Annotated in this window: 85 protein-coding genes, 1 tRNA gene and 1 pseudogene (1 of these 87 running past the window's edge); 46 read left to right on the top strand and 41 right to left on the bottom strand. The window is 67.0% G+C overall.

Features of this window, described 5'->3' with window-relative positions:
• Window positions 1–522: hypothetical protein (locus ACTIFS_RS09850; protein WP_439573900.1), on the top strand; the 522-nt coding region annotated here is incomplete at its 5' end.
• A gap of 25 nt (window positions 523–547) precedes the next feature.
• On the opposite strand, the gene ACTIFS_RS09845 is transcribed toward ACTIFS_RS09850, so the two are convergent.
• From ACTIFS_RS09845 to ACTIFS_RS09830, 4 genes are all read right to left on the bottom strand, one after another.
• Complete coding sequence (locus ACTIFS_RS09845; RefSeq protein ID WP_439573899.1) at window positions 548–1282, bottom strand: SDR family NAD(P)-dependent oxidoreductase; 735 nt, start codon at window positions 1280–1282, stop codon at window positions 548–550.
• Window positions 1283–1829: 547 nt separating this feature from the next.
• Window positions 1830–3437, bottom strand: coding sequence for a carboxyl transferase domain-containing protein (locus tag ACTIFS_RS09840; protein ID WP_439573898.1), 1608 nt, complete (start codon window positions 3435–3437; stop codon window positions 1830–1832).
• 99 nt (window positions 3438–3536) lie between these two features.
• The gene (locus tag ACTIFS_RS09835; RefSeq protein WP_439573897.1) at window positions 3537–4187 is read right to left on the bottom strand and encodes a glutathione S-transferase family protein; all 651 of its coding nucleotides are present in this window, start codon (window positions 4185–4187) and stop codon (window positions 3537–3539) included.
• A gap of 97 nt (window positions 4188–4284) precedes the next feature.
• Complete coding sequence (locus tag ACTIFS_RS09830) at window positions 4285–4698, bottom strand: rhodanese-like domain-containing protein (protein WP_439573896.1); 414 nt, start codon at window positions 4696–4698, stop codon at window positions 4285–4287.
• Window positions 4699–4787: 89 nt separating this feature from the next.
• Between ACTIFS_RS09830 and ACTIFS_RS09825 the strand changes: the two genes are divergently transcribed.
• Together ACTIFS_RS09825 and ACTIFS_RS09820 are read left to right on the top strand one after the other, a co-directional pair.
• Window positions 4788–5486 carry a DUF599 domain-containing protein gene (locus ACTIFS_RS09825; RefSeq protein ID WP_439573895.1) on the top strand — a complete coding sequence of 233 codons (699 nt, stop codon included), beginning with the start codon at window positions 4788–4790 and terminating at the stop codon, window positions 5484–5486.
• Between the two features lie 44 nt (window positions 5487–5530).
• Window positions 5531–5794, top strand: a complete 264-nt coding sequence (locus ACTIFS_RS09820) for a DUF3253 domain-containing protein (protein ID WP_439573894.1) — start codon at window positions 5531–5533, stop codon at window positions 5792–5794.
• Window positions 5795–5797: 3 nt separating this feature from the next.
• Here the strand turns inward: ACTIFS_RS09820 and ACTIFS_RS09815 are convergent, their stop codons facing one another.
• Window positions 5798–6619: a YdcF family protein gene (locus ACTIFS_RS09815; RefSeq protein ID WP_439573893.1), complete on the bottom strand. Its 822-nt coding sequence runs from the start codon at window positions 6617–6619 to the stop codon at window positions 5798–5800.
• Window positions 6616–7788 (bottom strand): isovaleryl-CoA dehydrogenase, encoded by a 1173-nt coding sequence (locus tag ACTIFS_RS09810; RefSeq protein WP_439573892.1) that lies wholly within the window; start codon window positions 7786–7788, stop codon window positions 6616–6618. The genes ACTIFS_RS09815 and ACTIFS_RS09810 overlap by 4 nt, the downstream gene beginning before the upstream one ends.
• 96 nt (window positions 7789–7884) lie before the next feature.
• Between ACTIFS_RS09810 and ACTIFS_RS09805 the strand changes: the two genes are divergently transcribed.
• Window positions 7885–8358, top strand: coding sequence for a methyltransferase family protein (locus ACTIFS_RS09805; protein ID WP_439573891.1), 474 nt, complete (start codon window positions 7885–7887; stop codon window positions 8356–8358).
• A gap of 116 nt (window positions 8359–8474) precedes the next feature.
• Here the strand turns inward: ACTIFS_RS09805 and ACTIFS_RS09800 are convergent, their stop codons facing one another.
• The 3 genes from ACTIFS_RS09800 to mgtE form a co-directional block, all read right to left on the bottom strand.
• Window positions 8475–9467, bottom strand: coding sequence for a glycoside hydrolase family 25 protein (locus tag ACTIFS_RS09800; RefSeq protein WP_439573890.1), 993 nt, complete (start codon window positions 9465–9467; stop codon window positions 8475–8477).
• Between the two features lie 54 nt (window positions 9468–9521).
• On the bottom strand, window positions 9522–10241 hold the full coding sequence (locus tag ACTIFS_RS09795; protein ID WP_439573889.1) for a ribonuclease activity regulator RraA: 720 nt from the start codon (window positions 10239–10241) through the stop codon (window positions 9522–9524).
• A gap of 83 nt (window positions 10242–10324) precedes the next feature.
• Window positions 10325–11740, bottom strand: coding sequence for a magnesium transporter (gene mgtE / locus ACTIFS_RS09790; RefSeq protein WP_439573888.1), 1416 nt, complete (start codon window positions 11738–11740; stop codon window positions 10325–10327).
• A gap of 255 nt (window positions 11741–11995) precedes the next feature.
• Here mgtE and ACTIFS_RS09785 point away from each other — a divergent pair, with 255 nt between their 5' ends.
• Window positions 11996–12838 carry a DNA/RNA non-specific endonuclease gene (locus ACTIFS_RS09785; RefSeq protein WP_439573887.1) on the top strand — a complete coding sequence of 281 codons (843 nt, stop codon included), beginning with the start codon at window positions 11996–11998 and terminating at the stop codon, window positions 12836–12838.
• A 13-nt stretch (window positions 12839–12851) separates the two neighbouring features.
• On the opposite strand, the gene ACTIFS_RS09780 is transcribed toward ACTIFS_RS09785, so the two are convergent.
• The gene (locus ACTIFS_RS09780; RefSeq protein WP_439573886.1) at window positions 12852–13193 is read right to left on the bottom strand and encodes a hypothetical protein; all 342 of its coding nucleotides are present in this window, start codon (window positions 13191–13193) and stop codon (window positions 12852–12854) included.
• Between the two features lie 128 nt (window positions 13194–13321).
• On the opposite strand from ACTIFS_RS09780, the gene ACTIFS_RS09775 reads away from it, so the two are divergent.
• Window positions 13322–13918: an HD domain-containing protein gene (locus ACTIFS_RS09775; RefSeq protein ID WP_439573885.1), complete on the top strand. Its 597-nt coding sequence runs from the start codon at window positions 13322–13324 to the stop codon at window positions 13916–13918.
• A gap of 704 nt (window positions 13919–14622) precedes the next feature.
• Here the strand turns inward: ACTIFS_RS09775 and ACTIFS_RS09770 are convergent.
• From ACTIFS_RS09770 to ACTIFS_RS09755, 4 genes are all read right to left on the bottom strand, one after another.
• Window positions 14623–15450, bottom strand: coding sequence for a polysaccharide deacetylase family protein (locus ACTIFS_RS09770; RefSeq protein WP_439573884.1), 828 nt, complete (start codon window positions 15448–15450; stop codon window positions 14623–14625).
• A gap of 35 nt (window positions 15451–15485) precedes the next feature.
• A complete protein-coding gene (locus tag ACTIFS_RS09765) occupies window positions 15486–16241 on the bottom strand; it encodes an SDR family NAD(P)-dependent oxidoreductase (RefSeq protein ID WP_439573883.1) in 756 nt (251 codons plus the stop codon).
• Complete coding sequence (locus ACTIFS_RS09760) at window positions 16234–16998, bottom strand: SDR family NAD(P)-dependent oxidoreductase (RefSeq protein WP_439573882.1); 765 nt, start codon at window positions 16996–16998, stop codon at window positions 16234–16236. Before ACTIFS_RS09760 ends, ACTIFS_RS09765 begins: the two co-directional genes overlap by 8 nt.
• A 332-nt stretch (window positions 16999–17330) precedes the next feature.
• Entirely contained in the window at window positions 17331–18134 is an 804-nt protein-coding gene (locus tag ACTIFS_RS09755) for an IclR family transcriptional regulator (RefSeq protein ID WP_439573881.1), read from the bottom strand.
• Window positions 18135–18462: 328 nt separating this feature from the next.
• On the opposite strand from ACTIFS_RS09755, the gene ACTIFS_RS09750 reads away from it, so the two are divergent.
• Window positions 18463–20049, top strand: coding sequence for an ABC transporter substrate-binding protein (locus tag ACTIFS_RS09750; protein ID WP_439573880.1), 1587 nt, complete (start codon window positions 18463–18465; stop codon window positions 20047–20049).
• A 57-nt stretch (window positions 20050–20106) separates the two neighbouring features.
• On the opposite strand, the gene ACTIFS_RS09745 is transcribed toward ACTIFS_RS09750, so the two are convergent.
• Entirely contained in the window at window positions 20107–20883 is a 777-nt protein-coding gene (locus tag ACTIFS_RS09745) for an SDR family oxidoreductase (RefSeq protein ID WP_439573879.1), read from the bottom strand.
• Between the two features lie 226 nt (window positions 20884–21109).
• Between ACTIFS_RS09745 and ACTIFS_RS09740 the strand changes: the two genes are divergently transcribed.
• Both ACTIFS_RS09740 and ACTIFS_RS09735 read left to right on the top strand, forming a co-directional pair.
• The gene (locus ACTIFS_RS09740; protein WP_439573878.1) at window positions 21110–22048 is read left to right on the top strand and encodes a 3-hydroxyacyl-CoA dehydrogenase; all 939 of its coding nucleotides are present in this window, start codon (window positions 21110–21112) and stop codon (window positions 22046–22048) included.
• Between the two features lie 25 nt (window positions 22049–22073).
• Entirely contained in the window at window positions 22074–23006 is a 933-nt protein-coding gene (locus ACTIFS_RS09735) for a 3-keto-5-aminohexanoate cleavage protein (protein WP_439573916.1), read from the top strand.
• A 9-nt stretch (window positions 23007–23015) separates the two neighbouring features.
• Here ACTIFS_RS09735 and ACTIFS_RS09730 read toward each other — a convergent pair whose 3' ends face one another.
• Genes ACTIFS_RS09730 through ACTIFS_RS09705 form a run of 6 tightly spaced genes read right to left on the bottom strand, consistent with a single transcriptional unit; the run spans window position 23016 to window position 28738 of the window.
• Entirely contained in the window at window positions 23016–23873 is an 858-nt protein-coding gene (locus tag ACTIFS_RS09730) for a hypothetical protein (RefSeq protein ID WP_439573877.1), read from the bottom strand.
• 24 nt (window positions 23874–23897) lie between these two features.
• Window positions 23898–24809 carry a polysaccharide deacetylase family protein gene (locus tag ACTIFS_RS09725; RefSeq protein WP_439573876.1) on the bottom strand — a complete coding sequence of 304 codons (912 nt, stop codon included), beginning with the start codon at window positions 24807–24809 and terminating at the stop codon, window positions 23898–23900.
• Window positions 24810–24825: 16 nt separating this feature from the next.
• Window positions 24826–25644: an ABC transporter permease gene (locus tag ACTIFS_RS09720; RefSeq protein ID WP_439573875.1), complete on the bottom strand. Its 819-nt coding sequence runs from the start codon at window positions 25642–25644 to the stop codon at window positions 24826–24828.
• Between the two features lie 7 nt (window positions 25645–25651).
• Complete coding sequence (locus ACTIFS_RS09715) at window positions 25652–26524, bottom strand: ABC transporter permease (protein WP_439573874.1); 873 nt, start codon at window positions 26522–26524, stop codon at window positions 25652–25654.
• Window positions 26525–26534: 10 nt separating this feature from the next.
• Window positions 26535–27563, bottom strand: a complete 1029-nt coding sequence (locus tag ACTIFS_RS09710; protein ID WP_439573873.1) for an extracellular solute-binding protein — start codon at window positions 27561–27563, stop codon at window positions 26535–26537.
• 38 nt (window positions 27564–27601) lie between these two features.
• Window positions 27602–28738, bottom strand: coding sequence for an ABC transporter ATP-binding protein (locus tag ACTIFS_RS09705; RefSeq protein WP_439573872.1), 1137 nt, complete (start codon window positions 28736–28738; stop codon window positions 27602–27604).
• 121 nt (window positions 28739–28859) lie between these two features.
• On the opposite strand from ACTIFS_RS09705, the gene ACTIFS_RS09700 reads away from it, so the two are divergent.
• From ACTIFS_RS09700 to ACTIFS_RS09665, 8 genes are all read left to right on the top strand, one after another.
• Entirely contained in the window at window positions 28860–30266 is a 1407-nt protein-coding gene (locus ACTIFS_RS09700; protein WP_439573871.1) for an amidase, read from the top strand.
• Window positions 30267–30440: 174 nt separating this feature from the next.
• Window positions 30441–31496, top strand: a complete 1056-nt coding sequence (locus ACTIFS_RS09695) for an ABC transporter substrate-binding protein (RefSeq protein WP_439573870.1) — start codon at window positions 30441–30443, stop codon at window positions 31494–31496.
• Between the two features lie 53 nt (window positions 31497–31549).
• Window positions 31550–32629 (top strand): ABC transporter ATP-binding protein, encoded by a 1080-nt coding sequence (locus tag ACTIFS_RS09690; protein ID WP_439573869.1) that lies wholly within the window; start codon window positions 31550–31552, stop codon window positions 32627–32629.
• Window positions 32626–33462: an ABC transporter permease gene (locus tag ACTIFS_RS09685; protein WP_439573868.1), complete on the top strand. Its 837-nt coding sequence runs from the start codon at window positions 32626–32628 to the stop codon at window positions 33460–33462. Before ACTIFS_RS09690 ends, ACTIFS_RS09685 begins: the two co-directional genes overlap by 4 nt.
• Window positions 33459–34259, top strand: coding sequence for an ABC transporter permease (locus tag ACTIFS_RS09680; protein ID WP_439573867.1), 801 nt, complete (start codon window positions 33459–33461; stop codon window positions 34257–34259). The genes ACTIFS_RS09685 and ACTIFS_RS09680 overlap by 4 nt, the downstream gene beginning before the upstream one ends.
• Window position 34260: 1 nt before the next feature.
• A complete protein-coding gene (locus tag ACTIFS_RS09675; RefSeq protein WP_439573866.1) occupies window positions 34261–35217 on the top strand; it encodes a polysaccharide deacetylase family protein in 957 nt (318 codons plus the stop codon).
• Window positions 35218–35231: 14 nt separating this feature from the next.
• Window positions 35232–35981 (top strand): aspartate/glutamate racemase family protein, encoded by a 750-nt coding sequence (locus ACTIFS_RS09670; protein ID WP_439573865.1) that lies wholly within the window; start codon window positions 35232–35234, stop codon window positions 35979–35981.
• Entirely contained in the window at window positions 35974–36948 is a 975-nt protein-coding gene (locus tag ACTIFS_RS09665) for a polysaccharide deacetylase family protein (protein WP_439573864.1), read from the top strand. The genes ACTIFS_RS09670 and ACTIFS_RS09665 overlap by 8 nt, the downstream gene beginning before the upstream one ends.
• Here ACTIFS_RS09665 and ACTIFS_RS09660 read toward each other — a convergent pair.
• Complete coding sequence (locus ACTIFS_RS09660) at window positions 36912–38417, bottom strand: amidohydrolase family protein (protein ID WP_439573863.1); 1506 nt, start codon at window positions 38415–38417, stop codon at window positions 36912–36914. The genes ACTIFS_RS09665 and ACTIFS_RS09660 overlap by 37 nt on opposite strands.
• 255 nt (window positions 38418–38672) lie before the next feature.
• On the opposite strand from ACTIFS_RS09660, the gene ACTIFS_RS09655 reads away from it, so the two are divergent.
• The 7 genes from ACTIFS_RS09655 to ACTIFS_RS09625 all read left to right on the top strand — a co-directional run bounded on the left by ACTIFS_RS09655 (window position 38673) and on the right by ACTIFS_RS09625 (window position 47189).
• Window positions 38673–39641, top strand: a complete 969-nt coding sequence (locus ACTIFS_RS09655) for an NAD-dependent epimerase/dehydratase family protein (protein WP_439573862.1) — start codon at window positions 38673–38675, stop codon at window positions 39639–39641.
• A 47-nt stretch (window positions 39642–39688) separates the two neighbouring features.
• The gene (locus ACTIFS_RS09650; protein WP_439573861.1) at window positions 39689–41044 is read left to right on the top strand and encodes an aspartate aminotransferase family protein; all 1356 of its coding nucleotides are present in this window, start codon (window positions 39689–39691) and stop codon (window positions 41042–41044) included.
• On the top strand, window positions 41044–41805 hold the full coding sequence (locus ACTIFS_RS09645; RefSeq protein ID WP_439573915.1) for an SDR family oxidoreductase: 762 nt from the start codon (window positions 41044–41046) through the stop codon (window positions 41803–41805). Before ACTIFS_RS09650 ends, ACTIFS_RS09645 begins: the two co-directional genes overlap by 1 nt.
• Window positions 41806–42016: 211 nt before the next feature.
• Window positions 42017–43630 carry an ABC transporter substrate-binding protein gene (locus ACTIFS_RS09640; RefSeq protein WP_439573860.1) on the top strand — a complete coding sequence of 538 codons (1614 nt, stop codon included), beginning with the start codon at window positions 42017–42019 and terminating at the stop codon, window positions 43628–43630.
• Between the two features lie 12 nt (window positions 43631–43642).
• On the top strand, window positions 43643–44674 hold the full coding sequence (locus tag ACTIFS_RS09635) for an ABC transporter permease (protein WP_439573859.1): 1032 nt from the start codon (window positions 43643–43645) through the stop codon (window positions 44672–44674).
• The gene (locus tag ACTIFS_RS09630; protein ID WP_439573858.1) at window positions 44671–45516 is read left to right on the top strand and encodes an ABC transporter permease; all 846 of its coding nucleotides are present in this window, start codon (window positions 44671–44673) and stop codon (window positions 45514–45516) included. The genes ACTIFS_RS09635 and ACTIFS_RS09630 overlap by 4 nt, the downstream gene beginning before the upstream one ends.
• Window positions 45513–47189, top strand: a complete 1677-nt coding sequence (locus ACTIFS_RS09625) for a dipeptide ABC transporter ATP-binding protein (protein ID WP_439573857.1) — start codon at window positions 45513–45515, stop codon at window positions 47187–47189. Before ACTIFS_RS09630 ends, ACTIFS_RS09625 begins: the two co-directional genes overlap by 4 nt.
• A gap of 28 nt (window positions 47190–47217) precedes the next feature.
• Here the strand turns inward: ACTIFS_RS09625 and ACTIFS_RS09620 are convergent, their stop codons facing one another.
• The 5 genes from ACTIFS_RS09620 to ACTIFS_RS09600 form a co-directional block, all read right to left on the bottom strand.
• Window positions 47218–48657 carry an NAD(P)-binding domain-containing protein gene (locus ACTIFS_RS09620; RefSeq protein WP_439573856.1) on the bottom strand — a complete coding sequence of 480 codons (1440 nt, stop codon included), beginning with the start codon at window positions 48655–48657 and terminating at the stop codon, window positions 47218–47220.
• A 94-nt stretch (window positions 48658–48751) separates the two neighbouring features.
• On the bottom strand, window positions 48752–50401 hold the full coding sequence (locus ACTIFS_RS09615; protein ID WP_439573855.1) for a long-chain-fatty-acid--CoA ligase: 1650 nt from the start codon (window positions 50399–50401) through the stop codon (window positions 48752–48754).
• Complete coding sequence (locus ACTIFS_RS09610) at window positions 50398–51978, bottom strand: hydantoinase B/oxoprolinase family protein (RefSeq protein WP_439573854.1); 1581 nt, start codon at window positions 51976–51978, stop codon at window positions 50398–50400. Before ACTIFS_RS09610 ends, ACTIFS_RS09615 begins: the two co-directional genes overlap by 4 nt.
• Complete coding sequence (locus ACTIFS_RS09605) at window positions 51975–53978, bottom strand: hydantoinase/oxoprolinase family protein (RefSeq protein WP_439573853.1); 2004 nt, start codon at window positions 53976–53978, stop codon at window positions 51975–51977. Before ACTIFS_RS09605 ends, ACTIFS_RS09610 begins: the two co-directional genes overlap by 4 nt.
• Window positions 53979–54197: 219 nt before the next feature.
• Window positions 54198–54968, bottom strand: a complete 771-nt coding sequence (locus ACTIFS_RS09600; protein WP_439573852.1) for an IclR family transcriptional regulator — start codon at window positions 54966–54968, stop codon at window positions 54198–54200.
• Window positions 54969–55142: 174 nt separating this feature from the next.
• Here ACTIFS_RS09600 and ACTIFS_RS09595 point away from each other — a divergent pair, with 174 nt between their 5' ends.
• The 6 genes from ACTIFS_RS09595 to ACTIFS_RS09570 are packed head-to-tail and all read left to right on the top strand — an operon-like array spanning window position 55143 to window position 59766.
• Window positions 55143–55994, top strand: a complete 852-nt coding sequence (locus ACTIFS_RS09595) for a fumarylacetoacetate hydrolase family protein (protein WP_439573851.1) — start codon at window positions 55143–55145, stop codon at window positions 55992–55994.
• Between the two features lie 47 nt (window positions 55995–56041).
• A complete protein-coding gene (gene hpaH, locus ACTIFS_RS09590; RefSeq protein ID WP_439573850.1) occupies window positions 56042–56845 on the top strand; it encodes a 2-oxo-hept-4-ene-1,7-dioate hydratase in 804 nt (267 codons plus the stop codon).
• Between the two features lie 11 nt (window positions 56846–56856).
• Window positions 56857–57240 carry a RidA family protein gene (locus tag ACTIFS_RS09585; RefSeq protein WP_439573849.1) on the top strand — a complete coding sequence of 128 codons (384 nt, stop codon included), beginning with the start codon at window positions 56857–56859 and terminating at the stop codon, window positions 57238–57240.
• Window positions 57240–57872, top strand: a complete 633-nt coding sequence (locus tag ACTIFS_RS09580) for a flavin reductase family protein (RefSeq protein WP_439573848.1) — start codon at window positions 57240–57242, stop codon at window positions 57870–57872. Before ACTIFS_RS09585 ends, ACTIFS_RS09580 begins: the two co-directional genes overlap by 1 nt.
• 20 nt (window positions 57873–57892) lie before the next feature.
• Window positions 57893–58765: an amidohydrolase family protein gene (locus tag ACTIFS_RS09575; RefSeq protein WP_439573847.1), complete on the top strand. Its 873-nt coding sequence runs from the start codon at window positions 57893–57895 to the stop codon at window positions 58763–58765.
• Between the two features lie 26 nt (window positions 58766–58791).
• On the top strand, window positions 58792–59766 hold the full coding sequence (locus ACTIFS_RS09570) for a Bug family tripartite tricarboxylate transporter substrate binding protein (protein ID WP_439573846.1): 975 nt from the start codon (window positions 58792–58794) through the stop codon (window positions 59764–59766).
• A gap of 449 nt (window positions 59767–60215) precedes the next feature.
• Here the strand turns inward: ACTIFS_RS09570 and ACTIFS_RS09565 are convergent, their stop codons facing one another.
• A complete protein-coding gene (locus tag ACTIFS_RS09565; protein ID WP_439573845.1) occupies window positions 60216–60476 on the bottom strand; it encodes a hypothetical protein in 261 nt (86 codons plus the stop codon).
• A 223-nt stretch (window positions 60477–60699) separates the two neighbouring features.
• Between ACTIFS_RS09565 and ACTIFS_RS09560 the strand changes: the two genes are divergently transcribed.
• A complete protein-coding gene (locus ACTIFS_RS09560) occupies window positions 60700–61512 on the top strand; it encodes a hypothetical protein (RefSeq protein WP_439573844.1) in 813 nt (270 codons plus the stop codon).
• A gap of 18 nt (window positions 61513–61530) precedes the next feature.
• On the opposite strand, the gene ACTIFS_RS09555 is transcribed toward ACTIFS_RS09560, so the two are convergent.
• The 6 genes and pseudogenes from ACTIFS_RS09555 to ACTIFS_RS09530 form a co-directional block, all read right to left on the bottom strand.
• Window positions 61531–64602: an efflux RND transporter permease subunit gene (locus tag ACTIFS_RS09555; RefSeq protein WP_439573843.1), complete on the bottom strand. Its 3072-nt coding sequence runs from the start codon at window positions 64600–64602 to the stop codon at window positions 61531–61533.
• Window positions 64599–65792, bottom strand: coding sequence for an efflux RND transporter periplasmic adaptor subunit (locus ACTIFS_RS09550; protein WP_439573842.1), 1194 nt, complete (start codon window positions 65790–65792; stop codon window positions 64599–64601). The genes ACTIFS_RS09555 and ACTIFS_RS09550 overlap by 4 nt, the downstream gene beginning before the upstream one ends.
• Window positions 65793–66352: 560 nt before the next feature.
• On the bottom strand, window positions 66353–67060 hold the full coding sequence (locus tag ACTIFS_RS09545) for an IS6 family transposase (RefSeq protein ID WP_439573841.1): 708 nt from the start codon (window positions 67058–67060) through the stop codon (window positions 66353–66355).
• 156 nt (window positions 67061–67216) lie between these two features.
• The gene (locus ACTIFS_RS09540) at window positions 67217–70993 is read right to left on the bottom strand and encodes an AAA family ATPase (RefSeq protein WP_439573840.1); all 3777 of its coding nucleotides are present in this window, start codon (window positions 70991–70993) and stop codon (window positions 67217–67219) included.
• Between the two features lie 2 nt (window positions 70994–70995).
• Window positions 70996–72231 (bottom strand): exonuclease SbcCD subunit D, encoded by a 1236-nt coding sequence (locus ACTIFS_RS09535; protein ID WP_439573839.1) that lies wholly within the window; start codon window positions 72229–72231, stop codon window positions 70996–70998.
• A gap of 140 nt (window positions 72232–72371) precedes the next feature.
• Window positions 72372–73505, bottom strand: a pseudogene (locus tag ACTIFS_RS09530) (IS3 family transposase).
• Between the two features lie 231 nt (window positions 73506–73736).
• Here ACTIFS_RS09530 and ACTIFS_RS09525 point away from each other — a divergent pair.
• The 6 genes from ACTIFS_RS09525 to ACTIFS_RS09500 all read left to right on the top strand — a co-directional run bounded on the left by ACTIFS_RS09525 (window position 73737) and on the right by ACTIFS_RS09500 (window position 84178).
• Entirely contained in the window at window positions 73737–75311 is a 1575-nt protein-coding gene (locus tag ACTIFS_RS09525) for a hypothetical protein (protein WP_439573838.1), read from the top strand.
• Window positions 75308–77776 (top strand): hypothetical protein, encoded by a 2469-nt coding sequence (locus ACTIFS_RS09520; protein WP_439573837.1) that lies wholly within the window; start codon window positions 75308–75310, stop codon window positions 77774–77776. Before ACTIFS_RS09525 ends, ACTIFS_RS09520 begins: the two co-directional genes overlap by 4 nt.
• Before the next feature lie 357 nt (window positions 77777–78133).
• Window positions 78134–78580: a hypothetical protein gene (locus tag ACTIFS_RS09515; protein ID WP_439573836.1), complete on the top strand. Its 447-nt coding sequence runs from the start codon at window positions 78134–78136 to the stop codon at window positions 78578–78580.
• A gap of 702 nt (window positions 78581–79282) precedes the next feature.
• On the top strand, window positions 79283–82066 hold the full coding sequence (locus ACTIFS_RS09510; protein WP_439573835.1) for an AAA domain-containing protein: 2784 nt from the start codon (window positions 79283–79285) through the stop codon (window positions 82064–82066).
• Window positions 82029–83591, top strand: coding sequence for a hypothetical protein (locus ACTIFS_RS09505; RefSeq protein WP_439573834.1), 1563 nt, complete (start codon window positions 82029–82031; stop codon window positions 83589–83591). Before ACTIFS_RS09510 ends, ACTIFS_RS09505 begins: the two co-directional genes overlap by 38 nt.
• A gap of 14 nt (window positions 83592–83605) precedes the next feature.
• Window positions 83606–84178 carry a hypothetical protein gene (locus tag ACTIFS_RS09500; protein ID WP_439573833.1) on the top strand — a complete coding sequence of 191 codons (573 nt, stop codon included), beginning with the start codon at window positions 83606–83608 and terminating at the stop codon, window positions 84176–84178.
• Window positions 84179–84299: 121 nt separating this feature from the next.
• Here ACTIFS_RS09500 and ACTIFS_RS09495 read toward each other — a convergent pair whose 3' ends face one another.
• From ACTIFS_RS09495 to ACTIFS_RS09485, 3 genes are read right to left on the bottom strand one after another with little or no spacing between them, the layout of a single operon-like run.
• Window positions 84300–84875: a DUF5681 domain-containing protein gene (locus tag ACTIFS_RS09495; RefSeq protein WP_439573832.1), complete on the bottom strand. Its 576-nt coding sequence runs from the start codon at window positions 84873–84875 to the stop codon at window positions 84300–84302.
• The gene (locus ACTIFS_RS09490) at window positions 84872–85417 is read right to left on the bottom strand and encodes a DUF5681 domain-containing protein (RefSeq protein ID WP_439573831.1); all 546 of its coding nucleotides are present in this window, start codon (window positions 85415–85417) and stop codon (window positions 84872–84874) included. Before ACTIFS_RS09490 ends, ACTIFS_RS09495 begins: the two co-directional genes overlap by 4 nt.
• On the bottom strand, window positions 85414–86670 hold the full coding sequence (locus ACTIFS_RS09485) for a site-specific DNA-methyltransferase (RefSeq protein WP_439573830.1): 1257 nt from the start codon (window positions 86668–86670) through the stop codon (window positions 85414–85416). The genes ACTIFS_RS09490 and ACTIFS_RS09485 overlap by 4 nt, the downstream gene beginning before the upstream one ends.
• Window positions 86671–86864: 194 nt before the next feature.
• Here ACTIFS_RS09485 and ACTIFS_RS09480 point away from each other — a divergent pair, with 194 nt between their 5' ends.
• The 3 genes from ACTIFS_RS09480 to ACTIFS_RS09470 are packed head-to-tail and all read left to right on the top strand — an operon-like array spanning window position 86865 to window position 89211.
• Window positions 86865–87179, top strand: a complete 315-nt coding sequence (locus ACTIFS_RS09480; RefSeq protein WP_439573829.1) for a DUF3489 domain-containing protein — start codon at window positions 86865–86867, stop codon at window positions 87177–87179.
• A complete protein-coding gene (locus tag ACTIFS_RS09475) occupies window positions 87176–87592 on the top strand; it encodes a DUF2924 domain-containing protein (RefSeq protein WP_439573828.1) in 417 nt (138 codons plus the stop codon). Before ACTIFS_RS09480 ends, ACTIFS_RS09475 begins: the two co-directional genes overlap by 4 nt.
• A complete protein-coding gene (locus ACTIFS_RS09470; protein ID WP_439573827.1) occupies window positions 87589–89211 on the top strand; it encodes a recombinase family protein in 1623 nt (540 codons plus the stop codon). The genes ACTIFS_RS09475 and ACTIFS_RS09470 overlap by 4 nt, the downstream gene beginning before the upstream one ends.
• A gap of 421 nt (window positions 89212–89632) precedes the next feature.
• Here the strand turns inward: ACTIFS_RS09470 and ACTIFS_RS09465 are convergent.
• Window positions 89633–89706, bottom strand: a tRNA-Gln gene (locus ACTIFS_RS09465).
• Between the two features lie 255 nt (window positions 89707–89961).
• Between ACTIFS_RS09465 and ACTIFS_RS09460 the strand changes: the two genes are divergently transcribed.
• The 3 genes from ACTIFS_RS09460 (at window position 89962) to ACTIFS_RS09450 (ending at window position 93208) form a co-directional block, all read left to right on the top strand.
• Window positions 89962–91095, top strand: a complete 1134-nt coding sequence (locus ACTIFS_RS09460; RefSeq protein WP_439573826.1) for a Ppx/GppA phosphatase family protein — start codon at window positions 89962–89964, stop codon at window positions 91093–91095.
• Window positions 91092–91796 (top strand): RlmE family RNA methyltransferase, encoded by a 705-nt coding sequence (locus ACTIFS_RS09455; protein WP_439573825.1) that lies wholly within the window; start codon window positions 91092–91094, stop codon window positions 91794–91796. Before ACTIFS_RS09460 ends, ACTIFS_RS09455 begins: the two co-directional genes overlap by 4 nt.
• A gap of 155 nt (window positions 91797–91951) precedes the next feature.
• Complete coding sequence (locus ACTIFS_RS09450; RefSeq protein ID WP_439573824.1) at window positions 91952–93208, top strand: pilus assembly protein TadG-related protein; 1257 nt, start codon at window positions 91952–91954, stop codon at window positions 93206–93208.
• A 12-nt stretch (window positions 93209–93220) separates the two neighbouring features.
• On the opposite strand, the gene ACTIFS_RS09445 is transcribed toward ACTIFS_RS09450, so the two are convergent.
• Complete coding sequence (locus ACTIFS_RS09445) at window positions 93221–94246, bottom strand: histone deacetylase family protein (RefSeq protein WP_439573823.1); 1026 nt, start codon at window positions 94244–94246, stop codon at window positions 93221–93223.
• 191 nt (window positions 94247–94437) lie between these two features.
• On the opposite strand from ACTIFS_RS09445, the gene ACTIFS_RS09440 reads away from it, so the two are divergent.
• From ACTIFS_RS09440 to ACTIFS_RS09430, 3 genes are all read left to right on the top strand, one after another.
• Window positions 94438–95727: an ArgE/DapE family deacylase gene (locus ACTIFS_RS09440; protein WP_439573822.1), complete on the top strand. Its 1290-nt coding sequence runs from the start codon at window positions 94438–94440 to the stop codon at window positions 95725–95727.
• 41 nt (window positions 95728–95768) lie between these two features.
• Window positions 95769–97061 (top strand): ArgE/DapE family deacylase, encoded by a 1293-nt coding sequence (locus ACTIFS_RS09435; protein WP_439573821.1) that lies wholly within the window; start codon window positions 95769–95771, stop codon window positions 97059–97061.
• A 63-nt stretch (window positions 97062–97124) separates the two neighbouring features.
• Window positions 97125–98420: an amidase gene (locus tag ACTIFS_RS09430; protein WP_439573914.1), complete on the top strand. Its 1296-nt coding sequence runs from the start codon at window positions 97125–97127 to the stop codon at window positions 98418–98420.
• An 80-nt stretch (window positions 98421–98500) separates the two neighbouring features.
• On the opposite strand, the gene ACTIFS_RS09425 is transcribed toward ACTIFS_RS09430, so the two are convergent.
• Complete coding sequence (locus tag ACTIFS_RS09425; protein ID WP_439573820.1) at window positions 98501–100204, bottom strand: methyl-accepting chemotaxis protein; 1704 nt, start codon at window positions 100202–100204, stop codon at window positions 98501–98503.
• Between the two features lie 132 nt (window positions 100205–100336).
• Window positions 100337–100650: the final stretch of an aminopeptidase P family protein gene (locus ACTIFS_RS09420; RefSeq protein WP_439573819.1), read on the bottom strand. 1624 nt of this gene lie beyond the right edge of the window; only the last 314 of its 1938 coding nucleotides appear in the window; the start codon falls outside the window, past its right edge; it ends in the stop codon at window positions 100337–100339.

Raw genomic sequence — 100650 nt, 5'->3', positions numbered from 1 at the left:
ATGGCCCCGGTCGCTGCCGATGCCGGGCAGCCGGTTGAAATGCAGCGTCGCGGCGGCGGGTTCCGTGGCGGCGGGTTCCGTGGCGGCGGGTTCCGCGGCGGAATGGGCGGCGGCTTCCGCGGGGGCATGGGCGGCGGCGGGTTCCGCGGCGGCTTCCGCGGTGGCGGCATGCGCTTCGGTGGCGGACCGCGCTTCGGCGGGCCGCGCTTCGGTGGCGGACCGCGCTTTGGAGGCCCCCGTTTCGGAGGACCGCGTTTCGGCTTCGGCCCCCGGCCCGGCTGGGGCGGTCGCCCCGGCTGGGGCCGTCCCTTCCCCGGGCCTCGCTACCGGTACGGCTGGCGCCGGCCCTGGGTGGCGCCCTTCCTGATCGCACCGCCCGTGGCGGCCGGCGTCTGGGCCGGCGGCAATTGCCGGCGCGTGCTGCGGGTCAATCATTGGGGCGAGCGGTTCTGGGTGACCCGCTGCTGCCGCGTGGTCGTCGACTATGACGGGTTCCCGCGGCGCATCTGCCGCCGGGTATAGCGTCCGGCCTTGTGCGTCGCGCCGGTCAGATCGGCGCGACGCCAACGGTCATCCCGCCGCAGACATAGAGCACCTGGCCAGTGACGAAGCCCGCCCCCTCCGACAGGAAGAAGTCGACGGCATGGGCGATGTCCTCCGGCTGGCCGAGCCTCTGGACCGGCACGCCGCGGATGATCGCCTGGGTGCGCGGCGAATTGTGCGGGTTGGCGGACTTGAACAGATCGGTCTCGATCGGGCCGGGGCCGACCGCGTTCACGGTGATGCCGTGCGGGGCAAGCTCCAGCGCCCAGGTGCGGGTGAAGCCGATGACGCCGGCCTTCGTGGCCGCATAGGCGGTGCGCAGCTCCTTGCCGAGCGCCACGCGCGAGGAAATGGTGACGATCCGTCCCCTGCCCGCCTGTTTCATGCCCGGCACCACCGCCTGGGCCGCCAGCATGACTGCGCGCAGGTTGATCGCCACCACGCGCTCGAAATCCTCTAGCATCGTGTCCTCCAGCGAGGCAGGCGGAGAAATGCCGGCATTGTTGACCAGCCAGAGCACCGGCTGGGCCGAGACGATCTCGTGCAGCGCGTCGCGGGTGGCATCGACATCTGCAAGATCGACCTCGACATAGTCGGCGCCATTGTCGGTTTCCGGGGGCGCGCGGTCGATGTTGATGACCGGTATGCCGCGAGCGATCAGCCGGCCGACAATGGCCGCGCCGATGCCGCGGGAGCCGCCGGTGACGATGGCTGCGGGTTCGTTCATCGGTGTGGTCATGCGTTTCGTCCCTCGCTGCGGAGCGCTTGCCGGCCCCGTCCTTGGCCCTGTCGGTCCGGTCCAGACCAGACGGGTCAGACTAGACGGCTCGCATGGCATCCGGCGACAGGCTGGCTTGCATGACCCGACTGCGTCCTTCGAGGCTCGCTCGCTGCGCTCCCTCGCACCTCAGGATGAGGACGGGGGAGCTTGGCATCGGGTCCATGGTCGTGCCACCGCCCCCAGTGCGACCGCCATGCAATCCACCATCCCTCCTCATCCTGAGGTGCGAGGCCGAAGGGTGAGCCCCGAAGGACGCAATCCGGCCGCTGCAGGGGCCCGGTCGATCAGTTCAGGCGCCCAAATCGGCCCCACCCTCCCCCTCACCGCTTCGCGGAGAGGGGGGACTCTGGGGTTGTGCCAAGCAGCGTCCGTGGCGCCAGGCCCGGCGGCTGACAATCTGACGAGCGGCCGTGGTCTCCCTCTCCGCGCGCCAGCGCGGGGAGGGTCAGGGTGGGGCCACTCAGGAGCCGCGATGCGGCAAGATCCGCATCTACCAGACCGTTCCTCACATCCTGAACACGCCGAACTTCGTCGGCGGCACTGGCGCATTGAGGCAGGCGCTCAGCGCCAGTGCCAGCACGCGGCGGGTCTCGGAGGGCAGGATGATGCCGTCGTCCCAGAGCCGCGCCGTGGCGTAGTAGGGATGGCCCTCGGCCTCGTAATTCGCGCGGATCGGCGCCTTGAACGCCTCTTCCTCCTCCGCCGGCCAGTCCTTGCCATCGGCCTCGAAATTCTCGCGCTTAACGGTGGCGAGCACGCTGGAGGCCTGTTCGCCGCCCATCACCGAGATGCGGGAGTTCGGCCAGGTGAACAGGAAGCGGGGCGAATAGGCCCGCCCGCACATGCCGTAATTGCCGGCGCCGTAGGAGCCGCCGACCAGCAGCGTGATCTTCGGCACCTGGGCGCAGGCAACCGCCGTGACCAGCTTGGCGCCGTCCTTGGCGATGCCGCCGGCCTCGAACTGCCGGCCGACCATGAAGCCGGTGATGTTCTGGAGAAACAGCAGTGGAATGCGGCGCTGGCAGCACAGCTCGATGAAATGGGCGCCCTTCATGGCGCTTTCCGAGAACAGGATGCCGTTGTTGCCGATGATGCCGACGGGCATGCCGTGCAGGCGGGCGAAGCCGGTCACCAGCGTCGTGCCGTAAAGCGCCTTGAACTCGTCGAACTCGGACCCGTCGACCAGCCGCGCGATGATCTCGCGGATGTCGTACTGGGTCTTCAGGTTGGTCGGGACGAGGGCCTCCAGCTCGGCGGTATCGTGCTTCGGCTCGCGCGGCTCGGCGAGGGCGATATCGACGGTCTTCACCGAGTTGAGGTTGGAGACGATGCGCCGGGCGATCGCCAGCGCATGCGTGTCGTCCACGGCGTAGTGGTCGGCGACACCGGACTGGCGGGCATGGACATCGGCGCCGCCGAGATCCTCGGCCGTGACGATCTCGCCGGTTGCGGCGCGCACCAGCGGCGGGCCGCCGAGGAAGATGGTGCCCTGCCTGCGCACGATCACGGTTTCGTCCGACATGGCCGGCACATAGGCCCCGCCCGCCGTGCAGGAGCCCATGACCACGGCGATCTGGGGAATGCCGGCAGCCGACAGATTGGCCTGGTTGAAGAAGATGCGGCCGAAATGCTCGCGGTCGGGGAAGACCTCGGTCTGGTGCGGCAGGTTGGCGCCGCCGGAATCGACCAGATAGACGCAGGGCAAGCGGTTCTGCAGCGCGATCTCCTGCGCGCGCAGGTGCTTCTTCACGGTCATCGGATAGTAGGTGCCGCCCTTGATGGTGGAATCATTGGCGACGATCATCACCTCGCGGCCTTCCACCCGGCCGATGCCGGTGATGACCCCTGCCCCGTGGATCGGCTCGCCATACATGCCGTTGGCGGCAAGCTGCGACAGTTCGAGGAAGGGCGAGCCGGGATCGAGCAGGCCGGTGACGCGGTCGCGCGGCAGGAGCTTGCCGCGGCCGACATGGCGCTGGCGGGCGCGCTCGTTGCCGCCGAGGGCAGCCTCGGCGCGTTTGGCCTGGAGGTCGGCGACGAGTTCGCGCCAGGCCCCGGCATTGGCGCGGGCCTCGGGACTCGACGGATTGAAGGCGGATTTCAGGATGGCCAAGGCGTCAGGGCTCCGGCGAGGCTGGTCGGGCCTGTCTGGTTAGCGCGGGACGGAGAGCCTGTCATCCGGGCGATGGACCGAGGGAGCCGGCGCCGCCGGTCAGACCACGTCGTCGCTCTCGGCCAGATACCAGGGCTCGGCCCGCCCGGCCTCCACCCATTCCTGCCAGGCCGGCAGCGCCATGACCGCCTGCATGTAGGCGCGAGCCTCCGCCGGAACATCGACGGCATAGCTGTGGAAGCGCGAGACGACCGGGGCAAACATGGCATCGGCAGCGGAAAAGGCACCGTAAAGGAACGGTCCTTCCGCGCCAAAACGCCGGCACGCCTCGGTCCAGCCGGCGACGATGCGCACGACATTGGCCTCGACCTCGGCCCCCAGCACCACCGGTTTCGGCGCGCGGCGGACATTCATCGGGCAGCGCGCGCGAAGCGGCCCGAATCCGCCATGCATCTCGGTCGCAAGCGAACGCGCATGGACGCGCGCGGCCAGGTCCACCGGCCACACGCCGCGACCGGGAAACCGCTCGGCCAGATATTCGATGATCGCCAGGCTCTCCCAGACCAGGAGGTCGCCGTCGATCAGGACCGGGACCTTGCCGCCGGGGGATACGGCCCGGATGCGCTCGACCCAGTCATCCCTGTAAAGCGGGATGAGATCCTCCTCGAAGGGCAGGTCCAGCACCCGCATGAGGATCCATGGCCGGAGCGACCACGAGGAATAGGCCTTGTTGCCAATGACGAGCTTCATGACGATCCCCCGTGCTGGAGGCGTCACGATGCCGGTCTGCCGGGCGGCAGGCCAGCAAATTGGCTTGATCGGTCCATTCGCCGGCGTGATGGGTGGCTCAGGCCTTCGGCTTGGGCACCCAGTCCTCGACCGGGCCGCCGGTCTTCTTCCAGGCCCCGAACCCGCCTTCGACATGGGCGACCGGCTTCAGGCCCATGATGTGTGCCGTGTGCGCGGCGAGCGCCGAGCGCATGCCGCCGGCGCAGAAGAACACGAATTTCTTGTCCTCCTGGAAGACCGGCTTGGCATAGGGGCTTTCCGGATCGATCCAGAATTCCAGCATGCCGCGGGTGCAGTGAACGGCGCCGGGAACCTTGCCATCGCGCTCCAGTTCGCGCGGGTCGCGGATATCGACGAAGACCACGTCGTCGCGGCCATGCAGGGCCTTGGCCTGTTCGATGGTCAGCGTCTCGATGACGGAATTGGCCTCGTCGACGAGCGCCTTGTAGCCCGTGGTGATGGTCTGCGGCATGAAGTCCTCCAATCGCTGGCTGCCAGCCTAGCATTGCCGGAGACCGCGGCGACAGCCTGCGGGGCGCAAGGGACTCGACCCCGCCCCGCATGACTTGCTACGGCTTCATCATGTTCGGTCTCACCGCACTCGACGCCGCCGCCTTCGGCTATTTCGTGTTCTGCTGGGCCGCCTATGCCTGGATCGTCGAGATCTGGGGCGGGCGGCAGCGCGGGCTGACCGCCATCATCTCCGACTATCGCGGCCGCTGGATGGAGGAGATGCTGGTGCGTCCCAACCGCATCGTCGACACGCAGATCAACATGACGCTGCAGCAGGGCTCGTCGTTCTTCGCCTCCACCTCGCTGCTGGCGGTCGGTGCCTGCCTCGGCCTGATGAACGCCTCCGACCGGGCCGTGCAGGTGGTGCAGGCGCTGTCCTTCGGGCAGGCCGGCACGCGGGAGTTGTGGGAGTTCAAGCTCGCCGGGCTGATGGTGATCTTCGTCTATGCCTTCTTCAAATTCGGCTGGGCCTACCGGCTGTTCAACTATTGCGCCATCCTGATCGGCGCGACGCCGGAGGGCGAGCGGCGCACCTCCGATGCCGCAAAGGCGATGGCCGAGCGGGCGGCGCGGATGAACACCATCGCGGCCGCGCATTTCAACCGCGGCCAGCGGGCCTATTTTTTCGCGCTCGGCTATCTCGGCTGGTTCGCCGGCCCCATCGTGTTCGTCGTGGCGACCACGGCGGTCTTCGCCGTGCTCTATCGCCGGCAGTTCCACTCGGACAGCCGCAGCGCGGTGATGTGACGGCGGGCCTCGACCTTTCCGACCGGCTGGGGCATCAGCAGGCCATGACCGTCGAATCCGATCTCGAAGCCGCCATCCTCCAGCTTGCCCGTGCGCGCGGGCCGGACAAGTCCATCTGCCCCTCGGAGGCGGCCAAGGCGGTCGGCGCGGGGCGCGGCGTGGACTGGCACGCCCTGATGCAGCCGGCGCGGCGGGCCGCCGTGCGCCTGGCGCTGGAGGGTCGGGCCGTCATCCTGCGCAAGGGCAAGCCGGTGGACCCCGCCGATTTCAGGGGCGTCTACCGCATCACCGTGCCGCGCGAGGAGTAGGCCTCAGGGCGCGGGGAACAGGGCGTCGGTGCGCCCGCCGGCGCGGTAGGCGAGAAGGCCGAGCCATTCGCGCGTCATGCGGTCGACGAGGTCGAGCCCGCGGCCGGCCGGCAGGATCGGCTGCCACAGTTCGCGATCCGTGCCGCGCGTCTCGTAGTCGGTGGGGTAGGCCACCACGTCCCAGCCGGCCCGGCGGAAGATGCCGACCGAGCGCGGCATGTGCCAGGCCGAGGTGACGAGAAGCCAGCGCTTGCCCGGTTTCGGCTGGACGATCTGCTTGGTCAGCACGGCATTCTCGAAGGTGTTGCGGCTCTCGCGCTCCAGCGTGACGCGCTCCGGCGCGATGCCGAGATCGGCGAACAGGCGGCCCGCAGCCCCTGCCTCGTCGATCGCGTTGGAACGCAGCAGCGCGGCCGAGCCGCCGGTGAAGACGAGCCGCGCGCCGGGATAGCGGCGCGCCAGCGCCACGGCCTCCGTGATCCGGCCGGGCGCGCCCGACAGCGTCACCTGCCCGCCTCGCGCTTCGGTCGTGTGCGGATTGACCGAGCCGCCGAGCACGATGATTCCGGTGGGAGGCGCCATGGCCGGCGACATCAACGGAAAACGGTTCTCAAGCGGGCGGGCGAGCCAGGTGCCGAGCGGCGAGACGGCGCAGACCGCAAGGCCGAGGGCACCGGCGGCCACAAGCCGTCGCCCTCCCCGGCTCCAGCGGGTGAACAGGCCGAGCGCGCCGAGGACGATCACCGCCGCCAGCAGGTTGGACGGCGCGGCGAACCACCAGAGGATCTTGGAGAGGGTGAAGAACAGATCGTTCAGGAGGCTCACATCGTCTTCGCAAACAGTTCGCGCCCGATCAGCATGCGCCGGATCTCGCTGGTGCCGGCGCCGATCTCGTAGAGCTTGGCGTCGCGCAGCAGGCGGCCGGTCGGATAGTCGTTGATATAGCCGTTGCCGCCGAGAAGCTGGATGGCATCGAGCGCCATTTTCGTGGCGTTCTCGGCCGCATAGAGGATGGCGCCGGCCGCATCCTCGCGTGTCGTCTGGCCACGGTCGCAGGCCTTCGCCACCGCATAGACATAGGCGCGGGCGGCATTCATCGAGACATACATGTCGGCGAGCTTGCCCTGGACCAGCTGGAATTCGCCGATGGCCTGACCGAATTGCTTGCGCTCGTGGACATAGGGCATGACCACGTCCATGCAGGCCTGCATGATGCCGATGGGGCCGGCCGCGAGCACCGCGCGCTCGTAGTCGAGGCCGCTCATCAGCACGTTGACGCCGCGCCCGACCTGGCCGAGCACGTTCTCCTCCGGCACCTCGCAATCCTCGAAGACGAGTTCGCCGGTGTGCGAGCCGCGCATGCCGAGCTTGTCCAGCTTCTGCGCGCAGGAGAACCCCTTGAAGCCCTTTTCGATCAGGAAGGCGGTCATGCCGCGCGCGCCGGCGGCCGGATCGGTCTTGGCATAGACGACGAGCACATCGGCATCCGGGCCGTTGGTGATCCACATCTTGGTGCCATTGAGAATGTAGCGATCGCCCTGCTTCTCCGCCTTCAGCTTCATCGAGACGACGTCGGACCCGGCGCCCGGCTCGGACATGGCCAGCGCGCCGACATGCTGGCCGTTCATCAGCTTCGGCAGGTAGCGGCGCTTCTGTTCCTCCGAGCCGTTCTTGCGGATCTGGTTGACGCAGAGATTGGAATGGGCGCCGTAGGACAGGCCGACCGAGGCCGAGGCGCGCGAAATCTCCTCCATCGCCACGCAATGTTCGAGATAGCCGAGGCCGGTGCCGCCATAGTCCTCCTCGACGGTCATGCCGAGCAGGCCGAGGTCACCGAACTTCTGCCAGAGGTCCATCGGGAACTGGTCGGTGCGGTCGATCTCGGCCGCGCGGGGCGCGATCTCGGCCTGCGAGAAGTTGAACACGGTCTCGCGCAGCATGTCGGCGGTTTCGCCGAGGTCGAAGTCGAAGGGGCGCGGCGCGTTCCTCAGCATGGCATTCTCCCGCAGACTGGTGCTTGCCGCCGTTATAGAAGCGCGGCAAGGCCCTGTCATGATCGGCCATGCGGAAGGCTACGGAAGGAAGACGCCATGGCGGACGACAACCCCTATGCCGAGCGGCCGAACCGGCATCCCCTGCCGCCGCTCATCTTCTTCGGCTGCGTGGCGCTGGGCTACGGGCTGAGCCAGGTGCTGCCGCCCATGCCCGCCTCGCAGGTGCTGAAGGCGGCCGGCGCGCTGGCGCTCGGCGCCGGGCTGGCGCTGGTCATGTGGGCCTCGCTGACGCTCGCCCGCGCGCAGACCGCCGTCCTGCCGCACCATCCGGCGCGCCGGCTGGTGACGGGCGGGCCCTTCGCGCTGTCCCGCAACCCGATCTATCTCGGCGAGGTGCTGATCCTGTCCGGCCTCGCCGGCATCGAGGCCTCGGCCGGCTATGCCGCGGCGGCCGCGCTGCTGGTGGTGCTGGTGACACGGTTCGCCATTGTCCGCGAGGAGGCCCATCTCGCCGCCCGCTTCGGCAAGGCGTGGAAGGCCTATGCCGGACGGGTCCGGCGCTGGCTGTAGGGGCGGGTTGGCACCTGATGACCACCGGCGAGGGTGGGGCCATCAGAAAACGGTGACTCATGCGGGCCTGCTGCCCGACACCCGCTCGTCAATCGCAGAGCCGTCCGGCCGAGGCGTCAAAATCTGGGGCGAGAGAGCGGCAGCGGCGCCGTCGTCATCGCCGGGGTATCGGCCGGCGGAACGGCCGCGGGCGGCACCTGTGATCCGGCGGTCGGCACCTGCGCGGGCGGCGCATCGGCACCGGCAAAGGCCAGCGCGCGGGCAGGCTCGGCCGCAGCCGGCGCGGCCGGCGGGGTTGCCGCAGCGACCGCCGTCGCCCCGGCACCGTGGTGGTGGAACCGGTTCTGGGCCAGTTGCTGCCATTGCTGGCGCGTGCCGGCGAAGACATTGCGGTCGACATTGCCGGTGATGCCGGCGATCCGGCCCGTCGCGGTGATCTGCCAGAAGGCCCAGCGGCGGCCCGGATAGCGCTCGTGCGGCACGGCCGCCACCGAGCGGACCCAGAACGGGTACTGGGCGAACTCGCCGTTCGCCAGCACCTCGCGATGGAACTTGATGTCGGCATAGATGATCGGGCGCTTGCCGTAGTGGCGCTCGATGGCGTGCAGGAACTCGCGCATCTTGGCCTGGGCCTGGGCGACGGGAATGCGCCGCGGACAGGTGGGCGACTGGAAGTTCCATTCCACGTCGAGCACCGGCGGGAGCGCATCGGGATCGCGCGGCACGTTGCGGATGAACCAGGCGATCTGGTCGGCCATCGGCCGGCACCAGTAGGTGAAGTGATAGGCGCCGCGCGGAATGCCGGCCCGGCGCGCGCCCTCCCAGTTCTCGTGAAAGCGGGAGTCCAGCCGGTCGCCGCCCTCCGTCGCCTTGATGAAGGCGAAGGACACGCCGGCCTCGCGCACCTGCTGCCAGTCGATCTGGCCCTGGTACTTGGACACGTCGATGCCGTGGATCGGATGGGCGTGGTGCCCGACCGTCTGGGTCATCGTCGGGAAGGGGTGGCCGCCGCCGGTCGGGGCGGCAACCTCCGTCGGAACGGAGCCGCATCCGGCCAGCGTGAGGCCGGCCAGCACGAGAACGATCGGGGGAACGAGTGCGGACCGCATGGACAGCCCTTGGCGGCAAATCATGGCCGACGCAAGGCCGGCCGGACCCTGATCTTATGCTTTACGACCCGTTTCCTTTTCGTAACGGGCCTTGGTCTCGGCATTCGGCGGATAGAGGCCGGGCAGCGGCACGCCCTTCTCCACCTCGCCCATCAGCCAGGCTTCCAGATGCTCCTGCTCGACCGCCGCCTCGACGACCTGCTCGACGAGGTCCTGCGGGATCAGCACGGCGCCGTCACCATCGGCCACCACCACGTCGTTGGGGAACACCGCCACACCGCCGCAGCCGATCGGCTCCTGCCAGTTGATGAAGGTGAGCGCCGCCACGGAAGCCGGCGCCGCCGCTCCCGAGCACCAGACCGGCAGGCCGGTGCCGCGGACCCCGTCGGCATCGCGCACCACGCCGTCGGAGACGAGCGCCGCAACACCGCGCTTGGCCATGCGGGCACACAGGATGTCGCCAAAAATGCCGGCATCGCGGATGCCCATGGCATCGACCACGGCGATGACGCCCTCCGGCATGGCCTCGATGGCGCCGCGGGTGGAGATGGGCGAGGACCAGCTTGCCGGCGTCGCCAGATCCTCACGGGCCGGCACGAAGCGCAGCGTGAAGGCGCGCCCGACCTTGCGCTTGCCGGCATGGCTGAACGGCGCGGTGCCGGCCATCCAGACCTTGCGCAGCCCTTTCTTGAGCAGGACCGTGGTCAGCGTGGCGGTGGTGATGGTCTCGAGCTTCGCCCTGATGGCGGGGTCGAGCGGCAGGACGTCAGTCATGGCGGGCTTTCGCGTGGGGTGGAAAGTCGGCGGAACCTGCCCCAGCGGATCGCCAATGTCGAGCGCGCGGGGCGCGGACCCGGCTACAGCCGGAACCACCAGGTGGCAATGGTGAGGAAGACGAAGAAGCCGGTCACATCGGTCACCGTGGTGACGAAGGGACCTGAGGAGATCGCCGGATCGACCTTGAAGCGGTCGAGGGTGAGCGGGATCAGCACGCCGCCGAGCGAGCCGGCGACGAGGTTGCAGATCAGCGCCAGGCCGATGACCAGCCCGACGCCGGCATTGGTGAACCAGAAGCTGGCCACGGTGCCGGTGATCAGCGCGAACAGGCAGCCGTTGATCAGGCCGACCATCGCCTCGCGGCGGATCACGCGGCCGGCATTGTGATGGCCAAGGTCGCGGGTGGCGAGCGCGCGCACGGCGACGGTCATGGTCTGGGTCGCGCCACTGCCGCCCTGGCTCGCCACGATGGGGGCGAGAATGGCGAGCGCCACCATGGCCTCGAGCTGCATCTCGAAGGATTTCAGCACCGTGGTGGCGGCAAAGGCCGTCACCAGATTGATCAGCAGCCAGCGGAACCGGCCCCTGGCCGTCGTCCAGACGCTGTCGGACAGTTCCTCGTCGGCCTTGACGCCGCCGAGCGCCTTGATGTCCTCGTCCGCCTCCTCCTCGATCACGTCGACGATGTCATCGACGGTGAGCACGCCGACCAGACGCCCGGACTCGTCCAGCACAGGAGCCGACAGCAGGTTGTAGCGCTCGAACATCAGCGCCACGTCCTCCTGGTCCTCGGAGGCAAGGACCGTGCGGACATCCTCTTCCATAATCTCGGTGACGACCACCGGGCGCTTGGTGCGCAGCAGGCGGTCGAGGCGGACATGGCCGAGCAGGCGATAGGCCGGATCGACGATGAAGATTTCGGTGAAATCGTCCGGCAGATCGGCGGATTCGCGCAGGTGGTCGATCACCTGCCCGACCGTCCAGAACGGCGCGACCGCGATGAAGTCGTCCTTCATGCGCCGGCCGGCGGATTCCTCCGGATAGTCGAAGGCGCGCTTCAGGGCGAAGCGCTCGCCCTCCGGCATGCGATCGAGAATCTGCTCGCGATCCTGCTCGTCGAGATCGGAGAGGATGGTGACGGCATCGTCGGTCTCGAGATTGGCGATGCCGTCGGCGACCTGCCCCGGCTCCATCTCCTCGAGCATCTCGAGGCGGATGGTCTCATCGACCTCGGTGAGCGCGGTGAAGTCGAAGGCGGCGCCGAGCAGTTCGACCAGCGCCAGCCGGTCCTCGGCATCGAGCTGGACGATGAGCGCACCCATGTCGGATTCATGCGCCTCGGCGACAAGGGCGGCGAGAGCCTCGCGGTCCCTTGCGGCCACCAGGCGCGTGACAGCCTCGACGACGTCGGCGCGCAGCTCGCCATCGGCGTCGCGCCAGTCCTCCTCGCGCCAGTCAACGGGACCGGACGTGCCAGGCGAAACGGTCTCGGCCATAAGCGCCTCCGTGACGTGCTGCTGCGGTGGGAGAAGGGTGCGGCCTTGCCGGCGGCGCGAGGCCTTCTTTGGCCGCCGTGGGACGATTTGGCAAGCGGCCGGGTGGCCGCGTCAGGCATGGCCACGACCGGCAGCTGGTCACCCTGGCTGCGAAGGTGACCTCCTGAGAATTGCCGGCGATTGCGGCTGGCACCCTCTGGCGCGACACAACCTATTCGTGTATTTGATATCCGGGGCGCGCCAATGGAGCCGACCATGACCGATCACTCGACTCTGCTGCCCATCTGCCAGTCAATCGGCCATTTTCTCGAGTTCTTCTGCGTTCATGGCGTGCCGGGCAACAAGGATGCCGCCCGGCCGGTCTCGATCATCGTCAATCACGGCTATGCGCTTGGGTTTTCCCCCGCCCGGCTGCAGCCGGTCTGGGCGGCCTATCAGGTGAGCGCGGCCCGGAAGGATGTCGACTACGAGCGGCCGGAATTCTTCTACGAGGACCCGCGGCTTCCGAAGGACTGGCAGATTGGAACGGCCGGCTTCAGGCCGATCGGCGAGATGAAGTTCGACCGCGGACATCTGGTGCCGAACTTTGCCATCAACACCCAGTTCGGCCGGGTCGCCCAGTCCGAAACCTTCTTCATGTCGAACATCATGCCGCAGCGCTCGACTACCAACCGTGGCGCATGGCAGCGAATGGAGAAGGCCATCATTCGGGCCTATGCGCCGATGCGGAAGCATGTCTGGGCGGTGGTCGGACCGATCTTCGGCGACGATCCGCCGATGATCGCTCGCCGCAACGGCCTCCAGGTGCCCGTCCCGGAAGCCTATTTCCTCGTCCTCGCCGATCCGGAACGCTACCCCTACGACGCGCCGGACAACCTGAACATTCTCGCCGTTCGCATGCCGCGCGACTGGGGCTCGGGTGCACTGTCGGACGATCTGGTGACGTCCCTGCCGGCCATCGAGGCAGCCACGGGGCTGGAGTTCTTCCCGCGGCTGACCGCGAGACAGAAGGCAAAGCTTGAAAACCAGACGAGCCCGGTCATGTGGCCGTTCGACGCCATCGCGGCCAGTCCCAACGACCCGCGCCCGCCGTCCTGACCGAAGCCGCGGCTCACGCCATCCGGAACGGCGAGGGATCGCCGCGTTCGACGATCACCTGCTCATAGGCACGGGCCACCGCCCGTCCGTGGCGGCGGAAGATGGTGCCGGGGCCGGGCGAGGCGGCGCCGAGCGCCGCGTCGATGGCGGCAAGGGTGGCGTCCACCCGCTCGTTGGCCGCCTGGCGGGCAAAGGCCAGCGCATCGAGCGGCGTCGCGATGCCGGTCCGTTCGTTGAGGTCATCGACCAGCAGGCGGATGGCGCGGATGCGGACGCGGAACTCGAAGTCGTCGAGCCGCGCACATTCGTGCTCCTGCTTGCGTGTCAGAACCTTGGCGACGTCGAGGGGCGGCATCGAGAAAAATCTGGCCAGCCGGCAGGCGGATGGCAAGAGGGCTGTCCGCAAGTGCGCTCCCGCCGCCCCAGTGTGTCGCCCTCGACTAAAGCCATGCCGTACCCAATCGCACCCCGGAGAAGACAACAATGCTGACAAGCCGCTACGACGACGCCTTCCGGTATGCTCACGATCTCCATCGTCACCAGACCCGCAAGGGCTCGGGCGTACCCTATGTGGCCCATCTGATGGCCGTGTCGTCTCTCGTGGTGGAGAGCGGCGGTGACGAGGACCAGGCGATTGCGGCCCTGCTGCACGACGCGGCCGAAGACCAGGGAGGCGCAGCAACGCTGGCGGACATCTCCCGACTGTTCGGTCACGACGTGGCCGCTATCATCTCAGACTGCACCGACAGCTGGGAGGATCCCAAACCTGCCTGGCGGCCCCGCAAGGAAGCATATCTGAGGCTTTTGCCCACCAAGCCGGCACGGTCGCTCCTCGTGTCACTTGCCGACAAGACACACAACGCCGAAGCGATTCTGACAGACTATCGAACCATAGGCGACGAAATCTGGAGCCGGTTCAATGGCGGGGCCGAAGGCACGCGCTGGTACTACAGCGCCCTCAGTGCCCTTTTCTCGGTCATCCTGCCGGGCCCGTTGTCCGGCCGGCTGGACCGGGCGGTCCTCGGCTTTCTTGCGCCTCTCGACCCGGGGGAGATTCGGCGCGGGAAAAGTCACTCGTAGTCCGGTCGGACGACTGCCGCACCGGACAGATCAGGGAGGCTCCCGACACGGAAGCCTCCCGTAGCTTGCGGTGTCAGCGGGTCATGCCCGGAGACCCTCGGTGCGGGCGTCCACGGTTCTGTCGAAAGTGACTGCAAGCGCCATCAAATCGGCGGGAACAGGCATTGGCGCATCGCGTGCCCTCCCTCCCACGGCCGCAACCCGCAAGGCAGCTTCTGCGTCCCATGTTTGCACGCCGCATACAGTCCACTTGGGCCTGGCTCACGACAGCGACTGTGATTTGACCGCTTGTCATTTCGACCGGAGATGATGCTGATGCCGGACCTGCGAACAAAACACCACATCCGACAAACAATATCGCAATGAAGGCGACAATTTTTCCCACCAACGACCTTCGTTCATTTTTCATAATGTGACTCTCATGACATGAATTTGGCGATATACACAAACCCGTCAAACTCCAACAAGGGATATTGTGTATTCGCGTGCGACATCATCATGAAGATACTTCTGTTCGCCAAGCCCATCGCGTGCATGGCGTCCCTGCCGCTACGTGCCGGCACGAAGGAACCTGTGCCCCGCCGGGTATGACAGCCGCGCCCGGCCGTTGGCGTGACATTCGGGGAGGCAAACACGAGCGGACGGCGGCGGGCCAGCGGCCGCCCCATCCGTCCGGTCAGAGGCTTGCCTTCAATGGGGGGGCGTCAGCCGCCCTCGTATTCCTTCACCCAGTGCTCGGCGATCTCGGTGCCGGTGGCGAACCAGACATCGGGGAAGGTGCGGATGAAGGCGACCAGTTCGCGGATCAGCGCGATGCGGCTCGGCCGGCCGCCGAACTGCGGGTGGAAGATCATGTCGAACAGGCCGCCCCACCTGTAGATCTCGCGGAACTCCTCCTTGTAGACCGACAGCATGTGCTCGTTGGTGAAGATCGGCCGCGGTGTCTTCACCGAGAACAGCGCGAAAGGCGCGTCGTCGAGACTCCAGTGCCAGGGCAGTTCGACCGGCCCCTTCGAGCCGTCCGGCAGGATGTGGCGATAGGGGTTGATGTCGTCCATCAGCGAGGAATCGTAGAGGAAGTCATGCTTCTGCAGCAGGCGGAACAGCCCTGCCGAGACCTCGCCGGCCGGCGAGCGATAGCCCTTCGGCACCACGCCGACGACGCGCTTCAGCGCATCGAGCCCCTTCTCCATCTCCTCGATCTCGGCCTGGGGATCGTCGCTCACCCATTTGTGCGAATAGGAATGGTGGCCGATCTCGTGACCGTCCTTGAGGATCATCTCGACGCGGTCGGTATGGTTCTCCACCGTCCAGCCGGGCACGAAGAAGGTCGCCTTGATCTCCTCGTCGCGCAGCGTGTCGAGGATCTTCGGCACGCCCACCTTCGAGCCATAGCGGCCCTGGCTGAGGATGCCCGGCCGGTTGGCGTTTTCCGGATCGCGCGAGGTCCAGAGCGTCTCGGCGTCGAAGTCGAAGGTCAGCATCACGGCGCAGCGCGCCCCGTTCGGCCAGCGGACGCTCATGTCGTGCATCGGTCGTCTCCCAGTTCAGAGCCAGGTCGTTTGAGTCATACCCTGCCGTGGCGGGCGGCGAGAAACCCGCCATCGACCGGCAGCACCGCGCCGGTGACGAAGGCGGCATCGTCGGAGGCCAGGAAGGCGACGGGGCCGGCAATGTCGGCCGGGGTGCCCGGTCGCTCCATGGGCGTGCCTTCCACCATCAGCCGTCGATAAAGCGCATTCTGCATGTGGCCCGCGGTCATCGGGGTGGCGATGAGGCCGGGCGCCACCGCATTGACGCGGATGCCCTCGGGCGCGAGTTCGCCAGCCAGCTGGCGGGTGAACTGGGCGATGCCGGCCTTGGCCACGGCATAGGCCGTGGTGCCGGGATAGCCGGTGATGCCGAAGATCGAGGAGATGTTGACGATCCGCCCGCCCGGTCGCGGCAGGTGCGCCAGCACGGCGCGGGTGACACGCAGCACGGCGGCAAGGTTGGTGTCGATGAACCGGTCAATCAGCGCGTCGTCGGACTCGGCAAGCCGCTTCGATCCGCCGATGCCGGCATTGTTGACCAGAATGTCGATGCGCCCGAAGACGGCAAGCGCCGCATCGGCCATGGCCTGCCCCGCGTCCCGGTCGGTGACGCTGCGGATCAGCGCGACCTGCCCCAGCCGCCGGGCTGTCTCCTCCACCTCGGGCAGGAGGTCGACCAGCAGGACGCGCGCGCCCTCGCCCGCAAGCCGTTCGGCAATGGCCTCGCCGATGCCGCGCGCGGCACCGGTCACGATGGCCACCTTGCCGTGAGAGCGGGCCGGATCAGGCAAGGCGGCCTCCATCGACCGGCAGGGCGACACCGGTGGTGAAGCCGGCCGCGTCGCTGAGCAGATAGAGCACAGCGCCGGCCACTTCCTGCGGCGTGCCGAAGCGGTTCATCGGGTGACGGGACTTCTGGAAGGCCGCGCGCGCCGCCTGTGCGGCTGCGTCCCCCGACGCGGCGATGGCGCGGTCGTTCATCGGGGAATCGATGGTGCCGGGGCATACGCAATTGACGCGGATATTCTCGGTCGCGTGATTGAGCGCCAGGCTTTTCGCCAGCAGCGTCACCGCGCCCTTGGACGCCGAATAGGCGGACAGGACGGGTGAACCCTGCAGGCCCGATGTCGAGGAGAACAGCACGACCGAGCCGCGCCCCAGTTCGCGCATGTGCGGGATGAACGATCTGGCCGCGAGCCAGGAGCCCTTGACGTTGATGGCGAAGACCCGGTCCCAGTCGGCCTCATCGACCTCGATGGCGATCTTCGAGGGACCGACAATGCCGGCGGCCACCGCCAGCAACTCCACCGGCCCCAGTTCGCGGAGCGCCTTGCCCGCCGCGCGTTCCATGTCGGCCGCGCTGGTGGTGTCGCCCGCGCAGGTCACCGCGCCCGGGCAGAGCGCGGCGGTTGCCTCAAGCCCCTCCTCGTCGCGGTCGAACAGGAAGAGCCGCGCGCCTTCCGCCGCGAGGGCCACCGCGCTGGCCCGACCGAGGGCACCGGCGGCCCCCGTCACAGCCGCAACGCGCCCCTCGAACCTCGCCTGCATGACATCGCCTCCGGCACTCGCATCAGACCGTATCGCCCTTCGATACGGCCATATCACCATCGTGAGGCGGGCCTCTGCCGGGTGTCAAACCGCATGCGCGCATGGCCGCCCGCCGGATTGCGGGGAGCGGCGTTTCAGGCGTGAGGCCGTGCAGCCATCCGGACTTCAGAGGCTGGTCCCGAAAAGGCTGCGAGATGCCCATTGCGTCATGCCCGGCCTTGGGCCGGGTATCCGCGACGAACCCTTTCGGTCGTGTTCAAGTCGTGGATGGCCGGGACAAGCCCGGCCATGACGTCGAAAAGGGCGGCGTTTCCACGTTCCGGGTCAGCCTCTCAGGACCCCATGGCGCGCGCCGCCTCGATGGCGAGCGGCCCGAAGCGGCGCCGGAACGTGTCGATCGACCATTCGCTGAGCGAGCCGGCAATATGCACGGCCCCCACCGGCCGGCCCTGTTCGACCACGGCCGCGGACAGGACCACCTCGCCGAGCAGGGCCTCCTCGGCGGCATAGCTGTAACCGTCGCGCCTGGCCTCGCGGATGCGGTCCCAGATCATCGGGATGTCGGTCATGCTCTTCGGCGTGAGGGGCCGGCGGTCGGAGCGGGCCAGGATGTCGTCGACCTCGCTGTCGGGCAGGTGCGACAGGCAGGCGCGCCCGCCCGAGGACAGGAAGGTCGGGATGCGGCGCCCCGGCAGCGTGGCGTAGAAGGTCTCGCGCTTGCTCTGCAGGCGCAGGGCATAGACCGTCGTCGTGTCGTCGAACAGGCTGAGATCGACGCGCTCGTCGATGCGCTTGCGCAGGTCGATCAGGATCGGGGTGGCGCGCTCGATCAGCGGATTGGAGCGCAGATAGTCGAAGGAGCGGTCAAGCAGACGCCGTCCCAGCGTCAGGCGGCCATTGTCCGCCCGCTCCAGATAGCCGCGGCTGAGCAGCGTCTGGCCGATGCGCTGGGCCGCGCTCTTGTTGATACCGGCCGCCTCGGCAATCTCGCCAAGCGATCGCGGCCGGGGGCCGGCTGCGAAGGATTCCAGCACGTCGAGAGCGCGGGCCACCGACTGGAGAAAGAGCCGCTCGTCGACATCGGAGGGCAGTGCCTTGCCGCCCGACGGTGCGCCGATCGCCCGAATGCTGTCCATGGATGTCCCCTTCAGCCTTCCCTGTCGGCGGCCTTTCCGGCCTGCGGAACCTGCGACCGGGGATTGCTCCCCGCTTTGCCGGCGACCACCGCGTGCTTTCGCGCGCCAGCCTCCCCCGTTTGTGCAGGGGCGGGCTGTCTCCCAAGCAGGGCCCTTCCCTTGCGGTCGCGACCCTGCAACTCTAGCATTATCGGAACGCTCGTATTGCTGAGAAATACGACATGAACCGTGATCGGGCAAGCCCCATCCTTTGCCTACCCCGGTCACTGCGACCGGCCTTGCCCGCATGCCGCATGACCCGCTTCACACGCCTCCGGAGGAACCAGCCATGATGCTATCCCGTCGACAGACCCTTGCCGCCGCGGCTGCGCTTGTCGCCGCGCCCCGGCTGGCGAGTGCCCAGGCCCAGGATCGGCCGTTCCGCTTCGTGGTCAATGTGGGCCTGCAGAACCTCGACCCCATTTCGAGCCCGTCCTTTGTGACGCGCAATTTCGGCTATCTCGTCTTCGACACGCTGGTGTCGCTGGACGGGGCAGGAAACTACAAGCCGCAGATGCTCGAGGGCTGGGACGTCAGCGCCGACCGGCTGACATGGCGCTTCCGGCTGCGCGACGGCCTCGCCTTCCACGACGGCAATCCAGTGACGCCCGAGGACGTCATCGCCTCGCTGAAGCGCTGGGGCGCCCGCGACTCGATCGGCCGGCGCCTGATGGCGGCGACCGCAGAACTCGTCCCGGACGGCCCGAAGGGATTCCGGCTGACCCTGTCGCGGCCCTTCGGCGGCGTCATCGAGGCGCTCGGCAAACCCTCCGTCCATGTGCCGATGATCATGCCGGCGCGCATTGCCGGCGCAACGCCCCCCACCCAGCAGGTGTCCGAGATCGTCGGCTCCGGTCCGTTCATCTTCAACCGCGCCGAATGGGTCCCCGGCGACCGCGCGCACTTCACCCGCAACGAGAAATATGTGCCGCGCAGCGAGCCGGCTGACGGCCTTTCGGGCGGCAAGGTCGCCAAGGTCAACCGGGTGGAAATGCTGACCCTGCCCGACATCGCCGTGCGCTATGCGGCGCTGACCCGCGGCGAGGTCGATTATCTGGAATATGCCCCGGTCGATCTGATCCCGCGCATGCGCCGGGACCGCAACCTGACCTTCGCCAAGGCCAGCGGCCGCGCCGAACTGATCTATGCGGTGTCGATCAACCATTTCGAGGCGCCGATGGACAATGTCCTCGTCCGCCGGGCGTTGCAGCAGTGCCTCGACCGGGCCGAGGTACTGGCCGGCGCCGGGTTCGGCGGCGATCTTGGCAATCCGGACTGCACCTCCATGCTCATGTGCGGCGCGCCGTTCGAGAGCGATGCGGGCAAGGACATCATCGGCAATCCGAGCATCGACAAGGCCAAGGCCCTGCTGGCCGAAGCCGGCTACAAGAACGAGAAGATCGTCCTGCTCCACCCGCTCGACAGCCCGCTGCTGAACCCCTACGGCAGCGTGCTCATCGACCGCATGAAGCGCGCCGGCTTCAACGTCGATGTGCAGGGCCTGGAATGGTCGGCGATCGCCCAGCGCTGGGTCCAGCGCAATCCGCTCGACCAGGGCGGCTGGAGCGTCATTCCGGTGGTCTATACCGGCTTCGACATGTCCGACCCGCTGTCGAACCTCGGCATCGGCTTCAACTGCACGGGCAACCAGCCCTGGGGCTATTGCGTCGACCGCATGAAGCCGGTGCTCGAGCGCTTCGAGGCCGAAAGCGATCCGGCGCGGCGCAAGGCGCTGGCCGCCGAGTTGCAGCTGATGGCGACGGAGGATGCCACGTTCCCGATCGCCGGACAGTTCCGCAGCCCGGCGGTGTGGCGTTCGGAGCTGAAGGGCGTCATCGACTTCGGGTTCCCGGTCATCTGGAACATCGAGCGCTGACACCCGCCCCGTAAAAAAAGGCCGCCGCCGGCTCGTCCTGCGGCGGCCTTTGTGTGTTCAGCTCAGCATCCGCACATCGGCGCAGACCGAGATCGCCTGACCGGTGATGGTGCGACCCCGTTCGGAGGCCACGAACACGATCTGGTCGGCGATCTGCTGGGGCGTGACATAGGATTCCATCGACGTGAACTGCAGCGCCGAGCGCTCCATCTCGTCGAAGGAAATGCCGCGCTGCTGGGCCTTGGCCTCGAAGACACGGCGGATGCGGTCGCCGGCAACGACGCCCGGCAGGATGGCATTGCAGCGGATGCCGTCCGGCCCCAGTTCGATGGCCAGCGACTTGGTGAAGCCGATGACACCCCATTTGGCCGCCGCATAGGGGCTGCGCAGGGCAAAGCCGAGCCGGCCGGCCACCGAAGACAGGTTGACGATGGAGGCGTTGCCGCTCTTGCGCAGGTGCGGAATGGCAAGCCGCGCGCAGTTGAACTGGGAGGTGAGGCACACCTCCACGCAGCGGTCCCAGTCCTCCGGGTTGATCTCCTCGGCGCGGCCCGTGGGACCGGCGATGCCGGCATTGTTGACGAGCACGTCGAGACCGCCGAGGCGGAGAGGCGCCTCGTCGAACAGCCGCGCCACCTGGGCGCGATCCGCCACGTCGCAGCGGCTGGCCGTCAGGCCGGGATCGCTGGCGGCAAGGGCCGCAAGGGCCGCCTCGTCGACATCGCAGACATGGACCCTTGCACCCTCCCTCAGAAAGGCGCGCGCCGTCTCCAGCCCGATGCCGGCGGCGCCCGCCGTCACCAGCACGCGCGCACCCGAAAGTCCCATGTCCATGATCCGGCCCTTCCCTCTGCGCCGCCCATCCGCGGGCGGCGATGCCATCCGGCCAATTGTGCGACCCGGGGGCCGTCGCGGGCAATCGCGAACTCACCCCTGCCCTGCCGGACGGCGCAGTGGTGCCCGTGCGCCGGCCGGTCCAGCATGGCGGGCGGCCCGACTCGCTTCGTGCGACAGGGGCCTGAGAAGATGTTCGCGTGGCTGAGAGGACCGGAGGCGCCCGATGACTGCCATCGCCATCGTTGGATCGGGCCTGATCGGCCGGGCCTGGGCGACCGTTTTTGCCAGCCACGGCTTCGATGTGGCGCTCCATGACGCGGTGCCGGGCGTGGCGAAGGCGGCCCGCGCCCATATCGGCCGCAACCTGAAGGAACTCTCAGGCTTCGGCCTTGTCGACGACCCGGCCGAAGCGCTGAAGCGCATCCGCCTCGCCAGCGACCTTGCCGACTGCCTGAAGGGCGTGGCCCTCGTGCAGGAGAGCGGCCCGGAGACGGTGGAAGCCAAGACGGCGCTGTTCGCCGAGATGGACGCGCTGGCCCCGCCCTCGGCCGTGCTGTCCTCGTCCACCTCGTTCATCGTCGCTTCGGTCTTTTCGGAAGGGCTGAAGGGCCGGGCGCGCTGCCTTGTCGGGCATCCGGTCAATCCGCCGCACCTCGTGCCGATCGTCGAGATCGCGCCGGCGCCCTGGACCGCCCCGCAGGCGGTGGAGAAGGCACGCCGGATCTACGAGAAGGCCGGCCAGGTGCCGATCGTCCTGCGCAAGGAGAGCCCCGGTTTCGTGCTCAACCGGCTGCAGGCGGTGCTGCTGGCGGAGGCCTTCCGCATCGTCGGCGACGGCATCTGCTCGCCCAGGGACCTCGACAAGACCATCCGCGACGGGCTCGGCCTGCGCTGGGCCTTCATGGGGCCTCTGGAGACCATCGAGCTGAATGCACCGGGCGGCATCCCCGACTATGCAGCCCGCTATTCGGCGTCCCTCGACCGGATGGTGAAGCAGAGCGAAGGCCAGCCGGCCTTCACGAAGGCGACGATCGCGGCGATCATGGCCGAATGGCCGGAGCCGCAGGAGGCAGACCGGATCCGCAAGCTCAGCGCCTGGCGCGACAGCCGCCTGGCCGCCCTGAAAGCCCACAAGCGCGCGGCCGCGCGCAAGCCGAAGTGAACCGCAAGACGGGAATGGAATGACGATGAGCAAGAACCGCAAGGTCATGATCACCTGCGCCGTGACAGGCGCGATCCACACGCCCTCGATGTCGCCTCATCTGCCGGTCACGGCCTCCGAGATCGCCGATGCGGCGGTGGAGGCGGCCGAGGCCGGCGCCGCACTCGTCCATGTCCATGCGCGCAATCCGGTCACCGGCCAGCCAGACCAGTCGCCCGAGGCGTTCGAGCCGTTCCTGAAGGTGATCAAGCAGCGCAGCAAGGCGGTGATCAACATCACCACCGGCGGCGCGCCGACCATGTCGGTGGAAGAGCGGCTGACCCCTTGCGCCGTGTTCAAGCCGGAAGTCGCATCCCTCAACATGGGCTCGATGAATTTCGGCCTCTATCCCATGCTGAACCGCTTCAAGGAGTTCAGGCACGACTGGGAGCGGCCCTATCTGGCCGGCTCCGACGACCGCATTTTCAAGAACACGTTCAAGGACATCGAGAACATCCTGACGACCTGCGCCGAGAACGGCACGCGCTTCGAGATCGAGTGCTACGACATCGGCCACCTCTACACGCTGGCCCATTTCGCCGACCGGGGCCTGGTCAAGCCGCCGTTCTTCGTCCAGTCGGTGTTCGGCATCCTCGGCGGCATCGGCCCGCATCCGGAAGACGTCTCGCACATGAAGCGCACCGCCGACCGGCTGTTCGGCGACGACTATCGCTGGTCGGTGCTCGGCGCCGGCCGGAACCAGCTGGCGATCGCCGCGCAGGCGGTCTCCATGGGCGGCAACCTGCGGGTCGGGCTTGAGGACTCGCTCTGGATCCGCCCGGGCGAACTGGCGAAATCGAATGCCCAGCAGGTGCGCGCGGCCCGCCAGATCGTCGAGGCCATGGGCCTTGAAATCGCAAGCGCCGACGAGGCGCGCGAGATCCTGCAGCTGAAGGGCGGCGACAAGGTCAATTTCTGACCGCGGAGCCTAGGCACCGGGGCGGAGAAGCCTGAGCCGGGTCAGCCGGCTCGGATTGCCCTCGGCCAGCAGGATGTCGCCATCCGGCGTGCCGAACAGGCCGTGAGCCCCGTTGAGCATCGGCCGGCAGCGACCGATGCGGCTGCCGTCGGGGGCGATCTTCGTCAGGCTCGGCACCATGTCGGTGATGTAGGCGCAGCCCTCCGCGTCGCCCCAGATGCCCACCGGCTGGTAGAAGTCGTGCCAGGTCTGCAGGTGCCGGCCCTCGCCGTCGAACACCTGGACGCGGTTCCAGGTGCGGTCGACGACCACGACGCGGCCATCGGCGAAGGTCCAGATCGCATGCGGCCAGACGAACTGGCCGTCGGCATCGCCCTGCCCACCCCAGCTCTGGATGAGCGCGCCGCCTGCGCTGAAGCGATGGACGAAGGCCGCTCCATAGCCGTCCGCGACATAGATGTCGCCCCAGGGCGCGACTGAGACATCGGTGGGATGGTTGAAGGGGGCATTCGGGCGACCGCGCGTGCCGAGCTGCCCGACCCGCTCGCCGGCGGGCGTGAACCAGATCACCTCGTGCATGTCGCGATCGACGGCGATCAGGTGGCCGGATGCGGTCGCGGTCAGCATGTGCGAATCGGCGATCGCCTCGCCGCCCCAGCCGGCAAGGTAGCGGCCCTGCGGATCAAGCTCGATGACGCGCGGATCGGCCGGGTGCACCAGGGGGTCATGGCGCAGCATGACGAAGACATGGCCGCGCCAGTCCACCGTGACGTCGGTGACAAATCCGGTATTCGCCGGCCATGCGCCGAAGGGGCGCTCGACGCGATAATGGGTGTCGCCGAGGGCGACGATGAGGTCATGGGCCATGCGATACGTCCTTCGGGTGCGCCGTCACCCCGCGAAGGGATGCGTCTTCGCCCAATGCTGCGCGATGTCGAGGCGTCGTGTCACCCACACGTCTGCATGGCTCTGCACATAGTCGAGGAAGCGCGCCAGACCCGCCGCACGCGCAGGATGGCCGATGAGGCGCATGTGCAGCCCGACCGACATCATCTTCGGCTGCGTGCGCCCCTCGGCATAGAGCATGTCGAAGGCATCCTTGTGCCATTCGAAATAGTCGGCGGAGGTGGCGAAAAATCCCGAGCCGAACTTGCCGTCATTGTTGACCAGCGAATAGGGCACGACCAGGTGGGGCTTGCCATCGACGACCTTCCAGTAGGGCAATTCGTCGTCATAGGCGTCTGAATCGTAGAGGAATCCGCCCTCCTCCACGACCAGCTTGCGGGTGTTCACGCTCGGCCCGTAGCGGCAGTACCAGCCGAGCGGACGCTCGCCGACCGTCTGCTTCAGCGAGGCGATGGCCTTGGCGATGTGCTCGCGCTCGGTCGCCTCATCGAGGTCATAGTGCTTGATCCAGCGCCAGCCGTGGCAGCACACATCGAAGCCCGATGCCCTGATGGCCGCCGCCGCTTCCGGATTGCGCTCGATGGCGAGCGCGCAGCCGAAGACGGTCATCGGAAGCCCGCGCTCCTGGAACAGGCGCATGAGCCGCCAGAACCCGACGCGGCTGCCATAGGCGAACATGCCCTCGCCGGCCAGATCCCGGCCCTTGACGCCGGTCGGCAGGCCGTTGGCCTCGGTCAGGCCGATTTCGGTATAGCCCTCGCCGTCCTGAACGGAGGGCTCGGAGCCCTCCTCGTAGTTCATGACGAAATTGATGGCGATGCGGGCGCCGCCCGGCCATTTGGGATCGGGCGGGCTCGCGCCATAGCCGATCAGGTCGCGATCATAGGGCGTGGTCATGTCCGGCTCCGCGGGGTCAGGCACTCATGCGGCGGGTCAGACCGGTCAGCCGGTCCATCACCACCAGGAGAACAAGGGTCGCGAGGATCAGCACGCCGGCAATGGCAGCGATCCGCACGTCGAGGGTCGATTCCATCATGCCCCACATGCGGATCGGCAGCATGGAGGTGCGCGCCGTCGACAGGAACAGCGAGACCGGCACGTTGTCCATCGAGGCGATGAAGGCAAGGAAGGCGCCAGCCGCAATGCCCGGCGCGATCAGCGGCAGGGTGATGCGGCGGAAGGCGTAGAGCCGGCTCGCGCCGAGATTGGCGGAGGCCTCCAGCAGCACCGGGTCGAGCTGGGTGAGGCTTGCCAGCGTCGTGCGGAAGACGAAGGGCGCGATCACCACCAGATGGCCGGCGATCAGGAGGTTGAGCGAGGGGCGGATGCCGAGCACCGAGAAGAACATCAGCGCCGCCAGCCCATAGGACAGGGTCGGCAGGACCAGCGGCGACAGGAAGCTGGCCTCCAGAACCTTCGCCGACGGGCGGCTGACGCGGGTGATGGCGAGCGCTGCCAGCACCGAAAGCACCGACCCGATCAGCGTTGCCAGGCCCGCGACCCAGATGCTGTTGGCCGCCGCCGTGTGGATCGGCGCCGACCGCACGGGGTCGAAAAGAGCCACATACCATTGGGTGGAGAAGCCGGGAGGCGGGAAGCGCAGGGTCTGCGTCGTCGTGAACGAGGTCACGATGACGATGACCACGGGTGCGACCAGGATCAGGATGGCGAGGCCGGCCAGGAAGCCGACCGTCCAGTTGAAGCTCACGTCCGCGGGGGTCGATCGCTGCATGGTCGCCTCAGTTCGTTCGTGCGAAGCGGCCGAGCCAGCTCAGCGCCATGATCCCGGCGAGAACGGTGAACAGCAGCGTCAGCGAGGCAACCGCCGCAAAGGGCCAGTTGTAGACCACCATCGACTGCTGCCAGATCAGCGCTGGCAGGTAGACGAGGCGGGCGCCGCCGATCACCGACTGCGAGATGAAGGCGGTCGTCGCCGAGGCGAAGACAAGCGTCGCGCCGGCGATCCAGCCCGGCAGCGTCAGCGGCAGGATGACCCTGAAGAACGTCCGCCATTTCGATGCGCCAAGGGCCCGCGATGCGTCCACCAGGCTCTGGTCCATCTGGTTCATGACGGTGAGCAGCGGCAGCAGCATCAGCGGCATCTCGATCTGGGTCAGCGCGATGACGAGGCCGAGCTCGGTCTGGAGCAGGTTGAGCGGCGTCGCCGTGAGCCCAAGGGTCATCAGCGTCTGGTTGATCACGCCCTCCCGCGCCAGGATGACGATCCAGGCGAAGGTGCGGATCACCACCGAGGTGAGCAGCGGCATCAGGATGATGAAGACCAGCACGCGCTGCATGCGCGGGCCGGAGGCACGGAACATCAGCGCCAGCGGATAGGCCAGGATCGTGGTGGCGATCACCGCCAGGACGCCGAGTTTGAGCGTGTCGAAGATCACCTTCAGGTAGAAGGGATCGGTATAGAACTTCGCCCAGCTGCCGAGGCCGAACACCGTCTGCTCGGAACCCGAGTGAAGGCTCGTCCAGAGCAGGATCAGGAAGGGCGTCGCGAAGAACAGGAGGTAGGTCAGGCCGAGCGGCGAGGCGAGCCGCCAGTCGACCTTGTCCCCCGCCGGGGCCTGAGCCCCGGCTCCGATCGCTGCCGCAGCGGCCACGATGCCGATCCTATTTCGTGATCTCCTTGTTGAACCGTTCGATCCAGGCCGCGCGCTGCGGATTGATCGTGGTCCAGTCGTGGGTGACCATGCGCGACAGCTCGTCCACCGACTTGATGTCGAGCGTATCGACCAGCGTCACGTCCTTGTTGATCGGGATCATGTTGTAGGGCTGGCGCTGCAGGGCGCCCTGCACCTCGGCGGAGATGGCCGCGTCGATATACTTGTAGGCGTTGGCGACATTGTCGGCGCCCTTCACGATGTGCAGCGTCGTCTGGAAGGTGATGGCGCCGGTCTCCGGCTTGATGAACTCGATGTCGACGCCGCGGCCCTTGAGGATCGCGACTGTGTTGGTGTTGGTGTACATGATGTCGATCTGGCCCTGCTGGAACAGGCCGGGCATGGCCGCAGGCGCGGCCACCGCCGCCGCCTTCGACACCGCCTTCTTCAGTTCGGCGAAGACCGGCTCGACATTGGTGTCCGAACCGCCGAAGACCTTTGCCATCTCGATGATCGACACGGTGCCGAACGTGGTCTGGAAGCCGGTCAGGCCGAGCCGCTCGACATAGGGCGACCGGAACAGGTCGGCCCAGCCCTTCGGCGGCGCCGGGAACTTCTTCGGATTGTAGGCAATGCCGACCACCTGCGCGTTGCAGGTGACGCCGTGCGACTTGATCAGGCCGGCCGGGATCTTCGCGGCATTGGTGAGCTTGGAGGCGTCGATCGGCTCGAACAGGCCGGCGGCCTGGGCGGCCGCGGCCGGACCGGGATCGAGCACGAAGCAGTCGAAGGGCGGCACGCCGCGCGCAGCACGCACCTTCGCGACCTGGTCGACCGCGAACAGCGGGTCGAAGGCAATATCGACATTGGATGCCTTCTTGAGGGCCGGCGCGACGACCGCGCGGTAGGCCTCTTCCCAGGTTCCGGGATAGATCGCGGCGGTCACGCTTCCGGAGGCCGATGCGCTGCGGGGCGAGAGGCCCGCAAGGCCGAGCGCACCAGCGCCGGCCAGAAGACTGCGTCGTGTGAAATGGGCCATGGTTTGCTCCTTGGTCGCTGAGTGTGGGGTGTTGGGGATCAGGATGCGTCGACGGGAAACAGTGCAGGCCGCGCGTGAGCCGCCAGCGCGCAATAGGCCCGGCCGGGCGGGGCCCCGGCCACTCCGGGTCGCCGCGGCACCGCCACCTTCATCGTCTCGCCGGTGATGCCGAGGACATCGTGGATGAGGGCGCCGCCGATCGGCAGGCTCAGCTTGAGATCGACCGGCAGGCGGTCGGGCGCCGCCTCGTCCGCCAGCAGCATCTGCTCGGGCCGCACGGAGACGAGGACCGGCTGGCCAGGCGAGAAGGCCGCGCGCGAGGGAACGGTCCAGACCGTGCCGCCGTCGAGCACGATCCGGTAGCCGCCATCGACGGGCGCCTCGATCCGGCCAGCCAGGAGATTGCTCGAACCGATGAAGTTGTTGACGAAGAGCGTGGCCGGCTCGTCATAGATCTCGACCGGCGAGCCGAGCTGCTCGATGCGGCCCTGGCTCATCACCGCGATCCTGTCGGCGATCGACATCGCCTCGTCCTGGTCGTGCGTGACCATGATGGCGGTCAATGCGAACTGCCGCTGGAGGCGCTTGATCTCGATCTGCATGTCCAGGCGCAGGTTCTTGTCGAGTGCCGCGAAGGGCTCGTCGAGCAGGAGGATGCGCGGCCGGATGGCCAGGGCGCGGGCGAGCGCGACCCGCTGCTGCTGCCCACCGGATAGCTGGCGTGGTTTGCGCTCGCCGAAATCCTCCAGCCGGACGATCGCCAGCATTTCGGCCACGCGTTCGCGCTGGGCCTGGCGACTGGCGCCGCGTGCGGCAAGCCCGTAGGCGATGTTCTCCGCAACCGTCATGTGCGGGAACAGCGCGTAGTTCTGGAAGACGATGCCGATCTCGCGGCGGTTGGGCGGCAATTCGTCGATCGGACGCGAACCGATCACCACCTTGCCGTTGGTCTGCTGGATGAAGCCGGCGACGATCCGCAGCAGCGTGGTCTTGCCGCAGCCGGAAGGCCCGAGAAGGGCGACCAGTTCGCCGCCCTTCACCTCGAGCGTGACATTGTCCACGGCCAGGCCGCTGCCATAGCTGTGGGTCACGCCGTCCAGCGTCAGGGGCTGAGCGGCGGGGTGGCTCGGGCTCGTGCCGGCCGTTGACGGATCGGGGTTTACGGATCTGCTCATCGGTGACGACGGAGCAACGGCTGTGCCAAACGCGCCGGCGGGAGCGGGCGGCAGCCATCCGGCGGCATTCTGGGACCGCGACTTGCATGGCTCCAGAATGGATTGCCAAGGGAGGGCCGCCGTGCCGATCGACATGACCGAGGCCTATACCTTCTGGCCCTCCGTGGCGGAGATCGCGGCGGCAGTGACCGCGGGCCGCAGTTCCGCAGGCGCAGAGACGCGTCGCGCCCTTGCCAGGATCGCCGCGCTGGACGGCGCGATCAACGCCTTCACAAGCGTCGACGAAGCCGATGCCATGGCGCGCGCAGCGGCCGTCGATGGGCGGATCGCGGCCGGCGAGCTTCTGCCGCTGGCGGGCGTGCCGGTTGCCATCAAGGACAATATCTGGGTGAAAGGCCGCCCGATCACCCAGGGATCGAACCTTTTCCGCGATTTTGTCGCGCCTGACGACGCCGAGGCGGTCGCCCGTCTCGTAGCCGCCGGCGCCGTGATCGTCGGCATCGCCAACTGCTCCGAATTCGCCGCCAAAGGCCAGACGACCAACCGCCTGCACGGCGCCACGCGCAATCCGTGGAACCTTGCCATGACGCCCGGCGGATCGTCCGGCGGATCGGTGGCGGCTGTGGCGAGCGGCATGGTGCCGCTGGCGATCGGCACGGATGCCGGGGGATCGAGCCGCAGGCCGCCGGCCCATACCGGGCTGGTCGGGCTGAAGCCGTCCTTCGGTGCCGTTCCCTATGGTCCCGGCTTCGAGGAACCCTTTTTCGGCATCTCCTGCATCTGCCCGATCGCGCGGACCGTGGCCGATGCGGCCCTGGCCTTCGAGGTCATGGCCGGGCCGAGCCGCCTCGATCCGCATTCGGTTCCGATCGCGCCGGACGGCCTGTGCGAGCCCTTGCGGATGCGGATTGCATACAGCCCGAAATGGGGGCTCGACGTGCCGGTGGAGCCGGATGTCGCAGCCCTGACGGGGCATTGTGCAGAACACCTGCGACAGGCGGGATTCGACCTTGTTGCCGCCGATCCGGACTGGCCCGAGGGCGCGGCGGAGGCAGGGCTCGGCGCCATCCAGCAAAGCGGGCTGGCGGCCCTCCACGGTGCCGCCTGGGCAACCCGACCCGCGCTCATTGACCCCGATCTCGGCGCGCAGATCGACGCCGGTGGCAGGCTGGCCGGGACCGATGTCGCGAAGGCGCTTCTGCTGTCCGAAGCGGTTGCGGTTGCCGGCACAAAGTTCTTTTTCGCCAATGGCCTGGACGCCGTCATCGGACCGACGACGCCCTGTGCCGCCTGGCCTGTGGAACGTCTGGGGCCGAGTATGATCGCGGGCGTTGATGTCGGCCCGCGCGGCCATGCCGTGTTCACGCCGCTGTTCAACCACACGCGCCAGCCGGCGATATCCATTCCGTGCGGCTTCGACCGATCCGGCCTGCCGATCGGCCTGCAGGTTGTCATGCCCCGAGGACGCGATCGGGCGCTGCTCGTCCTTGCGGCAGCGATCGAGCGCACACTGGCCATATCTGTCTGACCCGCGGTTCGATCCGGCGCCTGAACTGCCGCCTCCGGCGCCACAGCTTTGCTTATTTTTTAATCACATCTACTGATTGGGCACCTTCGTCCAATGCCGTTGGGGCCGGCACGCCTCTTGCTGCCTGATGCGGACAACCGCCAGCTCTTGCTGCCTGACGACAAGGAGTTTCCCATGGCCACCCTGCTCACCTTCGGCATCGACCGGCGCAGCCTGCTGGCTGGTCTCGGGCTCAGTGCCGCGACGGGCCTTGGCGCACCGTCCGTCCTGCGCGCGCAGGCCCGCGAAATCGTCGTGGGCGGCGCCGCCAGCCACAAGCCATGGGTCGAGCAGCACGTCGCTCCCCTGTTCGAGCGGAAATACAATGCAAAGCTGACTTTCGAGGGGACGCGCTCGCTCGTGAACCTCGAGAAGATGCAGAAGAACAAGGATCGGCCCTATCTGTCGGTGGTCCAGATGGACGATCCGGTGATGATCCTTGCGGTCCGCGAAGGCCTGCTTGAGCCGATCACCGCCGCCAAGGCGTCCAACCTCGCCAAGCTGAAGCCGGGCACCGTCCATATGGACGGCCAGTGGGCCAATTACCTGCAGCCCTGGCAGGGCATCGCCTACAACACCAATGTCATCAAGACGCCGCCGACCTCCTGGGCAGAGGCCTATGATCCCAAGCACAAGGGCCGGATCATCATCCCCTCGCTGCAGAACACGGAAGGCCTGCCGAACCTGTTCATGGCCTCGCATCTTGCCACCGGAAAGCCGATGGCCGAGGCGACGCTCGACACCGAGTCCGGCTTCAAGAAGCTCATTTCGCTGAAGCCCAACCTGCTGACCGTCTACAACCAGATGCCGCAGGCCTTCAGCCTGCTGGAACAGGGCGAGGCGCACATGATCGTCGGCGCCCTGTCCTCCTTCGCCCTCGCGCGCAAGCAGGACGGCGCGCCGCTCGGTCTTGCAGCGCCGAAGGAAGGCATCTTTCCGGTTCCCTCAGGCATCGCCGTGGTCAAGGGCGGACCGAACCAGGACCTCGCCTTCGCCTATGTGAACGAACTCCTCGGTGCGGAGATCCAGTCGAAGATCGCACCGCCGACCTTCGCCCTGCCCACCAATGTCGACGTGCCGCCGCCGCCCGGCATGCCCACCGGCATCGCCGTCCACACGATCGACTGGGGCTTCGTGGCCGAGAACCGCAACGCCTGGGTCCAGCGCTGGGATCGCGAGATGTCCATGTGAGGCAAGGGCGGGCGGTCCCGGCCTGCGCCGGGACCCGCCTGACCGATGGCATCATGACCACCGAATCTCCCTTCCTCGACATCCGTGCCGCTGCCAAGACGTTCGGCGGGACCACCGTCCTCGACGGCGTCGATCTCGGCGTTGCCAAGGGTGAGTTCGTCTCGCTGCTGGGGCCTTCCGGCTGCGGCAAGACCACGCTGCTGCGCATCGTCGCCGGCCTGCTCGCCGCCGACAGCGGCACGACGGTGCTCGACGGCACCGACATTTCGCGCAAGCCCCCACACCACCGCGACGTCGGCGTGGTGTTCCAGAGCTATGCCCTGTTCCCGCACCTGACGGTGGCCGAGAACGTCGCCTTCGGTCTGGAGGCGCGCGGCCTGCCTCGGCAGGAGATCACCGCGACGGTTTCGCGCTATCTCGACCTCATCCACATGAGCGCCCTCGCCGACCGCTCCGTCAGGGCCCTGTCGGGCGGACAGCAGCAGCGGGTGGCGGTGGCCCGCGCGCTTGCCGTGAAGCCGAAGCTGATGCTGTTGGACGAGCCCTTCTCCGCGCTCGACCGCAAGCTGCGCGAGACCATGCAGATCGAACTGAAGCGGCTCCTGCGGGAAGTCGGAACCACGGCGATCTTCGTGACGCACGACCAGGAGGAGGCGCTGACCATGTCTGACCGCATCGCGGTCATGAACAGGGGGCGCATCGAACAGCTGGCGGATCCGGCGACCATCTACCAGCGGCCGGCGACCATCTTCGCGCTGGAGTTCGTCGGGCTGTCGACCCGGATCGCCGGCACCGTCGCAGGCTCCGCCGACGCGGGCGAGGTCCTGATCGATACGGCCTTCGGGCGCGTGCGCGCACGCGGCAGGTTCGCGGCCGGCAGTCCGGTGCTGGTCGGCGTCCGGCCCGAGCTCATGGCGATCGGCGAACAGGCCGGCGCGAACACGATCCGCGCCAAGCTGACGGACATCGTCTTCCAGGGCTCGCGCGTCCAGGCCCACTTCGCCGCCCCTGAGGGCGAACAGATCCAGGTGGAGAGCGTCGGCGCCCTCCCCGACGGACTTGCGCCCGGCGCCGACGTGCCGGTGAACTGGCCGGTCGCCGATACGCTGCTCTATCCGGGTTCGACGCCATGAGCGCCGCCGCGCAGACGGACCGCGTCGCCTGGCTGGCCGTGCCGGCCGTCGCCTATCTCGGCCTCGTCTATGCGATCCCGCTGGTCTTCCTGCTGGCGCGCAGCGTCACCGGGCCGGACGGCTTCACGCTGTCGCTGTTCGTGCAATTCTTCTCCGACCCCTATTCCTGGCGGGTCATCGGCAACACGCTGCGCATCGCGGCAATGACCACCTTGGTCTGCCTTCTCATCGGCTATCCCGTCGCCATCGCCATGGCGCGGGCGACCGGCCTCATGCAGGTGGTGCTGCTGACCGCGATCATCCTGCCGCTGTCGATCGGTGCGGTGGTGAAGGCCTTCGCCTGGCAGATCGTCCTGCGCCGCGACGGGGTGGTCTCGCAGTTTCTGGTCGGAACGGGCCTGTGGAGCGAGCCCCAGCGCCTGCTGTTCACCGAAGGCGGGCTCGTGATGGGTGCCGCCAACATCTTCCTGCCGTTCATGATCCTGCCGATCTACTCGGTGGTGAAGCTGATCGACCCGCGCCTGACCGAGGCGGGCGCGACGCTTGGTGCCAGTCCCTTCTACCGGTTCCGTCGCATCCTGCTGCCGCTGACCCTGCCCGGCATCGTGTCCGGCATCGCCTTCGTGTTCTCGATGTCCGTGTCGATGTTCGTCATTCCCAGCCTCTTGATCGGCGACCGTTTCCAGATGCTGGCGACGCTGACCGGCCGCTCCTTCCTGCTGATGCGCGACGAGGCACTGGGTTCGACGACGGCGGTGGTGCTGCTGGTCCTGGCGGTGTCGGTGGTGTTGCTGTCGGCATGGCTGGCGAGGCGTCTGGGAGGCTCGACATGACGGCCATCGAGCGGGTGACCTCCGCCATCGTCTGGGTCGTGGCGGTGGCGGCCGTGATCTTCCTGATGACGCCGCTGGTGGTGACGGTTGCTGTCTCCTTCGGCTCGTCGGCTGTGTTCACGCTGCCGCCGCCCTCCTGGTCGATGCGCTGGTACAACCAGCTTCCCGGCACGCGCGGCCTCTGGTCGTCGCTGGCGACCTCGCTGCAGATCGCCATGCTGTCGACGATGATCTCTCTGGTGCTTGGCACGCTCTGCGCCATCGCGCTGGTGCGCGGTCGCTTTCCCGGGCGGGATGCGATCGCGACCTTCCTCGTCTCCCCGCTCATGCTGCCGGGGCTGGTGGTCGGCATTGCCATGCTGCAGGGCTTCAAGATGGTCGGGCTGCGCGAGGCCTGGACCAGCCTGCTGGTCGCCCACGTCGTCATCACAATGCCCTATGTGGTGCGCACGGTGCTGGCAGCGCTGAGCCTCTTCGATTTCACGCTGATCGATGCGGCCCGCACGCTTGGCTGCTCCTATGCGCAGGCCCTGCGCAAGGTGATGGTGCCGGCCCTCGCACCGGCCTTCCTCACCTCCGCCATGTTCGCCTTCCTCGCCTCGATGGACAATTATCCGATCTCGATCTTCTTCACCGATGCCTGGACCAAGACCCTGCCCATCCAGATGCTGCAATATGTCGAGGAACGACCCGACCCGGTGATCGCCGCGATCTCCTCGGGACTGATCCTGCTGGCTGTCCTCGCCATGGTGATCGGCGACCGGCTGGTGGGGCTGCGGCGCCTGGCGGATTTCTGACGTGGCGCCGCCCGTGCCCCCGCCCGCGACCGACCGGGACTTTCGCGGATATGGCACAACGCCGCCCCGGATCCGCTGGCCGGACGATGCGCGGCTCGCCGTCTCGGTCGTGGTCAATATCGAGGAAGGCGCCGAGCTGTCGATCGGTGCCGGCGACGAGGCCAACGAGTTCATCTACGAGGCGGTCGAGCGGGTCGAGGGCGTGCGCGACCTGTGCATGGAAAGCCACTACGAATATGGCACGCGGCGCGGCTGGCCGCGCATCCGCAAGGCGCTGGCCGACCACGGCATTCCCGCGACGCTGAATGCCTGCGGGCGGGCCATCGCGCTGTCGCCCTGGCTGGCGGAGGAAGCGGTCGCGGACGGTCACGAGGTGTCCTGCCATGGCTGGCGCTGGGAGCGGCACGTCCATATGGACGAGCCGACGGAGAGACAGGCGATCGCCCGCACGGTCGATGCCATCGCGGGCGCAGCAGGCTCACCGCCGGTCGGCTGGCATACGCGGTCGGCGACGTCCATCAACACCCGCCGGCTGCTGATGGAGCATGGCGGCTTCCTCTACGATTCCAACGCCTACAACGACGATTGTCCCTTTCTGCATCACGACGGCGACCGGGACCTGGTGATCCTGCCCTATGCCTTCGACACCAACGACATGCGCTTCCAGCCTGGCGGCGGCTTCGTGCAGGGCGAGGACTTTGCACGCTACTGCATCGCCGCCTTCGAGCGGCTCTACGCCGAGGGCGCCGACGAGCCGCGCATGCTGTCCATCGGGCTGCATCTGCGGATCATCGGGCGCCCCGGCCGCATGGCCGGCCTCACCATGCTGCTCGACTATCTGGCAGCCCGGCCCGGCGTCTGGTTTGCCCGTCGCGACGCCATAGCCCACCATTGGCGCGCCGGCGTCGGGCTTGACCCGTGGCAGGCCCGGGCGCCTTCTTCTGTCTTCAGTCCATAGAGCTCCGGCCCGCCATGCGCCTGCTGATCGCCAACCCCAACACCACGCAAGCCGTCACCGACAAGCTGATGGCGGCGGCGCGCGAGGTGGCCGCGCCGGGCACCGAACTCATCGGCCGCACGGCCCACCGGGGGGTGCCCTACCTGTCGACGCGGGCTGACGCGGTCATCGGCGGGGCCGTGACGCTGGAAATGCTGGCCGAGATGCACACGGAGGTCGATGCCGCCATCGTCGCCGCCTTTGCCGACCCGGCGCTTGGCGGCGCCCGCGAACTGTTCGACATCCCGGTGGTGGGCCTTGCCGAGGCCGCCATGCTGACCGCCTGCATGCTCGGCCGCTCCTTCGCGATCGTCACCTTCTCGGGCGGGCTCGTGCCCTGGTATCGCGAGTGCCTCGACTGGAACGGTCTCGGCAACCGCTGCGCGGGCATCTTCGCGCTGGAGGGCACGTTCAAGTCGCTGGCCGACGTGCAGGAGGAAAAGGGCGAGGCGCTGGTGGCCCTCGCCAACGAGGTGATCACCCGACACGAGGCCGACGTCATCATCCTCGGCGGGGCGCCGCTGTCCGGGCTGGCACGCACCATCGGCACGCGCATTCCCGTGCCGCTGATCGACAGCATCCAGGCTGCGGTGAAGCAGGCGGAGACGCTGGTCACGCTCAAGGCGCGCAAGGCCGTCACGGGAACCTTCCGGCGGCCGGCCGCGAAGGAATGCACTGGCATTCCGGATGCGCTGCGCGCCCGGTTCGAACGCCGCGATGGCTGACCGCGACCTCGTCGGATATGGCGGCACCTGGCCCGACGTCTGCTGGCCCAACGGCGCGCGCCTCGCCGTTTCCATCAACATCAATTTCGAGGAAGGCGCCGAACTGCAGGTCGGTGACGGCGACAACGCCAGCGAACGGCTCGGCGAGGTTGTCAGCGTCGTCGAACCGGGGCGCCGCGACCGCGGTCAGGAGCAGATCTTCGCCTATGGCACGCGGGCAGGCCTGTGGCGGATGCTCGACGGCCTGGACGACCGGCGCCTCGACGCGACCTTCCTGTTCTGCGGGCGGGCCGTGGAGCGCTCACCCGATCTTGCCCGCGCGGCAACCGACCGGGGCCACGAGGCCGCCGTCCATGGCTGGCGATGGCGGCCTCATGCCGACTACCCGTCGCGGGAAGCTGAAGCCATCGAGATCGACCGCTGCATCAGCGTCATCGAGACGGCCTGCGGCGTGCGCCCGACAGGCTTCTTCTGCCGAGGTTCGGAGAGCGACTGGACGCGGGACCTGCTGATCGCGCGGGGATTCCTCTATACGTCGAACGCCTTCGACGACGATCTGCCCTACTGGGACCGGTCGGGCGAGAGCCCCCTGCTCGTCGTGCCCTATGCGCTCGACAGCAACGACATGAAGTTCTTCCACCCGAACGGCTTCGTGCGGGCGCAGGACATGGTCGATTATGTGGACGACGCCCTGGAGGTGCTGCTGGCAGAAGCCGCAACGGGCAAGCCGCGCCTCCTGAACCTCGGCTTTCATCTGCGCATCTGCGGGCGCCCCGGTCGCTTCGCGGCCTTCGCACGGATCCTCGACCGCCTGAACCAGCTCGGCGATCGCGTCTGGATTGCCCGCCGCGACGCCATCGCCTCTGCCTTTGCCGCGGCCGTGCCATCGAGCCCGCCCGACCCGCAGGAGACGGATTGCGGCCCTGACCCTCAGATGGCGTCCTCGCCCGAGAGCCAGCCGTCGTAGAAGGCCTTCACATACGGGAAAACCGCGCGGGCGAGATCGGCACGCCCCTGCTCGGCGGGTGTCGCGGGTCGCGCAAAGAAATCCGCCAGTTCGGCATGGACCGCCTCGCGATCAAGTTTCGTGAAGCGCCCGCCGTCATAGACGACCTCGCCGGCGATCATGACCGTCTTCACGGCCTCGCTTCGCGCGCGATGGACGAGCACATCGATCCAGGCGGTGTCGGGGTTCTGGTAGGGCCGGGTCACGCGCGCCCAGTCGAACAGCACGAGGTCTGCCTCCGCGCCCGGCGAGAGCGAGCCGATGGCCGAGCCGAAGGGCGTGGTTCCCGCGCCGTTCTGCGTGGCCATGCGCAGCACCTCGGCCGGGGAAAGTGCAGGCGTGTCGATGCCGGGGGCGCGATGGACGGCGAGGACGAGCCGCATCTCCTGCAGCATGTCGCGGTCGTCGTTGATGCCGGCCTCGTCGATGCCGAGCGCGACGGGAATGCCCTCGGCGGCAAAGCGCATGACCGGCGCCCGGCCGCTCCTCAGGCGGAAGTTCGACGAACAATTGTGGCAGATGCGCGTGCCGGTCTGCGCGCAGAGATGGATGTCGTCCTGGCTCATCCACACGCCGTGACCGATGGTCAGGCGTTCGCCAGTAAGGCCGATATGGTGGAGGTGCGCGAAGGCGGTTCCGCCGGTGCGCCGCCGCGCATAGGCGCGCTGGTAGGGCGTTTCGACCAGGTGCATGTGCAGGGGAAGGCCGGTTGTCGCGGAGAGTTCGCCGGCCGTCTCCAGCGCCCTCTCGGAGAGCCAGTGGAGGTTCGCCGGCGCGATCTGCACCGCGACGCGCCGCTCGCCCTCCACCATCCGGCGCAGCGCGTGGAAAATGCCGACCTGCTGCTCCAGCGACAGGGTGAAGCGCCGGAAATAGTCCGCCATGGCCGGCCGCAGGGCTTCAGGCAACCGCGCGATGAAGGCCTCATCGGCCTCATAGACGAGCCGGTTCTGGTCGCGGAGCGCCATGGAATAGGAGACCCGCATGCCGATCTCCCGATAGGCGCCGATCACCTCTTCGGCTGCCCGCACGACATCGTCGGGCGAGCCGGGCGCCCGGCTGTGCAGATGCTGCACGGTGGTCACGCCGCTCGCGATCATCTCGAAGGCGGAAACAAGGGTGTCGAGCCGCAGATTGACGTCCCGGAGGCCGAGCCGCGAAGCGAACCAGAGTTCGAGCGGATGGTCCGGCGAACCGAGCTGGAACGGCGTGGACCCGACATGGTGGTGGGCATTGATCAGGCCCGGGACCACCACGACGTCGGGTCCACCGATCCGGCGGGCATCGGGCGCCCGGCGGGCCATATCCCCGGCCGGGCCGATCGCCAGCACCCGGCCATCCTCGACCAGAAGACCGGCGTCGCGGTGAACGATGGCCGCGCCGTCCGGCGCGAACCCCTCCAGAATGTGGCGGCCTTCGACGATCAGCATGGCGGGTTCGGCCCCATCTTTCAGCGGACATGGCGGGCCGATGCGACCGGGCATCGGCGGCGGGCGGGCCCGAATGCTGGCACGGCCGCTTGACCGGCGCAGCCGATAAACCTTGCAAACCGCATTCCAGCAGATGGCAGGCAATCGCTCCAAATGCACTGAATGCCCCGCATGGCAGCCAGACCCTGCAACCCTTGCTGACGGTTCGCCGGCCTGTGATAGGCCTTGGCCGATCCACAACGGGCGGTCTGCAGCGTGACCATTCTGATTTCAGGCGGCACGGGGTTTGTCGGCGCCGCGACACTTGCCCACCTCGCCGCCGAAGGGCGTGAGGTCGTCGTGCTGGCGGCCCATCCGGCCGAGCCCGGCTGGCTGCCCGCCGGTGCCGAGGTAGTGATCGGCGACATCGGCGATGGCGAGGGCCTCAGATCGCTCATGGCCGGGCGGCGCGTCAGCAAGGTGATCCATGCGGCGGCGATCACCGCAGGCCCGGACATGGAGCGCCTCCACCCCGAGCGGGTCATCGCCGTGAATGTCGCGGGAACGGCCGCCATCATGCGGGCGGCTGCCGAGGCCGGCGTCTCGCGCGTGGTCATCGCCTCCTCGGCCAGTGTCTATCCGCTGGCGAAGGCCAATGGCGGACGCTTCCGCGCCGATCAGGACGCGCCCGCCCCCGCGACACTCTACGGCCTGACCAAGAAAATGGCCGAGGATGTCGCCACCCGCCTCGGGGCGGTCTATCGGATCGACACCCCCATCCTGCGCATTGCCGGCGTCTACGGTCCCTACGAGCGCGACACCGGCGTGCGCGAAATCCTCTCGGCGCAGGCGCAGGTCGTGGCCGATGCGAGGGCCGGACGGCCGACGCGGCTGTCGCGACCCGGGTTCGGTGGCTGGCTCTATTCGCGCGATGCCGCAGCGGGGCTTGCGGCCCTGCTTGAGGCGCCCCTCGACGCCGCGGCCCCGATCTACGATCTCGGCGGGCCGGAGGTGTTCTCCCTCGACGCCTTCTGCGCCGCCCTCGCCCCGGCCTTTACGGGCTGGAGCCATGCGATCGACCCTGACGCGCCGACCGTCCGATTCCAGATCCCGGTCGACAAGCCGGCGAGCGACTTCGAGCGCCTGAGCCAGGCGACCGGCCTTGCGCCCCGCTTCGGCATGGCGGCCGCCGTCGCCGACTACCTCTCCTGGCTGGAGCGGCATCCATCCGCCTTGCGGGTTTGACCATGGCCGGGGGGTCACCCTAGCCTCATACGGGAAGGAACAGGACCATGGACGATCCCGGACACCGCTGGCTGAACCAGCACCGCAGCGGCCAGAGGCTGCCGCAGGCTGTTGGCGGCGAAGGCGTCCATGTGATCGACGAGGCCGGGCGGCGCTATCTCGACGGCTCGTCGGGACCGGCGCTGTTCTGTCTCGGCCACGGGCATCGCGAGGTGATCGAGGCGATCAAGGCCCAGTATGACCGCCTGGCTTTCGGCTATTCCGCCGATTTCACCTCCGCGCCGATCGACGCGCTGGCCGAGGCCCTTGTCGAGCAGGCCGGCGGCGGCATGAGCAGGGTCTCCTTTGTCTCCGGCGGTTCGGAGGCGACCGAGACGGCCATCAAGATCGCGCTGCAATACCATCTGGCGCGCGGCCATTCGGGCCGCACCCATTTCTTCGCCCGCCGCCAGTCCTGGCACGGCTACACGATGGGAGCGCTGTCGCTGTCGGGCCATCCCGCCCGGCGCAGGCCCTATGTCGGAGCCTTGATGCCGGTCACGCATCTGTCGCCGGCCAATGCCTACCGCCCGCCGGACGGGGTCGCGCCCGACGATCTGGTTGACCATCTGGCGGCCGAGTTCGAGCGCGAGATCCATCGCGTCGGGGCGGAGCGGATCGCCGCCTTCTTCTTCGAGCCCGTCGTGGGGGCGGCCGGTGGCGCGGTGCCGGCACCCGACGGCTATGCCCGCCGGATGCGCGAGCTCTGCACCCGCTACGGCATTCTCATGGTGGCCGACGAGGTGATGTGCGGCGTCGGCCGCTGCGGCACCTGGCGTGCGCTCGCCCATGATGGCGTTGCACCCGATGTCATGGTGACGGCGAAGGGCCTTGCCGGCGGCTATGCCCCGCTCGGCGCCGCGCTGATGACCGAGACGGTCTATCGGACGATTGCCGACACGTTCGGGACCATCGCCTCGGTCCACACCTATTCCGGCCATACGGCGGCCTGTGCGGCGGGCCTTGCGGTCCAGAATGTCATCAGGCGCGATGGGCTGGTCGCCAAGTGCCGTGACGACGGCGCCTATCTGATGACGGCCCTCAACCAGACCTTCGGGCAGAACCCACATGTCGGCGACATCCGCGGCCGCGGCTTCTTCGTTGCCGTTGAACTGGTCAGGGACCGCGAGTCGAAGACGCCGTTCGACGCGGGCCTCGGCCTGTACAAGCGCGTGAAGGACGAGGCCTTCGCCCGAGGGCTGTTGTGCTACCCCTCGCCCGGCACCGTCGACGGGATGTCCGGCGACCATGTCATCCTCGCGCCGCCCTACATCATTTCGCGCGCCGAGATCGACCGGATGGTCGAGGTGCTCGGACAGGCGGTCGATGCCGCCGTCGCGTCGGCCCTGAAGGACGCGTCGTGATGCGCCTTGCGGGCAAGGTTGCGGTGGTCACCGGCGGCGGGTCGGGCATCGGACGGGCGTCGGCGCTGCTCTTCGCGCGCGAGGGCGCGCGCGTGGCGATCATCGACCGCGACGCCGCCGGCGCGGCCGAAACTGTGTCGGCCATCGCGGCGGCCGGCGGCGAGGCCATGCTGGCGATCTCCGATGTCGGCGAGCCCGGCACTGCCGACCGTGACGCCACGGCCGTCCAGTCGCGCTTCGGGCGGATCGACATCCTGCTGGCGGCGGCCGGCTTCTCGGTCGGCGGCACGATCCTGACCACAAGCCCGGAGGACTGGGACCGCGTCTTCCGCGCCAATGTCGGCGGGACCTGGCTGTGGGCCCGCGCGGTGGTTCCGCTGATGCGCGCGCAGGGCGGTGGGTCCATCGTGACGACGGCCTCGCAACTCGCCATTGCCGGCGGGGCGGGCAATGCGGCCTATATCGCGGCCAAGGGGGCCATCCTCAGCCTCACCCGGACCATGGCGCTGGACTTTGCCCGCGACCGCATCCGCGTCAATGCCCTGGCGCCCGGCGCCATCGACACGCCCATGCTCCGGCGCAGCTTCGGCCGCGCCGCGGACCCCGCGGCGGCGGAAGCGAAATCGGTCGCCCGGCACCCGCTGGCCCGGCTCGGGCGCCCCGAGGAGGTCGCCGAGGCCGCCCTCTATCTTGCCAGCGATGCCTCAGCCTTCACCACCGGCTCAACCCTGGCTGTTGACGGCGGCTGGCTCGCAGGCTGACACTGCTGAAACTTTGTGCACGATGGCGTTCATCCTGCCGAAAGCCGCAAGAGCCGAACGCGGTTTTTGCGGTCTCGGCCGGCGGCAGTAGGAAATTCCCCCAAAACCCGCATGGCATGCCCATAGCAGCCTGCTGGTATGGAGCTTGCTGACAAGGCCTGGAAGCCTGGACCGAGGCCTTCGGTCCGCGCGCGTCAACGGAGACTGCGTCATGAAGCTGAACCGCCGCGACCTTCTTGCCGGCACCGCCGCCATTGCCGCCGGCCCCCATCTCGTCGGCCCGGCCGGCGCGCAAACCCGTGCCGAGACGCTGCGTTACGTCACCGGAAATGCCGTCAACACGCTCGACCCCACCATGCCGGGCGCGACCCGCGAGGCTTTCGGCGTCAGCGTCAACGTCTATGACCGGCTGGTCTCGTTCGGCCGCAAGCTACGCGAAGGCAACTGGGTGTTCGACATCGACAACATCCGCGGCGAGCTTGCCGAGAAGGTCGATGTCAGCGCCGACGGCATGACCTTCACCTTCCACCTGCGCAAGAATGCCAAGTTCCATGACGGCGCCCCGGTCACGGCCGAGGATGTGAAATGGTCGCTCGACCGGGCAGTTTCGGCCCGTTCGCTGGCGGCGGCCCAGGTCGGCACCGGCTCCTGGACCAAGCCCGAGCAGTTCAGGATCGTCGATCCGCACACGGTTGAGGCCAAGGTCGACAAGCCGGACCGCCTTGCGCTGCCGAACCTGTGCACGCTCTACGCCGTGATCTTCAACTCGGCGCTGGTGAAGAAGCACGTCACGGCACAGGATCCCTGGGGCCAGGCGTGGACCAAGGACAATCCGGCCGGCTCGGGCGCCTATATCGTCGAGAGCTTCAGGCCGGGGGAACAGGTCATCCTGCGCCGCAACGACGCCTGGGTCGGCGCGGCCGACGGCAAGCCGGCCCCCTTCCGCCGCATCATCTGCCAGACCGTGCCGGAGCCGGCCACCCGCGCCAGCCTGATCGAGCGCGGCGACGCGGACCTGTCCATCGACCTGTCGCCGAGCGACATCGACACGCTGGTGGCCCGCGGCCGGGTCAAGGCGATCTCGACGCCGCAGTTCAACGCCTTCACCATGATCGCCTTCAACACGCAGATGCCGCCCTTCGACAACAAGAAGGTGCGCCAGGCGATCGCCGCCGCCTTGCCCTATGACGCGCTGTTCAAGGCCGGCCTGTTCGAGCGCGGCGCCAAGCTCTATGGCGGCACCTGGAGCGGCTCGCCGAGCGATGCCACCTTCCCCCAGCCCATGCCCTACAAGCAGGATGTCGCCAAGGCCAAGGCCCTGCTTGCCGAGGCCGGCATGGCCAATGGTTTCGACACGTTCTTCGCGTTCAACCTCGGCTCCGCCGCCTTCGCCGAGCCGATCGCCGCGCTGGTGAAGGAGGCCCTGGCCGCGATCAACATCCGGGTCGACATCCAGAAGCTGCCGGACGCGCAGATCTCGACCATGGTCACGGAGCGCAAGCTGCCCTTCTTCGTCGAGACCTCCATCGCCTGGTTGCCCTCGACGGACTATTTCTTCCGGACCTTCCTCTATGGGCCGCAGCGCTGGAACTATTCCGGCTGGAACGACCAGCGCATCGCCGATCTTGCCGGCAAGGCCCGCTTCGAGACGGACAAGGCCAAGTATGACGCGACCTGCAAGGAGATGATCGCGATCATGGCCGACGAGACCCCCATCGTCATGCTCTGGCAGCCGAACCAGGATGCGGTCATGCCGAAGAACATCGAGGGCTACACCTACGGCTACCACCGTCAGGTCGATTTCCGCGATGTCCGGCGGGCCTGACGGGCCGTCGCGATGAACCTTGCAGTTGCCATCGGCAAGCGCGCGGGACGGCGGGCCCTGTCATCCGTTCCGGCGCTTTTCGGCGTGATCGTCTTCACCTTCCTGCTGATGCGGGTGCTGCCGGGCGATCCGGCCATCTTCTTTGCCTCGGGCCCCAATGCGGGCGAGGCCGAGATCCAGATGGTCCGCGAGCAGATGGGCCTCGACAAGCCGATCCTCCAGCAGCTGGTGCTCTATCTGAAGGACATTCTCACCGGCAATCTCGGCCGGTCCATGAACACCGGCCAGCCGGTGGTGACCGACCTGATCAACCGGCTTCCCGCCTCGCTCGAGCTGACCTTCACGGCCCTGCTGCTGGCCCTGTCGCTGGCGCTGCCGCTCGGCATCCTTGCGGCGCTGCGGCCGAACTCCATCGTCGACCACGGCGTGCGCTTCCTGTGCTCGCTGGGCGTCTGCGTGCCGACCTTCGTGTCCGGGCTACTGCTGATCTACGCCTTCTACTACATCCTCGGCATCGCGCCGGACCCGACGGGCCGGCTCGATGTCTTCGCCGCGCAGCCGCCCACCGTCACGGGCTTCCTGCTGATCGACGCCGCGCTGGCAGGCGAATGGGAATCATGGCGGGCGGCGGCGAGCCAGCTCGTGCTGCCGGCCGCGACCATGGCCCTGTTCGTTCTCGCCCCGCTCGCCCGCATGACCCGCGCGGCCATGCTGTCGGTGATGACCAGCGATTTCGTGCGGACCGGCGAGGCACTCGGCCTGTCGCGGCGGCGCGTCGTGCTCGTCTATGCGCTGCGCAACGCGATCCTGCCGGTGCTCACCATCATGGGGATCGTCTTTTCCACCATGCTGGGCGCCAACGTGCTGGTCGAGAAGGTCTTCTCCTGGCCGGGCGTGGCTTCCTACGCGCTCGACGCGCTGCTGACCTCCGACTATGCGCCGGTGCAGGGATTCGTGCTGCTGATGGCCTTCATCTTCGTCATGGTCAACCTCACCATCGACGTACTCTACGGGCTCGCTGACCCGAGGATTTCCGTCGAATGAGCGCCGTCCTCCGCCACTCGGCCTATGTCCTGCGCGGCAACCCGGTCACGCTTCTGGCTGCGATCGGGGCTTCTGTCCTGATCCTGATTGCCCTCGCCGCCCCCTGGCTCGTGCCCTACGGACCGACGGTCTCGAATGTGCCGCTGGCCCTGCAGCCGCCCAGTGCCGCGCACTGGTTCGGCACCGACCAGCTGGGCCGCGACGTGTTCTCGCGCGTCATCGTCGCGACCCGGCTGGACCTGGCCATCGCCGCCTCGGCGGTGACGCTGTCCTTCGTGGCGGGCGCCATGATCGGAGCCTTCTGCGGCTATGCGGGCGGATCGCTCGATCGCTGGGTCGGACGGTTCGTGGACGTCCTGATGGCCTTCCCGCTGTTCGTCCTGGCCATGGCGCTGGTGGCGGCGCTCGGCAACCGCGTGGAGAACATCATCTACGCCACCGCCATCATCAACCTGCCGTTCTACATCCGCTTCGCGCGGGCCGAGGTGAACGTCCGCCGCAATTCCGGCTGGGTGGAGGCCGCCAGGGCCTCGGGCAACAGCCACACGCGGGTGGTGCTGCTGTTCCTGCTCCCCAATGTGCTGCCGGCCATGGCGGTCCAGATCTCGCTCAACCTCGGCTGGGCCATCCTCAATGCGGCCGGCCTGTCGTTCCTCGGGCTCGGCGTGCAGGCGCCCACCCCCGAATGGGGCATCATGGTCGCGGAAGGTGCGCGCTTCATCACCACCGGCAAGTGGTGGCTGGTGGTGTTCCCCGGCCTTGCGCTGATGAGTGCGGTCCTGTGCTTCAACCTGCTCGGAGACGGGCTGCGCGACATCCTCGATCCGAGGATGCGCACGTGAGCGCGCCGCTCCTGACCATCGACGACCTCAAGGTCACGTTCTCGACCCGCAACGGGCTGGTCGAGGCGCTCAAGGGCGTCTCGCTCAGGCTCGATGCCGGAGAAACGCTGGGCATTGTCGGTGAATCCGGATCGGGCAAGTCCGTCACCGCCTTCTCGGTGATGCAACTGCTGGACCGCGCCGGTCGGATCACCGGTGGCCGGATCACCTTCCGCGGCGAGGACATCACCCGCGCCTCGCGCAGGATGCTGCAGCCGCTGCGCGGCGCGGCCATGTCAATGATCTTCCAGAACCCGCGTGCTGCGCTCAATCCGATCCGCACGGTCGGCCTGCAGATCGCCGACGTGCTACGTGCCCACCAGTCGATCTCCGCCGCCGAGGCGCGGGAGAAGGCGCTCAAGCTGCTGGAATCCGTGCTGATCCGCGATCCGGCCGCGCGGCTCAATTCCTATCCGCACGAACTGTCCGGCGGCATGTGCCAGCGCGTCATGATCGCCATGGCGATCGCCTGTGAGCCGACGCTGCTCATCGCCGACGAGCCCACCACCGGGCTCGACGTGACGACCCAGAAGACGGTCATGGACCTGCTCGCCGAGATCACGGCCAGGCGCGGCATGGCGATGATCCTGATCACCCACGATCTGGGGCTTGCTGCCCAGTACTGCCAGCGCGTTGCCGTGATGGAGCAGGGTCTGGTCGTGGAGGAGGCGCCGCCCGCGACACTGTTCGGCAATCCGCGCCATGCCTATACCAAGCGCCTGGTCGCGGCCTCCCCGACACGGACCTCGACTGTCCAGAGCCTCGTGGTCGAGACCGAGGCGCCGCCGGCCGCGCCGGCGCGCGTCACCTCCACGCGCTCGTCCGGACCCCTGCTGCAGGTGTCCGGGCTTGTGAAGACCTTCGATGACGCTTTCCGCGCGGTCGACGATGTCTCCTTCGACCTGGCGCCGGGCGAGAGCCTTGGACTGGTCGGCGAATCCGGCTCCGGCAAGAGCACCATCTCGCGGCTCGTCTGCCGTCTGCTCGACCACAGCGAGGGCACCATCGCCTTCGACGGTGAGGATATCGGCAAGATCGGCTCGCGCGAGTTCTATCGCTCGCGATACCGCCGCGACATCCAGATCGTCTTCCAGGACCACGGCGACAGCCTCAACCCGCGCTTTTCCGCCTTCGATTGCATCGCCGATCCGCTGAAGCTGCTCGCGGGCGTCCAGGACAGCCGGGACCTGCGCGCCAAGGTCACGGAATGCGCCGAACGCTGCGGGCTGCCGGTCGACCTGCTCGGCCGCTTTCCCCATCAGCTCTCCGGCGGCCAGAAAGCCCGGGTCGGCATTGCCCGCGCCATTGCGGCACGGCCACGGCTTCTCGTGCTGGATGAACCGACCGCTGCCCTCGACGTCTCGGTGCAGGCGGTGATCCTGCACCTGCTGGACCGGCTGCGCCGGGACACCGGGCTTTCCTACCTCTTCGTCAGCCACGACCTGAACGTGGTGCGCATGATGTGCGAGCGCAGCATCGTCCTGCAGAAGGGCCGGATCGTCGAACAGGGGCCGAGCGATGCGCTGTTCACCCGTCCGGCCTCCGACTATGCCCGCCAGCTCATCGCCGCCATTCCGCATTTCGACCCGCAAGCTGCGATGGAACGGGCGAGGCAGCCGGCGGTGGCGGGCTAGGTCATCAGCGCGGCAGGACTGGCGGTCCCTATTCCGCTGCCTGCCCCAGCCCCGGCACGGTGTCACGCACTTCGGCCTGCGCCACGTCATAGGCGAGGAAGGCCTGCCAGTGCGCCGCGACGTCCTCGCTGAACAGCGCGCGCGTGATGCCATCGACAAGACGGGGCACCGCCGTGGTCATGGCGTTGATGGACGACCCTGACGGCCCGAAGCTCATGGTCGAGGCGATCGAGAACAGGTGGATGCTGCCGATCCAGGGCGTGCGCTCGGGATCGCGGGCCATGAACTGGTAGTCGGGTGACAGATAGGGAAAGGCCGACAACCGGTCGTCGCGCTCCTCTGCCGGCGGGCGATAGCGGTCCGCCCAGGTCAGGATGTTGTCGTGGAAGGCGGCCAGTTCCGGTCGTGCGGCGAAGTCCATGGCGATACCGGTGCCGCAGATGAGGAAGTCGGCCGTGAAGGCGCCATGGGGTGTCTCCACAACCGCCCTGTCGTCCTCGACACGGGCGGCCGTCCACGGCGCGCCGGTATGGAGCACGAAGTTCGGGTGGACCGCGCAGCGATCGTAGGTCGCCTGGGGAAAACCCTCGCGCAGACCCAGCACCCGGCTCATGAACCGCCAGCGCCAGGCATCGTCGAGGTCGGCCAGGTGCTTCATGAAGCCCCGGAACGTGATCCAGCGGTAAGGCTGGATCACCTGCGGTTCCAGCCGGCGGCAGAACAGATGCACCGATCGCGCGCCCGCCTCCAGCGCCACCGCGGCATTGTCGAAGGCCGAGGCGCCCGCCCCCAGCACCGCCACCACCCTGCCGTTGAGTGCGGCGAAATCGATGGGGTCGGCCGCATGGGCGCGCAGGCGGGGCGGCAGGCGTTCCACGAAGTCCGGCATCCACCACCTCCCGGTGGATTCCTGCCCGGTCGCCAGAACCACCTTGCGGGCGAAGACCGTGCGCTCGCCCGCCGGGCCTTTCAGCCGCGCCGCGACAAGCCCGTCCGCTTCCTCCAGCGACAGGAGTTCGGTGTCGTTCTCGACCGCAACGCCTGTCACCTGGCGGACGAACAGCAGGTAGTCGTTCCAGTCGGCCCGGTCGATCAGGTCGAGAGCAGCCCAATGGTCGGCCCCATACCGGGCTTCGTGCCAGGACTGGTAGGTGAGGCTTGGAATGTCGAGATCGGGACCCGTGAAATCCTTCGGGCTGCGCAGGGTGTTCATGCGCGCGAAGGTGACCCACGGGCCTTCCTGCCCATAGGGCGCCTTGTCGATGACGAGAACATTGTCGACCCGCGAGCGCTTCAGCCCGAAGGCCGTCACGACGCCCGACTGGCCGGCCCCCACCACGAGCACGTCGAGCGCCGTCGATCCGTCCGGCGCCTTGCGCGCCTTCAGCCAGGGCGCACGCGGATGGGCGATACGCGCAAGATCATCGCGGATGCGGGCCGCAAGGTCGGGCAGGCAGGTAGGTGTCATCTCGGTCTCGGACGGCATGCGAAAGGGGGCACGGCTCGGGCAGGCAAGATGCCGGCCATATCCTGACCCTCACCGCAATGGCTCACAAGGCGGGTCATGACACGGCTTTCGCCCATTCGGCGTCCTGCAGGGAGCGCCAGTCGAGCTTGTTGGATGCGGTCCGCGGCAAGGCTGCCACGAATTCGACCAGCCGCGGCACCTTGTAGGCGGACATGGCCTCGCGCGCCCAGACGATGAGCTCATCGGCCGTCAGATCCATGCCGGCCCGCCGGACGACAAAGGCCTTCACCGTCTCGCCGCGATAGGGGTCAGGTGCGGAGACGATGCAGCATTCCTGCACGGCGGGATGGCGGTAGAGCACCGCTTCGCATTCCGACGGCCACACCTTGAAGCCGGATACGCTGATCATCCGCTTCAGGCGGTCGACCATGTGGAAATAGCCCTCCGCATCGACGGAGGCGAGGTCGCCGGTGCGCAGGAACCGCTTGCCGTCGAGCATGATGAAGGTCTCGGCGTCGGCCTCCGGCCGGTTCCAGTAGCCGCGCATCACCTGCGGCCCAGACACCACGATCTCGCCGGCTTCGCCCCGCGGCAGTTCGCACAGCGTTTCCGCATCGATGATGCGCGCATCGGTTTCCTGCACCGGCACGCCGAGGCATTGCGGCTTCGGCCTGTCGACGGGGTTGAGATGGCTCGGCGAGATGGTCTCGGTGAGCCCATAGCCCTCGACATAGGAGAGGTTCCAGCGCCGCTTGAGTTCGGCCGCGACCGCCGCCGGCATGGCCGCGCCACCGCCGGTGATGATCTTCAGCCGCGCGAAGGCGGCCTCGTCGAAGCCCTCGGCGGACAGCGCGTCGACCACCATGGTCGGCGCGGCGCTCCACAGGGTCACGCCGTAGCGCCTGAACAGCGGCGCGACGAGATCGCGGTCCCAGCGGGCCATGACCACGACGGTGGCGCCGCAGGCCGCGCAGCCGTTGAGCGCCAGCTGCATGCCCGCGACATGGAACATCGGCATGAAGCCGGTGAGCACCGTGGCATCGTCGTAAGAATACCATCGCGCCTGGACGAAGGCGGTGAACAGCACGCTGCCATGGGTGTGCATGCAGGCCTTGGGCCGGCCGGTCGTGCCCGATGTGTAGGGCATGACACAGAGATCGTCGGTCCCGCTGATATCGTCGAGCGGCGGACGCTCCTCGCCCAGCGCCTCGGCCCAGGCGATGAAACCGGGTGGAGGCCTGTCGGCAAGAACGCTTTCGCCGATCACCGGCGGCAGGCGGAAGGGCGTGTCGCCAGGAATCTCGTCGCCATAGGAGGCGACGATGACATGGCCGAGCGGCGACGGCGCAAGCGCCGCAAAGCGGCCGATCAGTTCCGCGCCAATCAGGGCAGCCGTGGCGCCACTGTCGGCCGCCAGATAGGCAATCTCCTCCGGCACGGACATGGGATTGACCGGCACCACCACCGCGCCCGCCCGCACGATCGCCTGATAGCCGATGATGGCATGGGGCGAGTTCTGCATGTCGAGCAGCACGCGATCGCCGTGCCGGACCCCGCAGGCGTGCTGGAGGAAGGCCGCGAGCCTCTCCACACGCCGCAGGAGTTCGGCGAAGCTGATCTCTGCCCCGTAGAAGGCGATGGCCAGCGCCTCGCCGCGCCGGGCCGCCGTCTCCCTCAGTGCCGCGCCGAGGCTCTGCGGCAAGGGGCCGAGGGTGCGCGCGACACCGGCCGGCCAGACGCTCATGCGAGAGGCGTCCCGAAGCCGCCGCCGCCGCAGCTCTCCAGCGTCACGAGGTCGCCGGCCTGAAGCAGCAGATTGGCCTTGCCCGACAGCCGTTCGGACTGGCCGGCGCGCTCCAGGGTGATGCGGTAGGGCTGGCCGTCGCCGCCGCCCCTCAGCCCGTAGGTCGGAATCACCGACCGCTCGACGCAGGTGGTCAGCCACATGCTCGGGGCCAGAACCCGATAGGACCGGACCACGCCATCGCCGCCGCGATGAGCACCGTGCCCGCCGGAATCCCGGCGGATCGCCTGCCGCTCGACCCGGATGGCGTAGTTGGCCTCGATCATCTCGGCCGGCGTGTTGGAGGTATTGGCCAGATGCACGCGCGTCGCCGGGCAGCCGTCGCGGTCGTGACGGGCGCCCTCCCCGCCGCCATGCACCTCGTAGAGCATCCGCCAGGAGCTGTCCGGCATCGGCTCGGCAAAGGCGAGGAGGCCCGAAGTGGCCGGCCCGCCGGCCGAGAGACGTTCGGGAATGACATGCTCCATGGCCCGGAACACGGCATCGACCACCCGCATCGAGGTCTCGTGGTTGCCTGCGGCCACCGCCGCGTTCCAGCCGGGCTCCAGGATCGAGCCGGGGCGCGTGACGATGGTGATGGGACGAAGCGCGCCGGCGTTCTGCTGCATGTCGCGACCGCTCATGATGCGGGCGGCATAGACCACTGCGGAGCGGGCGATGAACGGCGTCGTGTTGCAGAAATTGGCGACCCGGTCGGCCGAGCCCGACAGGTCGAATGTCGCCTCGTCGCCCCGGATCTCGATGGCCACATGGATTCGCGCGGGTTCGCCTTCCGGCCCTCCGTCGTCGAGGAAGTCCTCGCCCTCATAGGTGCCGTCCGGCAGGTCGGCGATCGCCGCGCGCATCTCCGCCTCGGACAGGTCGTGAAGGCGGACCATGGCATCGACAAAGGTCTGCGTGCCGTGCTGGGCGCAGATTTCACGGATGCGGCGCTCGGCAGCCAGCGTCGCCGCCATCTGGGCCATCAGGTCGCCCTCGCATGAGACGGGGTCGCGGACATTGGCCAGGATGAAGTCGAGCACCGGGCGGTTGAGGCCGGCAGCGCTGGCAATCGGCATCGGCGGAATGCGGATCGCTTCCTGAAACGTGTCGTGGGCCTGTGCGAAATAGCTTCCGGGCCAGTTTCCGCCGACGTCGGGCCAATGGGCGAGGCTGAGCGCGAAGGCGATCAGCCGGCCATCGACGAAGACCGGACGGGCCACTTTCACGTCATTCAGATGGTTCCCGCCGAGCGCGCCGACATTGTAGATGATCGCGTCGCCCTCCTTCATGCCGGCGGAGGGGCAGACCTTGAGCAGTTCCCGGATCGTATAGGCCATGGCGCCGAGATGGATGGGGATGTCCCGCCCCTGCCCGACCAGACCGCCCTCGGCGTCGGTGATGGCGGAGGACAGGTCGCCGGCCTCGCGCAGCAGCGGCGAACGCGCCGAGCGCGTCATGACCAGGCTCATCTCCTCGGCGGCGGCGGACAGGCCATGACGGATGACCTCTACCACGAAGGGGTCCAGCGTGCTCATGGCTTGCTCCGGGTCAGGAAGAGATTGCCGAGGCTGTCGGGCCTGGCCTGCCAGCCTGGCGGCAGGACGACGGTGGACCAGGCATCCTCGATGATTGCCGGGCCGTGGACAGGCGCGGCCAGCGTCTCCCGCGCAAGGATCGCGGTCGAGACGGGCCCGCTTCCGTCGAAGATGCAGGGGCGCGAGCGCTCCCTGACCGGCGGGCGGCCGACATCCGGCCTGGAAAAGTCCGTCTCCGATGTCCGGGTCGCCCGGACGCGCACCGCCTCGATGACGCAGTCCTCGCCCGTCGCATAGCCGAACAGCTCATGATGGCGGGCATGAAAGCGGGTCACGAGGTCCGCCGTATCCATCGGCATGTCGAAGCCGATCGCGATGCTGTCGCTCTGTGCCGCGTAACGCATCAGCGCAACATGCTCGATCGCGATGTCTGCGGCCGCGACGCCGCTGGCGAGCAGCGGCTCGCGGGCCTCATCGACCAGTTCGCCGATGCGTGCATCGAAGATCTCGGCCGCAAAGCCCTTCACGGCCATGCGCAGGGTGCGCTGCTGGAGAAAGGACAGGTCGGCGGTGAGGCAACCGAGCGCGGAAAAGGCACTGGAGGCGGCCGGAACGATGATCTCGGCCAGACCATAGAGGTCGGCAAGGCCCGTCGCGTGCATGGGGCCGCCACCGCCAAAGGCCAGCAGCGTGCAGTCGCGCCCGTCGATGCCGCGCTCGACCGTGACCCGCCGCAGGGCCCGCGCCATGGTGGCATTGGCCACCTTGACGATGCCGAGCGCCGTCGCGTCGAGGGCAAGACCGAGCCTGTCGGCAATCGGCTGGATGGCCTGGCGGGCCGCCTCGATATCGAGTTCGATGGCGTCGCCAAGCCGGGCCTCCGGGTCGAGATAGCCGAGAATGGCGTTGGCGTCGGTGATGGTGGCGCGCCCCCCGCCCCGGCCGTAGCAGGCCGGACCGGGCACCGCCCCCGCGCTCTTCGGGCCGACGGTCAGCCCGCCGGGCCCGATATCGACGATGGAACCGCCTCCCGCGCCGATCGAATGGACGGCGAGCATCGGCTGGCGCAGCGGCCGCCCGCCCACCATGCGGGTATCGGCCATCTCGGCAGCCCCGTCGACGATCAGGCACACATCCGTGGTCGTGCCGCCCATATCGAAGGTCAGGACCCGCGGCCGGTTCAACTGGCGGGCCATGCGCGCGGATGCGGCAACGCCTGCGGCGGGGCCGGACATGGCCATGACGATCGGCCGGCGCTTGACGGCCGGGACCGGCACCATGGCCCCGGCCGAATGAAACACCTGCAGGCCGGCGCCGAGCGGAAGCTTCTCCTCGAGCTCGGTGAGATATTCGACAGCAATCGGCATGGCCGCCGCGTTGAAGGCCGTCGACGAGGCCCGCTCGTATTCGCGCGCCTCCGGATTGATCTCGTGGGAGACGCAGACATGCGGCACCACGCCGGCAAGCCGTTCGGCCAGTCGCTTCTCGTGGTCAGGATTTGCGTAGGAATGCAGCAGGCAGATCGCGACGCTTTGCACATCGTTTTGGCGGAGCCAGGCGACGAGACGGTCGATCTCGCCATCCTCGAGAGGCGTCAGAACCGCCCCGGCATGATCGACGCGTTCGCGAAGGCCGAAGCACAGCGCGGCCGGCACCAGCGGCGGCGCCTTCGGCGGGATGTCGAGGCGGTAGAGCTCCTGACGCCGGTAGCGGGCGATTTCCAGCACGTCCTCGAAGCCCGCCGTGGCCACCAGCGCCACCCGCGGCAGGCGCTCCTCGACCAGCGCATTGGTGATGCGGGTGGTGCCGTGCACGAAACGGCGCAAATCGCCTTCGCCGAGGCCGACAGAGGCCAGCGCCTCCAGCATCGCTCTCACGGGCGCGTCGGGCCGGGAGGGAACCTTGGCGATGCGGGTCTCGCCGGTGTCACCGCTGACGGCGATAATGTCGGTGAAGGTTCCTCCGATATCCGTGCCGACATCCCATAATCTGCCCGCCAACGCCGATCTCCCCAACTCGTCCTGCCGTGCCGTCATGCCCTCGGCCGCGAGCGCGACATGCAAGATCCGCGCTCAGCCTGCCGCGCCGCCGGGGGCCCGCGCAATCGGGTTCACGGAAAGAGCGAGAATAGCCGCCATGCATGGTCGGGGCTCCCGCGGGGGGGGGGCCGCTCCCCTTGACCTGCCGCCGGCTTGCGCGAGCCGATCCGGCTTGCGCCCTCAGGGCATCGCGCGCTCGATCCGCGAGGAGGTTTGGCGCAGCGCCTCGACAATGTCCGGGATGCGCCGGTGGGAGAGCCGGCGGGTCACGCCTGCCACGGTCAGCGCCGCCGAAGGCTGGCCGGCCATGTCGCGGAGCACGATGGAGACGGCCCGGGTGCCGGGGACGATGCCGCGGTCGCGCAGCGCATAGCCCAGCCGGCGCGCATCGCGCACCAGCGCCATCGAGGCCTCCACCGTCAGGCGGTATTCCGAGAGGCGCCGTGCATTCTGAGCCAGTATGTCCCGCGCCTCCTCCGGCGGCAGGGCGGCGAGCAGGGCGAGCCCCGCACTGGACACGCCGAGCGGCCGGCGGTCGCCGACCCGCAGCGGCACCACCTGGACCGGATAGGCACCAAGCCTGCGGGCAATGCAGATGGTCTCCGCTCCCGTCCGCTGGGTCAGGAACAGGGTGTCGCCCACATCCTCGGACAGGCGGTCGAGATGGGCCTCGGCCGCCTCGATCAGCGGCGACTGGCGCGAGCGCGCGAGGGCGAGCAGATGGATCTGGTCGCCGAGCATGTAGCGCTGCGTCGAAGCCTTCTGCTCCACCAGGCCCTCGTCCATGAGCGCCCGCAGCATCCGGTGCACGGTGGGGTGCGACAGGCCCGTGAGCCTTGCAAGATCGGTGAGGCCATAGCCGGTCTCCCGGGCCATCGACAGGACGCGCAGGAGGTTGACGGCCCGGCGGATGGCCTGCGCGCCGTCGCTGGTGGCGGGTCGTGACGGCATCGAACCTCCCTTCACGAACGGCATCGGAGGAGGCGCGTCCCGCAACGGCCTCGTGTCCATCATATGGACAAGTGCGGCAGCTTTCCATTGAGCCCGGCGCAGGGCCGGCCATGATGGCACTCAAGAGATCGAGCCCTGCCAGGGGCCTGCAGGAAACGCATCGGGAGGCGTCAGATGAGGGTTGCGAGCTACCGGCTCTCCGGCCGCGACAGCTACGGGATCGTCCGCGACGACGGCATTCTCGATCTGGGTTCGCGGCTGGCGGACGCGCCGGACCTGAAAGAGGCGATCGCTGCGGGATTGCTGTCGGAAGGGCTGTTTGCCAGCGAGCCGAGCGACGTTGCGCTGTCCGACGTCTCGCTGCGCATCCCGATCCGCACGCCCGAAAAAATCTGGTGCATCGGCGTCAACTATGCCGACCGCAACGCCGAGTACAAGGACGGCTCGCAGCTGCCCAAATATCCGAGCCTGTTCTGCCGCACGCCGTCGTCCTTTGTCGGCCATGACGAGCCGCTGGAGCGACCGAAGGTCTCGACCCAGCTCGACTATGAAGGCGAGATCGTCCTGGTCATCGGCAAGGCGGGCCGGCACATCCCGCGCGAGCGCGCGATGGACCACGTCTTCGGCTACACGCTGTGCAACGAGGGCAGCGTCCGCGACTGGCTGCACCACGGCAAGTTCAACGTCACCCAGGGCAAGAACTTCGACCGTTCGGGCTCGATCGGTCCGTGGATCGTGACGCGGGCAGAGGCCGGCGACGACCGGCCCTTCGAACTGACCACCAGGGTCAATGGCGAGGTGCGTCAGCACGAGAGCACGGACCGGCTGATGTTCCCGTTCGACTATCTCATCGCCTATCTGTCGACCTTCGCAACCCTGAAGCCCGGCGATCTCATCGTCACCGGCACGCCCACCGGCGCGGGCGCTCGGTTCGATCCGCCACGCTGGCTGAAGCCCGGCGACACGGTCGAGATCGAGGTTCCGCGGATCGGCCTCCTGTCCAACGGGGTGGCCGACGAGGCCTGATCCCTCCCCCCGCCTTCCCCGTTCTGTTTTCCTGCCGCGAGACCGCCATGCTCACCAAGGCCCAGATCGACGACGCTGCCGCAAGGCTGGAAGAGGCGGAGCGCAGCGGCCGGCAGATCGGCCAGCTCAGCCTCCAGTATCCGGGCCTGACCATCGACGATGCCTACAAGGTCCAGAGCGCCTGGGTGGCGCTGAAAGTATCCGGTGGACGGGTGATCAAGGGCCGCAAGATCGGCCTGACGTCGCGGGCGATGCAGAGCGCCGTCAACATCAACGAGCCCGACTACGGCGTGCTGCTCGACGACATGTTCTTCGCTGATGGCGGCACGATCCCGACCGACCGCTTCGTGCAGCTGCGCGCCGAGGCGGAACTCGCCTTCGTGCTGAAAAGCAGGATCGAAGGGCCTGACTGCACCATTTTCGACGTGCTGAACGCCACCGACTATGTCGTGCCGGCGCTGGAAATCCTCGATGCCCGCATCGAGCGTGTCGATCCCGCCACCAAGGCGACACGCAAGGTGGTCGATACCATCGCCGACAATGCAGCCAATTGCGGCATCGTCATCGGCGGGCGCCCGTTCCGCCCGGATGCGGCGGACCTGCGCTGGATCTCGGTCATCTGTTCGCGCAACGGCCAGATCGAGGAGACCGGTGTCGCCGCCGGCGTTCTGAACAATCCCGCCAATGGCATCGTCTGGCTCGCCAACAAGCTGGCCCCGCACGGCGTGGCGCTGGAACCCGGCCAGGTGATCCTCTCCGGCTCGTTCATCCGGCCGATCGACTGCGCCAGGGGCGACACGATCCATGCCGATTACGGCCCGTTCGGCACCGTCTCCTGTCATTTCGGCTGAGGGCCCGCACCATGGCGCGCAGAACCAGCATCTATGTCGAGGGCTTCGGCCACAAGAACCCGATCCCCGCCGCCAGCCGGGTCGGCAACATCCTGATGTCCGGCATCGTGTTCGGCCTTGATCCCGCCACCGGCAAGCCGGCCGATACGCTCGACGAGCAGTGCCGCCTGATGTTCGGGCATATCCGGGCGATCATGCAGGCGGCCGGCGGCAGCACGGACGACATCGTGAAACTGACCGTCTGGCTCGCCGACCGCAGCCAGCGCGAACCCGTCAACCGGGAGTGGCTCGCCATGTTCCCCGATCCGGCCACACGGCCGGCACGGCAGGCCATGGCCGGCGATCTCGACGGCGGCAAGCTCGTTCAGTGCGACTTCGTGGCGGTGATGGACTGATGGATGCCGTGACGCAGACCACCGACATCGCCGCCGCAAGCCTGCCGGCCGAGCAGAGCTATCGCCTGCTCACCGGACTGGTCGTGCCGCGGCCGATCGCCTGGGTGACCACCCTGTCCGATAAGGGCGTGCTCAACCTCGCGCCGTTCAGCCATTTCACCTTCGTCTCGCCGAAACCGCCCCTGCTCGCGATCAGCGTCGGGCGCAAGGGCGACACCTACAAGGACACGGCGACCAACATCCTCCGCAGCGAGGAGTTCGTCGTCCATATCGCGGATTCCTCGCTTCTCGGGCCGCTCCATGAAAGCGCCGAGGAACACCCTCCGGAGGTGAGCGAGGCCGAGGTCCTGGGTCTGGAGACGGCGCCAAGCCTGCACGTGCGGGTGCCACGGCTGCGCGCGCCGCCAGTCGCCATGGAATGCCGGCTGCGTCATTGCATCGAGTTCGGCGAGACCCGCAGCCGGCTGCTGGTCGGCGAGGTGCTGGTGTTCCGCCTGCGCCCCGATCTCCTTGAAGACGGCAAGGTCGATACCCGCAGGCTGGACCCGGTCGGCCGTATTGCCGGGCCGAACTACACCCGGCTCGGCGAGATCATCACCCAGCGTCCCCTCCACCAGACCTCGAAATCGTGACGGCGCCGCAGGACAGATTCATGGCCACCTACCTTCCCTTCAATCCCCATCCCCGGCCACCGACACGGCCGCTGCCGCCGCTCGCCTGCGACAGCCAGTTCCACGTGCTGGGACCTGCCGACCGCTACCCGGTGCGGCCGGGTGCGGTCTACGAGATGCCGACGGCGACCATCGAGACCGCGCTGAAGCTGCATGCCACTCTCGGAATCGCCAGGGGCGTCATCGTCCATCCCACGACCTATGGTGCCGACCATGCCGTTACGCTCGACGGACTGGCGGTCGCCGGCCCCAACTATCGCGGCTGCGCCAATGCCGCGGTCTTTGCCGAGAAGGACGACGGCTATCTGGAGCGGCTGCATGCGGCGGGCGTCCGGGGCGCCCGGTTCACGCGCGCGGGCCTCGGCATTTCCTTTGACCAGGCGAGCTTCTCCCGGACGCTCGCGCGCATCCGCGAACTGGGCTGGTATGTGAAGGTGCAGCCGGAGGTTGAGGGCGTCGCCGGCAATATCGAACCGTTCGAGAGGCTCGATATCCCGGTGCTCCTCGACCATATGGGCCGCCCGAACCCCGAAAACGGCGAGAGCGACGCAAGCCTTGCCAAGGTCGTCGACCTGCTGAAGCGCGGCAATGTGTGGGTGATGCTCTCGCTCACCGAGAAGATTTCCCGCCGCGGCGCGCCGTGGGACGATGTCATACCGGTGGTGCGCCGGCTGATGGAGACGGCCCCGGACCGGGTCGTCTGGGGCAGCGACTGGCCTCATCCCGTCTCCACCAAACAGCCCCCGAACGAGGGCGAACTCCTCGATTTCATCGACCGCGCCCTCGACGGCGAGGCGGAGCGGCAGGCGGTGCTTGTCGACAATCCCGCGCATTTCTTCGGCTTCAACACATGACCGCAACCAGAACCTGGGAGGAAAACATGAGACGCATTCTGGCTGTCGCCCTGACCGGCGTGGTCCTGGCTTTCACGCCGCTCGTCGCGGCACAGGCGCAGGAATGGCCCGCCCGACCGGTGCGCCTCGTCGTGCCCTATCCGCCCGGCGGCAACGTGGACGTCGCCGCGCGCATCCTCGCCGAACGGCTCCAGCAGGAGCTTCGCCAGCCCTTCATCGTGGAGAACCGGGTGGGCGCCGGAGGCCTGATCGGTGCCGAGTCGGTCGCGAAGGCCGAGCCTGATGGCTATACGGTGCTTATCGGGGCCAATGGGCCGATCCTGTTCGCACCGGAAATGGCGGCCCGGCGGGCCTATGAATGGCGCCGCGACTTCATCCCCGTGACCGCGGTGACCCTCACCCCACTCGTCCTGCAGGTGCGCCCGAATCTCGGCACGGCGGATTTCGCGGCCTTCCTCGCGCGCGCCCGCCAGTCGGGCGAACCGCTGAAGATGGCATCGCCCGGTGCCGGAACGACCAACCACCTGATCAGCGAGGTCATGCAGGCCAAGCTCGGTGTCAGCTGGACGACCGTGCAGTATCGCGGCAACGCGCCGGCCACCAGCGACGTGATCGCCGGCCACATGGACTTCAACCTCGACCAGCTCTCCGTGGCGACGCCGTTCCTGAAGGACGGCCGCACCCGCGCGCTGGCCATCACCGGCGCACAGCGCTCACCCGACCTGCCGGATGTCCCGACCTTCATCGAGCTTGGCTACCCGGAATTTGACGGGCAGACCTTTACAGGACTGATGCTGCCGGCGCGCACGCCCGAGGCGATCGTCGAGAAGCTTCACGCCGCGGCGGTCAAGGTCCTGTCCGAGCCCGCCGTACGCGAGCGTCTGCGGACCATCGGCACCATGGCTGCTCCGATGAGCCGTGCCGCGTTTGCCCAATATCTGGAGAAGGAAGACACGACCTGGTTGCCGGTCATCAAGCGGCTCGAACTGCGTCCGAACTGAAACTTTCCGCCCCGAGCCGGCTACCGCGGCAAGCCGCAGCCTTACCCGAGGCTGCGGCAAGTCCGTTGTTGCCCCGGTCAGGATGGCAGCTTCCCGACAATGGCTCCCGTTCCGCTACTGGCGCGGAGTTTCGCGTCCCGGCGGAGCATTGCTTGGCACACCGCCCGAAGACGGGCTTCGCGGATTAGGGGTCGGGTCAACCTCGACAGCCTCCTGCCCTTCGCGCCTGTTTTGTTCATCGCGCTGCGGACGACCCTCGTGCCCGGCCTCCACGCCCTGCGCCAGTTCGTCGTCGCGGGTCATCCCGCCGCCCGAAGACCCACCCGCAGAACTGGCTCCGCCCATGCCCCCATCGGGCTGGGCCGGGGGAACTTGGGCGATGGCGGAAGGCATGAATGCGATTGCGAAACATCCCACGAGAAGCCGGCGGTTCAACATCTGTCTTCTCCTCATCCTGCCGACTTCGGCCCGTCTGCGGTGCGGTCGGGAAGCGCTTTTGCGGCCGCATCGGCGCCTTCATCCGATCCCATCACTCCGCGGCGCAAAACCTTCGTCGCTGCCTCGTCCTTCAGGTCAGGCCGGGTGGGAACAGGGGTCGTGTCGGGCGTGGCAGACAGCCCGATGTCGTCAGGCTTCCTGCCGCCTGCCCGCGAGGCTTCGCCGAGCGTGGCAAGAGCCTCGGGCTGTACGGATTTTCGATGACTGGTCATGGTGATCGCCTCTTGGTGCTGCAGGCCAGGTATTGACCAACGGACCAGGACAAGCCGGGTTCCATGAACCGCTCCGGCTAGGCTCTCCCAAGGCGGCCGGCCCGGACGGGCACCGCGCATCCCGCTGTCGCAAAGGCGGTGACGCAGGCATGGCCTGCGCTGGAACGCTGTCGCGCCGCCCGCAGGCGCGCTAAGCCGTTTCCCCCAACCGCGGTGACGATCCGTGACGCTCCTGTCTCTTGCCATCAAGGCCCTATCGACGGCCTTCATCGTCGTCGCGGCCTCTCTCGTCGCCGAGCGCACGCGGCCGTTCCTCGCCGCCATGGTCCTGTCGCTGCCGGTCTCGACCGGTCCGGCCTATGTCGTGCTGATGCTCGACCACGACGCGGCCTTCATCGCCGAGGCGTCGCTCGCCAGTCTGTCGGCCACGGTCGCGCTCGTGCCGACCGTCATTGCCTATGCCGCCGTCGCCCGTCGCGGCGGCAGCCTTGCCACATCGTGGCTGGCCATGCTGACCGCCTGGCTCGCCTTCTCGCTGGCGACCCGGCTGGTGGACTGGACGGCGCCCGCCGCCATCATCTGCAACCTCGCCGGCTTCGCGCTCGGCATCCTGGCGACGCGGCGCTGGCGCCATGCCCTTGTCGCTGTCCCTCCCGTCCGCAGATGGTTCGACATCCCCTTGCGCGCGATGATCGTGATGACCGTGGTGGTCACGGTGGTTCTGGTGTCGGAGAGCATCGGGCCGGGCGCTTCGGGGATCGCTGCCATGTTCCCGGCGAGCTATACGAGCTTCATCCTGATCATGCATCGCAGGCTCGGCGGCACGGTGGTGGCCGCAGCGCTCGCCAACGGGCTGGTCATGCTGGTCGGGTTCGTCGGGTTCCTTGCGGTGCTGCATGTGCTGGCGGCCGCAGGACGACCCTGGACGGGGCTGCTGGCGGGACTTTCGATCCCCGTCGCATGGTCGGCGCTCGTACTTGTCGCCAGCCGACTCGAAGGCCTTGGCGGCCGCAGCGCGGACGATGCCCGCTCCTGACCCCGGCAGGGTCACGCTTCACGCGGCCGGCCTTGCCAGCGCCTCCTGTGAAGCCTCGGTTTCGCCAACGGCCTGCCCGGACAGGATGCTGTAGGCAACGGGAACGACATAGAGCGTCAGCAACGTCCCGAAGCTCATGCCTCCGACGATCACCCAGCCGATCTGAGAGCGGCTCTCCGCGCCTGCACCCGTCGCAAGCGCCAGCGGAATAGCGCCGAGCGCCATCGTCCCCGCCGTCATCAGAATGGGCCTCAGCCGCAGGACCGCCGCCTCGACCAGGGCCTCGGTCTTCTCGCGGCCCTCCGCGCGCAGCTGGTTGGCGAATTCGACGATCAGGATGCCATGCTTGGTGATCAGGCCGATCAGCGTCACCAGCCCGATCTGGCTGTACACGTTCAGCGTGCCCCCGGTCAGCGACAGGGCGAGCAGCGCCCCGGTCAGCGAGAGCGGCACCGACATCATGATGATGAAGGGGTCGACGAAGCTCTCGAACTGGGCTGCGAGGACGAGATAGATGAAGCCGAGAGCGAGCAGGAACACCAGAAAGATGCTGGCGCTCGACTGGCGGAACTCGCGGCTCTGGCCCCCGTAATCGATCTGCACGGTGGGCGGCAGCACCTCGCGCGCGGCAGTTTCCAGCGCCGCCAGCGCATCGCCGAGCGAATAGCCAGGCGCAGGCGTCGCAGTGATGGTTGCGGCGCGCAGCTGGTTGAAGCGGTTGAGCTCGCGCGGCGCGATGGTTTCGGTCGTCGTCACCACGCTGGAGAGCTGCACGATCTCGCCGCGCGAGGAGCGGACATAGATGGTGCTGAGGATGTCGGGGGTCGCCCGCTCGGCGTCCGCAACCTGCACCACCACGTCGTATTGTTCACCGTTCATGGTGAAGCGCGTCACCTGCCGCCCGCCGAGCAGGGATTCAAGCGTGCGTCCGATGACATCGATCGAAAGGCCGAGGTCCGCCACGCGCTGGCGGTCGATGCCCACCCGGATCTGCGGCTTGTTGAGGACGAGGTCGCTGTCGAGGTTGCTGAGGGCGGGTGAGTTTGCGGCGGCCTCGAGCAGGCGATCCGAATAGGTTTTCAGCGTCGCATAGGGCTCGGACGTGCGGATGACGAGCTCCACCGGCGTGTTGGCGCGCCCGCCGCCCAGGGAGGGCGGATTGGTCGCGAAGATCCGGATGCCGGGGATCTTCTGGAACTCCCGGTTGAGCTCGGCGACGATCTGTTGCTGGGACCGGCTGCGCTCCTCCCATGGCTTCAGCCGGGCGATGACGATGGCCCGCGTCACCTCGGGAAAGCCGACGATGGTGAAATAGGCCTGGACGTCGGGATGAGCGGCCAGAACCGGCTCGATGCGGCGGGCATATTCGGCGGTGAAGGCCAGCGTTGCGCCCTCCGGGGCGGTGCCGACCGCGCGAACCGTGCCCTGATCCTCCACCGGCGACAGTTCCGAGCGCAGCGTGGAGAAAGACAGGGCGCCGACGGCGGCCGTGGCGAGCGCGATGACGACCACCAGCCAGCGGGCCGCGAGAGCCGCGGCGAGCGATCGCCGGTAGCCGTTGGTCAAGGCCTGGAACCCCCGCTCCAGCGTGTTGTAGATGCGGCCGTGGCTCTCCTGGCGGCGCAGCAGCTTGGCGCACATGACCGGCGTCAGCGTCAGGGCGACGAAGCCCGAGACAACGACGGCGCCGGCAAGAGTCAGGGCGAACTCGATGAACAGCTTGCCGATGCGGCCGGTGGCGAAGGCCATGGGCGCATAGACTGCGACCAGGGTCAGCGTCATGGCGACCACGGCGAAGGCGATTTCGCGGATGCCGCGGATGGCAGCCGCGAGCGGTGCCATGCCGGCCTCGACATGCCGGTAGATGTTTTCCAGAACCACGATGGCGTCGTCGACGACGAGACCGATCGCCAGGACCAGCGCGAGCAGCGTCAGCGTGTTCACCGTGAAGCCGAACATCAGCATGATGGCGAAGGCGCCGATCAGCGAAATGGGAATGGTGACAAGCGGGATCAGCGTGGCGCGGGCCGAACGAAGGAACAGGATGATGATGAGCACGACCAGCCCGATCGCCTCGGCAATCGTGACATAGACGGCCGAGATCGAGCGCGCGATGAAGACCGAGCTGTCGTAGGAAACCGCAAGGCGCATGCCGGTCGGCAGATCCTCGATGAGGGCCGGCAGTGCCCTGTTGACGCCTGCGGAGACATCCAGCGGATTGGCGGTGGCCTGCTTGACCACGCCGAGCGTCACCGATGGGACACCGCCGAACCAGGCGGATGTCCGACGGTCGCGCGGGCCGATATCCACCTTCGCGACATCGCCGAGGCGCACGACCGAGCCACCGGAATCGCGCAGCACGACCTGGCGAAACTGCTGCGGCGTGGTGAGGCCGGTCTGGGAAAGCACCGTGAACTCGCGGCTCTGGCTCTCGACGAGGCCGGCAGGGATGTCGATGTTCTGCGCGCGCAGCGCCGCCTCCACCTCCTGCACGGTCAGGCTGTAGGCCGCCAGGCGCGCCCGGTCGATCCATATCCGCATCGCATAGGTGCGCTGCCCCTGGATGCGCACCTCCGACACGCCGGTGACCGTCTGGATGCGGTCGACGATGAAGCGGCTCGCGAAATCCGTCAGTTCGAGGGAACTCAGGCCATCCCCGGTCAGCGACAGGTAGATCACGGGCTGGGCGTCGGCCTCGACCTTGGCGATGATCGGCTCGTCGATCTCGTCCGGCAACCGGCCGCGCACGCGCGACACCCGGTCACGCACGTCCGAGGCGGCGACATCCGGATTGATCTCGGGACGAAAGCGCACGGAAATGTTGCTCCGCTGCAGGCGGCTCTGCGAGGTGATGATCTCGATGCCTTCGATGCCGGCGATCGAATCCTCCAGGACCTGGGTGACCTGCGTCTCCATGATCTCGGCGCTGGCACCCTGATAAGTGGTGCGCACGGAGACGACGGGTTCGTCGATATTGGGAAACTGGCGGACAGTGAGTCGCGAATAGGAGACCGCGCCGATCAGCACGACGAGGATGCTGAGCACGGTCGAAAGGACCGGCCGGCGGACAAAGATCTCGAACGGGTTCATGGGACCGCCCTCGCCGGAGCGGGAATGGGCTGTGCCGCCGCTGAGGTCGCGGAGGCAGGCGCGGGAGGCTGCAGCCGGGACGGAGCCTCCGTCACCGTGACGCGGGCGCCATCGCGCAGGCGGACGTGACCGGCCACCACGACCTGTTCACCGGCCCTCAGCCCCTCGGTGATCTCCACCTTCCCGTCGAAGCGGCGGCCGGTGGCGACCACCTTCATCGCGGCGCGGCCCTCGGAGATGATGTAGATCGCCGATTCCTGGCCCGTCCCCGAGGCGACGAGAGCCGCCTCCGGCACGACGATGGCATCATCGCGCACCGCGGTCGTGAGAGCGACGCGGGCGAACAGCCCCGGACGCAGCGTCCGGTCGGCATTGTCGATGGTGGCGCGCAGGCGCAGCGTCCGGCCGGAGGGATCGACGACGGGATCGATCGCATAGACCTTGCCGGTGAAGCGCCGGTCCGGGACGGCATCGACCCGGACGTCGACAGATTGACCGGTGCTCACCGAGGACAGGAACAGTTCGGGAATGGAGAAATCGACCTTGATCGGGTCGAGCCCGGTCAGGGTCGTGATGGCCTGCCCGGCTGGAATGATCGTCCCGACGCTGGTCGATCTGAGGCCGACCACGCCGCTGAACGGCGCGGACAGCGTCAGCTGACCGAGCTTCGTACGGGCCGCAGCGGCATTGGCCCGCGCGACGGCAAGCTGGGCGGTCGCCTGTTCCAGCGCGACCTGCGTGCCCGCGCCGCGCTGCACGAGCGTCTGGCTGCGGTCATAGACATCCTGGGCGAGAGACAGGTTGGCCTCCGCCTGCTGCAATTCCGCCTGAGCGATCGTCGGATCGAGATCGACCAGCCTGGCCCCCGCCTCGACCTCCTGGCCCTCGCGAAAGTGGAAGGCAACGATGCGACCGGCCACCTCGGCAGCGATCGGCACCTGTTCGTTGGCCGCGAGCGTTCCGAGGGCCTCGACCTGATCGGCCACGCGCTCCGTCGCGGCGCGCACTGTCTCGACCGGGGTCCCGGCCTGGGCCGCAACCGGCCGGTCGGAACGCGAAGGCTCTCCCGGGCCGAGGCCGATCCAGCCCGGCCGGAGCAAGGCGATCGCCCCGATCATGGCGGCGGCGAGAACAATCGCGGCGAGCGCGACGCGCCAGGAGGTCGAAGTGGCAGAGGCGGGTGACGCCATGATGGGTCCTTCGGATCGAGAGCCCCGCGCAACGGGCGGTTCCGGCCGGAGGCAAGATCTCGCCGGAGGCTGATATATCGCCGGGGCAAGCGACTTGCGGAAGGCAAGCGTCCTGGCCGGACCAATTGGGCCGCAATGGCCCGCATCGACGCGCCTGTTAACATCGGCGAGCCCGGCTGGTTCCCATATGAGGCGCCAGCGCGGCGTTCCGCCGCGGGCCGGACCCAGCCGACAGCGCCTGGAACGGAACGGGTATTCCCTGCAAACTGTGTCAGGACGGAGGACTGGCGGACGACCCGTGCATCACTTTCGCGTTGAGAATTGCCCCCGCAAACCCGGTCAGCTCGCAACGCGGGATCAATGGCTGCTTTGCGAACCGGGTGGCCATAGGCGGGCCATTCGAGTCCCGAAACGCCGCCAGCGCGCCTTGGGCGTTGGGGATATGTCAGGACCGATCAGCGGCAAGGCTGCCAAAAGCAGGGATTCGAGTATTCGAAATCGGTTGGCTGTGCTGTCAGACAAACCAAACTGGTCTCAGAGTGCCCTACCCTCGCGCATTGTCAGGCCGCGCAGAGCCGGCGCCATTCTGCGAGAGCGGCGGCACGTCGGGACTTGAAGTTCTCGCGGCATGAGAGGTGTCGGTCCTGGTTGAAGTGGTTGTGGACGGAGCCGTGGAGGGCCGCGAACTTTTGAAGGCTGTGCATACGTCGGAACCGCAGCATCGCCCGCTCGCGTCTGCGGAATGGCAGATGAGAGTTCTCGACCCGGTTGTTCAGACCGCGGCCGACCTGACGCTTGTCCTCGGCGCCGATAGCCTTGAGGGCTGCGCCGTATGACGCCAGCCGATCGGTCACGATCACCTCGACCGGACCGTGGCGCTTCAGGGATTTGCGCAGGAACTTCAGCGCCGCCGCCTTGTCGCGCTTCCTCGTCACGAAGCTCTCGAGTACCTCACCCTCATGGTCGACGGCACGCCACAGGTCGTGCTTCACGCCGTTGATCTTCACGAACACCTCGTAGAGGTGCCAGCGCCGATGGCGGAATGCCCGCATCGCCTGGATGCGATTGCGGCGGATTTCTGCCGCAAAGGCCACACCGAAACGGTTCCACCAGAACCGCACCGTCTCGTGGGTGATGTCGATCCCGCGCTCATGCAGGAGGTCTTCGACATTGCGCAGGGAGAGCGGGTAGCGGACATACATCATGACCGCCAGGCGGATCACCTCGGGCGACGTCTTGAAGTAGCGGAACAGGCGGGCGTGAGACATAGCCCCGAGCTAACCGCCCTGCCCCTCTGACCGCAATCCCAGTTCCTCTGACAGGCCCTTGGAATGCATTCACTGGTCTGCTGTGCGCCGCCATTTCGGACATCGGACTTGACGCTGTCAGCGGAACTTCGCGCCACGGATTCGTTTCGTCGGATCTCAGTACGTAGTCGGCCATGCCGCCGCCACGCCGTCAGAAACTCTGATCTCCGATCGGCCGGCCCCGCGCTTCTCGACGCGCACCTGAACGGCAATCCGATCAATCATCGCTGCGACGTGCGTGATGACGCCAACCTTCCGACCCCTGCCCTGCAGGCTTTCCAGCGCATCGACCGCCACGTCGAGTGTCTCCGCATCGAGTGATCCGAAGCCTTCGTCGATAAACAGCGTATCTACGAATGACGACCGGCCCTCAAGGCCCGACAGGGCGAGTGCTAGCGCGAGGGAGACAAGGAAACGCTCGCCACCGGAGAGGCTGCGCGACCCGCGAAGCTCGTCGCCCATGTCGCAATCGACGACATGAAGGGTGAGATCGGAGGACGTTCCCCGTGCCAGCCGATACCGCGGCGTCAGGGCACGAAGGTGATCGTTCGCCAGCTGTACCATGTGGTCGAGCGTGATGCCCTGCACGAAGCGGCGGAACCTGTCGCCACTGGCCGAGCCGATCGCTTCGTTAACCGCCTGCCAGACCGCGAGTTCTGCCTTCGCGGTATCGATTTCTATTGATAGGTTCGAGGCAGCTCGGCGCGCCTCGTCGTCACGCGCGAGCGTGACGGCAACTATGCCCGTCCGCTGCTGCAAGCCGCCGATCTCCGCCACCAGCGCAGCAACGCTCGCGGCCAGCGTCTCGGCGTCAGCGGCCTCGTCGAAGCCTTCGAGCGCCCTTTGCACGTCGTACCGGCGCATCAGCACGGCTGCAGCAGCATCGCTCACGCCCCGGTCGATCTCGGACAGTCGCGCCCTCAGCGCGCTGATCACGGCGGGGTCGACTGCGATGAGGGCCGCGACCTGATCCGGCGAGCGCGCAATGCCCGAGCAAGCAGCCGTGAACGTCTCCTCGGTTGAGGCGGCCAGACCCCTTGCGGCCTTCATGTTATCATCGGCATCGCCGCAGCGCGCATCAGCTGTCGTGAGCCCGGCATGCGCGGATGATTTAGCCTCGCGCGCGCTCGCGAGCGCCTGGCGGCTGGCCCGACATGCCTCGCTGATACGGGCGCGGTGGCTGGCTGTCGCCTCGCCATCGAGCAACTGGGCACGTGCGCCTGCCTTCGCGGCCTCAGCCTTGCGGCGCTGGTCAAGCAGGCGTGCAACGTCCGCCGCATGGTCCTGCGCATGCCTGAGCGAGGCGCCTGCCGCTGCGCGCTCCGGCGCCAGGCGCTGCAGCGTCGTCTTCAGTTGCAGGACCTGCCCGCGAAGCGCCGAGTATTCCGCCGAAATGGTCGAAAGCGCGACGCCAACTCCAGTAGGGTCGGCGTCCAAATCACCCGCGGTGAGGCCCGACGCGGCGAGAAAAGGCATGATCTCGCGGCGGATCGAGGCAAGGCGCTCGGCAAGGCCCTTGGCCTCGGTCGCGAATTCTCTCGCCTTCAGTTCCTCTGTATGGATATCGGCGCGCGCCTTATCGAGCGACCGCGCGGTTGTCTCGATCGCATCGCCCAACGTGTCATGCTGCCGCCGCAGGCCGTCGATTTCGACCCGAAGTTGTCTCGCCTCATCGAGCGGAATCGCAATCGCCGACCGATCCGCGCCGACGAGCTTCACGAGGGCGGCCAGTTGCGAGGCAGTCTCGCCATCGAGAGCGGAGGGCACGCGCCCCTCGATCGCGGCCTTTGTGCAGAGCTCGTTCAGCGACGGCCATTGTTCGCCATAGCTGCCGGTGGCGGCCTGGATCTGCCCCCGCGCCGTATCGATCCCGCGACCGGCCTCCGTCTGGCGAGCTTCGCCGGCCGACAAGGCGCGCGTGGCAGCGCTCAGGCGCTTGTCCGCTTCAGCGAGCGCGGCGTCGAGCTCGGCGCGGCGGCGGCGAAGCCTTTCCGCCATGTCGTTGAGTGCGCTGGAATGAGCGAGATGCGGATGGTCAGTGCTGCCGCATACCGGGCAGGGAACATCGGGAGCCAGCAGGCTGCGCAGGTGAGCGGCTTCGGACGAGATCGCCTCAGCGGCAAGTTCTGCCAGCGGGACGACCTCCGCGCGCGCGGTATGGTCGCGAAGGCGATCTGCTTCGGCTGCGACGATCTTGCCTTTCGCGGCGCCCACCTCCTCGGTCGCCCGCGCATGCTCCGCTTCCCGGTGCACCAGATCGGCCTCGGCCCGCCCGTGTTGCTCGCAGGCTGCGTTCGCCTCACGCAGGGCATCGAGAACGTGCTGCAGGCAGGCGTCCCGCTCCTGAAGCGTGGCCTCGTCGATAGCGGCAAGGCGGTCTCTCCGAACGCCGATGTCGCGACCGAGGGCGTCCCTTCGCTCGCTGTCGCCGGTGAGCTTGTCCACCAGAGCAGCCATCCTGCCTGCGAGGTCCGCCGCCGCCTTTTCGGCGGCAGTGGCCGCCGATGCAGCTTCAGCGTGATCTCTTTCGAGCGCTCCATGCTTGTCCAGCAGGTCCGTCGCATCACCAAGCCGATCGGCGACGAGGGCGCGCGAAGATTGGCAGTCGAGCTGCGCGGCCATAATCTCGTACAGCTGCGATGACTCGCCGAGGGTCCGGTTGATCGTCACCAGCGTATCGGTCGCGTCGCGCAGCGCCGCTTCCGCCTTCCGCGACTTGTCCACCGCATCGTTAAGCTCGTTCCGGGCCGCCGCCAGTTCGGCGTCGAGCCTTTCCGCCTCGGTCCAAAGCGGATCGAACAGCCTGAGCCGTTCTTCCGCCGCCTCGCTGGCAGCTTCCGCATCCTTCAACTGAGCTTCGGATGCGGCGTCCAGCGCCCGCGCCGCCTCGCATTCTCCGCGCAGGCGGTCGATGCGGGCTTGAGCCTCCGCTATCCTCCCCCGCGCCGTATTCACGTCAACCGCCAGCGGACGCAGCGGCTCGACAAGCTCGAACTCTGCGAGAGAATGATACTCGTCGGCCGCCGCCTCGCGCGCCGTGTGCGCAGCGGTTGCCCCGGCTTCCGCCTTTTCGAGGTCATCGCGCACGGCAGCGACGCGCCTGACATGATCCAGGCCGCGGCTCTGTTGATCGCGCTCCGCGTTCTTCCGGGCGATGGCCGAGGCGAGCTCTCTCTGCTCGTCCAGCAGTGCCTGCCTGCCCGCGTCATCGAGATGACCGATGTCGCCTCGTCGCTGTTCCAACTGCTCGACGATCCGCCGGCGTGCGTCAGTGCCCTCGTGAACGCGCACGGAGATTGACGCATAGATTTCGGTGCCGGTGATCTTCTCCAGAAGTTCGGCGCGTTCGCCCTCGGCAGCTAGCAGAAACGCGTCGAACTCGCCCTGCGCGAGCAGCACCGTTCGCCGGAACTGGTCGAATGTCAGATCGGTCCTCGCCTCGACGGCCTCGCGCACCTGGGTTTTGCCGGCCGCAATCGCACTGCCGTCGTCCAGCCGGACCAGCGAACGCTGCTCGTTCTGCAGCCGCCCGTTGGCTCGCCCCCTCGCCCGATTGGCCTCCCAGCGGACGCGGTAGCCTTCGCCGTCCTGCCCGACGAAGTCGACCTCGGCATAGCCGTTGCCGGAGCCGCGGCGCAGGATCGCTCGGCCATCGTGGATCGAGATCGCCTCCCCGCCAGGGTCCGGCGCGCTTTCCCGCCGGCTGACGGAGACGCGTGGATACTCGCCGTAGAGCGCGAGGCAAAGCGCGTCGAGGATGGTCGACTTACCCGCGCCGGTTTCGCCTGTGATGGCGAAAAGGCCGGCGCCCGCCAGCGGTTCTGCGGCGAGGTCGATCTCGAAGGGAGCGCCGAAGCTTGCCAGATTCGCGCCGCGGATGGCCAATATCCGCATGGCTATGCTTCCGCCTGCGCCCGGTGGAACACATCGAGGTGCGTGGCATCGGGCTCGACGCCGAAAGTGCGCTCGAAGGCGGCCTTGAACAGATCCTCCGGATCCCTCTCGGCCAGCCGGACCATCGGATCGGCGGCGACGGCAACACCGTCGAGCGCTCCCGGCACCGCCGCGACGCGGATATCGACGACGCGCACCGGAAAGCCTCCGGCTATGCGATCGACCTCTTCCCTGAACCCCGGCGGCAGTCCTTCGCGGGCAAGCCTGACCTGGACGAAGGGCCGTTCGTGAAGCGGCAGGTCCGACGGAAGGTCCAATGCCCTCAGATGGTCGCTCAGTTCGCCGAGGCGCATGTCGCCCGCCCCGGGCAAGCGGATGAAGGCAACCGGCCGTTCGATCGGGACATGCTCCGAACGCGCGATCCTGCCATCGAGCGTCACGAGCGTAACGCCATGCATATAGGGCTGTTCCGTCGCGGACAAGGGGATCAGTGAGCCGGAATAGCGGACGGTATCGCGGCCGATGGCCTGTGCCCTGTGTAGATGACCGAGCGCCACATAGCTTGCTTCTGCAGGGAAGACGTCATGCGGCACGGCATGCTCACCCCCGACCAGGATTCGCCGCTCAGCGCCTTCCGACTCGATGCCGCCTGCGACATGCAGGTGTCCCGTCACGACGAGCGGCAGGCCGTTCATCGGCTCCCGCAGGCTATCGAACAATTCGGCGTAAAGATTGCGCACACCGCTGATGACTGGCGAGCCGTGTTCACCGTCCAGGCGCGCCAGGTTCGGCAAACAGGCCGCAGTCGGATAGGAAACCGCCAGCACGTGAGCGGTGATCTCGCCATTTGCCCTAGCAAGGGGAACGAGGTGGCGAGCCGAATCGATCCGCCCTTCACTCCGCCGGATATTGCCGACGACGCGGATGTTGAACGCCTCCAGCAGAGGACGCGGCGCCTCCAGCCGACCGGCGGCGTCGTGGTTGCCGGCGGCGATCACCGTAGTCATACGCGGGCTGGCCCGGCTCAGCCGCACTAGCGTTTCGTACAGGAGCCTCTGTGCCTCGCCAGAGGGATTCTGGCTGTCAAACACGTCGCCTGCGACGACGAGTGCATCGATTTCCCGTTCAGCGACGATCTTTTCCAGCTGCTCGAACACGTTGCGATGCTCGTGTTCGCGCGAAAATCCGCGAAGTGTTTGCCCGATATGCCAGTCGGCCGTGTGGAGAATTCGAACCATGGCTTACTTTCACGCTGGACCGTGTGCCGCACACTCTGGTGCTCAACTGCAACCTTGGAAAAATAAACTGCCGTCGACAGGCCTCGTCGGGAGGCTAATAGTCCTGATGCGTAGTTCAGAAGTGACCTGCCACTGCTTTGTCATCCAGCGACGTTTAGAGCCTCGGCGGGTTTTGCGCGGGATTGCGCAGCGGTGGTGAGCTTGGCGGCATAAGATGCCGGCGGAATGTATCCGAGCGCCGAGTGGGGGCGCCGGAGGTTGTAGTCGTCGACCCAGGCGGAGATTCTGATCCTTGCATGGTCGAGGCCGAAGAACAGGCTCTCATTGAGCAGCTCATCGCGCATGCGGCCGTTGAAGCTTTCGCAGAAGCCGTTTTGCATGGGCTTGCCCGGCGCGATGAAGTGCCAGGTGATCCGGTTCTCCTGCGCCCAGGCTAGCATGGCGTTCGAGGTGAACTCGGTTCCATGGTCGGAGACGATCACGCCTGGCTTGCCCCGCCGTTCGATCAGCCCTGTCAGTTCGCGCGCCACGCGCCGCCCCGAGATCGAGGTGTCGGGAATGGCGGCAAGGCATTCCCGAGTGACGTCATCGACCACGTTGAGGATGCGGAAGCGCCGGCCGCAGGCAAGCTGATCATGGACGAAGTCGAGCGACCAGCGTGCATTGGCCTTCGCTTCGACGAGGATCGGTGCCCGTGTTCCGACCGCGCGGCGTCTGGCGCGTCGCTTGCGCACGGTCAGACCCTCCTCGCGGTAGAGCCGGTAGATGCGGTTGATCCCGGACTGTTCGCCGTCGCGGCGCAGAAGCACAAATAGCCTGCGATAGCCGAAGCGCCTCCGCTCATTGGCGAGGTCGCGCAGCTGGGTTCGCAGGGCCAAATCCGGCGGACGGCACGACCGATAGCGGACCATCTTCCGGTCAGCGTCGACGATGCTGCAGGCCCGCCGTTCCGACAGGCCCATGACGGCCGCAGATGCGCGACTGCCTCGCGCTTGGCGGCGGGCCCTACCATTTTTTTGCGAGAAGCTCGCGCAGGGCAGCGGCGTCGAGCATTTGCTCGGCCAGAAGCTTCTTCAGCTTGGCGTTCTCGTCCTCGAGCTGCTTCAGCCGCTTCGCCTCGGAGACATCCATCCCGCCATGAGCCAAGCCTTCCAGTTGTACAGCGTCGCTTCCGAGATCCCGTGCTTGCGCGCCAGGTCGGCGGTCTTCGCCCCCGCCTCGTGCTCGCGCAGAACCGCGATGATCTGCTCCTCGGTGAACCTTGCTCGCTTCATCTGTCCGTCCTCGTCAGGGCCGGACTCTAACTCCGCGTGGAGGAAAAACTCAGTGGCAGGTCAACTCTGACAGTGCCCTCTGAAAGTGCCTCCACAGGCACGCCCCCTATCTGACTGGCAGCAATCTTCCGTTCATGCTTAAATATTGGCACATATTTGAGCGTTTACGTTTTGGGGGACGACCGATGATTTTTACTTGCCTGGGCAACACCGACGACGGCAAGACCTGACATGCCTTCAGGACTCTTGGCCTATCCCGACTGGACCGAGTACAAAAGGAAGAGCGGCCTTGATCCGCTTGGGATGCAGAACAGCAGCATCAATCTCTACCAGCGGCTTTTGCCCGGCGTCAGCAACGTGACCCTGCGCATCCGCTATTACGGTCTCTACGCTTGGCTCGCATCGGTTTACGCGCGCAACGTGCGAGACACGAACCCGAGGTCGTGGCAGACCTTTGTTAGGCGCGCCGAAGCGGTCTACGCGCTGGCCGCCCAAGCGCGCGGCGGTGAGGTCGGCATGGCCGGCGTACAGTGGGCGCAGCGCAAACTCGCCGCGGCCCCAGACACTGCCGTAGACTTTGCCCCGCATGCGGACCCGGATGGAGAGGGAACTCCGTATTTGCAGCAGGCGTGGGGGGCGTACGGCGCGGCCTACGCTAGCCAGCTTTTCGAAATCGGTGTCTATGCTCTCGCCAAAGAGCATCAGATTCCGGTGCCGAGCCCCGAATTTGGTGAGGCCCTTGCCCGGGCATTTGAAAAGTCCGCCGGGCAACTCGCGCTGCGCTTTTTCAATGTCGTGCAAAGCGGCGTAGTCACGCGTGAGGATCTCGACGAGTTCGCAGAACTGACGCCTTCTTCCATTCCGGAAGAAGGTGACGAACGCCGCTTGTATCAGGACCTCCTTTTTGCGGCAGGCTCCCTGCAGCGGCCCGCCGATCTCTCCCGCCGGCAAACATTGTTGCTGCTGTTAGCGGGAGCGGACCATTTACAGGAGACACCCGACGTCGGGAGCGCGCGCTGGCTTCTATACGCCCAGGCCAGCCAGGACGACCGAGCATTCTCAACCAAAAATCCATACCTGGATCAACAAAGACTCCGGTGGTCCGTATACCAGGCGAACGATCTTCTGCACTACAGTTATGCGACACTACTCAAATACTGTCTGGACGCGCTTGAAGATTTTCCCTCAGGGATCGCCTTAAACAGGCTGATCGCTGAGGCCGTGTCCGACATCTCGACGGTTGCCGAAAACTGGCCTGCAACGTGGAGCGAATTCCTGGAAGAAACCATCCCCACGCAGAACGCCAACGGCGAGAGTCCGTTTTCGGAGCGCCGGATTGTCGAAGCGATCGATGAAACATCCGGTACAAATCAAAAGACGTCCGCCGAGGCGGCGTGGGCTGCACTGCAACTGCTGGTAATTGTGCTGCATCGCGCACAGAAAATGAGCGCCGCCGTCAAAGCGGACTTGGCACATCTCGATGCTGATGGCTTTCACTCGCTCGTTACGGAGACGGCATTTCTGCACGCGCGAAGCGATGCAAACTTCACGCGCATGGTTGCCCGGATCATCGAGGAACGGGTCATCAAACGCCACCTATGGGTGGCGCACCGTAAATTCCGATACCAGAACGACTATACTTTCCTCATCGAGGTGGATGACGGGCGGGTACGGCCGCGCGCTCAGGCCGGGCCTGTTTTCACGAACCCCCGCCTAGGCCCGGCAATCGGTTTCCTCGAGGACCTTTTGCTGATCGATGATCAAGGTCTCACGCCGCGCGGCAGAGCGCTGCTGGAGACAGCATGAAGCTCTACGAGCATTTCGGAAAAAACGGTTTTCATACCTGTCTGGTGACGACCTTCGGCATCGACTTCGATGCCTATGAACACATCATCCTGGCGCGCGCCCGGGGTGCGGGGTGCCACAACAATCTGCTCCTCGCGGATAGCAGGATGATGTCACTCGCCCTCGACGGAAATTCTTCTCTCCCGCGCCACGCCGGAAAATTCTACACGGTGACCGGCATATCACCGGGCGGCGTGTTTCATCCGAAGATCGCATTGCAGCTCGGAAAATCGGGCGGGCGCGTGATTGTCAGCTCCGCCAACGTCACCGCGGCCGGACTCGCCGGCAATTTGGAGATTGCGGGCGTCATCGAATGTACGGCCGAGGAGTCAGGGGAACGCCAACTTATCGAAGCGGCGTTTCGGTATCTGCGAAGATTTTTGGACGAGAAGGACCCCGGTATCCGGCAGCAGCTCGAATGGATGCTGGCGCGGACACCTTGGCTCATGGAAGGGGAGCAGAATACCGGCCTCGTCACACTGCAAGACGGCTCCCGCGCCGCCTTCTTTACCGGCGGAGGCTTACAGGGCATTGCCAGCCAGTTTCTTGCGGCCATCGGTGAGGAAAAGCCGAAGCGGATTATCATCGTCAGTCCCTATTGGGATCAGGACCTGGCAGCGCTCCATCATCTTGTCGACAGTACCGCTGCCAGCGATGCGGTGATCCTGATCGATGAAAATCGCCATATCTTCCCGGCGTCAGCGCTCGATCCAAAACGCGGGATCAGCTTGCGCACTTTCAACTGGCCGGATGCAAAACGGTTCATCCACGCCAAGCTCATAATCGTCCAGACCACGCAGGCCGATCACGTCCTCTACGGCAGCGCCAATTGCACAGTAGCCGCGCTGGGAAATTCCAATTTCAACGGCACCAACGAAGAAGCCTGCCTATACCGCGCGCTACCGCCTAACGCGGCCATCGAAAATCTGGGCATTGCCGGATACTTGGACTCTGCGCCCCTCGACCCGTCGACCATACCTTATCAGCCGCTAGACGATCCGATACCCCTGCGGGACCTCGAACTTCGATATCCGGGCCGGTTCATTTGTCTCTTCGATACGCTGACGTGGCTGCCGCCCCCGAGCGTAGCCGATGCAAGCCAGCTTGAATTTCTGTCAGTCGACGGGGAGTTGATGGCGATCACACTTCAGGCGCTGCCGTCGGCAACGGCGGGGGAGCGGCGATACCGGATGTCCCGCTCCGAGGGAGCTCGGCCGTCATTTGCGCGGCTCCGGTATCCTGGCGGCGGCCTATCTGCTCCCGGTATCATTCTCGTCCAGGACGAACTGCGCGCGGCCGTTCGCGATGCGCGCACTCGCCGCGTCGACGCCGCCATCGAGAAGCTCGATGGGGAAACGGATGTAGGTCTATGGCTGCTCGAAACAATCAATGACCTGGAAGCTGCCGAGTTCGCTCTGCGTCAGGGCACGCCGGTCAAGCGCCAGGTCGCAGCGCCACCCGCTGGCAGACCCGAGAATGCTCCTACCAATGCGCCCCTTAGCTACGAGAGCTTTATCGCCGGGCGGGAATTGCGCGCGGATACAACGCTTTCACGCGACAGTTTCAGTGGCAGCAACCTTTCTTACATTCGCAGCTTTTTGAACCGGATTCTGGCTCTAGAAGGGCTGCCGGCGAACACCGGCGAAGAATCGGGCGCGAATGTCCTCGAAAAGGCGTTCGATCTTGGGGACGAGGTTGCGGATGCAAGCGACGCGCTGGAAGGAGGCGCCAATTTTGATCCTGCGCCCCATGTGCCGCCGCCGCCCCCTGGAGATCCGGAATTGGAGCGTGAGGCTCAGCTGCGAGCTGCACAATTGCGCCGCGCCAATCGAGACCAGCTGATCGCCGCCGTCGCAAACCTGCAGAAAAAAATCTCCTCGAAAGCGCAACTCTCGACCATAGACTTGCTGCGCTTGCGCGCGATGCTGATGGTCATCTTGGCGGCGGCTTGGGATGGAACATCACGGCAGACCAGCAGCCTTCAGGTGCTTCGCTCGTCCGGCGACGCGGACGGTGCATGGCCGCGCCTTCTGGGTAGATGTTTGTTTGCCTATTTCGGCGGTAATAACCCACCCATTCGAAGGCTGGTCATCGAGGATTATTACGATCAAATCCCCGACGATGTACTCGAGTGTTGGGCCGGGTGTCTGTGGGCAATCCAGGTTCTTTTGGAAATCGTTGCGCACCATGCCGAATACAACACGCTCATGGCGGCCTTTAACAAGCTGGGCTTGTCGATTTACGAGCACACAGGGTTGAAGAAGGATGAGTTCTTCGATCCCCGTATACTGAAAACATTCGACGCGCTCAGCAAGAGATTTGCAGAGCCCCTAAAATTGAGTCCTACGAAGATAAATGCCAACCACAAGAAGGCCATCGCGATTCTGCAGGAGACCTCGGCGAAGGCGCTGCAGAAACCAAAATGAGGGAGCAATATACAACCGACTGCGGCTCGGTCATTGGCATCGATGTGGGATGCTCCCCGACGCGGCGATCAAGTGCGATTTGTCGACTTGATTGGTCGGCCTCTCGCGTTGAGTGGGAGATCATGCGCTTCCGGGCGGTGGAACCGGAACGCGAGAACACTATCGCAGCAATAGCCGGCCGGCAGCCGATCGTCGCGGCGGCGTTCGATGGCCCTATCCGGCGAGGTTTTGACGTCATCGGGCGGTACCGCACAGCCGAGCGGATGCTGACGAGGCGCCTTTCGCCCGTTTATCGGCAAACCCGGGCAATCGAGCGCGCCTGTTGGCAAACTGCTAAACCACCATGCGAACGAATGCGTGCGCCATCTCACTGCGCACTCTGACGTGCACGACGCCCGGCACGGCGTGCCAATCGATCGCAAGGCATTGGTAGAGGCATTTCCCAGTTCGTTTCTCGGAATGATGATCCAAGAACCGGCTCTCCTTGGCGCGCGTAGGGGCGATCGCTCTGATACCTTCTTCCAGCATCTGGCGACGATTGGCGCGCTGCAAGCACTTATCGAGCATTGCCTGCCCGGAAGGCGCTGCGAACAGGCGCTCAGCACCATCGTCAATCACGACGACCGCGCCGCCATGGTCTGCGCGCTATCGGCGCTGTGTGTCGCAGCAGACGATTTCGTTGCCGTCGGGGACGAAGACGGATGGATCATTCTGCCGCCCCGGCAATTTATTCAACCCGCACAATGGTCTCTCCTGGAAGTCAACGCAGGAGAGGAGATCGCAGGCGCGCTGTATACAACATGATCTAAGCCCAGCAAGCTGGGCCATTCGGAGTTTGAGTTTTTCCCGTCGTTTCGCGTGGGCTGGGAGGAGCGGAAGACGATGTAGGCTAGCAAGTCTTCACATGCGCAGAAGGCGTGCATCCTGAAGCAGGGTCGCGGCGTAACGCTACCGTCGTGAGTACAATGGCGATATGGCGTTGATGTTGTTTGTGGATGTCCCGTACCGTGACCCGTGTTTCCGCTGGGAGTGCGATGGAGGTGAGTGTGGGTTGCCGGGAGTTGCGATCCGAACGCTATTCAATAGCGCCAAACGAGTTATTTCCTGTCCGTTTCATGCGCACTCCATGCCAATTTGAGTGCAATCGTAATGCTTGAACGTAGAATTCTCGGCCTAATCGAGCTTTCTGCGACCGGTGTCACGAACGGGCAATTGCTTTGGCGTTTGAATGCGGGCGGCACCCGATACGACGCCTCTCAACTGCAGACTGCGCTGGACAATCTGGCGCGGGCGGGGAGCATCCGCCGCGACGACGCCCGCTGGTGGCCTGCGAGACGATCCCCTGGACCTTCAAGGGCACTGAGTCAGCGAACTGGCAGCGTCTCGATCGGACAAGCGGACCTTTTGCAGGCTGCGCCTGCGAGCCTTAGAGCGGTCCGTCACGAGCCGCCATCCGTTTCTCTGAGCGAGCAGGACGCCCTGGTCCTTCCTGACTCTGCGAAACTGTTGCGCTATTACGCTGCCACCCAACGTCGCGATCCACGTGGTGCGGTCGAGGCTTTCCCTGATGGGCATGGGCTGAAGTGGCACCTGTTCGATTGTCGTGGCAGGTGGTGGGATGGCGCAGAAATTGCGGTCAGCTCCGCATTGCTGGAAGGCGGCTTCCTTCAGGCAGTGGCTGAATCGGGTTCCGAAGGCTCGGCAGCCGTTGGCTGGCCCATCGGCGTGTTCCGCGGATCGGCAGGAGTCGAATGCATTCCGGCATTGCTGTTTCCAGTCTCGTGGAGGCTCGGCGACGAGCGCCTCGTGATTGTTGTTGATGTCGTGCAGCCGGCCCTCAATCCGGCGTTCGTTCGCCAAGTGAAGAGGCTGACACGGCTCTCTGAAGATGCCCTCCTGCGAGTCTTGGAGCCCGGCGAGGGTGAAGTCTCATTCGAAGTGATCTGCAAGCGGTTTGGCCACCTTCTCGCAAAGATTGGGGGACAGGGCCTGCGCGCGGGTGACCTGCTAACCGAGATCTCCCTGACGGGCGAAGGCCTGCGCAACGCTGCGGCGATCTTTCTGGCGGACGAGTCCTCGTTCACACGTCGCGTGGCTGAGGATCTGGATACAATTGCCGAATGGCCCGAGGAGCGCCGCAGAGGAACAGCTCTTCACGCCCTGCTGTCCCACTCGGAAGACCACTTGTACAACACAAACTCGACCCTGAATGTGGTCGAGATCGAGCCGCTGACCGAGAGGCAGTTTCTCGCGGCAGATGCCGCGCTCTCAGGTGCGGTCACGGCGATCCAAGGACCGCCCGGGACAGGCAAGAGCCAGACGATTGTCGCCTTGCTCGCCTCCGCTTTGGCTGAAGGCGTTAGCGTGATCTTTGTCGCGAGAAATCACCGGGCTCTCGACGAGGTCGAGAAGCGGCTATTGGAATTACTTCCTGGCTCGGTTGCCATGGTGCGGGCGCGGGACGCTGACGGCGAGCGCGATACCAGCATGTACGATGTGCTGGTCGAGCTTGCGAATGGCGGTGCTGTGGATGGCGAAGCTGTCGAAGCCGTTGGCGATCGCCGGAAACTGCTTCTCGATGCGGCAAGAACCAGGGTCATGGCCTTCCGCGCGGAGGCCGAGCTTACCCGCTACCACCTCACCTTGGCTGATCTGGTCGAGCGTCTGGAGGATCTCGAAAAGACCTATGCCGCGACAGGGGCGAGTTCGTCGCGTCGCGGCTGGCATCGTCTCATCGAATGGTTGCGCGGATGGTTTTGGAGTGAGCCGGAGGACCTGCATTCGGCGATTCCCGGCAATTCCCGTCCCGAGGAAATCAGGCGGAGGATTGCCGCGTTGCGCAGCAAGCTGTCGATGCTGCCGGCGCCTTCGGAGCCGCCTCTCCCGCCGGTTCACAAGCATCTTCTCCCGCTCGTTCAGACCCGAGAAGTGCCAGATGCGGAAACCCTGCGGCATCTGAGATCGCGAAAAAGCGACCTCGAGTTCATGCGCAGTGGCGCGCGCATCCGTCACCTAACGGCGGATGATGCGTCGATCCTCCTGCGCTATCGACCGGTCTGGGCGGCGAGCACCCTTTCCGTGCCAGCCCGGATCCCTCTGGCGCCTGCCCTATTCGATCTTGCCATCTTCGATGAAGCCAGCCAGTGCGACGTCGCATCCGCACTCCCGATCCTGGCGCGTGCGAAGCGCGCCGTGATCGTAGGTGATCCGGAACAACTGTCCTTCATCCCGTCGCTCGGCAGGGCGCAAGAGCACGCCCTGATGGATGCGGCCGGGCTTCCGAAGGCAGGTCGCGGCGCATGGGCGCAGAGCCGTAATTCACTGTTCGACTTCGCTCGTGCACGCATGGGTGTGGACCGCCTGCACCTCTTGCCGGACCAGTTCCGCTCGGCGCCAGCGATTGTCGATTACACAAGTGAGACGTTCTATGGCGGACGCCTGCGAGCGCGGAAGGACGATGACGACTTCCACGCTCCTCGGAGTTATCGCCCGGGCCTTCACTGGGAGGATGTCCGCGGAGCCTGTGCTCGCGAGGACGGCGGCAACATCAACCGCGCCGAGGCCGAGTGGATCGCCCAGAGGATCATGAGCCTCGCCGGTGAAGACGGTTTCGAAGGGTCGGTCGGTGTCATCTCGCCCTTCACGGCGCAAGTCGCATTGATCCGTCGGCTGGTCGAGCAGGCTGTCGCGCCGGAAGCTCGTGCGCAGTTTCGGCTCGGCATCGACACGGTCGACGCGTGGCAGGGCGGAGAAGCTGACGTCGTCTTCATTTCGCTGGCCGTCGGTGCGAACGCTGCTCACTCGGCAATCTCCTTTCTTTCAAAGGAGCGTCGCAGGTTCAATGTGGCCGTCAGCCGCGCGAAGGCAGTAGCGACGATCGTTGGCGATCTCGCCTGGGCGCGCAACTGTGGCATCACTCATGTCGAAATCCTCGCCGAGCGCGCTACGCGACCGGCCACCACATCGCGACTTGGGTTCGACAGCCGATGGGAGCGACGGGTGCATGAGGCGCTCGTCTCCCGCGGTCTCGACCCGAAGCCTCAGTATCCTTTGGGCAGGCGGTCGCTCGACTTTGCGCTCTTCAACGAACCGGTCCGGCTCGATCTCGAGATCGACGGTCGGAAATGGCACACCGGCGCGGGTGGCGAGCGGAAGGTAGCTGACCGCTTGCGGGACCGCGAGCTGATCGCGAAGGGCTGGAAGGTACGCCGGTTCTGGGTGGATGAACTCGCAGCAGATATGGAGGGTTGCCTTGACATCGTCGAACGCGATCTCGGCCTCAAGGCCTGAGAACAACTTGCCGCCCCTTCCGGCAAGCCGCCCGTTTCCGATCCTGTGGATCGGCGGCGGAGGTCTCGCCGTATTGGCCCTTCTCGGCGTCGTCTTTGCCCAGATCTCGGGCGAACGCTCGCGTCTGATCACGCGCGAGGCGGATGTGCTCAGGCTTGAACAGGGTGTAACCGGCCTCGCGCAGCGGCGGGATGCGCTGCTTGCGGAGTTCAGCAAGCTGGAAGCGGATCGCCAATCCGCCCAGCAACGCCGAGAAGAAGCCGTGAAGGCCGCTCAGGACGCGCAGGAGCGCAAGACCGAGCGGGATAGATTTCAGGTCGAAGTCGCGACGGCGCGTGAGGAGCTGGCAAAATCGAGAACGTCCCTAGACCAGGCTCGAAGTGACTTTCAGGCTGCCGAGCAGGCGAAGCGCGCGCTCGAAACCGAAATCGGCCAGCTTAGCAATCGGATCGGTACTCTCCGGACGGAGCAGCAACAGGCCAATGCTGCAGCTCTGCAGGCTCGAGAGGCCGCCACCCAGCATACTGCAAGCCGCGATCAAGTGAATCGCGAGCTTACGGGGGTGCAGCAGCGTCTGGTGCCGCTGCGAACCGAGGTGGCAGATCTAGATGGTCGTAAGAACGCCCTAGAGGCTCAGCTGCGCGGCATCCAAAGCCGCCTAGAGCAGGCTCAGAAGGCGACGGCCGAAGCCGAGGTGCAGCAAAATCAAGCCGGACAGCGCCTGTCCGCAACGCAGAATGCAGTGGCTGCCCAAAGAGCCGAGGAACAACGGCTTATAGCGGCCATTCAGACACTGACTCCACAAGTGGCTGCTTTGGAAGCCCGCAGGGCAGAGTTGTCTCGGGTTGATGCGCGGCTTGCGGAGGCCAATGCGCGCCTCGCACAAATCGGCGCCGACGAGGCCCGTGCTACCAAGGCACGTGGGGATGCGACGGCCGCCGAACGTGATCTGCGCGGTGTGACGGATACGCTTGTGGCCGCGCGCGCAGAGGAGGCTCGCCTGCGTCAATCGATCGAGGCCGCCGGCAATGCCCAGGCTCGATCTGAGGAGGCGGCACGGCAGTTGGAGATGCGGCGTGTCGAGCTCCAGAGAGCAGATGCCTCAGTTGCAGCGCTTAGGCAGCAGGTTGCTGCCGCGGAGGCCGAACTGCAGCAGAAGCGCACCCTGTCTTCGCAGATCGCAGTCGATCAGGCCGCCGTCGCGGCCGCCCGCGCAGCTCAGGAAAAGGAAGAAGCTGATGCTCAACTCGCGCGAACAACTCGCGAGGAGCTGCAGCGACGACTCCGCTTGGAGGAAGCAGCGCTGGCTCTCCTTCAACAGCGAAAACAGGCGGCACAGGTCAATGAGGCTGAAGTTCGGGCTATCGAAGAACGTCTAGCGGCCTTGCGGGCCGAACTGTCCGCCACGCAGGGACGACTAAACGCGCTTCGCCTCGAGGAACATGGGCTCCGTGGGCGTCCGCCGGCCGGAATTGATCCCGTGACTACACCGGCGCCCGTGCCTTCATCAACGCCCCGCCCCTGAGACCGGACGCGAAAATGTCATTTGATCCAACGCTCATCACACTCGTTGCGATTCTAGGCGTCATGGTGCTGGCGATCTTTGCCATGTTTACGTGGGGCCATTACCACCTGCGGGCTAGCCGCCTTCCGGAAGCTACACGCCATGACGATATCCGGGAGCGGCTGGCTATCGCTACTGATGAGTTTGCCCGCAAGCAGACCGAGCTGCGCGAACTCGATCAGAAGATTCACGAGCGAGACCGGTTCGCCGCAGAGGCCGAGAGCCACCAACGTCGGCTGGAGGAGATCAAGCTTGAGCTTGAGAACCTATCTGACTCGCGCGACGAAATCGCGAAGGTAAAGAACGATGCTGCGGAGGTCGCTGCTCAGAAGGCAGAGCTTCAGAGAGAGCTTGATGAGCTGCTGAAGAAGTTGGCGGATGTGCGTGCTCAGCTCGATCCGGAGCGGATAGCGGAACTGCAGCGGCGCAAGGATGAGGCCGAGCACGAGCTCAATCGGATCAACCGCGAACTAGAGACAGTGAAGACCGAGTGGGAGGCCGCGCTGCGAGTGAACCGCCCCGGGTTTGCCGGAGGCTGTTTCGTTTGAGTCACGCCGCCAGCTTCTGCTCATCGAGCATGGCGTAGTCCCGCTTCTCAGCTTCTGCCGGCGGGATTCTGCCGATTGGCCTGCTTCGGTCCCGCGCTTCAGCGGATGCCTTTTTGACCTGTCATTCACGCACAACCCACCACTCGGGCCACCTCACCCTATGTGGCGTCCGCGTTGCGTTGGCAACCGTCCACTGTTCCGCCAGCGACAGTTGCCGATCGCCCAACCTCGCCAGTGCGGCCTCCACGATCCACGGTTCCAGCATCACCTTCGCGGCAGGACGATAGCGGTCGAGTTTGCGCGCCATTCCCAACCGCTCCAGTGTCGGCATGAGGCTGCCGACGCTGACCAGTACGACGACGAGCGGCTCGGCGGCACCGGAAGGGCGCGCCTGGCGCGCGGCCTCGATGGACTGCAGGGAAGCGCGTGCTGCGGCGCCATCGCCTTCAAGCCCCTTCTTTGCGAGTTGCAGAAGGAATGCTTCCGCCGCAGTCACCCTGCGCTCGACAGCGCCTTCGCGGATTGTGACCATCTGGCCGAGGACCGCTTCATAGGGTGCTTCGCGATGACGCCCCCTGGGCCGGCCGCGCGGATTGCCGCTCTGCCCCTTGACGAAGCGGGTCGTCCGCGGCGGCTTCCCGTAACCGACGCCGGGCATGTCTTCGGCATCTGACGCGAGATCGCTGCGGTCACTCATTCGGCTGTTGCCTTCGGCAGGGTCAAGGTTGCGGCGTCGCGGGTCGTGCGCCTGATGTCGTCGATCTCCTTTTCTGTCAGACCCCTGGCGGTCTTTCTGCGGCGGAGCGCCAGCGTGACCGCCCAGGGTTCCAGAAGCAGTTGCGCCCGCCCGTTTCCGTAGCCCTCCCTCGATCGATCGTGGCTGGCGATGCCGAGCAGCAACAGTGCGTCGTCGGCATTGGCAGGATCGTTCTCCGTCAGAACCGTCACTCCCGAAGGCTGGACTGTCGGCATGGTCTTCGCGCGCCATGCCTCGCGCTTCTCGATCCATCGAAGCACCTCGCGGCGGGCCATCCGCTTTCCGGCGAGCGCGTCCTGGTAGGTCCGATGCTGGAGCGCCTCCTCCATGGTGATCTGGCGCTCCACCCCGTTGCGGGTGACGGTCAGGGTCTTCTCGACGATCACGTCGAAGGGCGACGTTGCGGGAGCAGTCGAGCGCTTCGGCCTGCCCCTCGGGTTGCCGCTCTGGCCCTTGGCGAACTGGCCCCGGTTGCCGGTCATGGCTCGGCGCTTTCCAGTTTGGGTTCGAGACCGGTGCGCGCCGACCAGCGCTCGACCGCCACGTCCACGTAGCCGGGGTCGATGTCGATCCCGCGGAACCGCCGTCCGGCCCGGTCCGCGGCCATCAGCGTTGTGCCCGAGCCAAGGAACAGGTCGAGGACGAGATCGCCACGCCGCGTCACGTCCTGGATGGCATCGGCCACCAGACCGGTTGGCTTGACGGTCGGATGGAGGGCAAGGTCGTCCCGCCTCGATCCCCGCATCGAGTTGACGGAGGCATAGTCCCAGACATTCGTGCGGTTGCGGCCGTGACGGCCGAGCTCGACCATGTTGAGGTGAGGCTCCTTGCCGACGCGATAGACGAAGACCAGTTCGTGCTTGGAGCGGTAGAGGGACCCCATACCGGCGTTGGACTTGTTCCAGACGCAGAGGTTGAGAAGGTCGCCGTAGAGGGCGCGCCCGACCGCCGAGACATCGTCCATGTGGCGCCAGTCCATGCAGACGAAGTGGACGGCCCCGGACCGGGAGACCTCGACCGCAGCACCGAGAGTCTGCGACAGGAAGGACCGGAACTGCGCCTCGCTCATCTCGCCGGAGGCAAAGGCGAACTCTCGGTGACGCCCCTTCGCCACGGCATGCCCGCCGATGGGTACGTTGTAGGGCGGGTCAAGGAAGGCGGCATCGACCAGTGTGCCCGAGCCGATGATCCGCCGGAGGAAGGCCGGATCGCGACAGTCGCCACAGCCAATGCGATGATCGCCGAGCACCCAGATGTCGCCGGTGCGGGTGCGGGGCTTCGCGGGAACGGCCGGGATGACCTCGTCATCGGGGTCGGCAGCCTCGTTGAGGATCACGTCGATCTCGCCGGTGGAGAACCCGGTCAGCGTGACGTCGATGTCACCGTCAAGCGCCGACAGCGCGCCAAGCTCGCCCTGGAGGATCTCGAGGTCCCAGCCGGCGTTCAGGGCAATCTTGTTGTCGGCGATCAGAAGCGCCCGCTGCTGGGCGTCGCTGAGGCCCGCCAGCGTGATGACGGGGACTTCGGCAAGGCCCTTGGCCTTCGCCGCAAGGAGGCGGCCATGGCCGGCGATGATCCGCCCGTCGGGATCGGCAAGGATCGGGTTGGTGAAGCCGAACGCCTCGATCGATGCCCGGATCTGCTCGATCTGGCGCCTGGGATGGGTTCGTGCATTGCGCGGATCGGGAACGAGGCCGGCGGGCGGGCGATAGGTGATCGCGAGAGGATGGATCAAGCGGGTAATCCCGTGAACGGTTGCGGGATTCGAACATACCATGAACGACAAGTTCCTGCAGCACCATGCGATCGATCTCCACAGGGGGTGTGGACAATGGGTGCAAACAGAGCATGAGTGTTCGCGCGCCCGCCTTACGGGCCTGACCTGGTAGCGGCGGCATGTTCCGCTTGCGGCAACCAGGGAACAACACGATGTCCAACAGGACCAAAGCTTCAAACGCCACTGGCACACGCAAGGGCGCGAGCACGAAGGCCTCCCAAACGGCGGAGAGGGCGCCGGCAAGGCCCGAGCCGGGCCCGGCCAGGGCACCCTCGCGGCTGGCGACCATCATCAGCCATCTGCAATCCCCGACCGGCGCAAGCATCGCCGAACTCTGCACGGCGACCGGCTGGCAGGCTCATTCGATCCGGGGCGCCATCGCGGGAGCCCTGAAGCGCAAGGGCCACGTCGTCACCTCAAGCATCGAGGACGGGGTCCGCCGCTACAAGATCACGGCAGCGGCGTGAGAGCCTCGCCCTCGCTGGAGACCGAGGTCAGGGCGCTCGATGCGCTCGACCTCGATGGCCTGAGGTCAGCCTGGCGCAGCAGGTTCGGACCGGCGCCGAAGCTTCGCTCGGTCGAGCTTCTGCGCCTGATGCTGGCCTGGCGCATCCAGGCAAAAGCAACGGGTGGTCTCGACTTCACGGTCCGCCGCGCACTCGAGCGCCGCGGCGCGACTGAACGGCAGGGTCGAAGCCTTGGTCTCGGCGCCGTGCTGCGCCGGGACTGGCAGGGTCAGACCATCGAGGTGGTCGTCGAGGAGGCGGGCTTCCGTCACGCCGGCAGGCTCTACCCGAGCCTGTCGGCGGTGGCCGAGGCCGTCACAGGCACACGCTGGAGCGGCCCCCGCTTCTTCGGCCTCAAGGGTATGCGCGCATGACGTCGACGCCATCGAACCGCCGCGCCGCCATCTACACCCGCAAGAGTTCCGAGGAGGGCCTCGAACAGGACTTCAACAGTCTCGATGCCCAGCGCGAGGCCTGCCTCGCCTATATCCGCAGCCAGAGGTCCGAGGGGTGGCGACCGGTCCCCACCGCATACGATGACGGTGGGCATTCCGGAGGATCAATGGAGCGCCCTGCCCTCAAGGCCCTCCTCGCCGATATCGCCGCAGGACGGATCGACATTGTCGTCGTCTACAAGATCGACCGCCTGACGCGCTCGCTTGCCGACTTCGCCCGCATGGTCGAGGTGTTCGAGCGCCACCAGGTCAGCTTCGTCTCGGTGACCCAGGCCTTCAACACCACGACCTCGATGGGCAGGCTCACCCTCAACGTGCTGCTCTCCTTTGCCCAGTTCGAGCGCGAGGTCACGGGCGAGCGCATCCGCGACAAGATCGCTGCCTCCAAGGCGCGCGGCATGTGGATGGGAGGCAATGTTCCGCTCGGCTACGATCGACCGTCGTCGGGACCGCGCACGCTCACCATCAACGAGCCGGAAGCCGCCATCGTCAGCCATATCTTTGCGGCCTATCTCGATCTTGGCTCCGTCCATGCCCTTGAGCGCGACCTCATCGCCCGGGACATCCGGACCAGGGTCACAACCTCGGCCAGGGGACGATCGCGCGGCGGGGTACACTTCAGCCGCGGCAACCTGTTCCACCTCCTGCGCAACCGCCTCTACCTCGGAGAGATCGTCCACAAGGACAGGCACTATCCGGGGCTGCATCCGCCGATCATCGACCGCGCGGTGTTCGAGGCCGTCCAGGCACGGCTCGACGGACAGGCACGCCGGCAGGGCAAGGACGGAGGCGGAATGGCCAGAGCCGGATTGGCCGGAGGCGGCAAGGCAGCATCAACACTGACGGGGAGGATATTTGACGCAGACGGCCATCCGATGTCGCCGACCTTCGCCTATGGCCGCGGCGGCACGATCTATCGATACTACGTCTCCGCCCCCCTCCAGCAGGGCGGCAAGCTGCCCCCGGCCGACGACACGCCACGCCGGATCTCCGCCACCGCTATCGAGGACTTTATTGCCAACCGTCTGAGCATGCTCGGGACCACGGGCGATCGATCCAAGCACCTTGAGCGTACAAGGCGCATCGAGGTTCTGGCCGGCCGCATCAGGATCGAGGTTCTGGCAGAGGACATCAGGAATGCGGGCTCAACACCTGGTGCCGACGAAAGCGCGATTCCGCACCCCACAGATCCCGAGAGAACGATCCTCAGCCTCGCCTGCCGCTTCTCGACGCGCCGGGGTCGCACCGAGATCGTCGAAGGCGACCGTCACGGTCCTCGCCCCGACCGCGCACTCATCCGCGCGCTGCGTGCAGCCCATGCCGCCGTTCGCCGGGATGCCCTCGGCCTGCCGATCCTGGACGAGGCCCCGAAGACACCTCAACGCCACCGCATGGTCCGTCTCGCCTTCCTCGCGCCTCAGATCCAGAAGGCGATCCTTGCCGGCACCCAGCCCCCGTCGATGACGCTCGCAAGCCTCACCCAGGGGACCATGCCGATCCTGTGGACCGACCAACTGCGGCAGGTCGGAATGACGTGAGGGATCAGCGCGGCGAAGGCTCCCATCACGCCGCCGCCTGTTCCTCGGCGAAATTGCCTGATAGCCCGCAAAAAATACCCTGATACGCTCGAAAAATGCCTGTTCCGGCCAAAAACAGGAAAGCAGGCTTTTGCCAGCACAACCCGTTGAAATTGCGAAGGTTTTGACGTTCCTGCCGATGCAGGAACAGGAAAAGCGTCTGAAAACCGCGCGAGTTCGCTGCAAATTCCCTGTTACCAGGGAAAACAGGCGAAACTCACCCTGCATCGCGACAGCCTGAGACCGCCCGCCAAAGACCCGCAGACGGCGCGCCTGGAACGGTCGGAACTGGCACGCAGGATCGGGATTGGCAGAAAATTGGCGCGACAACGCCGAGGATTGGCGGGCAGCGCAGAGATCAGAGACAAATTGAGCGGGTGGCTGGCTGGGGGACCTGGATTCGAACCAAGATTCTCGGAGTCAGAGTCCGATGTTCTACCGTTGAACTATCCCCCAGCAGGGCTGCGCGAGGCAACCTGTCGCCGGTGCGAGGCGGCGTGATAGTCGATTAGGCCGGCGGGTTCAAGACCCCGGCCCGGTCTTCCTTCGCTTCGCCCGTTCGCCCGGTGCCCGCCCGATCCTCGCGGCCGCTGCCCGTTATCGGCCTTGCGGCCGGGCGGGTCGCTGCTAGAGTTGGTTTCAACTGAACGAGACAACCGCTGGCTCGTCGAGCGCCTTCGCGCACTCCGGTCCGTCGGTGGAAAGGTCGCCATGACCCACGAACCGCGCGGCGGTTCGCCGGGTTCCGGGGGCATCGGGGCAAATGAAGGGAACAGGGCCGGTGACGGCCGTCCGCCCTTCCAGGCACGGCCGCGCAGGCTCTATGCCGCCCTCGACCTTGGAACCAACAATTGCCGCCTGCTGGTCGCCCGGCCGGAGGGGGCGAGCTTTCGCGTCGTCGATGCCTTCTCGCGCATCGTGCGGCTCGGCGAGGGGCTTGCCCAGACCGGCCGGCTGAGCGAAGCCGCCATGGACCGTGCCGTGGAGGCCCTGAAGGTCTGCCGCATGAAGCTGCGCGACCGTCAGGTTGCGCGCGCGCGCCTGATCGCCACCGAGGCCTGCCGTCAGGCGGAGAATGGCGAGACCTTCATCGCGCGGGTGAAGGAGGAGACGGGCCTGGCGCTGGAGATCGTCGATCGCCACACCGAGGCCCAGCTCGCCGCCCAGGGCTGCGTGCCGCTTGCCGATCCGAAGGCGCGCGGGGTCATCCTGTTCGATATCGGCGGCGGCTCGTCCGAACTCGTCTGGCTGCTGCCGCGCGGTCCCGGCCGCAATGGCGGCCCGCCGACGGCGGAGATTCTGGGCTGGACCTCCCTGCCCGTCGGCGTGGTGACGCTGGCCGAGAGGCATGACGGCAAGCATGTCACCCCTGAGAGCTTCGCCCGCATGGTCGACGAGGTGGCCGGCATGGTCGAGGGATTTGCCCATCGCGCGGCGATCCGTTCCCAGATCGAGCACCTTCACATGCTGGGCACGTCCGGAACGGTGACGACGCTGGCCGGCGTGCATCTCGGCTTGCCGAAATATGACCGCCGGCGGGTCGACGGGGCCTGGCTGGAGGCCGGACAGGTGGACACGATCCTCGGCGGCCTGCTCGAGATGAGCTACGAGGAGCGCATCGCCCATCCCTGCATCGGGGCGGAGCGGGCGGACCTCGTGCTTGCCGGCTGCGCGATTCTGGAAGGCATGCGCCGGCACTTTCCCTGCCAGCGGCTGCGGGTTGCCGATCGGGGCCTGCGGGAGGGCATCCTTGTCGGCCTGATGCGCCAGGACGGGGTCTGGCGCCGCCCCTTCCATCACCGGCCCTGGGAGAACAACCGGCCCGGCGAGGGAGGCATGCGATGACGACCAAGCCCGGTGGCGGCCGCCAGCTGGCGGTGCGCCTGAAGACCGCCAAGAAGCGCACCACCAGCCAGCAGAAATGGCTGGAGCGCCAGCTGAACGATCCTTACGTCGCGCGGGCGCGCAAGGAAGGCTGGCGCTCGCGCGCGGCCTTCAAGCTGATCGAGATCGACGACCGGATGAAGCTGCTGAAGCCCGGCCAGCGCGTCGTCGACCTCGGGGCTGCGCCGGGCGGCTGGCTGCAGGTCGCAGCCAAGCGCATCGGGCTCGACAAGGGCCAGGGCAAGATCGTCGGAATAGACCTCCTGGCGATCGATCCCGTGCCGGGCGTCGACTTCATCCAGGGCGACTTCACGGACGATCACGCGGCCGAGCAACTGAAGTCCCTGCTCGGCGGTGAGGCCGACGTCGTCCTGTCCGACATGGCGGCCAATGCCATGGGTCACAAGAAGACCGACCACCTGAAGATCGTCTATCTGGCCGAACTTGCCATCCATTTCGCCCGCGAGGTTCTGGCCCCCGGCGGCCTCTTCCTGTGCAAGGTGCTCCAGGGCGGCACGGAGGGTGCACTGCTCGCCGATCTCAAGCGCGACTTCACCACCGTCAAGCACATCAAGCCGAGGGCGAGCCGGCAGGACTCCAGCGAACTCTATGTTCTCGCCACCGGGTTTCGGGGACGGGACCAGAGCCCCGCCGAGGCCTGAGCAAAAACTGCTCGCACGCTTTGCTGCAATGCGGCGGCCACGCAACGAGCGCTCACATCATTGACGCGCGTTAAGCTGATTCCGCGCAACCGCGCGCAATTCGAATTAAATCGAGAATGACAGACTGGCTTCGTTCAAAGAGGGCTGTCTGCGTCATGTTTCACCTGTTCTCCCACCGCATGCACCGCGACGCCGGCCGGCATCTGTCCCGATTGGTCCGCGACCGATCCGGCAATGTGGCGGTCGTGTTCGCCATTGCGGCGCTCCCGCTGCTCGCCGCGGTGGGCGCGGGTGTCGACTATTCGCGGTCGTCCGGTCTTCAGGCGCGCATGCAGGCCAGCCTCGACGCGTCGCTGCTGGCCGGGCTGCGGGTGAAGGGCCAGGAAACAGCGACTGCCAGGCAGACGTTCTCGGCAAACTTCTCGACGCCGGGGGAGGCCGCGCCGACGGCCACCTACAACCTCAACGGCAACACGCTGAACGGCACGGCCGAGGTGATGCATGAAAACGTCTTCGGCGGCGTCCTGCATGCGCGCACGACACTGATCCGCGTCCAGGGCTCGGCGATCCGTACCGCTTCTTCCGAAACCGCCGCTGCAGGCCCCTGTCTCTATGTGCTGGACCCGAAGGCCTCGCAGTCGCTGCTGGTCAATTCGGGGGCGAAGCTGAATGCGCCGGACTGCGAGGTCCACGTCCATTCCAAGCAGAACCCTGCGGCGATCTTCAATGCCGGCACGACGCTGAATGTCCGGCGGTTCTGCATCGCCGGCACCAACATCATCAAGAACACCTCGGCCAGCCTGCCGATCGAACTTGGCTGCGCCGCCCAGCCCGACCCCTTCGCCGGCAAGCTGCCGACGCCGACAGCGGGCAATTGCTCAAACACGAAGCAGGTCTATGACCCGCCCCAGAGCGGCACCCATGTGATGGCCGCCGGGTCGACCTGGTGCTCGGTCATCTTCAACGGCTCGCCCAAGATCGTCTTCCAGCCCGGCCTTCACATCATCAAGGGCTCGATGATCATCAATTCCGGATCGACCGTGACCGCCGAGGGCGTGACCTTCTTCTTCGTCGACACGGGCGCCGGCATCCAGTTCAACGGCGGCATCACGGCCGTGATGACGGCGCCGACCAGCGGCACCCATGCCAATATCCTGATGTTCGAGCCCTCGGGCGGCACGAACCGGTCGAGTTTCGTGTTCAACTCGTCGGTCAGCGAGACCATTTCGGGTCTCATCGACCTGCCGAACCGGAACGTCACCTACAATGCGACGTCAAACATTGTCGGCAGCAAGGTGACCATGGTGTTCAACACACTGATCCTCAACCAGCTCGACTGGAAGCTCGCCCCAGGGACCTCGCCGCTCGGAACGGGCGCGGGAACGCCGACGCAGGTCCGGCTGACGCAGTAGGCCGGTCCGCGCTCAGGCGGCGGCCTCGAACCCGCCGAGCACCGCCGTCAGGTTTGGCCCGAGCCGGTCCGAGAGGTAGCCGCCCTCCTGGACGAACAGCGTCGGCAGGCCCATCCGCGCGATCGCCTCGCCGGCGCGGCGGAACCCATGCTCGGTGACTTTCGCCCCGCCGAAGGGATCGTCGGCGGAGGCATCAAGGCCGAGTGCCACGACAAGAATGCCCGGCGCGAAGGCGTTGATTGTCGCAACCGAGGCTTCCACCGCCGCGGCATAGGCATCATCGCCTGCGCCGACCGGGATCGGCAGATTGAGGTTGAAGCCCTCGCCCGCCCCCTCCCCGCGCTCGTGGGCATAGCCCCAGTAGAACGGATAGAAGCGCGAGGGGTCGGCATGGACCGACACGGTCAGCACGTCCGGCCTGTCGTAGAAGATCGCCTGCGTGCCATTGCCGTGGTGGATGTCGATGTCGAGAACCGCCACCCGGTCATGCACCGATCGCAGATAGTGCGCAGCGATGGCGGTGTTGTTGAGGAAGCAGTGGCCGCCTGCCATGTCGCGATAGGCATGGTGGCCCGGCGGACGGCACAGCGCATAGGCTGCGCGTTCGCCCTCGATGACCAGTTCGGCGGCTGTAACCGCTACATCCGTCGCCGAGGCCGCCGCCTTCCACGTATCGGGACCGATGCCACAGGCCATGTCCTGCATGTACCAGCCGGCCCGTCCGGTCAGGGACGCCGGCATGGTGCCCTGACGCCGCACCGGGTGGACGTTGCCGAGCACCTCGTCGGAGGCATCGGCAAGCGTCTTCCATTCCTCGGCGGCCTCTTCGAGGAACCGCAGATAGTCGACCGCATGGACACCCAGCCTTGGACCCTGCCCGAAGGTCTCGGCTGGCACCATTGGGTGGTTACCCGCCCGCAGACCGGCCATCAGCCGCTCGGCGCGCTCGGGACGCTCCTCGCCTTTCGCAAACTTGCCGCGCAGGACGAAGCGCTTGGGATCGTGGCCTTTGTGCAGGTCGGTGACGACGGCTTTCATGGGGGCTGCTTGTCGCTGGGGTGAATGGATCGCGGCCATGATCCCCTTAGGGACCCAATTGGCAAGGGCGGCCGGCGCCATGGGAGGCCTGCCCGGGGCCGCAGGTCGTCGCGCGCGCATCACGGCTGCACCGTCGGTGGTTGATCGGCGGCGCCGAGGCGGTAGGCTCCGCCCGACCCAAGGATACCTGCATGCCCCTCGATGCCGCCCTCGCCGCCCGGATCGTCCAAGCCGTCGATGCCGGTTTCGAGAGGCAGATGGATCTGACCGCAGACCTCGTGCGCTTCGCCACCACGCGCGGGCGCGAGCATGCGTGCCAGGACTATGTGCTGGCCGCGATGCAGCAACGCGGCTGGGCGACCGAGCGCTTCGCGATGGACAGCGCCGCCATTGCCCGCCATCCCGGCGGCTCGCCCGTGACGGCCGACCATTCCGACGCACCGATCGTAGTCGGCATCCACCGCCCGCGGGAGGAAACCGGCCGCAGCCTCATCCTGCAGAGCCATGTGGACGTAGTGCCTGCCGGTCCGCGCGAACTGTGGTCGCGCGACCCCTTCGAGCCGCACAGGGATGGCGACTGGTTCTATGGCCGCGGCGGCGCGGACATGAAGGCAGGCCATGCGGCCATGTTCGCCGTCTTCGATGCGTTGGCCGCCATCGGCCTGCAACCGGCCGCGACCCTCACCGTCCAGTCCGTGGTGGAGGAAGAATCGACCGGCAATGGAGCGCTTCAGTGCCACCTGCGCGGCTATCGGGCAGAGGCCGTGCTGATCCCCGAGCCGGAGGACGAGAAGCTGATCCGCGCCAATACAGGCGTGGTGTGGTTTCGCGTCGAGGTGGCGGGGCTGCCGGTCCATGTCAGCCAGGCGGGAACCGGGCAGAATGCGATCGAGGCAACCCAGGGCGTGATCCGCGCCCTGCGCGAGCTTGAAGCCCGCTGGAATGCGAAGCGGGCCGATTTCCGCCATTTCGAGGACATCGACCATCCGATCAACCTGAATATCGGCATGATCGAGGGCGGAGACTGGGCTTCATCGGTGCCGGCCTGGTGCGCCATCGACTGCCGCATCGCGATCTATCCTGGCGAGCGGCCGGAGACGATGCAGCGGGCCATCGAGGAGGCCGTGACCCTTGCTGCGCGCGCCGACCGGTTCCTCGCCAACAACCCGCCGCGCGTCACCTTCACCGGCTTCACCACCGAAGGCTATGCCCTGGAGCCGGGCTCGGAGGCGGAAGCCGTGCTCGCCCGCGCCCATGAGACGGCAACCGGCGAGCCGCTGCAGGATCTGGTCACGCCGGGCTATCTCGATACCCGCGTCTATGCGCTCTACGACCGCATTCCCGCGCTCTGCTACGGGCCGATCTCAGAGAACATCCACGGCTTCGACGAGCGCTTCTCGATGGCCAGCATGCGCCGCGTGACCCGCACGATGGCCCTGTTCGTCGCCGAATGGTGCGGCGTCGAGCCGATCCGCCCCTGAACACTTCCCGCTGACAGATACCGAATTCGCGGAGCATGCCCATGACCCTCGACCCCGCACTCGCCGACCGTATCGTCAAGGCTGTCGACGATGGTTTCGATGCCCAGCTCGACTATCTCAAGACGCTGGTGCGCTATCCCTCGCAGCGGGGAGATGAACATGCCGTCCAGGACTTCGTGTTCCAGGAACTCAGGAAGCGCGGCTTCGCCATGGAGCGCTTCGCCATGGACGAGGAGGCGATCAAGCGCCATCCGGGCGGTTCGCCGTTCTCGCCCACGCATTCGACCGCGCCGATCGTCGTGGGCATTCACCGGCCGCGCGAGGAGACCGGACGCAGCCTGATCATGCAGGGCCATATCGACATCGTACCGGTCGGGCCCATCGCCATGTGGACCTCGCCGCCCTACGAGCCGCGCATCGACGGCGACTGGTTCTACGGGCGCGGCGCCGGCGACATGAAGGCCGGCCACGGCGCCATGGTCGCGGTGTTCGACGCGCTCGCGCGCGCGGGCGTGCAGCCGGCCGCGACCGTCTATGTCCAGTCGGTGGTCGAGGAGGAATCGACCGGCAACGGCGCACTCCAGTGCCATCTGCGCGGCTACAAGGCGGAGGCCGCCCTGATTCCCGAGCCCTCGCAGGGCAAGATCACCCGTGGCAATGTCGGGGTCGTCTGGTTCCAGTTCACCGTCCAGGGCCACCCGGTCCATGTTCGCGAAGCCGGTTCCGGGCAGAATGCCATCGAGGCGGCCTATGGCGTCATGCGGAGCTTGCGCGAGCTCGAGGCCTTCTGGAACACCAAGACCAAGGACTATCCGCTGTTCAAGGACGAGGCTCACCCGATCAACCTGAACTTCGGCCTGATCAAGGGCGGCGACTGGGCGTCGTCGGTGCCGGCCTGGTGCACCGTGGACTGCCGCATCTCGATCTTCCCCGGCGAGAAGCCCGAGGCGATGATGCGCGCCATCGAGGACACGATCGCCAAGGCCGCGCGCGAGGACCGGTTCCTTGCCAACAACCCGCCGAGGGTCGTCTTCAACGGTTTCACCACCGAGGGCTACATCCTGAAGCCCGGCTCGGAGGCAGAGGCTGTGCTGGCGCGGGCGCACGAGAAGGCCTGGGGCGAACCGCTCAGGGAGGCGGTGACGCCGGCCTATCTCGACGGGCGCGTCTATGCGCTGTTCGACGATATCCCCACGCTGAACTACGGACCGAGCGCCGAGCGGGTCCACGGCTTCGACGAGCGCTTCTCGATCGAGTCCCTGCGCAAGGCGACCAAGTCGATGGCGCTGTTCGTCGCCGAGTGGTGCGGCGTCGAGCCGGTCCGGGCGCCTTGACCTGACTGCCAGCGATTGCCGACAGTCGTCCCATCCCATCCAGCCGGAGTGCCGTTCATGCCCATGCCCGTCCGCGATGCGCTCGAAGCCTCGCTCGCCCGCATCGACGATCCAACCTCCGACGGCCGGGTCACCTATACCAAGGTCTATACCGAGCGCGCGCGGATCGAGGCGGATGCCGCCGATGCGCGGCTGCAGGCCGGCATGCCGCTGTCCCCCATGGACGGATGGGTCATCTCGATCAAGGACCTGTTCGATGTCGCCGGAGAGGTGACCACCGCCGGCTCGATCATCCTGCGCGGGCAGCCGCCGGCCACGGCGGATGCGCCGACCATTGCCAGGTTGAGGCGTGCGGGTTGCGTCATCGTCGGCAAGACCAACATGAGCGAGTTCGCGTTTTCCGGCATCGGCATCAACCCGCATTACGGCACGCCCGGCAATGCCGCCGACAAGAGCCGGGTGCCGGGGGGTTCTTCGTCAGGAGCCGGGGTCTCGGCCGCCGAGGGCACCGCGCGCATGGGCCTTGGCTCCGATACCGGCGGCTCGGTTCGCATCCCGGCGGCCCTCAATGGCTGTGTCGGCTTCAAGCCGACCTTTGGACGCATCCCGACCGAGGGGGCCTTTCCCCTGTCCTATGCGCTGGATTCGATCGGCCCCCTGGCGAGGACGGTCGCCGACTGTGCCGCGACCGATGCCGTGCTCGCCGGCGAGGAGGCCTGGACCGTCGAGCCCGCGCCGCTGGCCGGGCTGCGGCTCGGCATTCCCCGCGGGCGGATGTTCGGGCAGATCGAGCCGGAGGTCGAGAAGGCCTTCGAGGCGGCAGCCGATACGCTTGGCAAGGCCGGGGCTCGGGTCATTGACGTCTCCATCGAAGACCTGCTCCAGGAGCTTGCCGACGCCATGGCCCGCGCACCCTTCGTCGCCATGGAGGCGGCTGCGGTGCATGCCGAACGGATGGAGGAACGCGCCCGCGACTTCGATCCGCGCGTGCTCGCCCGGATCCGCGTGGGTGCCAAGGCGGCCGCGCCCGACTATATCCGCCTTGTCAACAAGCGGACGGAGTTGGTGGCGCGGATGGCCGACCGGCTCGCCGATCTCGATGCGCTGATCCTGCCGACCACTCCGATCCGCGCGCCGAAGATTGCCGATCTCGTGGCCTCAGACGACCAGTTCTGGACCGCGAACGGCCTGATGCTGCGCAACACGACGGTTGGCAATATCTTCTCGTTCTGCGGCATCTCCCTGCCCTGCCCGGTCGGCGGGGCTCTGCCGGTCGGCTTCATGATGACTGCGGCCGGCGGTCAGGACCGCAGGCTGATCCGCATGGCCGCGGCCGTCGAGCGCCTGTTCGCGGCCTGAGAGGCGGACCCGTGCGGATCGTGCCATGGCCGGGACCTGCCCGGCCATGGCAACGACGTGCATGTTCAGGCCGGGCCCGGTCAGGCCGCCTTCACGCGCTGCAGGAAGTCACCGACAGCGCCGCGCAGACCGGCGACATCCGTCTCAAGACCCCTGGCGACGTCGTTGAGCGAGCCGACAGCGGCGCCGACGGCGACGAGCCGCTCGGCCACGTCGCGGACCGACTGGCCCGCCGTCTGTGCTACCGCTGCCGTGCCCTCGACGCTGACGCCGATCTCCTGGGTGGCCTGGGCCTGCTGGTCGATGGCGGTCGAGATGGCCTCGCTGGTGCGGCGCATCTTCACCACCGTGCCGGAAATGCCGGTCATGGAGGAAACCGTGCGACCGGTGGCCTGCTGGATCGCCGAGACCTGCGCGGCGATATCCTCTGTGGCGCGGGCGGTCTGGGAGGCAAGCTGCTTGACCTCCGAGGCAACCACCGCGAAGCCGCGACCGGCCTCGCCGGCGCGGGCAGCCTCGATGGTCGCGTTGAGGGCGAGCAGGTTGGTCTGCTCCGCGATGGCGCGGATGAGTTCCACCACCTCGCCGATCTTCTCGGCGGTCGAAGCCAGACCGGATACGTCGGCCGACGCCGATTCCACGGCCTGCGTCGCTTCGGTGGAGACGTTCATCGCCTCTTCGGTCTGACGGCGGATCTCAACGATGGCCGCGTTGAGCTCCTCCGTGGCCCCGGCAATGCCGGTGACGCGGTGCATCGTCTCCTCGGTGGCGTGGACGGTATCGCGGGCGCCGGTCTCGGCGGCTTCGCCGGACTCGGCAACCGTGCCACCGGCTTCGGTGACGGCGTCGGCGCGCGAGGCGACACGATCCATCACAGCACCGATGGCTGCGTCAAAGGCGGAGATGGCCGCCTCCATCTCGTGGCGGCGGGCCTGCTCGGCAGAGGACCGACCGTCCTCGGCTGCACGCATCTGCGCGCGCTCGGCGAGGCTGCGGGCCAGCGTGTCGACGGCGCGGGCCATCAGGCCGATCTCGTCGCCGCGGCCGGCATGGCGCGACATGTCCACCGGCTTGTCCTCGGCGAGAGCGTTGACGGCATCGGCCGCCTCGCGGACCGGGCGCAGGAACAGGGTCAGAAGCAGGAAGACGCCGGCAGCCGCAGCGATGGTCAGGAGAGCCAGGGCGATCAGCACGCCCTGCCGCATGGCGGACGAGGACGCCTCGGCCGCCGAGCGGCTGATTCCCGCGCCGATCGCGCCGAGAATCTGGTTGTCCGGCGCAACGATCGGCGTGTAGCGCGCAATGCGCGGAATGTTGGCCACTACGATGTGGTCGGTCATGACCTCGCCGCGCTTGATTGCCTGCGAGATCGGCGAGGCGGCGGGAATGCGGGTGCCGACGACGCGATTGCCCTCGGCATCCTTGACCGAGCTCGAATGGCGGATCAGATCGCCGGTGGCCGGGTCGAGGCGGAACATGGAGGCGGCATCGCTGGCGTGGTCGACGACGCGGTGGTCGCCCTCGGGGGTCAAGGCCGTGGCGCGGATGCGCAGCACGGGACCGGCCGTGCCCTGCCGTTCGATCTTGCCTCCGGGCAGGCCAAGCTCGACCGCGCGGGAGATGGCCAGGCTGCGCTCGGCGATCTGGCCCTCGACGATCTCGTCCATGCGGGCATCGATCTGATTGATGGCATAGAAGCCCGCAGCAAGCGCGACGGCCGTGATCATCAGAACGGAGAGGCTGGCCACCTTGGCGGCCAGCGGGAGGCGATTGAGGATGCGCATGGATGGCCCCGGGAGTGAACGACGGGGCGACCATTGACGATCTTGGTTAACAAACGGTGGGAAAATCCGCCTAGCTCGGAAATACGCCTTCGATTCTCGTAACTTACGCAACGTCATGCGGCGGCCGCTGGTTTACAGCGGCCGCGTCATCCGCATCAGCCAGGCCAGGTCGGCACCCTTGAGCTGCCCCTTGAGCTTGCGCCGCACGGCGGCGTGATAGCTGTTGAGCCACGCGCGCTCCTCGGTCGAGAGCAGCCGCACATCGATGGCACGCCGGTCGATCGGGCAGAAGGTGATGGTCTCGAACTCGAGGAAGCCTTCCAGCTTGCTCTCCTGAACCACGATCAGGTTCTCGATGCGGATGCCATGCGAGCCTGTCTCGTAGCAGCCCGGCTCGTTGGACAGGATCATGCCGGGTTCGAGCGGCACCTGCGACAGCGGCGAGA

It is taken from the genome of Phreatobacter sp. (assembly GCF_051860605.1).
Lineage (GTDB): Bacteria > Pseudomonadota > Alphaproteobacteria > Rhizobiales > Phreatobacteraceae > Phreatobacter.
Note: the sequence above shows the minus strand (reverse complement) of the source record. Positions and strands in the feature narration are given on the sequence as shown.

Bases quoted from the DNA above. Each gene is read 5' to 3' on its own strand.
- ACTIFS_RS09845 (WP_439573899.1), bottom strand. From the start codon at position 1,282: ATGACCACACCGATGAACGAACCCGCAGCCATCGTCACCGGCGGCTCC.
- ACTIFS_RS09835 (WP_439573897.1), bottom strand. From the start codon at position 4,187: ATGAAGCTCGTCATTGGCAACAAGGCCTATTCCTCGTGGTCGCTCCGG.
- ACTIFS_RS09830 (WP_439573896.1), bottom strand. From the start codon at position 4,698: ATGCCGCAGACCATCACCACGGGCTACAAGGCGCTCGTCGACGAGGCC.
- ACTIFS_RS09825 (WP_439573895.1), top strand. From the start codon at position 4,788: ATGACTTGCTACGGCTTCATCATGTTCGGTCTCACCGCACTCGACGCC.
- ACTIFS_RS09820 (WP_439573894.1), top strand. From the start codon at position 5,531: ATGACCGTCGAATCCGATCTCGAAGCCGCCATCCTCCAGCTTGCCCGT.
- ACTIFS_RS09810 (WP_439573892.1), bottom strand. From the start codon at position 7,788: ATGCTGAGGAACGCGCCGCGCCCCTTCGACTTCGACCTCGGCGAAACC.
- ACTIFS_RS09805 (WP_439573891.1), top strand. From the start codon at position 7,885: ATGGCGGACGACAACCCCTATGCCGAGCGGCCGAACCGGCATCCCCTG.
- ACTIFS_RS09800 (WP_439573890.1), bottom strand. From the start codon at position 9,467: ATGCGGTCCGCACTCGTTCCCCCGATCGTTCTCGTGCTGGCCGGCCTC.
- ACTIFS_RS09795 (WP_439573889.1), bottom strand. From the start codon at position 10,241: ATGACTGACGTCCTGCCGCTCGACCCCGCCATCAGGGCGAAGCTCGAG.
- mgtE (WP_439573888.1), bottom strand. From the start codon at position 11,740: ATGGCCGAGACCGTTTCGCCTGGCACGTCCGGTCCCGTTGACTGGCGC.
- ACTIFS_RS09785 (WP_439573887.1), top strand. From the start codon at position 11,996: ATGACCGATCACTCGACTCTGCTGCCCATCTGCCAGTCAATCGGCCAT.
- ACTIFS_RS09780 (WP_439573886.1), bottom strand. From the start codon at position 13,193: ATGCCGCCCCTCGACGTCGCCAAGGTTCTGACACGCAAGCAGGAGCAC.
- ACTIFS_RS09775 (WP_439573885.1), top strand. From the start codon at position 13,322: ATGCTGACAAGCCGCTACGACGACGCCTTCCGGTATGCTCACGATCTC.
- ACTIFS_RS09770 (WP_439573884.1), bottom strand. From the start codon at position 15,450: ATGCACGACATGAGCGTCCGCTGGCCGAACGGGGCGCGCTGCGCCGTG.
- ACTIFS_RS09760 (WP_439573882.1), bottom strand. From the start codon at position 16,998: ATGCAGGCGAGGTTCGAGGGGCGCGTTGCGGCTGTGACGGGGGCCGCC.
- ACTIFS_RS09755 (WP_439573881.1), bottom strand. From the start codon at position 18,134: ATGGACAGCATTCGGGCGATCGGCGCACCGTCGGGCGGCAAGGCACTG.
- ACTIFS_RS09750 (WP_439573880.1), top strand. From the start codon at position 18,463: ATGATGCTATCCCGTCGACAGACCCTTGCCGCCGCGGCTGCGCTTGTC.
- ACTIFS_RS09745 (WP_439573879.1), bottom strand. From the start codon at position 20,883: ATGGACATGGGACTTTCGGGTGCGCGCGTGCTGGTGACGGCGGGCGCC.
- ACTIFS_RS09740 (WP_439573878.1), top strand. From the start codon at position 21,110: ATGACTGCCATCGCCATCGTTGGATCGGGCCTGATCGGCCGGGCCTGG.
- ACTIFS_RS09735 (WP_439573916.1), top strand. From the start codon at position 22,074: ATGAGCAAGAACCGCAAGGTCATGATCACCTGCGCCGTGACAGGCGCG.
- ACTIFS_RS09730 (WP_439573877.1), bottom strand. From the start codon at position 23,873: ATGGCCCATGACCTCATCGTCGCCCTCGGCGACACCCATTATCGCGTC.
- ACTIFS_RS09725 (WP_439573876.1), bottom strand. From the start codon at position 24,809: ATGACCACGCCCTATGATCGCGACCTGATCGGCTATGGCGCGAGCCCG.
- ACTIFS_RS09720 (WP_439573875.1), bottom strand. From the start codon at position 25,644: ATGCAGCGATCGACCCCCGCGGACGTGAGCTTCAACTGGACGGTCGGC.
- ACTIFS_RS09710 (WP_439573873.1), bottom strand. From the start codon at position 27,563: ATGGCCCATTTCACACGACGCAGTCTTCTGGCCGGCGCTGGTGCGCTC.
- ACTIFS_RS09705 (WP_439573872.1), bottom strand. From the start codon at position 28,738: ATGAGCAGATCCGTAAACCCCGATCCGTCAACGGCCGGCACGAGCCCG.
- ACTIFS_RS09695 (WP_439573870.1), top strand. From the start codon at position 30,441: ATGGCCACCCTGCTCACCTTCGGCATCGACCGGCGCAGCCTGCTGGCT.
- ACTIFS_RS09690 (WP_439573869.1), top strand. From the start codon at position 31,550: ATGACCACCGAATCTCCCTTCCTCGACATCCGTGCCGCTGCCAAGACG.
- ACTIFS_RS09685 (WP_439573868.1), top strand. From the start codon at position 32,626: ATGAGCGCCGCCGCGCAGACGGACCGCGTCGCCTGGCTGGCCGTGCCG.
- ACTIFS_RS09680 (WP_439573867.1), top strand. From the start codon at position 33,459: ATGACGGCCATCGAGCGGGTGACCTCCGCCATCGTCTGGGTCGTGGCG.
- ACTIFS_RS09670 (WP_439573865.1), top strand. From the start codon at position 35,232: ATGCGCCTGCTGATCGCCAACCCCAACACCACGCAAGCCGTCACCGAC.
- ACTIFS_RS09665 (WP_439573864.1), top strand. From the start codon at position 35,974: ATGGCTGACCGCGACCTCGTCGGATATGGCGGCACCTGGCCCGACGTC.
- ACTIFS_RS09660 (WP_439573863.1), bottom strand. From the start codon at position 38,417: ATGCTGATCGTCGAAGGCCGCCACATTCTGGAGGGGTTCGCGCCGGAC.
- ACTIFS_RS09650 (WP_439573861.1), top strand. From the start codon at position 39,689: ATGGACGATCCCGGACACCGCTGGCTGAACCAGCACCGCAGCGGCCAG.
- ACTIFS_RS09645 (WP_439573915.1), top strand. From the start codon at position 41,044: ATGCGCCTTGCGGGCAAGGTTGCGGTGGTCACCGGCGGCGGGTCGGGC.
- ACTIFS_RS09640 (WP_439573860.1), top strand. From the start codon at position 42,017: ATGAAGCTGAACCGCCGCGACCTTCTTGCCGGCACCGCCGCCATTGCC.
- ACTIFS_RS09635 (WP_439573859.1), top strand. From the start codon at position 43,643: ATGAACCTTGCAGTTGCCATCGGCAAGCGCGCGGGACGGCGGGCCCTG.
- ACTIFS_RS09630 (WP_439573858.1), top strand. From the start codon at position 44,671: ATGAGCGCCGTCCTCCGCCACTCGGCCTATGTCCTGCGCGGCAACCCG.
- ACTIFS_RS09620 (WP_439573856.1), bottom strand. From the start codon at position 48,657: ATGACACCTACCTGCCTGCCCGACCTTGCGGCCCGCATCCGCGATGAT.
- ACTIFS_RS09615 (WP_439573855.1), bottom strand. From the start codon at position 50,401: ATGAGCGTCTGGCCGGCCGGTGTCGCGCGCACCCTCGGCCCCTTGCCG.
- ACTIFS_RS09610 (WP_439573854.1), bottom strand. From the start codon at position 51,978: ATGAGCACGCTGGACCCCTTCGTGGTAGAGGTCATCCGTCATGGCCTG.
- ACTIFS_RS09600 (WP_439573852.1), bottom strand. From the start codon at position 54,968: ATGCCGTCACGACCCGCCACCAGCGACGGCGCGCAGGCCATCCGCCGG.
- ACTIFS_RS09595 (WP_439573851.1), top strand. From the start codon at position 55,143: ATGAGGGTTGCGAGCTACCGGCTCTCCGGCCGCGACAGCTACGGGATC.
- hpaH (WP_439573850.1), top strand. From the start codon at position 56,042: ATGCTCACCAAGGCCCAGATCGACGACGCTGCCGCAAGGCTGGAAGAG.
- ACTIFS_RS09585 (WP_439573849.1), top strand. From the start codon at position 56,857: ATGGCGCGCAGAACCAGCATCTATGTCGAGGGCTTCGGCCACAAGAAC.
- ACTIFS_RS09580 (WP_439573848.1), top strand. From the start codon at position 57,240: ATGGATGCCGTGACGCAGACCACCGACATCGCCGCCGCAAGCCTGCCG.
- ACTIFS_RS09575 (WP_439573847.1), top strand. From the start codon at position 57,893: ATGGCCACCTACCTTCCCTTCAATCCCCATCCCCGGCCACCGACACGG.
- ACTIFS_RS09570 (WP_439573846.1), top strand. From the start codon at position 58,792: ATGAGACGCATTCTGGCTGTCGCCCTGACCGGCGTGGTCCTGGCTTTC.
- ACTIFS_RS09565 (WP_439573845.1), bottom strand. From the start codon at position 60,476: ATGACCAGTCATCGAAAATCCGTACAGCCCGAGGCTCTTGCCACGCTC.
- ACTIFS_RS09555 (WP_439573843.1), bottom strand. From the start codon at position 64,602: ATGAACCCGTTCGAGATCTTTGTCCGCCGGCCGGTCCTTTCGACCGTG.
- ACTIFS_RS09550 (WP_439573842.1), bottom strand. From the start codon at position 65,792: ATGGCGTCACCCGCCTCTGCCACTTCGACCTCCTGGCGCGTCGCGCTC.
- ACTIFS_RS09545 (WP_439573841.1), bottom strand. From the start codon at position 67,060: ATGTCTCACGCCCGCCTGTTCCGCTACTTCAAGACGTCGCCCGAGGTG.
- ACTIFS_RS09540 (WP_439573840.1), bottom strand. From the start codon at position 70,993: ATGCGGATATTGGCCATCCGCGGCGCGAATCTGGCAAGCTTCGGCGCT.
- ACTIFS_RS09535 (WP_439573839.1), bottom strand. From the start codon at position 72,231: ATGGTTCGAATTCTCCACACGGCCGACTGGCATATCGGGCAAACACTT.
- ACTIFS_RS09525 (WP_439573838.1), top strand. From the start codon at position 73,737: ATGCCTTCAGGACTCTTGGCCTATCCCGACTGGACCGAGTACAAAAGG.
- ACTIFS_RS09520 (WP_439573837.1), top strand. From the start codon at position 75,308: ATGAAGCTCTACGAGCATTTCGGAAAAAACGGTTTTCATACCTGTCTG.
- ACTIFS_RS09500 (WP_439573833.1), top strand. From the start codon at position 83,606: ATGTCATTTGATCCAACGCTCATCACACTCGTTGCGATTCTAGGCGTC.
- ACTIFS_RS09495 (WP_439573832.1), bottom strand. From the start codon at position 84,875: ATGAGTGACCGCAGCGATCTCGCGTCAGATGCCGAAGACATGCCCGGC.
- ACTIFS_RS09490 (WP_439573831.1), bottom strand. From the start codon at position 85,417: ATGACCGGCAACCGGGGCCAGTTCGCCAAGGGCCAGAGCGGCAACCCG.
- ACTIFS_RS09480 (WP_439573829.1), top strand. From the start codon at position 86,865: ATGTCCAACAGGACCAAAGCTTCAAACGCCACTGGCACACGCAAGGGC.
- ACTIFS_RS09470 (WP_439573827.1), top strand. From the start codon at position 87,589: ATGACGTCGACGCCATCGAACCGCCGCGCCGCCATCTACACCCGCAAG.
- ACTIFS_RS09460 (WP_439573826.1), top strand. From the start codon at position 89,962: ATGACCCACGAACCGCGCGGCGGTTCGCCGGGTTCCGGGGGCATCGGG.
- ACTIFS_RS09455 (WP_439573825.1), top strand. From the start codon at position 91,092: ATGACGACCAAGCCCGGTGGCGGCCGCCAGCTGGCGGTGCGCCTGAAG.
- ACTIFS_RS09450 (WP_439573824.1), top strand. From the start codon at position 91,952: ATGTTTCACCTGTTCTCCCACCGCATGCACCGCGACGCCGGCCGGCAT.
- ACTIFS_RS09445 (WP_439573823.1), bottom strand. From the start codon at position 94,246: ATGAAAGCCGTCGTCACCGACCTGCACAAAGGCCACGATCCCAAGCGC.
- ACTIFS_RS09440 (WP_439573822.1), top strand. From the start codon at position 94,438: ATGCCCCTCGATGCCGCCCTCGCCGCCCGGATCGTCCAAGCCGTCGAT.
- ACTIFS_RS09435 (WP_439573821.1), top strand. From the start codon at position 95,769: ATGACCCTCGACCCCGCACTCGCCGACCGTATCGTCAAGGCTGTCGAC.
- ACTIFS_RS09430 (WP_439573914.1), top strand. From the start codon at position 97,125: ATGCCCGTCCGCGATGCGCTCGAAGCCTCGCTCGCCCGCATCGACGAT.
- ACTIFS_RS09425 (WP_439573820.1), bottom strand. From the start codon at position 100,204: ATGCGCATCCTCAATCGCCTCCCGCTGGCCGCCAAGGTGGCCAGCCTC.